Source organism: Streptomyces flavofungini (assembly GCF_014650815.1).
In the GTDB taxonomy this organism is placed as follows: domain Bacteria; phylum Actinomycetota; class Actinomycetes; order Streptomycetales; family Streptomycetaceae; genus Streptomyces; species Streptomyces flavofungini.
In genome coordinates, this window is the sequence record NZ_BMVR01000012.1 from 55,317 (window position 1) to 168,961 (window position 113,645).

103 protein-coding genes and 2 pseudogenes (2 of these 105 cut by a window edge) are annotated in these 113,645 nt (G+C 71.5%); 44 read left to right on the forward strand and 61 right to left on the reverse strand.

The features are described from left to right. Positions 1–777 carry the 5' portion of a hypothetical protein gene (locus tag IE274_RS28235; RefSeq protein ID WP_190118729.1) on the reverse strand. 294 nt of this gene lie to the left of the window's left edge, so the window shows 777 of its 1,071 coding nt (coding positions 1–777); it begins with the start codon at positions 775–777; its stop codon lies off the left edge, out of view. Positions 778–928: 151 nt separating this feature from the next. On the opposite strand from IE274_RS28235, the gene IE274_RS28240 reads away from it, so the two are divergent. After that, positions 929–1,327: a GNAT family N-acetyltransferase gene (locus tag IE274_RS28240; protein ID WP_190118730.1), complete on the forward strand. Its 399-nt coding sequence runs from the start codon at positions 929–931 to the stop codon at positions 1,325–1,327. A 24-nt stretch (positions 1,328–1,351) separates the two neighbouring features. On the opposite strand, the gene IE274_RS28245 is transcribed toward IE274_RS28240, so the two are convergent. Both IE274_RS28245 and IE274_RS28250 read right to left on the reverse strand, forming a co-directional pair. Next, a complete protein-coding gene (locus IE274_RS28245; RefSeq protein WP_190118731.1) occupies positions 1,352–3,247 on the reverse strand; it encodes a reprolysin-like metallopeptidase in 1,896 nt (631 codons plus the stop codon). Positions 3,248–3,498: 251 nt separating this feature from the next. After that, on the reverse strand, positions 3,499–5,043 hold the full coding sequence (locus IE274_RS28250; RefSeq protein WP_190118732.1) for a carboxylesterase/lipase family protein: 1,545 nt from the start codon (positions 5,041–5,043) through the stop codon (positions 3,499–3,501). A 408-nt stretch (positions 5,044–5,451) separates the two neighbouring features. Between IE274_RS28250 and IE274_RS28255 the strand changes: the two genes are divergently transcribed. Beyond that, positions 5,452–5,871, forward strand: a complete 420-nt coding sequence (locus IE274_RS28255; protein ID WP_229909858.1) for a hypothetical protein — start codon at positions 5,452–5,454, stop codon at positions 5,869–5,871. Between the two features lie 16 nt (positions 5,872–5,887). Here IE274_RS28255 and IE274_RS28260 read toward each other — a convergent pair whose 3' ends face one another. After that, positions 5,888–6,634 (reverse strand): dienelactone hydrolase family protein, encoded by a 747-nt coding sequence (locus IE274_RS28260; RefSeq protein ID WP_190118904.1) that lies wholly within the window; start codon positions 6,632–6,634, stop codon positions 5,888–5,890. Between the two features lie 111 nt (positions 6,635–6,745). Between IE274_RS28260 and IE274_RS28265 the strand changes: the two genes are divergently transcribed. After that, a complete protein-coding gene (locus tag IE274_RS28265) occupies positions 6,746–7,237 on the forward strand; it encodes a MarR family winged helix-turn-helix transcriptional regulator (protein ID WP_190118733.1) in 492 nt (163 codons plus the stop codon). A gap of 64 nt (positions 7,238–7,301) precedes the next feature. Here the strand turns inward: IE274_RS28265 and IE274_RS28270 are convergent, their stop codons facing one another. From IE274_RS28270 to IE274_RS28290, 5 genes are all read right to left on the reverse strand, one after another. Then, a complete protein-coding gene (locus IE274_RS28270) occupies positions 7,302–8,087 on the reverse strand; it encodes an ABC transporter ATP-binding protein (protein WP_190118734.1) in 786 nt (261 codons plus the stop codon). After that, the gene (locus IE274_RS28275; RefSeq protein ID WP_190118905.1) at positions 8,084–9,064 is read right to left on the reverse strand and encodes a FecCD family ABC transporter permease; all 981 of its coding nucleotides are present in this window, start codon (positions 9,062–9,064) and stop codon (positions 8,084–8,086) included. Before IE274_RS28275 ends, IE274_RS28270 begins: the two co-directional genes overlap by 4 nt. Before the next feature lie 59 nt (positions 9,065–9,123). After that, the gene (locus tag IE274_RS28280) at positions 9,124–10,176 is read right to left on the reverse strand and encodes a FecCD family ABC transporter permease (protein WP_372447119.1); all 1,053 of its coding nucleotides are present in this window, start codon (positions 10,174–10,176) and stop codon (positions 9,124–9,126) included. Further along, on the reverse strand, positions 10,173–11,168 hold the full coding sequence (locus IE274_RS28285; protein WP_190118736.1) for an ABC transporter substrate-binding protein: 996 nt from the start codon (positions 11,166–11,168) through the stop codon (positions 10,173–10,175). The genes IE274_RS28280 and IE274_RS28285 overlap by 4 nt, the downstream gene beginning before the upstream one ends. A gap of 147 nt (positions 11,169–11,315) precedes the next feature. After that, positions 11,316–12,200, reverse strand: a complete 885-nt coding sequence (locus IE274_RS28290; RefSeq protein ID WP_190118737.1) for a siderophore-interacting protein — start codon at positions 12,198–12,200, stop codon at positions 11,316–11,318. 478 nt (positions 12,201–12,678) lie between these two features. Here IE274_RS28290 and IE274_RS28295 point away from each other — a divergent pair, with 478 nt between their 5' ends. After that, positions 12,679–14,628 (forward strand): glycoside hydrolase family 20 protein, encoded by a 1,950-nt coding sequence (locus IE274_RS28295; RefSeq protein ID WP_190118738.1) that lies wholly within the window; start codon positions 12,679–12,681, stop codon positions 14,626–14,628. A 59-nt stretch (positions 14,629–14,687) separates the two neighbouring features. On the opposite strand, the gene IE274_RS28300 is transcribed toward IE274_RS28295, so the two are convergent. The 5 genes from IE274_RS28300 to IE274_RS28320 form a co-directional block, all read right to left on the reverse strand. Further along, on the reverse strand, positions 14,688–16,286 hold the full coding sequence (locus tag IE274_RS28300) for a glycoside hydrolase family 30 protein (protein WP_190118739.1): 1,599 nt from the start codon (positions 16,284–16,286) through the stop codon (positions 14,688–14,690). Between the two features lie 46 nt (positions 16,287–16,332). Continuing rightward, entirely contained in the window at positions 16,333–18,477 is a 2,145-nt protein-coding gene (locus tag IE274_RS28305; RefSeq protein WP_190118740.1) for a beta-galactosidase, read from the reverse strand. A gap of 82 nt (positions 18,478–18,559) precedes the next feature. Beyond that, entirely contained in the window at positions 18,560–19,903 is a 1,344-nt protein-coding gene (locus IE274_RS28310; RefSeq protein ID WP_190118741.1) for an ABC transporter substrate-binding protein, read from the reverse strand. Positions 19,904–20,029: 126 nt separating this feature from the next. After that, a complete protein-coding gene (locus IE274_RS28315; RefSeq protein ID WP_190118742.1) occupies positions 20,030–20,980 on the reverse strand; it encodes a carbohydrate ABC transporter permease in 951 nt (316 codons plus the stop codon). A 3-nt stretch (positions 20,981–20,983) separates the two neighbouring features. Further along, positions 20,984–21,904, reverse strand: a complete 921-nt coding sequence (locus IE274_RS28320; protein ID WP_190118743.1) for a carbohydrate ABC transporter permease — start codon at positions 21,902–21,904, stop codon at positions 20,984–20,986. Positions 21,905–22,182: 278 nt separating this feature from the next. Here IE274_RS28320 and IE274_RS28325 point away from each other — a divergent pair, with 278 nt between their 5' ends. From IE274_RS28325 to IE274_RS28335, 3 genes are all read left to right on the forward strand, one after another. Next, positions 22,183–23,178, forward strand: a complete 996-nt coding sequence (locus tag IE274_RS28325; RefSeq protein ID WP_190118744.1) for a LacI family DNA-binding transcriptional regulator — start codon at positions 22,183–22,185, stop codon at positions 23,176–23,178. A 455-nt stretch (positions 23,179–23,633) separates the two neighbouring features. Continuing rightward, positions 23,634–24,275 (forward strand): CAP domain-containing protein, encoded by a 642-nt coding sequence (locus IE274_RS28330; protein ID WP_190118745.1) that lies wholly within the window; start codon positions 23,634–23,636, stop codon positions 24,273–24,275. Between the two features lie 342 nt (positions 24,276–24,617). After that, the gene (locus IE274_RS28335; protein ID WP_190118746.1) at positions 24,618–25,388 is read left to right on the forward strand and encodes a hypothetical protein; all 771 of its coding nucleotides are present in this window, start codon (positions 24,618–24,620) and stop codon (positions 25,386–25,388) included. Between the two features lie 69 nt (positions 25,389–25,457). On the opposite strand, the gene IE274_RS28340 is transcribed toward IE274_RS28335, so the two are convergent. The 3 genes from IE274_RS28340 to IE274_RS28350 all read right to left on the reverse strand — a co-directional run bounded on the left by IE274_RS28340 (position 25,458) and on the right by IE274_RS28350 (position 28,657). Continuing rightward, positions 25,458–26,888 (reverse strand): 3-hydroxybutyrate oligomer hydrolase family protein, encoded by a 1,431-nt coding sequence (locus IE274_RS28340; protein WP_190118747.1) that lies wholly within the window; start codon positions 26,886–26,888, stop codon positions 25,458–25,460. Beyond that, a complete protein-coding gene (locus IE274_RS28345) occupies positions 26,885–27,940 on the reverse strand; it encodes an extracellular catalytic domain type 1 short-chain-length polyhydroxyalkanoate depolymerase (RefSeq protein WP_190118748.1) in 1,056 nt (351 codons plus the stop codon). Before IE274_RS28345 ends, IE274_RS28340 begins: the two co-directional genes overlap by 4 nt. Before the next feature lie 174 nt (positions 27,941–28,114). Next, complete coding sequence (locus tag IE274_RS28350; protein WP_190118749.1) at positions 28,115–28,657, reverse strand: GNAT family N-acetyltransferase; 543 nt, start codon at positions 28,655–28,657, stop codon at positions 28,115–28,117. Between the two features lie 477 nt (positions 28,658–29,134). On the opposite strand from IE274_RS28350, the gene IE274_RS28355 reads away from it, so the two are divergent. Beyond that, positions 29,135–30,349 carry a trypsin-like serine peptidase gene (locus IE274_RS28355; RefSeq protein ID WP_229909859.1) on the forward strand — a complete coding sequence of 405 codons (1,215 nt, stop codon included), beginning with the start codon at positions 29,135–29,137 and terminating at the stop codon, positions 30,347–30,349. A 358-nt stretch (positions 30,350–30,707) separates the two neighbouring features. Further along, positions 30,708–32,150, forward strand: a complete 1,443-nt coding sequence (locus tag IE274_RS28360) for an RICIN domain-containing protein (protein WP_190118750.1) — start codon at positions 30,708–30,710, stop codon at positions 32,148–32,150. A gap of 85 nt (positions 32,151–32,235) precedes the next feature. Here IE274_RS28360 and IE274_RS28365 read toward each other — a convergent pair whose 3' ends face one another. After that, on the reverse strand, positions 32,236–33,174 hold the full coding sequence (locus tag IE274_RS28365) for an NADP-dependent oxidoreductase (RefSeq protein WP_190118751.1): 939 nt from the start codon (positions 33,172–33,174) through the stop codon (positions 32,236–32,238). Positions 33,175–33,315: 141 nt separating this feature from the next. Here IE274_RS28365 and IE274_RS28370 point away from each other — a divergent pair, with 141 nt between their 5' ends. Beyond that, a complete protein-coding gene (locus IE274_RS28370) occupies positions 33,316–33,699 on the forward strand; it encodes a winged helix-turn-helix transcriptional regulator (protein WP_190118752.1) in 384 nt (127 codons plus the stop codon). Between the two features lie 16 nt (positions 33,700–33,715). On the opposite strand, the gene IE274_RS28375 is transcribed toward IE274_RS28370, so the two are convergent. Next, a complete protein-coding gene (locus tag IE274_RS28375) occupies positions 33,716–34,585 on the reverse strand; it encodes a winged helix-turn-helix transcriptional regulator (RefSeq protein WP_190118753.1) in 870 nt (289 codons plus the stop codon). Between the two features lie 93 nt (positions 34,586–34,678). On the opposite strand from IE274_RS28375, the gene eno reads away from it, so the two are divergent. Beyond that, complete coding sequence (eno, locus tag IE274_RS28380; RefSeq protein WP_190118754.1) at positions 34,679–35,962, forward strand: phosphopyruvate hydratase; 1,284 nt, start codon at positions 34,679–34,681, stop codon at positions 35,960–35,962. A 225-nt stretch (positions 35,963–36,187) separates the two neighbouring features. After that, positions 36,188–37,348, forward strand: a complete 1,161-nt coding sequence (locus IE274_RS28385; protein ID WP_190118755.1) for a serine hydrolase domain-containing protein — start codon at positions 36,188–36,190, stop codon at positions 37,346–37,348. A gap of 94 nt (positions 37,349–37,442) precedes the next feature. On the opposite strand, the gene IE274_RS28390 is transcribed toward IE274_RS28385, so the two are convergent. From IE274_RS28390 to IE274_RS28420, 7 genes and pseudogenes are all read right to left on the reverse strand, one after another. Continuing rightward, complete coding sequence (locus tag IE274_RS28390; protein WP_190118756.1) at positions 37,443–37,709, reverse strand: hypothetical protein; 267 nt, start codon at positions 37,707–37,709, stop codon at positions 37,443–37,445. Positions 37,710–37,875: 166 nt separating this feature from the next. Beyond that, positions 37,876–38,430 (reverse strand): hypothetical protein, encoded by a 555-nt coding sequence (locus IE274_RS28395; protein WP_190118757.1) that lies wholly within the window; start codon positions 38,428–38,430, stop codon positions 37,876–37,878. 188 nt (positions 38,431–38,618) lie between these two features. Next, entirely contained in the window at positions 38,619–39,218 is a 600-nt protein-coding gene (locus tag IE274_RS28400; protein ID WP_190118758.1) for a dihydrofolate reductase family protein, read from the reverse strand. A 46-nt stretch (positions 39,219–39,264) separates the two neighbouring features. Beyond that, entirely contained in the window at positions 39,265–40,089 is an 825-nt protein-coding gene (locus IE274_RS28405; RefSeq protein WP_190118759.1) for a metalloregulator ArsR/SmtB family transcription factor, read from the reverse strand. A 425-nt stretch (positions 40,090–40,514) separates the two neighbouring features. Then, entirely contained in the window at positions 40,515–42,356 is a 1,842-nt protein-coding gene (locus IE274_RS28410; protein ID WP_190118760.1) for a sigma-70 family RNA polymerase sigma factor, read from the reverse strand. A 314-nt stretch (positions 42,357–42,670) separates the two neighbouring features. Then, positions 42,671–42,856: pseudogene (locus tag IE274_RS40440) on the reverse strand (LD-carboxypeptidase); the annotation flags it as partial. Positions 42,857–43,160: 304 nt separating this feature from the next. Next, entirely contained in the window at positions 43,161–44,180 is a 1,020-nt protein-coding gene (locus tag IE274_RS28420; protein WP_229909887.1) for a sugar ABC transporter substrate-binding protein, read from the reverse strand. Positions 44,181–44,410: 230 nt separating this feature from the next. Here IE274_RS28420 and IE274_RS28425 point away from each other — a divergent pair, with 230 nt between their 5' ends. The 6 genes from IE274_RS28425 to IE274_RS28450 all read left to right on the forward strand — a co-directional run bounded on the left by IE274_RS28425 (position 44,411) and on the right by IE274_RS28450 (position 52,506). After that, a complete protein-coding gene (locus IE274_RS28425; protein ID WP_190118907.1) occupies positions 44,411–45,121 on the forward strand; it encodes a FadR/GntR family transcriptional regulator in 711 nt (236 codons plus the stop codon). 370 nt (positions 45,122–45,491) lie between these two features. Next, the gene (locus tag IE274_RS28430; protein ID WP_190118762.1) at positions 45,492–47,801 is read left to right on the forward strand and encodes a beta-galactosidase; all 2,310 of its coding nucleotides are present in this window, start codon (positions 45,492–45,494) and stop codon (positions 47,799–47,801) included. Positions 47,802–47,969: 168 nt separating this feature from the next. Then, entirely contained in the window at positions 47,970–49,130 is a 1,161-nt protein-coding gene (locus tag IE274_RS28435; protein WP_190118763.1) for an alkaline phosphatase PhoX, read from the forward strand. Positions 49,131–49,381: 251 nt separating this feature from the next. Continuing rightward, positions 49,382–49,726, forward strand: a complete 345-nt coding sequence (locus IE274_RS28440) for a hypothetical protein (protein WP_190118764.1) — start codon at positions 49,382–49,384, stop codon at positions 49,724–49,726. Beyond that, a complete protein-coding gene (locus IE274_RS28445; RefSeq protein WP_190118765.1) occupies positions 49,726–51,186 on the forward strand; it encodes a M14 family zinc carboxypeptidase in 1,461 nt (486 codons plus the stop codon). Before IE274_RS28440 ends, IE274_RS28445 begins: the two co-directional genes overlap by 1 nt. A gap of 129 nt (positions 51,187–51,315) precedes the next feature. Then, positions 51,316–52,506 (forward strand): FAD-dependent oxidoreductase, encoded by a 1,191-nt coding sequence (locus IE274_RS28450; protein WP_190118766.1) that lies wholly within the window; start codon positions 51,316–51,318, stop codon positions 52,504–52,506. On the opposite strand, the gene IE274_RS28455 is transcribed toward IE274_RS28450, so the two are convergent. Both IE274_RS28455 and IE274_RS28460 read right to left on the reverse strand, forming a co-directional pair. Then, positions 52,454–53,338: an aldo/keto reductase gene (locus IE274_RS28455; RefSeq protein ID WP_190118767.1), complete on the reverse strand. Its 885-nt coding sequence runs from the start codon at positions 53,336–53,338 to the stop codon at positions 52,454–52,456. The two genes, IE274_RS28450 and IE274_RS28455, sit on opposite strands and share 53 nt — an antisense overlap. 14 nt (positions 53,339–53,352) lie before the next feature. Then, positions 53,353–54,333 carry an NAD-dependent epimerase/dehydratase family protein gene (locus IE274_RS28460; protein ID WP_190118768.1) on the reverse strand — a complete coding sequence of 327 codons (981 nt, stop codon included), beginning with the start codon at positions 54,331–54,333 and terminating at the stop codon, positions 53,353–53,355. 70 nt (positions 54,334–54,403) lie between these two features. On the opposite strand from IE274_RS28460, the gene IE274_RS28465 reads away from it, so the two are divergent. Together IE274_RS28465 and IE274_RS28470 are read left to right on the forward strand one after the other, a co-directional pair. Continuing rightward, a complete protein-coding gene (locus IE274_RS28465) occupies positions 54,404–55,324 on the forward strand; it encodes a LysR family transcriptional regulator (protein WP_190118769.1) in 921 nt (306 codons plus the stop codon). 165 nt (positions 55,325–55,489) lie between these two features. Beyond that, positions 55,490–56,683, forward strand: a complete 1,194-nt coding sequence (locus IE274_RS28470; protein ID WP_190118770.1) for a serine hydrolase domain-containing protein — start codon at positions 55,490–55,492, stop codon at positions 56,681–56,683. 49 nt (positions 56,684–56,732) lie between these two features. On the opposite strand, the gene IE274_RS28475 is transcribed toward IE274_RS28470, so the two are convergent. After that, positions 56,733–57,035, reverse strand: a complete 303-nt coding sequence (locus IE274_RS28475; protein WP_307822157.1) for an ArsR/SmtB family transcription factor — start codon at positions 57,033–57,035, stop codon at positions 56,733–56,735. Positions 57,036–57,193: 158 nt separating this feature from the next. Here IE274_RS28475 and IE274_RS28480 point away from each other — a divergent pair, with 158 nt between their 5' ends. After that, positions 57,194–58,405: an MFS transporter gene (locus IE274_RS28480; protein ID WP_229909860.1), complete on the forward strand. Its 1,212-nt coding sequence runs from the start codon at positions 57,194–57,196 to the stop codon at positions 58,403–58,405. Between the two features lie 20 nt (positions 58,406–58,425). On the opposite strand, the gene IE274_RS28485 is transcribed toward IE274_RS28480, so the two are convergent. Continuing rightward, on the reverse strand, positions 58,426–59,382 hold the full coding sequence (locus tag IE274_RS28485) for an SMP-30/gluconolactonase/LRE family protein (protein ID WP_190118773.1): 957 nt from the start codon (positions 59,380–59,382) through the stop codon (positions 58,426–58,428). 100 nt (positions 59,383–59,482) lie between these two features. Here IE274_RS28485 and IE274_RS28490 point away from each other — a divergent pair, with 100 nt between their 5' ends. Both IE274_RS28490 and IE274_RS28495 read left to right on the forward strand, forming a co-directional pair. Further along, on the forward strand, positions 59,483–59,935 hold the full coding sequence (locus tag IE274_RS28490; protein ID WP_190118774.1) for an Lrp/AsnC family transcriptional regulator: 453 nt from the start codon (positions 59,483–59,485) through the stop codon (positions 59,933–59,935). 130 nt (positions 59,936–60,065) lie between these two features. Beyond that, complete coding sequence (locus tag IE274_RS28495) at positions 60,066–60,473, forward strand: rodlin (RefSeq protein WP_190118775.1); 408 nt, start codon at positions 60,066–60,068, stop codon at positions 60,471–60,473. Between the two features lie 87 nt (positions 60,474–60,560). Here IE274_RS28495 and IE274_RS28500 read toward each other — a convergent pair whose 3' ends face one another. Next, positions 60,561–61,625, reverse strand: a complete 1,065-nt coding sequence (locus tag IE274_RS28500) for an aldo/keto reductase (RefSeq protein ID WP_190118776.1) — start codon at positions 61,623–61,625, stop codon at positions 60,561–60,563. Positions 61,626–61,742: 117 nt separating this feature from the next. Between IE274_RS28500 and IE274_RS28505 the strand changes: the two genes are divergently transcribed. Next, entirely contained in the window at positions 61,743–62,594 is an 852-nt protein-coding gene (locus IE274_RS28505) for a helix-turn-helix transcriptional regulator (RefSeq protein WP_190118777.1), read from the forward strand. Here the strand turns inward: IE274_RS28505 and IE274_RS28510 are convergent. Continuing rightward, positions 62,583–63,692, reverse strand: a complete 1,110-nt coding sequence (locus IE274_RS28510; RefSeq protein ID WP_190118778.1) for a sensor histidine kinase — start codon at positions 63,690–63,692, stop codon at positions 62,583–62,585. The two genes, IE274_RS28505 and IE274_RS28510, sit on opposite strands and share 12 nt — an antisense overlap. Then, positions 63,685–64,380 (reverse strand): response regulator transcription factor, encoded by a 696-nt coding sequence (locus IE274_RS28515; protein WP_190118779.1) that lies wholly within the window; start codon positions 64,378–64,380, stop codon positions 63,685–63,687. The genes IE274_RS28510 and IE274_RS28515 overlap by 8 nt, the downstream gene beginning before the upstream one ends. A gap of 87 nt (positions 64,381–64,467) precedes the next feature. On the opposite strand from IE274_RS28515, the gene IE274_RS28520 reads away from it, so the two are divergent. Both IE274_RS28520 and IE274_RS28525 read left to right on the forward strand, forming a co-directional pair. After that, a complete protein-coding gene (locus IE274_RS28520) occupies positions 64,468–65,112 on the forward strand; it encodes a M15 family metallopeptidase (protein ID WP_190118780.1) in 645 nt (214 codons plus the stop codon). A 23-nt stretch (positions 65,113–65,135) separates the two neighbouring features. Then, a complete protein-coding gene (locus tag IE274_RS28525; RefSeq protein WP_190118781.1) occupies positions 65,136–66,290 on the forward strand; it encodes an endonuclease/exonuclease/phosphatase family protein in 1,155 nt (384 codons plus the stop codon). 309 nt (positions 66,291–66,599) lie between these two features. On the opposite strand, the gene IE274_RS28530 is transcribed toward IE274_RS28525, so the two are convergent. After that, positions 66,600–66,902, reverse strand: a complete 303-nt coding sequence (locus tag IE274_RS28530) for an NIPSNAP family protein (protein ID WP_190118782.1) — start codon at positions 66,900–66,902, stop codon at positions 66,600–66,602. Positions 66,903–67,277: 375 nt separating this feature from the next. On the opposite strand from IE274_RS28530, the gene IE274_RS28535 reads away from it, so the two are divergent. Continuing rightward, on the forward strand, positions 67,278–67,544 hold the full coding sequence (locus IE274_RS28535; protein ID WP_190118783.1) for a hypothetical protein: 267 nt from the start codon (positions 67,278–67,280) through the stop codon (positions 67,542–67,544). Between the two features lie 83 nt (positions 67,545–67,627). Here IE274_RS28535 and IE274_RS28540 read toward each other — a convergent pair whose 3' ends face one another. After that, positions 67,628–68,023 carry a nuclear transport factor 2 family protein gene (locus IE274_RS28540; protein WP_190118784.1) on the reverse strand — a complete coding sequence of 132 codons (396 nt, stop codon included), beginning with the start codon at positions 68,021–68,023 and terminating at the stop codon, positions 67,628–67,630. A gap of 118 nt (positions 68,024–68,141) precedes the next feature. Between IE274_RS28540 and IE274_RS28545 the strand changes: the two genes are divergently transcribed. From IE274_RS28545 to tuf, 4 genes are all read left to right on the forward strand, one after another. Further along, complete coding sequence (locus IE274_RS28545; RefSeq protein WP_190118785.1) at positions 68,142–68,729, forward strand: TetR/AcrR family transcriptional regulator; 588 nt, start codon at positions 68,142–68,144, stop codon at positions 68,727–68,729. Positions 68,730–68,881: 152 nt separating this feature from the next. Further along, complete coding sequence (locus tag IE274_RS28550; RefSeq protein WP_190118786.1) at positions 68,882–70,285, forward strand: NADP-dependent succinic semialdehyde dehydrogenase; 1,404 nt, start codon at positions 68,882–68,884, stop codon at positions 70,283–70,285. A 64-nt stretch (positions 70,286–70,349) separates the two neighbouring features. Further along, complete coding sequence (locus tag IE274_RS28555; RefSeq protein ID WP_190118787.1) at positions 70,350–71,372, forward strand: PHP domain-containing protein; 1,023 nt, start codon at positions 70,350–70,352, stop codon at positions 71,370–71,372. A 278-nt stretch (positions 71,373–71,650) separates the two neighbouring features. Then, positions 71,651–72,844 (forward strand): elongation factor Tu, encoded by a 1,194-nt coding sequence (tuf, locus tag IE274_RS28560; protein ID WP_190118788.1) that lies wholly within the window; start codon positions 71,651–71,653, stop codon positions 72,842–72,844. A 120-nt stretch (positions 72,845–72,964) separates the two neighbouring features. On the opposite strand, the gene IE274_RS28565 is transcribed toward tuf, so the two are convergent. After that, positions 72,965–73,327: a cupin domain-containing protein gene (locus IE274_RS28565; protein ID WP_190118789.1), complete on the reverse strand. Its 363-nt coding sequence runs from the start codon at positions 73,325–73,327 to the stop codon at positions 72,965–72,967. Between the two features lie 209 nt (positions 73,328–73,536). After that, entirely contained in the window at positions 73,537–74,154 is a 618-nt protein-coding gene (locus tag IE274_RS28570) for a helix-turn-helix domain-containing protein (protein WP_190118790.1), read from the reverse strand. Positions 74,155–74,241: 87 nt separating this feature from the next. On the opposite strand from IE274_RS28570, the gene IE274_RS28575 reads away from it, so the two are divergent. Next, complete coding sequence (locus tag IE274_RS28575) at positions 74,242–74,868, forward strand: SAM-dependent methyltransferase (RefSeq protein ID WP_190118791.1); 627 nt, start codon at positions 74,242–74,244, stop codon at positions 74,866–74,868. A 159-nt stretch (positions 74,869–75,027) separates the two neighbouring features. Beyond that, the gene (locus IE274_RS28580) at positions 75,028–75,528 is read left to right on the forward strand and encodes a DinB family protein (RefSeq protein WP_190118792.1); all 501 of its coding nucleotides are present in this window, start codon (positions 75,028–75,030) and stop codon (positions 75,526–75,528) included. A gap of 107 nt (positions 75,529–75,635) precedes the next feature. Here IE274_RS28580 and IE274_RS28585 read toward each other — a convergent pair whose 3' ends face one another. Together IE274_RS28585 and IE274_RS28590 are read right to left on the reverse strand one after the other, a co-directional pair. Next, positions 75,636–75,935: a hypothetical protein gene (locus IE274_RS28585; RefSeq protein ID WP_190118793.1), complete on the reverse strand. Its 300-nt coding sequence runs from the start codon at positions 75,933–75,935 to the stop codon at positions 75,636–75,638. Positions 75,936–76,069: 134 nt separating this feature from the next. Beyond that, complete coding sequence (locus IE274_RS28590; RefSeq protein ID WP_190118794.1) at positions 76,070–76,660, reverse strand: hypothetical protein; 591 nt, start codon at positions 76,658–76,660, stop codon at positions 76,070–76,072. A gap of 178 nt (positions 76,661–76,838) precedes the next feature. Here IE274_RS28590 and IE274_RS28595 point away from each other — a divergent pair, with 178 nt between their 5' ends. Both IE274_RS28595 and IE274_RS28600 read left to right on the forward strand, forming a co-directional pair. Further along, positions 76,839–77,876, forward strand: coding sequence for a glycoside hydrolase family 43 protein (locus IE274_RS28595; RefSeq protein WP_190118795.1), 1,038 nt, complete (start codon positions 76,839–76,841; stop codon positions 77,874–77,876). 254 nt (positions 77,877–78,130) lie between these two features. Continuing rightward, positions 78,131–79,072, forward strand: coding sequence for a helix-turn-helix domain-containing protein (locus IE274_RS28600; protein WP_190118796.1), 942 nt, complete (start codon positions 78,131–78,133; stop codon positions 79,070–79,072). A gap of 41 nt (positions 79,073–79,113) precedes the next feature. Here IE274_RS28600 and IE274_RS28605 read toward each other — a convergent pair whose 3' ends face one another. The 5 genes from IE274_RS28605 to IE274_RS28625 all read right to left on the reverse strand — a co-directional run bounded on the left by IE274_RS28605 (position 79,114) and on the right by IE274_RS28625 (position 84,180). Beyond that, positions 79,114–79,587, reverse strand: a complete 474-nt coding sequence (locus IE274_RS28605) for a hypothetical protein (protein ID WP_190118797.1) — start codon at positions 79,585–79,587, stop codon at positions 79,114–79,116. Positions 79,588–79,663: 76 nt separating this feature from the next. Then, positions 79,664–80,773: an o-succinylbenzoate synthase gene (gene menC / locus IE274_RS28610; RefSeq protein ID WP_190118798.1), complete on the reverse strand. Its 1,110-nt coding sequence runs from the start codon at positions 80,771–80,773 to the stop codon at positions 79,664–79,666. Between the two features lie 124 nt (positions 80,774–80,897). Further along, positions 80,898–81,665, reverse strand: coding sequence for a GNAT family N-acetyltransferase (locus IE274_RS28615; protein WP_190118799.1), 768 nt, complete (start codon positions 81,663–81,665; stop codon positions 80,898–80,900). Positions 81,666–81,751: 86 nt separating this feature from the next. Then, on the reverse strand, positions 81,752–82,834 hold the full coding sequence (locus IE274_RS28620) for a M20 family metallopeptidase (RefSeq protein ID WP_190118908.1): 1,083 nt from the start codon (positions 82,832–82,834) through the stop codon (positions 81,752–81,754). Between the two features lie 323 nt (positions 82,835–83,157). Continuing rightward, positions 83,158–84,180, reverse strand: a complete 1,023-nt coding sequence (locus IE274_RS28625; RefSeq protein ID WP_190118800.1) for a dipeptidase — start codon at positions 84,178–84,180, stop codon at positions 83,158–83,160. A 461-nt stretch (positions 84,181–84,641) separates the two neighbouring features. On the opposite strand from IE274_RS28625, the gene IE274_RS28630 reads away from it, so the two are divergent. After that, the gene (locus tag IE274_RS28630) at positions 84,642–85,724 is read left to right on the forward strand and encodes a serine hydrolase domain-containing protein (protein WP_229909861.1); all 1,083 of its coding nucleotides are present in this window, start codon (positions 84,642–84,644) and stop codon (positions 85,722–85,724) included. A gap of 173 nt (positions 85,725–85,897) precedes the next feature. On the opposite strand, the gene IE274_RS28635 is transcribed toward IE274_RS28630, so the two are convergent. The 3 genes from IE274_RS28635 to IE274_RS28645 all read right to left on the reverse strand — a co-directional run bounded on the left by IE274_RS28635 (position 85,898) and on the right by IE274_RS28645 (position 89,163). Further along, positions 85,898–87,511, reverse strand: a complete 1,614-nt coding sequence (locus tag IE274_RS28635; RefSeq protein WP_190118801.1) for a PucR family transcriptional regulator — start codon at positions 87,509–87,511, stop codon at positions 85,898–85,900. Positions 87,512–87,838: 327 nt separating this feature from the next. Next, entirely contained in the window at positions 87,839–88,354 is a 516-nt protein-coding gene (locus IE274_RS28640; RefSeq protein ID WP_190118802.1) for a lytic polysaccharide monooxygenase auxiliary activity family 9 protein, read from the reverse strand. 188 nt (positions 88,355–88,542) lie between these two features. Next, complete coding sequence (locus IE274_RS28645; protein WP_190118803.1) at positions 88,543–89,163, reverse strand: TetR/AcrR family transcriptional regulator; 621 nt, start codon at positions 89,161–89,163, stop codon at positions 88,543–88,545. 238 nt (positions 89,164–89,401) lie between these two features. Between IE274_RS28645 and IE274_RS28650 the strand changes: the two genes are divergently transcribed. The 5 genes from IE274_RS28650 to IE274_RS28670 all read left to right on the forward strand — a co-directional run bounded on the left by IE274_RS28650 (position 89,402) and on the right by IE274_RS28670 (position 95,404). Next, a complete protein-coding gene (locus tag IE274_RS28650; protein WP_190118804.1) occupies positions 89,402–90,031 on the forward strand; it encodes an MSMEG_1061 family FMN-dependent PPOX-type flavoprotein in 630 nt (209 codons plus the stop codon). A 98-nt stretch (positions 90,032–90,129) separates the two neighbouring features. Further along, positions 90,130–91,038 (forward strand): PDR/VanB family oxidoreductase, encoded by a 909-nt coding sequence (locus IE274_RS28655; protein ID WP_190118910.1) that lies wholly within the window; start codon positions 90,130–90,132, stop codon positions 91,036–91,038. A gap of 122 nt (positions 91,039–91,160) precedes the next feature. Further along, positions 91,161–92,288 (forward strand): FAD-dependent monooxygenase, encoded by a 1,128-nt coding sequence (locus IE274_RS28660; protein ID WP_229909862.1) that lies wholly within the window; start codon positions 91,161–91,163, stop codon positions 92,286–92,288. Positions 92,289–92,402: 114 nt separating this feature from the next. Continuing rightward, the gene (locus tag IE274_RS28665; RefSeq protein WP_190118805.1) at positions 92,403–93,383 is read left to right on the forward strand and encodes a helix-turn-helix transcriptional regulator; all 981 of its coding nucleotides are present in this window, start codon (positions 92,403–92,405) and stop codon (positions 93,381–93,383) included. Between the two features lie 116 nt (positions 93,384–93,499). Then, positions 93,500–95,404, forward strand: coding sequence for a S9 family peptidase (locus tag IE274_RS28670; protein WP_190118806.1), 1,905 nt, complete (start codon positions 93,500–93,502; stop codon positions 95,402–95,404). Positions 95,405–95,520: 116 nt separating this feature from the next. On the opposite strand, the pseudogene IE274_RS28675 reads toward IE274_RS28670, so the two are convergent. Then, a pseudogene (locus IE274_RS28675) lies at positions 95,521–95,727 on the reverse strand (leucine zipper domain-containing protein); the annotation flags it as partial. Positions 95,728–95,828: 101 nt separating this feature from the next. Next, positions 95,829–96,272, reverse strand: a complete 444-nt coding sequence (locus IE274_RS28680) for a winged helix-turn-helix transcriptional regulator (RefSeq protein ID WP_190118807.1) — start codon at positions 96,270–96,272, stop codon at positions 95,829–95,831. Positions 96,273–96,387: 115 nt separating this feature from the next. On the opposite strand from IE274_RS28680, the gene IE274_RS28685 reads away from it, so the two are divergent. Further along, entirely contained in the window at positions 96,388–97,653 is a 1,266-nt protein-coding gene (locus tag IE274_RS28685) for an MFS transporter (protein ID WP_190118808.1), read from the forward strand. A gap of 47 nt (positions 97,654–97,700) precedes the next feature. Here IE274_RS28685 and IE274_RS28690 read toward each other — a convergent pair whose 3' ends face one another. Continuing rightward, on the reverse strand, positions 97,701–98,930 hold the full coding sequence (locus IE274_RS28690; protein ID WP_190118912.1) for a glycosyltransferase: 1,230 nt from the start codon (positions 98,928–98,930) through the stop codon (positions 97,701–97,703). 607 nt (positions 98,931–99,537) lie between these two features. Between IE274_RS28690 and IE274_RS28695 the strand changes: the two genes are divergently transcribed. After that, positions 99,538–100,185, forward strand: coding sequence for a response regulator transcription factor (locus IE274_RS28695; RefSeq protein WP_190118809.1), 648 nt, complete (start codon positions 99,538–99,540; stop codon positions 100,183–100,185). Between the two features lie 24 nt (positions 100,186–100,209). Here the strand turns inward: IE274_RS28695 and IE274_RS28700 are convergent, their stop codons facing one another. Next, positions 100,210–101,043 carry a crotonase/enoyl-CoA hydratase family protein gene (locus tag IE274_RS28700; protein WP_229909863.1) on the reverse strand — a complete coding sequence of 278 codons (834 nt, stop codon included), beginning with the start codon at positions 101,041–101,043 and terminating at the stop codon, positions 100,210–100,212. Between the two features lie 210 nt (positions 101,044–101,253). Between IE274_RS28700 and ccrA the strand changes: the two genes are divergently transcribed. Then, entirely contained in the window at positions 101,254–102,627 is a 1,374-nt protein-coding gene (gene ccrA, locus IE274_RS28705; protein WP_190118810.1) for a crotonyl-CoA carboxylase/reductase, read from the forward strand. 123 nt (positions 102,628–102,750) lie between these two features. On the opposite strand, the gene IE274_RS28710 is transcribed toward ccrA, so the two are convergent. From IE274_RS28710 to IE274_RS28755, 10 genes are all read right to left on the reverse strand, one after another. Further along, on the reverse strand, positions 102,751–103,560 hold the full coding sequence (locus IE274_RS28710; protein ID WP_190118811.1) for a class I SAM-dependent DNA methyltransferase: 810 nt from the start codon (positions 103,558–103,560) through the stop codon (positions 102,751–102,753). Between the two features lie 60 nt (positions 103,561–103,620). Next, on the reverse strand, positions 103,621–104,967 hold the full coding sequence (locus IE274_RS28715) for an aminotransferase family protein (RefSeq protein ID WP_190118812.1): 1,347 nt from the start codon (positions 104,965–104,967) through the stop codon (positions 103,621–103,623). Positions 104,968–105,090: 123 nt separating this feature from the next. Beyond that, positions 105,091–106,080, reverse strand: a complete 990-nt coding sequence (locus IE274_RS28720; RefSeq protein ID WP_190118813.1) for an amidohydrolase family protein — start codon at positions 106,078–106,080, stop codon at positions 105,091–105,093. Then, entirely contained in the window at positions 106,064–107,773 is a 1,710-nt protein-coding gene (locus tag IE274_RS28725) for an AMP-binding protein (protein ID WP_229909864.1), read from the reverse strand. Before IE274_RS28725 ends, IE274_RS28720 begins: the two co-directional genes overlap by 17 nt. Next, positions 107,770–108,597 (reverse strand): SDR family oxidoreductase, encoded by an 828-nt coding sequence (locus IE274_RS28730; protein WP_190118814.1) that lies wholly within the window; start codon positions 108,595–108,597, stop codon positions 107,770–107,772. Before IE274_RS28730 ends, IE274_RS28725 begins: the two co-directional genes overlap by 4 nt. Positions 108,598–108,646: 49 nt before the next feature. Then, on the reverse strand, positions 108,647–110,164 hold the full coding sequence (locus tag IE274_RS28735) for an SDR family NAD(P)-dependent oxidoreductase (RefSeq protein ID WP_190118815.1): 1,518 nt from the start codon (positions 110,162–110,164) through the stop codon (positions 108,647–108,649). After that, positions 110,157–111,452 carry a beta-ketoacyl synthase N-terminal-like domain-containing protein gene (locus tag IE274_RS28740; RefSeq protein ID WP_190118816.1) on the reverse strand — a complete coding sequence of 432 codons (1,296 nt, stop codon included), beginning with the start codon at positions 111,450–111,452 and terminating at the stop codon, positions 110,157–110,159. Before IE274_RS28740 ends, IE274_RS28735 begins: the two co-directional genes overlap by 8 nt. A gap of 90 nt (positions 111,453–111,542) precedes the next feature. After that, positions 111,543–112,517 (reverse strand): 3-oxoacyl-[acyl-carrier-protein] synthase III C-terminal domain-containing protein, encoded by a 975-nt coding sequence (locus IE274_RS28745; RefSeq protein ID WP_190118817.1) that lies wholly within the window; start codon positions 112,515–112,517, stop codon positions 111,543–111,545. 123 nt (positions 112,518–112,640) lie between these two features. Beyond that, entirely contained in the window at positions 112,641–113,435 is a 795-nt protein-coding gene (locus IE274_RS28750) for an SDR family NAD(P)-dependent oxidoreductase (RefSeq protein ID WP_190118818.1), read from the reverse strand. Between the two features lie 89 nt (positions 113,436–113,524). Continuing rightward, positions 113,525–113,645, reverse strand: partial view of a 3-oxoacyl-ACP synthase III family protein gene (locus IE274_RS28755; RefSeq protein ID WP_190118819.1) — the 3' portion only. It continues 926 nt past the right edge of the window; only the last 121 of its 1,047 coding nucleotides appear in the window; its start codon lies beyond the right edge, outside the window — the gene reads right to left on this strand; the stop codon is at positions 113,525–113,527.

Sequence of the window (113,645 nt, forward strand, 5' to 3'; positions counted from 1 at the left end):
GTTCCCGTGCATCAGGTAGGTGCGGGCGACGCCGTCGGTGTACCGGCTGCCGCCGAGCGTGACCCGGCCGGACGGTTCGAGCAGCATCGTGTGCACGTTGCTGTTCGACGGCAGCGGCACCTTCGCGTCCCGCCACGCCGTGCCGTCCCAGCGCAGGATCGCGGTCCCGGTGCTGGTGTCCGCCCAGGCCCAGGCGTCGTCGGCGGACCGGGCGGTGACCCCCATCAGGTACAGCACCCCGTCCGGGGTGGACTGCGTGGTCCAGCGGGAGCCGTCGTAGTGCAGCACCTTCAGCCCGGTGTCGTCCTCACCGACCACCCACGCGGCACCCGGCACCGCGGTGAAGTCCTGGTAGGTCCACAGGGTCTGCGGCAGCGGAACGGAACTCCATTCCCCGCCCGCCGACCGGCGCAGAATCTCCCCCTCCCCGGCGCGGTTGTGGAGGATCCACACCTCCTTGCCGACGAACTGCACCCTGCCGAGCCAGCCCGGCTCACCGGCACCGGGGAAGCTCCGGTCCCGGCTCCACGCCCGGCCGTCCCACCGGTACAACATCGGCCGTACCCAATCGGCGGTGTGCTCGTAGCCCGTCGCCCACGCCTCGCCCCGCCCACGGGCGGCGAGGTCGGACACGGTCACCGGCGGAGCCGCCGCCGGCACGGGCAGCGCCGACCAGCCCGGCCGCACGGCCTCGGCCGGCGTCGCAATCGCGGGTGGTGCCACCACCGCCCCACACACGAGCACGAGGCAGACGACGACCGCACGGAGACCGTTCACGGAACCCCCCAGGACGTGAAGGTCGCAGAGCGTACTGGCGTTCGCACACCCGTGAACAGACGGCAACCGGCCATCACGGGTCCCACTGGAGGCCCACCGTGTCATGGAGCACCGCCCCACCGTCCGTGGGACGGCTCCTACGATCCCGCCCATGACGATCACGTACGAGTGGCGCGGTGAATTCGACAACGCGGCCGTCAACGCACTCCACGCCGAGGCCTTCGAGCACGCCCCGCTGCCCGTCGACTGGCAGGCCCAAGTGCACCGGTACAGCCTCGGCTGGGTCTGTGCCCGCGCGGGCGGCAGGCTCGTGGGGTTCGTCAACGTCGCCTGGGACGGCGGCGTCCACGCCTTCGTACTCGACACGATGGTCGTCCAGGACCTGCGCGAGACGGGCGTGGGGACCGGACTCGTGGCGGTCGCGGCGCGCGAGGCCCGCGCGGCGGACTGTGAATGGCTGCACGTCGACTTCGACGAGCACCTGCGTCCGTTCTACTTCGACTCCTGCGGCTTCGAGCCGACGGACGCGGGACTCATCGCCCTGCACTGAGCCACCGCCTCGGGGAGCGCTCCGTCAGTCGGTGTACGTGAAGCCGATGGACGCGGTCATGGCGTTGCCCCGGGCCGTGGCGACCTGGACGGCACCGGCCTGCGGGTACGCGGGCGCGGTGAACGTGACGCGGTCGTCGTCGAGGACGCGTACGTTCGTGGCCGCGACCCCGCGGAAGCCGCCCGCGGTCGGCGTGCCCACCAGGATCTGGGTGGTGCCGGTGAGCCCGCCGCCGGTGAGCGTGACGGTGAAGCCGCCCTTCACGGAGCCGGTGTCGGGGCTGACGGCGGTGAGCGCGGCCGGGATCGGGCTGAGCGCGGCGCTGTTCTTGACGAACGAAACGGCGACGTAGTGGTCGCTGTTCATCGTGACGCTCAGGGACGCCGCACGCGTGGGCTGCACCTTGCCGTCGACGATCCACCGGTCGATCTTGTACCGGGAGTCCGGGGCGGCGGTGACGGTGACCTGGTCACCGGCGGCGAACAGGCCGGTGGAGGCGGTGGTGACGGTGCCGCCGGTGCCGTCCTGGGGCACCGCGGTGAGGGCGTGGCGCTTGGCGGCGGTGCTGTCGGCGGGCGTGCGGTAGTTGGCGAGCACCGGGCCGGTGAGGTTCATGACGCGGGTGGAGTCGGCGGGTTCCGGCGACCCGAGGGCCACGCCGCGGGGCTTGCCGTCGTGGTCCTGGCGAGGGTTGGAGAACCACATCTTGTTCTCGCACTTGTCCTCGCTGGCGCAGCTCATGGTGTAGCCCATGATGTCGACCCAGGTGCGGTCCTCGGGCAGGAAGCCGTGGTTGTCGGGGTAGTACGGGTTGTAGTTGCCTGCCCGGTAGTTGTCGGCCGTGGGCTTGACGGGGTCGGTGATGTAGTCGTGGTTGAGGCCGAAGTTGTGGCCGATCTCGTGGGCGAGGTGGTGGGTGCCGAAGGTGTCGGCCTGCTGGGCGCCGAAGCCGGTGTCGTCCGTGCTGTAGCGGGCGTTGTCGCCGGGGACGAGCCGGGGCAGGGAGGGGGTCATGCCGGTCCCGGCCGTGTAGATGCCGGGGCCGGGGGTGAACTTGGACAGGACGTGAACGAGGTCGGCGCCCTGCGCGTCCCGGGTGGCGCGGACGCTGGTGGCCCAGTCGTCGGAGTACCGCGGGTCCGCCGGATCGGCGAGCGCGCCGGTCATGCCGTCCATGTCGCCCGCGTCCCCGGACCACTCCGGCGTCTCGAAGGTCCCGAGCAGATTGAGGCGGGCCTTGACCTGGCTGTCGGCGTACGCCTGGTTGGTGCCCTCGACCGCGGCCTTGGCCTGGAGTGCGAGAGCGGCCGCGCCGCCCTCGGTGTCCTCGGCGGTCTGGGGCGTGTAGCCGATGAGCACGTCGATGACCGGGTCCGTCGGCTCGGCCCGTCTGCGGGGTGGCGCGGTCGGCCGCGCCGTATCGGCCAGGCGCAGTGCGTCACGTACGAGCGGTGTCTGGCGGGCGGTGTCGAACGACCGGATGCGGGACACCCCGGGCCGTACGCCTTCCAGCGCGTAGCGCACCTGCCCCGCGGTGATCTCGCCCGCGACCCGCGGCCTGCCTCCGGCGCAGGCACCGTCGACCGCGAGCGTGACCGGCCGGTCGGGGCGCCCGGCGACGTGCCCGCTCCACAGCAGGGTGCCCTGCCGGTCCCGTGCCACCTTTTTGGCGTACGCGGTGACGCTCTCGCCGTCGAACAGCGGGAGGGCCCGCTGGTCGGGTGCCGCGACGGTGCCGCGTCGGCACAGGGCGCTGAAGGCGCCCTCGGTCCAGGTGACCTCGCCGAAGCGAAGCAGGCCGGGGAGCCCGGGCGCCGGCGCCGCGGCGGGGTTCGGGGCGGCGGCGGGGCTCGGGGCGGCGGGCAGGGTGGCGGTGAGAGCGGCGACGGCGCCGATGACGACGAACCTGACGGGGACCACAGGGGCTCCTTCGTGCACACATGCGAACATCTCGGACATGAGTACGGTCCCCCGGAGTGGGTGGGGGCGCGGGAGGAGCGGGGCCGAATGGACGCCTGAGCGGGGTGAACCCGGGGCGGGTGCCGGCTCGGCGCCAGACCCCGCCGACGGTCTCCACACCACCCGGCCCTTTCACCGTCAGCCGAAGAGGTCGGGTGGTGTCACCACCTGCGGGGTGGGGCCCGGTGACAACACGTCTCCCGCAGCGGGCCCTACCGGTCGAGCAGTGGCAGAGCCTCGAATGCGTGGTCCTGCCACAGCAGGCGGGAGATCTTCTCCGGGTCGGGGGCGACGGTCGGGTGTGTGTCGAAGAGCTGGGTCAGGCGCTGCGCGGTGTCGTACGCGGGCCAGCCCGGGTCGCCGTGCGTGGCGAACGCGGTCCACGCGCCGCGGATGTGTGCCGAGAGCGACTCGGCCTCCGGGGAGGGTCCTTCGCCGAGCAGTGCGGCGGTCTGGCCGTGGGCGAGGTTGCCGAAGACGAGCGGTACGTCGAGGCCGTGGCAGGCGCCGAGGACGCCGCCCATGCCCGGTGCGGGCCAGGTGAGTTCGTAGAGGTGGGCGCGGCCGCCACCCTGGAGCTGGGACTCGGCGAGGTGGAGGGACGGCATGCGGAACAGCCAGTCCGCGTGGACGCGTTCGTAGAGTTCGTTCGGGCCCGCGTCGGGGAGCGCGTCGCGGTAGCGCCGCGGCCCGTCGGGGCCGGGGGCGAAGGTCCCCAGAGCCGTCGCGGCCTGCTCCTCGGTCACCTGGCCGAGCGTGCCGTCGATCACGCCGAACAGCCGGTGTTCGTCGCGGGCGTGACCGGCGATCAGCTCGATGTCCCGGGCGGCGCCCCCGGCCAGCGCCTGCCAGGGGGTGGTGGGCAGGACGTCGCCGTCGACGACGGCCGCGAACGGGATCGTCCGGTGCCCGGGCCGGCCCCAGCGCTCCGCCCACTGGGCGATCTTCGCGGTGATGGCGTCGCCGGTGGCGGACAGCCGCGTCGGGTCCACGGTGGACAGCTCCGCCACCGTGGGCCGCAGCGACAGCTCGGCCGCGCAGGCGGCGGTCACGTCGGCGGCGAGCTCCGGCGAGAAGTACGTACCCTGGACGCTCTGCGCGACGGCCCGGCGGAACAGCCCCCGCGCGCGACCCATCGCCAACAGCGCGGCGACGGACCCGCCGCCCGCGGACTGCCCGAAGACGGTGACCCGGTCCGGGTCCCCGCCGAAGCCCCGGATGTTGTCGCGCACCCACTCCAGCGCGGCGACCTGGTCGAGCAGCCCCCGGTTGGCCGGGGCTCCCTCGATCTGCGCGAAACCCTCGATGCCCACGCGGTAGTTGAACGTCACGACCACGACGCCGCCTTCTCGCGCCAGGCGGCCGCCGTCGTACTCGGGCAGCCCGGACATGCCGATCACATAGGCGCCGCCCTGGATCCACACCAGCACCGGCAGCCCCGCGCCCGCCCCCGGGTCGGGCGACCAGACGTTGACCGTCAGCCAGTCATCGCCCGGCGCCTCCTCGGACAGCGCGTCCATCCCGAACACCCCGGCCTGGGGCGGCGGCGGCCCGTACGCGACCGCCTCCCGCTCCCCGTCCCACCCCCGCACCGCCCTCGGTGCGGCGAACCGCAGCTCGCCGACCGGCGGTTCGGCGAAGGGGATGCCCCGGAACACTGCCAGGCCCCCCTCCCGGCTGCCGCGCACCGTCCCGGCCGCCGTGCGGACCACCGGGGCGGACTGGGACTCGAACGACTGGGACGCGGCAACGGACATCACAGCTACCTCTCGGAAGGAAGCGAGTTCGGAAGGAAGCGAGCCGGGAAGGGCGGGAAGAGAAGGAGCGCGGTGGCAGGGGCCGGGGCGAATCAGGCGGCCCCCACTGGCGCGTACGGCGCACCCATCGCCCGCGGCGGCACCGGGCGCGCGGCGCACCCCACTCCCCCGACGCCGCGCTTTCCGTACGCCTCGCGGATCGTCCCACTCGGCCGACGCGGGCGCGAACGATTTAGGGACCGCCTCGAAGGAACCGCCCCCAAGGGACCGCCTCAAGGACCGCCCGAAGCGCTCATGGCTGTCATCGAAGCGGTCCGGCGCCTGCGCCGACCCGCCTGCTGGCGTTACGCCCGCTCCCCGAACGCCTGACAGCGGCTCCGCGCCGACGTCGAAGCCGGGCTGCGCGAGATGCGACGCGTCACCCGCGGCCCGGTCGCGGTCCTGACCTGCGACCCCGCGCGCGTCCGCGACTTCTGGCTGTACGAGTACGCCCCCGACGTCCTGGAGACCGAGGCCCGCCGCCACCCGCCGCCGCGCCGACTCACCGCCGCCCTCGGCGGCACCACCACCGTCCAGCCCGTCCCCATCCCGCTGGACTGCACCGACGGCTTCAACGAGGCGTACTACGGCCGCCCCGAACTCCTCCTCGACCCCGCCGCCCGCCAGGCCTGCTCGGCCTGGAGCTTCCTCGACGACCGGGCCCGCCAGGACTTCGGCATCTCCCTGCGCCACGCCCTGGGCTCGGGCGCCTGGGACGAGGCCTTCGGCCACCTCCGCGGCCGACCGGCCTACGACGGATCACTCGTTCTCCCGCGCGCCACCCCATGACCGCGCCAGGGCCGCCTCAGCTCCTGGCCAGGGCGCGGCCGAGGAGGGGAAGCAGGCAGTCCCAATGGCGCCGCAGCCCGGAGGGGCTGAAGGCGTCGGTGTCGGCCATGGTGAAGCCGTGCTCGGTGCCGGGGTAGACCTCGGCGGCATGGCCGACACCCGCCGCGTCCAGGGCCTCGCCCAACGCGCCGATCGCCTCCGGCGGCAAGTCCTCGGCGAGGCCCAGGTGGACCTCGGCGGCCAGCTCGGGGATCAGGCGGTGCGGGCTGTCGGGCGTGTCGGTGACCACGAAGCCGGGGTGGAATCCGGCGACGGCGGCGACCTGGTCGGGGTGGGCCGCCGCGGCGCGCAGGGCGAAGAGGGTGCCGATGCAGTAGCCGGTCACGGCGACCGGTCCGGCGCTGACCTCGGGCTGTGTAGTGAGGAACGTGAGGTAGGCGTCGGCGTCGCGCTGGGCCCGTTCGGCGGTGTGCGCCTCCAGCAAGGGCAGCAGCCGGGCGATGACCTCGGGCCGGGCTTCTTCCCCGATGTGGTCGGGGAGTTCGATCACCGGGGCCGGGCCGTGCCGGTAGTAGAGGTGGGGGACGAGCACGTAGTACCCGTGCCCGGCCAGTTCGCGGGCCATCTCCGTCAGCACCGGCCGCAGGCCGAACGCATCGGAGTACATCAGCACCCCCGGGTGCCGCGCACCGTCGTCGGGGAAGGCGGCGAAGGCGTCAGCCCGGCCGTCAGGGGTGGGAATCTGCAGTGTCTTGGCGGGAATCGCGGATCTTCCTTTCCGGAGTTCGCCCGCCATCGTTAGTCGCACTAACGGTGGCGGCACGGGTGAACGTATATCGTTAGTGGAACTAACGCAATGGAGAGGACGGGTGCCATGACCAGAGCCGAAGCCGCCCATGCCGCGGACAGGCCCGACGACGGCGCCCGCAGGATTCCCGACCGGCTGCGTCGGCGGGCGAGCCGACAGTTGTCGCAGCTCACCACGCGGTCGGACCGGCTGATCAACGAAGGTCTCGCCCAGGCCGACGCCCGCAAGTGGCACTACGCCGTGCTCGCCTCACTGCAGGACTTCGGACCGGCCAGCCAAGCGACGCTGAGCAAGCGCACCGGCATCTACCGCAGCGACATGGTCGGCGTGCTCAACGAACTGGCCGAGCGTCACCTCGTCGAGCGGGCGCCGGACCCCGCCGACCAGCGCCGCAACATCATCACGATCTCCGCCCAGGGCCGCCGCCGCCTGCGCCGCCTCGACAAGGTCCTGGACGTGCTCCACGACGAACTGCTCGCACCACTGAGCCCCGCCGAACGCGACCAGTTCATGCAGTTGCTCACCCGCCTGCTGGACCACCACACCCAGAACTCCTGACCCCGCGCGCGGGAGCCGACCACGGCGTTCGTGCGTCCGGGCGCAGAACACCACGAGTTGCGCGTCACTCCCCTTCGAGCGTGGGCACCACCATCGGCGTACCCGTCACCGGGTCGGGGATGATCACGCTCGACAGGTCGAAGACGTCCTTGATCAGGGCGGCGTCGACGATGGTGCCGGGGGCGCCCTCCGCGACCACGCGGCCGTCCTTCATCGCGATCAGGTGGTCGGCGAACCGGCAGGCCTGGTTGATGTCGTGCAGGACGGCGATCACCGTGCGGCCCGCGTCGCGCAGCTCGGCGAGGAGGCCGAGGAGTTGGTACTGGTGCGTGATGTCCAGGAAGGACGTCGGCTCGTCCAGGAGCAGGCAGGGCGTCTCCTGGGCGAGGACCATGGCCATCCAGACGCGCTGGCGCTGGCCGCCGGACAGCTCCCGCACCGGCCGGTCGGCCAGGTCCTCGACCCCGGCGGCGGCCATCGCCTCGGCGACGGCGTCCTCGTCCTGCCGCGACCACAGCGCCAGCAGCGACTGGTGCGGGAAGCGGCCGCGTCCGACGAGTTGGCGGACCTTGATGTCGTCGGGGGCGAGCGGATCCTGCGGCAGGAAGCCGAGTTGCTTGGCCAGTGCCTTGGTCGCGTAGCCGCCGACCTGGCGGCCGTCGAGGCGCACCTCCCCCGTGTCGGGGCGCAACAGCCGGACGAGGGCGCGCAGCAGGGTGGACTTGCCGCAGGCGTTGGGGCCGACGACGGCGGTGAAGGCGCCGTCGGGGACGTCGAGGCTCAGGTGGGTGGACACCACCCGGTCTCCGTAGCGCAGGGTGAGGTCCCGCGCGGTCAGGCGTGCGGTCACGCGCGCGCCACCTCCTTGGTGAGCAGCCAGATCAGGTAGCAGCCGCCGATCGCGGTGCTCACCACTCCGACCGGCAGGGCGACGGGGGCGAGGAGCATCTGGGCGATCAGGTCGGCGCCTTGGAGCAGTACCGCCCCGGTCAGGGCGGCGGGAAGCAGCGGCACCCCGGCCGCGCCCGCGAGCCTGCGGCCGATCTGCGGAGCGGCGAGGGCGATGAACGCGATCGGTCCGGCGACCGCGGTGACCGTGGCCGTACAGCCGACGCCGACGAGGACCATGAGGAGCCGCAGCCGGTCGAGGCCGACACCGGTGGTCACGGCGATGGCGTCGCCGAGTGCCGCCTGGTGCATGGCGTGCGCGCGAGCGGCCATCAGGGCGAGGAGTACGCCGATGACGGTGAAGGGGATGCCGAGGTCGCCCCAGCCGACGCCGTTGAGCGAGCCCGCGCTCCAGCCGACCGCGGCGATCGCCACCTCCAGCTCGGCGCGCAGCACGATCCACGAATTGAGCGCGGTCACCATCGCGTTGACGGCGACGCCGATCACCACCAGGCGCAGCCCGGAGAACCCCCGGTCGTACGCGAGGACGTAGATCAGGGCCGCGACGGCGAGCCCGCCGAGCACCGAGCCGACGGCCAGTTGCGCGGACGTGCCCGACAGGACGGTCAGGGCGACCAGGGCGCCGGTGTAGGCGCCCGCGTCGAGGCCGATGACGTCCGGGCTGCCCATGGGGTTGCGGGTGAGGTTCTGGAAGAGGGCGCCGGAGACGCCGAGGGCGGCGCCGAAGACCAGGGCGGCGAGGACGCGGGGCAGCCGCCAGTCCTGGATCACGATGGACGGTTCCGACCCGTTCAGCGCGGCGAACACCTCGCCGGGGCTCTTCCAGGACGCGCCGTAGCAGAGTCCGAGCAGGCCGAGGCCGAGGATCAGGGCGGTGAGGACGGCGACGAGGATCACCGTGCGGCGTTCGGGCCGCAGTCCGAGCGCGCTGAGGACGGTCCGTCGTCGCGCGGGAGCAGCGAGGGCCTGACGTGTGGTCACAGCGCCCCCGCCCCGTGGCGGCGGACGGCCCAGATCAGCATGGGGCCGCCGAGGAACGCGGTCACGACGGCGACCGGCACCTCGCCGGTGGGCAGCAGCACCCGGGAGCCGATGTCGGCGACGAGCAGCAGGATCGGGCCGACGACCATCGTGTAGAGGATCAGCCACGGCACCGAGCCCCCGGCGGGCCTGCGCACCAGGTGCGGGACGATCAGGCCGACGAACAGGATCGGCCCGGCCACCGCCGTCGCCGCGCCGCTGAGCACGGTGATCAGGGCGAGCGCGGCGATCCGCACGCGCCCCACGCTCGCCCCCAGCGTGTTGGCGACGCTCTCGCCGAGTGCCAGGACGTTGAGGGCCCGGCTCAGCAGCAGCGCGCCGATCAGGCACACCCCGATCGCGGCCAACGGCAGGGCCAGGGGCGCCTGTTCGCGGGCCGCGAGGGATCCGACGGACCAGAAGCGGTACGAGTCGAAGACGTCCGGAAGCATCAGCCGCAGGCCCATCGCGACGCCGCTGAGGACCGCGGTCAAGGCCACGCCGGTGAGCACCAGGCGCAGCGGGGAGCGGCGCCCGACCGCGGCGACGAGCAGCGCCGCGAGCACGGAGCCGACGATGGAGAAGCCCAGTTCGCCCACCTGACCGCCGGTCAGACCGAGCGCCGAGCCGAGGGTGATGGCGAACCCGGCGCCCGCGGTGACCCCGAGGATGCCGGGCTCGGCCAGCGGGTTGCGGGCCAGCGTCTGGATGAGCGCGCCCGCCAGGGCGAGGGCGGCGCCCACCGCCACGGCGAGCAGCGCGCGCGGCGCCCGTACGTCGCGCACGATCACGTGGTCGTCGGTGCCCTGGAAGTCGAAGAGCGCGCGGACGACCTCGGCGGGCGGCACCGAGCGGGCGCCGATGCCGATGCTGACCACGGCGACGGCCACCAGGAGCACGAGACCGCCGACGAGCAGGGCGACACGTGGGGTGGCCCGCCCCGATGACGTCACCTCGCGGACGCGGCCCCCCGGTGCCGGCGCCTTTGACGCGCGGCCCGCGCCGGTCACCGCTTCAGGAGCGGAGCGAACGACTTGTCGATCGCGTCCAGGGTCTTCATGGCCTGCCCGTAGGTCGCGGCCTCGGTGTAGCGCAGCGGGTAGGTCTTCCCTGCCTTGACCGCGGGCAGGTTCTTCCACAGCTTCGAGTCCATGACGTACTTGACCGCCTTGGGGACGCTGCCGTCGGCCTGCACCGAGTACGTGATGGCGTCGGCCGCACGCAGCGAGGCGGGCAGTTCCTCGATGGACGGGTACTCGCTGACCGCGTGCGAACCGGGGCCGGGCTTCTTGACCTTGCCGTAGTACTTCGCGCCCAGGTCCTCGGCGATGTTCGTGCCCCACGAGTTGCCGAACTCGCGCTGGAAGGTGCCCTTGGCGACCTCCCCGTACGCCCCGACGTGCCCCAGCTTGAGCTCGGGCAGCACGCCCTCGTACTTCTTGGCGAGCTTCGCGGCCTTGGCCTCGTACCGCTTCTGCACGGCGTCGAACTTCTTCAGCGAGCCCGCGGCGTCGGACTGCTTGCGGGTCAGCTTGCGCCACGCGGACGGCACGGTCGGGCCGATCGCCACGACCGGGGCGATGGACTCCAGGCGCTGCACGTCGATGTCGCCGAGCACCGGGGCGGGCACACCGATGACGATCAGGTCGGGTTCGGCCTCGGCGATGGCCTCGTAGTTGGTCTCCTTCGCCAACTCCCCCGCCACCTTGGGGAGTTTCTTGTACGTGGCGAGGTCCTTCTTGCTCATCAAGGGCTCCCCGCGCTTCCACGACGAGATGCCGACCAGCGACGCGTCGGCCTCGATCATGGCGGGCACGGCATAGCCCGTCGCCACCACGCGCTTCGGGTCGGCCGGGATGGTGATCTTGCCGTTGTCCGCGGCGAACACCCGGGTCTTGCCCTTGCCGGCGGCGTCCGACCCGTCCTTGGACGAGCCGCACCCGGTCACGACCAGGGCCAGCGCCAGGGCGCCGACGAGGGCCGAGGATCTGCGGAGGGACATGCGTTGCTCCTTGCTCTTGAGGGCGGCTCATGCGGGAGGGCGCCCTTTCGGGCGGGACGACGGCCAGCGGTCAGCGACCCTTGCGGCGGGACGGCCGGGCAGCGGCCTTGCCCCCACCCCCGTCCCCGCCCCCGTCCGGCCGAATGGTCAGTGGCTGTGGGTGTGCCCGTGCTCGTGGCCCGGCTCGTGCTCGTCGTCGAAGTCGGCGACGCCGCGCTTCCAGTAGCCGGTGATGTCGTGGTCGGTCTTGTCGAGCCGCAGGTCGTCGCGGACCCAGCGGCGCAGCGGCTTGATCTGTCCCGCCTCGCCCGCGACCCACACGTACAGCCGCTCGCCCTCGGGCACGGTCACCGAGGTCACGGCCTGCGCCAGGGCGTCGCCGGTGCCCGGCGGGCGGTCGCCGCGGTGCAGCCAGCGCACTTCGACACCCTCGGGCGCGGACAGCTCGATCTCCTGCGTGGCGTCGGCGACGTCGACGAACGCCCAGCCCTTCGCGCTCCTGGGCAGCTCCTCCAGCCAGCGGGCGATGGCGGGCAGCGCCGTGATGTCACCGGCGAGCAGGTAGCGGTCGTAGGTGTGCGGGACGATCAGGCCCCCGGGCGGTCCGGCGACGTGGATGACGGCGCCCGGTTCGACCGCGTGGGCCCAGTCCGAGGCGAGGCCGCCGTCGTGCGGGGCGATGTCGATGTCGATCTCGCCCGTGCCGGGGTCGTAGCGGCGCACGGTGTACTCGCGTGAGGTGGGCGCCGGCCGCGGCCAGCGCAGCATCGTGCCGTTCGGCTCGGGCAGCCGCAGGGTGCCGTCGGGCTCCGGGAAGAGCAATTTCACGTGTTCGTCGGGCGAGTGGGCTTCGAACCCCGCGGTGCCCGGCCCGCCCAGCGTCACCCGCAGCAGGCCCGCGCCGACCATGGCGGTGCGGACGACTTCGGTTTCCCGGACGCGGATCGGGTAGCCGACCTTCTCGGCGTGCTCGCCCGTCCGGACCTCGGCGATCCGCTCCAGGTGCCGGTGCCGGTGGTCGATCAGACTCATGCGGCACCGCCCGACGGTCGTCCCGTCGTCGACGAGCCTTCCCGCGCCGCCCCCGCGTTCCACGTCGGCATGGATTCCCCTCCCCTTGATCAAACTCAGGCAAGGCTAACCTAACTCACCGGCGTGCGGGCATGCGAGGGGGAGGGTCCGCCGCACGGCGACCTCCCGACTCCCCGGCACCTGCTTCCGCGTCACATTCCCGCGCGGTCCCGCCAATTGCCCCCTTCGCTTTCCACCCACGGGCGCGAACCGTGCATATCCGGCGGCCGCACGAGGAATGCATTGGCGCAGACCAAATGATACCTAGAGGTAACTGGTCTACACCTCTTGACCTCTTCAGCGCACCCGAGGATGGTAGGGGCGACTCAGCGTGAAGTACCCCTTGTCGTACGTCTCCTTTCACCCCTCACAGTTGGCGACGCCGGCCCACCCGCAATTCACGAACGTGGGCCCTGCCATGCCACTTTCAGGAGTCGACTTGAAATCAAGACATCCCGTCATGGCCGTCATCGCCCTGAGCACCCTCCTCGCTTCCCTCCTCGGTCTGCGCGGCGCCCCCCACGCTTCGGCCGCCCCGAATAGCGCACCGCCGGGAGTGGTCCCTGCCGTGCAGAAATGGGACGGCGGGAGCGGCCGCCTCACGCTCACCTCGTCAAGCCGCATCATGGTGCCCCGAGGCGCCCCCGCGAGTGTGCGGAAACTGGCCTCTCAAGTGGTCGCGGAATTCACCGAGCTGACCTCTCTCCGCTTGCGTGCCGGAACGGGAGATCCGGCCGCCGGTGACATCGCACTACAGGTCGACGCCGATGCCGACTTCGGTGCGGCCAAACCGGCGCTGCGCCCCGAGGCGTACCGCCTGAAGATCACCGATGGTTCCGTCGGCGTCGTGGGCGGCGGTAACAAGGGGCTCTACTACGGCACCCGCACGCTCCTGCAGTCCGTCCTCGGCTCGCCCGACCGCGCGAGCCTGCCCGTGGGCACCATCGTCGACTACCCGAACTACGCGGTGCGCGGCTTCATGCTGGATGTGGGCCGACGCTACTTCACACCCGAGTTCATCAAGTCGTACCTGCACTGGATGGGCTGGCTGAAACTCAACACCCTCCAACTGCATCTCAACGACAACGAGATCACCCCGCCGAACGGCGACTGGTCCAAGGCCTTGTCCGCGTTCCGTCTCAAGAGCACCAATCCGAAATTCGCGGGGCTCGGAGCGGAGCAGGGATACACCCGGCAGGACTGGGACGCATTCGAGGACACGGCCGCCGCGAACAGCGTCGACATCGTCCCGGAGTTCGACTCACCGGCACACTCCCGGGCCTTCATCAAGTTCAAGCCGGAACTGGGCCTCAACAACGGGAACTCCGACCATCTGGATCTGAGCAAGCCGGAGACCACCATCTTCATGAAGAGCGTGTTCGCCGAATTCACGCCGTGGTTCCGGGGACCCGCTGTCCACATCGGCATCGACGAGTACCCGAAGGACCGGGCCGGGGATTACAAGAAGTACGTCAACACCCTGGCGCCGTATGTGCGCTCGCTCGGCAAGAACGTCCATGCCTGGGGCAGCTTCTCGCAGATGTCGGGCGGCGGCGCGGGCTACGACAAGAACATGACCATCAACAGCTGGAACAACGGCTGGTACGCGCCCAAGGCCGCCATCGCCGACGGCTACAAGGTCATCAACTCCAACGACGGCCTGCTCTACGTCGTCCCCTTCGCGAACTACTACCACGGCCAAGGCCTCGACGGCCGGGACATCTTCGCCAACTGGGAGCCGCACGTCTTCGGCGGCGACCAGAACCTCACCCCCCATGACCCGAGCCTCCTCGGCGCCATGCCCGCCGTGTGGAACGACCTGGTGCGCGCCGACTACACCGAACTCCAGGTCCACGGTCTGATCGACAAGAGCTTCGACGCGCTCGCGCAGAAGATGTGGTCCGGGGGCGCGGCAGGCACCGACTACACCGCCTTCCTCAACCGGGCGGCCACCGTCGGCAGAGGCCCCGGCACCGCCCACCTCAGCCCCGACCGCACCCCCGGCGACCTGGCCCACCGACGCCCCACCGCCACCTCGTCCACCGAGACCGCGGCCTTCCCCGCGTCCCACGCGGTCGACGGCAGCGCCACCACCCGCTGGGCCAGCCGCTACACCGACGACCAGTGGCTGAGCGTGGACCTCGGCGGTGACCACCGCGTCAAGTCCGTCCGGCTGAACTGGGAAGCCGCCTACGGAAAGGACTACGACATCCAGGTGTCCCCCGACGGCACCACGTGGCGAACAGTGGCCGAGCGCCGGGGCCGCACGGAGGCGGGAGAGGACACCTTGACCTTCCCGGCCACCACCGCCCGCCACGTACGCGTGCAGGGCATCACGCGCGGAACCGGCTACGGATACTCCCTGTACTCCCTCGAAGTCTTCGACTGACAGCTGAGGGTGACGGTCCGTCGGCCGCCCGTCCTCGGCCGACGGACCGCAACGGCCCGCTACGCGGTGCCGGACACCCCGTCCACGACGAAGCTGGTGACCGACTCGGCCGGGACGGTGACCGTGGCGCGGCTGTCGGTGACCCGGACGGGATCGCGGCGTTCAAGTGCGCCGTCGGCGCTGGTCACGACCGGCGTCACGGTCGCGTTCGGGCTGACGGAGGCGAACTTCGACAGGTCCACCGTCACCGTGCGCTCCGAGCCGGTGGAGTTCACGTGGACGATCGTGGCGCCGTTGCCGTCCGCGTCGACCGCCGCCGCGCTGGAGTCGTTGTCCACCCTGATCAGGCGGTCGCCCGGACGGATGTGGTGGGTGAAGTTGCGGGCCGTGTCGAACTTGGTGTTGGTCCTGATGGGGCAGGTCTTCAGGGTGTCCTTGGCCGTGCAGTCGAAGGGGAGCTGGATGCTGCCCCAGTTGCCGCCCTTGGCGCTCTCACCGCCGGGCTTCATGTTGTTGTAGTCCTCGACGGGCTGCCAGAACACCCAGGCCGTGGGCTCCAGTTCGCGCAGGTCGTCGACGATGTGCTGGGCCAGGCCGAGGCCCGACTTCATGTCCTCGAAGTCCTGCCCGTCCGGGTCCCACTCCCCCTCGACCTCGCTCATCCACAGCGGCTTGCCCGCCGCCTTGGCCAGGTCGCGCACCGTGGTGCGGCCCCCGGTGCCGTACGTGTGGACGTTGAGCTGGTCGACCAGGCGTCGCACCTCGGCCGGGTAGGAGTTCCAGTTCTCCGCGAACTTGGCCGGGTTGGTCTCGTCCATCGCCGAGATCTTCGTGCGGCTCTTGGACTTCCGCAGGGCCGGGGCCAGCGAGCGGATGACCTGCTGCTGCAGGCCGGGACCCAGGTGTGCGCCCTCCTGACGGCCGCCGATGGGCTGCCCGTCGGGGCCGAGCTCGGTGCTCCAGTAGTCGGTGTTGGGTTCGTTGAAGGGGTCGAGCGTCTTCACCTTGATGCCGTGTGCCTTCTCCAGGCGCCGGGTCGCGCCCGTGAGGTACGCGGTGAAGTCGTCGATGGACTCCGTCTTGAGCTGGTCCTCGTTGGCGTCGAAGCCCCCGGAGACATAGCCGCTCTTCGTCATGAACCACGGGGGCGAATTGCTGAACGTCTCCCAATGGTCGATCTTCGACTTGATCCGGTCGACCCACCAGCGCTGGGGCTTGTCCGCGTCGTCCTTCCAGTGGGCGGGGTCGGCGGGGTCCCACCATTCGGTGTCCTCGCGGGTGGTGCCTTGGGGAGCCTGCCACCAGCCCTCGACCGCGCCTCCGGCCCGGAGGTAGTCCTTGACGTCGGGGGCGTTGCCGCCGCCGATGTTGTAGCGGGCGATGTTGAGGTTGAGCCCGCCTGCGCCGAACAGCAGCTCGGCGAGTTCGTTGCGGATCTCGTCGGGATAGCCCCCGGTGGCGTTGGCGAACCAGGCCAGGCTGGTGCCCCAGCCCTCGAACTTCTGCCGCGCGCTCGCGGGGTCGGGCTGGACAGTGACGGAGTCGGCGGCGCGTTCCGCCGCGGGTGACGGTGGGGCGGCGGCGAGTGCGGTGACCGCGGCCAGGGCGGTGACGCCGAGGACGGTCGGCAGCGGCCGCTTGCGGGTGCCGTGTGCCATCGTGATCCCTTTCTGGAGTTGTCACTTCGGGTGGTGCGCCGTGCTGTCAGGCGGCGGGCTCGCGCAGGACCGCGACTCCGCGTGGGGGCAGGGTGAGGTGGCGCCGCGGTACGTCTTCGTAGGTGCCGGGGCGTGCGTGGTCAGGGCTGCCGGTGAGTGCGTCCGCGGCACCGGTGGGTGTGTCTCCGTCGCCGGTGTGCGCGCCGCCGTCGCCGCCGGTGAGCAGGTCCCCGGCCAGGCCGGTCAGGGTCACCGCCTCATCGGTGCGGTTGACCAGGAACAGGTAGCGGTGGTCCCCGGCCCGGCGGACCGTGAGCTCGACCCGGCCGCGCGCGGCGGCGGGGAGTTCGCTGCGGACCTCGGCCGCGTCGAGCAGCCGGGGCAGCAGCCCGGCCAGCCCTTCCGCGCCCAGGCGGGTGCCGACATAGGCGGCCGACCCGCTCCCGGCGCGGCGGCGGGTCACCGCCGGGCGACCGGCGTGCGCACCCGAGCCGTAGTGCGCGAGGACCTCCACGGCGGGGTCGACGACGTCGACGCGGTCGGCCCACAGCGTGCCCGTGAGATCACCGGCCACGGACACGGCGTCCCCGTCCGGCAGCGGCCCGAACTCCTCGACCCGGATGCCCAGCAGATCCCGCAGCGCGCCCGGATAGCCCCCCAGCCACACGTGGTCGTTCTCGTCGACGATCCCGGAGAAGTACGTCGTGACCAGGTGGCCGCCGCCCTCCGCGTACCGGGTCAGCCGAGCGGCCAGCTCCCCGGGCACCACATGCAGGACGGGCGCGACGAGCAGCCGGTACGGGGTGAGATCGGCGTCCGTCGTGACGACGTCGGCGCGTATCCCGAGCGTGAGCAGCGCGGAGTACCAGTCGAGCGCCTCCTGACGGTAGTCGAGGAGGGACGTGGGGTGGGAGTCCTGCTCGCTGGCCCACCACGACTCCCAGTCGAAGAGGATCGCGACGGCGGCCGGTTCGCGCCCGGAACCGGCGATCGGCGCCAAGTCGCGCAGGGTGCGGCCGAGTTCGGTCACGGCGCGGAAGACCTCGCTGTCCTCCCCCGCGTGCGGGACCATCGCCGAGTGGTACTTCTCGGCTCCGGCGGCCGACTGGCGCCACTGGAAGAAGCAGATGCCGTCGGCACCGTGGGCGACGTGCAGCAGCGAGTCGCGGGCGAGGTCGCCGGGGCGCTTGGCCACGTTGACCGGCTGCCAGTTGACGGCGCTGGTGGAGTGCTCCATCACGTACCAGGGGTGGCCGCCGGCGACACCGCTGATGAGGTTGGCGGAGAACGACAGCTCGTCGCGGTCCTGCGGGCCCGGGTGGACGTAGTGGTCGTTGGAGACGAAGTCGACCTCGCCCGCCCAGTCAGCGTAGTTCATGCCCTTGGTGCCGCCCATCACCATGAAGTTGCTGGTGACCGGGGTTTCCGGGGTGAGGCGGCGCAGCAGGTCCCGCTCGGCGCACAGGTAGTCCTTCAGCGCGTCCGACGAGAAGCGCTTGAAGTCGAGCTGCTGCGTCGGGTTGGGGTGGGAGGCGGCGAGGCGGGGCGGCAGGATCTGGTCCCAGTCGCTGTAGCGCTGCGACCAGAAGGCCGTGCCCCAGGCGTGGTTGAGCCGGTCGAGGCTGTCGTACCGATCGCGCAGCCAGGCCCGGAAGGCGCGGGCGGCGTCGTCGGAGTAGTCGTAGATGTTGTGGCAGCCCAGTTCGTTGTTGACGTGCCAGGCCGCCAGGGCGGGGTGGCCCGCGTACTGCTTCGCCATGGCGGAGACCAGGCGGAGCGCGTACTCACGGAACACCGGCGACGTGGGCCGCCAGTGCTGCCGCGCCCCGGGCCAGACCGTCGCGCCGGCGGCCGTGACCGGCAGGATCTCCGGGTGCGCCGTGGTGAGCCAGGGCGGCGGTGACGCGGTGGCGGTGGCGAGGTCGACGGCGATGCCGTGGCCGTGCAGGAGGTCCATCAGCTCGTCGAGCCAGGCGAAGTCCCAGACGCCGTCCTCGGGTTGGATGCGCGCCCAGGAGAAGATCCCCAGGGAGATGATGTTGACTCCGGCCCGGCGCATCAGCCGGACGTCGTCCTGCCACACCTCCCGGGGCCACTGCTCGGGGTTGTAGTCGGCGCCGTAGGCGAGCCGGGCGCGGGGGCCGCCGTCCGGTCCGGGCAGCAGGCGGGGCAAGGTGGTGCGACGGGTCATCGTCACTCTCGTCTTTCCAGGCGTGGGGGCGTGCGGCATGCGCGGGGGCGTCGAGCACGCGCGGGGGCGTCGGGCGGCCGGATCACTCGTGGACGGTGAACCCCTGCTGCTTCCCGTACTCCGCCGACTTCCGCTGCCACGACTTCAGCCCGTCGGCCAGCGACGTGTCCGACACGTACGCCTTGCCCGCCGTGTCGTTGAAGACGGAGTTGGAGTACACCTGGAACGGCAGGTACTTCCAGTCGGCCGGGACGCGCGCCGCCGACTCGGCGAAGACCTGGTTGGCCTTCTGGCCGCCGAAGTAGGGGAACTTGGTCTGCTGGAACTTGTCCGACGTCAGATCGGTGTTGGTCGCGGGGAAGGCGCCGTCCTTGATACGGGTCTGGACCCCGGCGCCGTGGTTGGCGTACTCGATGAAGGCGTACGCGAGCTCCTTGTTCCTGCTGGCCGTGGGCAGGGCCAGGGAGCTGCCGCCGTTCTCCGCGCTGGCCTTGCCGCCCTTCGTCCACTGCGGCAGCGGGGCCACGCGCCAGTCCCCCGCGCCGGACTTCACGCCGGAGGCGAGGTTCGCGGGCATCCAGGCCCCGATGGCCAGGGTCGCGATGGTGCCCTTGGCCATGCCCTGGTACCACTCGTCGCTCCAGGACGTGATGGGCGCCAGGAGCTTGTCGTCGATCAGCTTCTGCCAGGTGCCGGTGTAGGCGGCGGCGCCCTTGTCCTTGAAGTCGATGCCGACGGCGGTCTTGTTCTTCACGTCGAAGGGCCGCGCACCCGCCTGCCACAGCAGGCTGGTGGTCAGGCCCGCGTCGCCGGTGTCGTTGGTGATGTACACCTTGGGGTCGGCCTTGTGCAGGGCACGGGCGGCGTCGACGTACTCGTCCCAGGTGGTGGGCACGGCGATCTTGTGCTTGTCGAAGAGCTTCTTGTTGTAGAACAGCGCCATCGGCCCGGAGTCCATCGGCAGCGCGTACGTCTTGTCGCCGCCCTGACTGACGGCGCTCCAGGGGCCACGCGAGTAGCTGCTCGCGAGCTCGTCCGCGCCGAATCCCGACAGGTCGGTGACCGACTCCTTCAGGGCGAACTGGCCGAGGGCGTAGTACTCGATCTGCGCGACGTCGGGGACGCCCTTGCCCGCGGACATGGCGTTCTGCAGGGCGGTGTACTGCTTGTCGTTGGTGCCCGCGTTGACGAGGTCGACCTCGACGCCCGGGTGCTTCTCCTCGAAGTCCTCGGCGACCTTCTTCAGGGTGGGTTCCCAGGCCCACACCGTGATCTTTCCGCCCTTCTTCAGGGCCGCGTCGATGTCCTTTCCGGAGACGTTCTCAGGGCTGTCGCCGTCGTCGGAGGAGCCGCAGGCGGCCGCTCCCAGGGTCAGTGCGCAGACGAGGGCGAGACCGCGCAGGGCACGGCGGGTGTTCAACGACATGGGCGTGCTTCCCCTTAGCTGGGCGTGCGGATCGATGGGCGGGAGCGGCCCGGGGGCGGAGTGCGCGAGGGCCGGAGTGGGTGGGGTGCCGAGTGAGCGGAGCCGGGATCGGGCGCGTGGAGAGGGCTACTCCTTGACGCTTCCGGCGGAGAGGCCCGACTGCCAGAACTTCTGGAGCAGCAGGAACGCCGCGATGAGCGGCAGGATGGTGATGAGCGACCCGGTGATCACCAGGTGGAAGACGGGCTGGCCGCCCGCCGTCGAGGCCTGGGCGTTCCAGCTGTTGAGGCCCAGGGTCAGGGGATACCAGTCGGGATCCTTGATCATGATCAGCGGCAGGAAGTAGTTGTTCCAGGTCTGCACCATCGTGAACAGCAGGACGGTGACCATGCCGGGCGCGAGCAGCGGCAGACACACCTGGAAGAAGGTGCGCAGCTCCCCGGCGCCGTCCACGCGGGCGGCCTCCATCAGCTCGGCGGGGATCGCCTCGGTGGCGAAGACCCACATGAGGTAGAGGCCGAAGGGCGAGATGAGGGAGGGGATGATGACGGCCCAGGGGGTGTTGGTCAGGCCCATCTCGCCGAACATCAGGAAGGTGGGGACCGCGAGGGCGGTGCCGGGCACGGCGACCGCCCCGATGACCACGGCGAAGACGACGCGCTTGCCGGGGAAGTCGAACTTGGCGAGTGCGTAGCCGCCGAGGACTGCGAGAACGGTGGCGCCGCCGGCGCCGAGGACGACGTACAACAGGGTGTTCAGGAGCCAGCGGGTGAAGACGCCGTCGTTGTACGTGAAGGTCGCGCTGATGTTGTCCCAGAGGGCGAAGTCGCCGCCGAACCAGAGGCCGAACGAATCGGCCAGGCCCTCCTGGGACTTGGTGGCGCTGATGACCAGCCACAGCAGCGGCACCAGGGTGTAGAGCACGACCAGGCCCGTGAGCAGGGTCAGAGGAACGCTGCGGCGGGGGCGGGCGAGGCTGTGCCGCTGCCGCCGGGGGGTGCGCAGACGGGGCGGCGGTGCGTGCCTCGGGCCGGTGGCGCGAGTGGTCCTGGCGACGGTCCGGGTGGGGGTGGCCATGGGTCACGCTCCCTTGCGCATGCCGCGGAGCTGGACGACATAGGCGATGACCATGGTGATCAGGCCCATGATGATCGCGACGGTCGCGGAGTAGTTCTGCTGCTGTCCGTTGAACGACAGTGAGTAGGTGTAGAGGTTGGGGGTGTACGAGGTGGTGATGGCGTTGGGCGCCAGGTCCTGCAGGATGCTCGGCTCGTTGAAGAGCTGGAAGCTGCCGATGATCGAGAAGATCGTGGCGATGACCAACGCACCCCGGATCGCGGGGAGTTTGATGGCCGTGATGACGCGCAGCTGGGAGGCGCCGTCGATCTCCGCGGCCTCGTACAGGGAGTGCGGGATCACGCGCAGCGCGGCGTAGAAGATCAGCATGTTGTAGCCGACGAACTCCCAGGTGACGATGTTGCCGATGGACGCGAGCACGAGGTCCGGCGACAGCGGGTCCGGCAGCTCGGCGCCGAAGGCGTCGTTCACGTCGCCGACCAGGCCGAACCGGGTGCCGTACAGGAAGCCCCACATGAGGGTGGCGACAACGGCGGGCACGGCGTACGGCAGGAAGATCGATATCCGGAAGAAGCTCTTGCCGTACAGCCTGCCGCTGTCCAGGGCCAGCGCCACGAGCAGCGCGATCCCCAGCATGATCGGCACCTGGACGGCGAGGAACAGTGTCACCCGCCCGAGCCCCTCCCAGAACTCGGGGTCGTCCAGGGCCCGTTGGTAGTTGTCCAGGCCCACGAAGGTGGTGCCGCCGATCAGCCGGTCCTGGAAGAGGCTGAGGTAGATCGAGTAGGCGATGGGGGCCAGGAAGACCAGGGCGAAGACCAGCGCGAACGGGGCGACGAACCCCCAGCCCGCCCAGGAGCGCCGCGACCGTCGCGGGGGTGGTGGGCCCGCGCGTCCGACGGCGGCGGATTGCAGTGTTGCCATGGCTGTCCCCTCGTACTCGCCTCGCGCCCGACAGGGACGCGCCTTGCGATGTTTACGTAAACATCGATGGCCGGAAAGGGCCGCTGGTCGTGTTATGTTTACGTAAACATTGAGTGGGAGATGTCTACACTGCGCCGCAACGGAGGGTCAAGGGGCTGCGCGAGAACTCGAGTGGCGTGCGGGGAAGGGTGCAAGTGACAACCAGCGGAACACCTACGGGCGGGCGTCGGACGCCGGGCCGTCAGGGCGGGGCGCCCCGCCGCAAGCAGGGCGCTTCCATGATGGACGTGGCCCGGCTCGCCGGTGTCTCCGGGCAGACCGTCTCCCGGGTCTCGAACGGCTTCCCCGGCGTCACCGAGGAGACCCGCGCCCGGGTCCTGGAGGCGATGACGGAGCTGGGCTACCGCCCCAACAGCGCCGCGCGGGCCATGCGGCGCGGCGAGTTCCGCACCATCGGCGTCGTCACCTTCACGCTGTCGACCACGGGAAACGTCCACACGCTCGACGCGATCGCGCGCTCGGCGGCGCAGGAGGGGTACGCGGTCACGCTGCTGCCCGTCGCCGTCCCCACGCAGGACGAGGTGCGCGGTGCCTTCTCCCGCCTCGGCGAGCTCGCCGTGGACGCGATCATCGCCATCATGGAGGTGCACCTCCTGGACGCGTCGTCCCTCGTCCCGCCGCCCAACGTGCGGGTCGTCGTGGCCGATTCTCACGCCGGCGACCGCTACAGCGTGGTCGACACCGACCAGGCGGGCGGCGCCCGGACCGCGGTGGACCATCTGCTCGGCCTGGGCCATCGGACGGTGTGGCATGTGGCCGGACCCGCCGAGTCGTTCGCCGCACAGGGCCGGGAAGGCGCCTGGCGGGCGACCCTTGAGGCGGCGGGCCGCGAGGCCCCGACCACCTTGCGCGGGGACTGGACCGCCGCATCGGGCTACCGGGCCGGGCTCCTCCTGGCCGAACAGCCTGACTGCACCGCCGTGTTCGCCGCCAACGACCAGATGGCCCTCGGCGTGATGCGCGCGCTGCACGAGAAGGGGCGCGCGATCCCCGGGGACGTCAGCGTCATCGGCTTCGACGACATCCCCGACGCCTCCTCCTTCTTCCCGCCCCTGACCACCATCCACCAGGACTTCGACCAGGTGGGCCAGTTGCTCGTGGAGAGCGCGCTGCGGCAGATCCGCACGGGGTCCGGTGAGCAGGGCACGACGCTGGTGCCCACGCACCTCGTGGTGCGGGAGAGCACGGCGGCTCCGGCTGCGGGGCGCCGCTGACGGGGGCGGCGCGCTCGACCACGGGAAGGGAGCGCGCGTGAAGGCGGGTGTCCCGGAGCGGGGTCGGCCTGTTCAGCGCCGCGTGAGCCGTGTCTGCCGCTCGCGCCTGGGAGGCACGCGCGCGTAGGCGTGGGGGAACACTACGCGCGCGTGCCGGTCGAGGGTGTCGCCAACTGCGGGTCGCCTACTGCTCGTTGGGGGCGCGGCACGGGCGCCACGGCATCGACCCTGCCCGTCAGGGTGGCGCGGGCGGGGCCGGGGCGGGATGGACTTTCGCGTACGGCTCCATGGACTCTCGTACGTCCGGGCGGCGTTCGTTCAGCGCCCGGTTCGCCGAACCCGAGCGATTCACCGAACCGAACGAGAGGACGTCCGCGAAAAAGTGTTGTCTCAGGGTGCCCAGCCGCTCTCCTATACGCCGGACAGACCGGCGATCAGCACAGAGCGGAGCAGACATGCGCCTGGATCACGACGACCAGCAGGACCGGACGCCTTCCCAGGAGACCGGGCAGCGAGGTCGTCACGGCCGGGGTACGCGCGGGCGGAAGGTGCGCATCCTGGCGGGCGGCGTCGTGGCGGCTGCCGCCGTCGCCTCGGTGGGGACGTTCGCGCTGGCCAATCCCTCCGGCGCGGAGGGGCAGCGCGAGGGCGGGGCGAAGGCCGCCGCACCGCGCGCCAAGACGCCGCCGAAGCGCCCGGCGCCGAGCAAGTCCGCGAAGTACGCGAAGCAGCTTCTGGTCCTCGTCAACAAGGAGCGGGCGCGGGCGGGGTGCAGGCCGCTGCGCCTGGACCGCCGGGTGCAGGCCGCCGCGATGGCACACGCCAAGGACATGGCGGCGCGCAACTACTACGAGCACACCAGCCCGGAGGGCGCGAGCGCCGGGGACCGGATGCGCAAGGCGGGCTACCCGGCCGGGGCCTGGGGCGAGAACATACACAAGGGCCCGAAGGGCCCCAAGACCGCGATGCGTGACTGGATGCGGAGTTCCGGACACCGCCAGAACATCCTCAACTGCGCGTACAAGGACTTCGGCGCCGGTGTCAGCCTGAAGGCCAACGGCCCGTGGTGGGTACAGAACTTCGGCACCAAGCGCTGATGCCGGACCCCGCGGGGCCGGTGCGGGGCGAGGAATGACCGGCCGGGTCGTGGGATGACCGGGTGGGTCCAGGACCAGGAGGACAGGTCCTGGACCCACACCAGGCCGTCCGATCGGGGGGCAGGGGCTTCGGCGTGGGGGACGGCGAGGGCGAGGTGGTGGGCCCGCGGCACCGTACGACAGCGCATCGCGCCCCGACCACCTCCCACCGGCCACCGGCCACCGGCCACCGGCAGGCTCACGTCATCGTTCCGGCACCGGCCCATCCCGTCGCGTTCGGGTGGCGTTTCCCCGCGGCGTCGATCATGCGCCGAGTACCACTCGCGCCAGAGAGGCCCTTTCGTGCAACGACGTGACTTCGCGGCCGCCGTGACCGCCGCCCTCGCCACCCCGGCCGTGCTCGGCGCTCCGGCCACCGCCGCCGACCGCTCGGGCGACGGGCTCGCACGCCACATGCGCGCGGCGCTCGCCCCGGAGCTCGACGACCGGGCCGCCGCCCGCGCCCTGGTCCCGCACCTCCACGACGTCGGCTTCGACTGGCACCCGGAGACGGCCCCGCTGCGGAAGCTGGACTTCCTCGTCGCGTACGGCTTCGGCAACCGTCCCCCGGCCGGAGGCGGCGACCCCTCGAAGGTCCGGCCGGAGCCCGGCCCGGTCAACGAGGAGCTGGCCGACGCCGTGGCCCGGGTCCGGCGCCACCGGGACGTTCCCGTGTACGCCCAGTGGGAGATCGCCCGGTTCCTGGAGTCGAAGCACCACATGCGGAACGTGACCTCGATCGAGCCGGTGATCGCGCCCGACGGCACGATCACCTACCTCAGCACCGACGGTGTCGCCGCCCAGGTGGCCGAGCTCCGCGCGAAGCTGCCCGGCGGGATCGGCACCGCGGGCGTGGTCGGCTTCCGCGATCATGTGAAGCGGTGCGTCCAGACCACGCGCGACCGGGGCATGGCGGCGTACGCGCCGCGCGGCTTCGAGATGCCCGGGACGTACGACGTCGAGTCGGGCCAGCCGTGGACGCGGCGCCGGGACCTGTATCTGGTGCACGACATGGCCTCCCAGTGGGCGGTCCTGCGCGAGAAGCTGGTGAAGCAGGCGTATCCGAACGGTTGACGACCGGCACCCGCCGCGCTCGTCACGCCCGCCCTCAGCCCTCAGCCCTCAGCCCTCAGCCCTCAGCCCTCAGCCCTCAGCCCTCAGCGGGCAACTGGTCAGCAGGGTGGCCGGGTCCGCCCCTGCGGGACGCGGGATCGTGCGGCTGGGCGGCGGGCGGTGGCCGGTGCGGAGCCAGCCCTCGACGGCCGCGAACGCCGAGCGGTGGCAGGGCAGGAGCGGACGGAGCCGGCCGGGGAAGGTGTCGTACAGCGAGTCGGTGTGGGTGGCTCCCTCGACGCGGTACGAGCGGAACAGGCCGCCCCGGCCCGCGTCCCGGACCAGCCGGGCGTAGGTGTCCGCGTCGCGGCTGATGGGCAGCAGGACATCGAGGGTGCCCTGCACGGTGATCAGCGGTTTCCCGATGCTGCCGGTCAGCTCGATCCGCTCGACGGCGCGGTGGACGCGTGCCGGACGCCGCGCGTAGTCGTAGTCCGCGTCGCAGCCGGGGGCGCCGGGCGCGCAGTACGGGGTGCCCGCATCGGCCGGGCCGTCGAAGCCGGGGTCGAACTCCTCTCGGTAGATCCGCTGGGTCAGGTCCCAGTAGGTGCGGTGGTGGTGGGGCCACAGGAATTCCGAGCCCGCGGGGAAGCCCGCCGCGAGGAGCTGTCGGTGGGCACGGGCGGCTCCGGTGCCGCCCGCCGCGTAGGTGGGGTACGCGCGCAGCGCCGTCGGCAGGGAGGTGAGCGGGTTCGGCCCGTCGGCGCGCCACAGCGTGCCCTCCCAGTCGATGCCCCCGTCGTACAGCTCGGGGTGGTTCTCCAGTTGCCAGCGCACGAGGTAGCCGCCGTTGGAGATGCCCGTGGCCAGGGTGCGGCCGGGCTGCCGGCCGTAGCGCTGGGCGGTGACCGTGCGGGCGGCCTTGGTGAGTTGGGTGACTCGCCGGTTCCACTCGGCGACGGCGTCGCCCGGCCGCCGGCCGTCGCGGTGGAACCAGGGTCCGGTGTTGCCCTTGTCCGTGGCGGCGTACGCGTAGCCGCGGGCCAGCACCCAGTCGCCGATGGCCCTGTCGTTCGCGTACTGCGCCCGGTTGCCCGGAGTCCCCGCGATCACCAGGCCGCCGTTCCAGCGGTCGGGCAGCCGGATCACGAACTGGGCGTCATGGTCCCAGCCGTGGTGGGTGTTGGTCGTGGAGGTGTCGGGGAAATGGCCGTCGATCTGGATGCCGGGTGCGCCGGTGGGCGTGGGCAGGTCCTTCGGGGTCAGTCCGGCCCAGTCGGCCGGGACGGTGTGGCCCGAGGCGACGGTTCCGGTGGTGGTCAACTCATCGAGACAGGCGGCCTGTTGGCGCTCGGCGCCTGGGACGTCCAGCTGATCGAGGTGGGTGCAGGTCGCGGATGCGGGGGTGGACGGGGTGGCCTCTCCCGGGGTGGCGTCGCTCGGGGTGGCGGTGAGGGCGAACAGGAGGGCGGCCCCGGTGGCAGCCGTGCGCGCCGGGTGACGGGGGCGTGATCGGCTCATCGCTGAAGGCCGAAGAACTCGGTGATCCAATAACTGGAGCAGATCGACGCGACGAAGTGCGCCGTCCCCGTCGCCCCGCACTGCCGCGTCCCGCTTCCGGGATCGACCGGCGTGCCGTGGCCGACGCTCGGCACCCGGTCGACCTCGACCGCGACGCTGCCGTCGGCGGCCAGGTGCTGCTCCCGCCGGGTGCCGTCGGGGCCGATGGTGGACGTGCGGTCGGGGGTCTGCCGCAGGCCGTGCACGGCTGTCCACTGATCGCGCAGGGCGTCCGCGTTCTTCGGTACGACGGTGGCGTCGCGGTCGCCGTGCCAGATGGCCACGCGCGGCCAGGGCCCGGTGTGGCCGGGGGCGGCGTCCTTGACGCTCTTCGCCCAGGCCGCGGGGGTCCGGTTCACGCCGGGGTTCATGCAGGTGAAGGCCGAGAGGACGTCGGTGGCGCAGCGGTAGGGCAGACCGGCGACGACGGCCCCCGCCCGGAAGACGTCCGGATAGGTGGCGAGCAGCGCCGAGGTCATCCCGCCGCCCGCCGACAGGCCCGTCACGTACGTACGGGTGGGGTCGCCGCCGTACGCGGATCCGGTCTTGGCGACCATCTGCCGGATCGAGGCGGCCTCGCCCTGCCCGCGCTGGGTGTCGGCGCTCTGGAACCAGTTGAAGCACTTGTTGAGGTTGTTCGACGCCGTGGTCTCGGCGAAGACCAGCAGGAACCCGTACTGGTCGGCGAACTTGGTCAGGCCGGAGTTGTCGGCGTAGAGCTGGGCGTTCTGGGTGCAGCCGTGCAGGGCCACCACGACGGCCGGGTTCGCGGGCAGTGGCGTCGGCCGGTACACGTACATGTTCAGGGCGCCGGGGTTGGCCCCGAAGTCGGTCACCCGCTCAAGGGTGACCGCCGCCCGGGCCTCGGGGGCCGGGCCGTACAAGGTCGCGCCGGAGGCGAGCGCGAGGGCCGCCACCAGTGTGCCGATCCTGCGCGTGCGGCGTCGGAGCCATGCCGTGCACCGGTCCAACAGGGCGGCCGGGGTGGGCAGTTGGGAGTTTCCGTACTCCATGGAAGCCTCCTGCAGGCGACGAGGTGCCGGTCACCCTAGGAGCGCCCCGAACGCCGCGACATGGCGACGGACCCCACAACCGGGCCCGTCTCCGCGTCGCACACCACCCTTGCCGACGGCCCACCCTCGCCGACGGCCCGTCCTGGACCGGCAGGCGCGGGTATCGGACAGGCTCTAGCCCTGCGAGTCCGGCTTCCAGTCCTGCACGAGGAGCCCGAGCAGCACCTCGTCCAGGAACTCGCCCATCACCCACGCCGAGGAGCGCAGCACGCCCTCGCGGACGAAGCCGTTGCGCTCGGCGGAGCGCAGCATCGCGGCGTTGTCCGACAGCGTTTCGATCTGCAGCCGCCACAGGCCGCGCACGACGAAACCGTAGTGGCACAGCGCCGCGACGGTGTCCGTGCTGTAGCCCTTGCCCCGGGCGGACGGCAGCAGCCCGACACCGATGTGCGCGGACCGGTTGTGGGTGTCGATGTTCCACAGCCCAGCGCTGCCGATCAGCTCCCCGCCGTCCAGCGCCACCACGGAGAACGGGGCGTGCCGGTCCCGCTTGTCGTCCACCGCGAACTGCGAGTCCTTCGACCCGGGCGTGATCGGCCGCCATGGCAGGACGTTGGACCGTGAGTAGACGACCACGTCGTCGTGGAGCCCGGTCTCCAGGATCGGGATGTCGTCCTCGTGCCGGGCCCTGAGCCCGACCTTTCCGCCCTTTAGCATGCATTCTTCCTAGCCGACCGGGCGGGCCCGCGGCAAACCAATAAAGGGTCGTCGCGGTCGGCGTGACGGCGGCAGCGACCGAGGACATCGCGGCCACACGCGATTCTTGGACTTTCCTTGCGGCCTAATTGGACTTTCCCGTCACGGTGCGGCTCAACTCCTGGACGTTTCAAGGGAGTTACCCTATACCGGACCCGATCGCCTCCTTGCGTCTACGTATGGCTCACGGGACCGAGCCCTACCGACGCCCCCCACCCATTCAAGGAGTCGCGCCGTGTACAAGACCCCCGGTGACTGAGACGGGTCCAGTGCTCCAGAACACCCTTCGCCGCACCTGACGGATTGCCTTGCGGCAATTCACGTTCCCCTAGTGGCGTCGCGCCTTGTGCTGCCCTTTCCGGCATATATCCGGCTGCCGACTGCCAGTTGAGCACAAATTGCCCACGGTACGAAAGGCCCGTTCACCCAGGAGGTAACGTGATAAGAACCAACCCGCTCAAGCGCGCCCTTGTGGCCGCCGCTCTGGTGGCCGCGGGGGTCATGGTCCCCGTCGCGCCCACGACGGCGGGCGAATCCGCACCCGAGGCCGCGGGCGAAGCCCCACCGACCGCCGCGAAGCCCGCTCCCCTGCCGACCGTCGGCGACGAGAAGGCGGTCGATCTCAGGCTCGGCTCCCCCGGGAGCCCGGACCGGCGGGAGATCCGGCGCCCCGGAGCGCAGTACGTCAAGGTGCACTTCTCCCGGCTCACGCTGGCGCGCGGTGACTATCTGACGGTGGCCGACCCGAGCGGCCGCGAAGTGCACACCTACCACGGCGATCCCACCCGCGGCGGCGCCGCGAAGGGCGACGCGAGCTTCACCCGGCACGGCCGCACCGGCTTCGCCGCGATGTCGGTGGACGGCGACACCGCCGTGATCACCCTGCACACCCGCGAGGGACGGAACTCGGCCGCCACCATCGACCGGTACTGGCGCGGCTACTCCGACAAGGAGATCAAAGCCAAGAACGGGCCGGGCGTGTTCAGCGTGTGCGGCGCCGACGGCCGCCGCGACACGGTCTGCTACAAGGAGAACCACCCCGCCCAGTACAACGCCTCGCGCCCCGTCGCCCGCATGCTGACGAACGGCAACGGCTGGTGCACGGCCTGGCGCGTGGGCCGGGGCAACCACATGATGACCAACAACCACTGCGTCAAGACACAGGCCGAACTCGACACCATGGAAGTGCAGTTCAACTACGACTGCGCCACCTGCGGCGGCAACAACCCCGGCCCCGGCACCAAGGTGGGAGCGAACCAACTGCTGCGCAACTCCGCCGAGCTGGACTTCGCACTCTTCAACGTCGACAACTTCGACCAGATCAGCCAGTTCGGCACGCTGTTCCTGGAGACCCGCGCGCCGGTCATCAACGAGCGGGCCTACGTCATCGGCCACGGCGACACCAAGCCGAAGCGCATATCCCTCTTCGAGGAGCGCGACGGCGGCGCCTACTGCGCCGTGAAGACCACCGGGGGCAACAGCGTCGGCTACTCCTGCGACACCTCGGGCGGCAACTCCGGCTCCCCGGTCCTCGCGGGTTCCTCGCACAAGGTGATCGCCCTGCACTGGGGCGGGTCCTGCCCGAACAACGTGGGCAATCGGATGGACCGCATCTATCCGCAGATCCAGGACCTGATCGACAACCGCGCCTAGTCCGAACGGACCCTGCGGTCCCGTCGCACCACCCGGCACACACGCGGCCCCCGCACCAAGTCGAAGGAAGAACTTGGTGCGGGGGCCGCCTCACGTCGTAGGAGCCGCCCGGCCGCCGGGTGGAGTCCCCGTCCGTTCGCGGACCAGCCGTTGCCGAACGTATTGACGAACCGCATGCCCACCCCTACGGTCCCTCAACAGAGACCCACAGGATTCAACAATTCAGAACATGGCGGGGCGAGTTGAGGATCCGAGCCGATGCGGCTCGCCATCACCCTGTGGCACCTCGCATCGCCCTCGGCCGCGCCCGCCACGCGCCACCGCACTTCGACAGCCACCCGCACCCCGAAGGTTCCCCATGTTCAGACGCACCCTCACCCCCCTCCTGGCGGCCTGCGCGAGCGTCCTCGCGCTGCTGACCGCCGCACCCCCCGCACAGGCCGCCCCGGTCACGCTGACCAACGGCACGCAGTTCAGCGACACCGACGGCGCGCCGGTCCACGCCCACGGCGGCGGGGTCATCAAGGTCGGCTCCGCCTACTACTGGTTCGGCGAGAACCGCGACGGCGGCAACAACTTCAAGGCCGTGTCCGTCTACCGCTCGACCGACCTGAAGTCGTGGGAGTTCAAGAAGGACGTCCTGACCCAGGAGTCCGCCCCCGAGCTGAAAGTCGCCAACATCGAGCGCCCCAAGGTGGTCTACAACAAGTCCACCGGCAAGTTCGTCATGTGGATGCACAAGGAGAAGGGCAACGGCGACTACAGCGAGGCCCGTGCGGCCGTCGCCGTCTCCGACACCGTCGACGGCGACTACACCTGGCAGGGCAGCATGCGCCCGCCGGGCGACGTCACGTCCCGGGACATGACCCTGTTCCAGGACGACGACGGCACGGCCTACCAGATCACCTCGGCCAAGGACAACGCCGACCTGCACATCTACCGGCTCAGCTCCGATTACACCCGTTACGACAAGCTGATCGCCAACCCCTGGGCCGGGACGTACCGCGAGGCGCCCGCGCTGTTCAGGCGTGACGGCGTGTACTTCATGCTCACCTCGGGCAACAGCGGTTGGCAGCCCAACCAGCAGCAGTACGCCACCGCCACCAGCATCGCCGGCCCCTGGACCGAGATGAAGGACGCGGGCAACGACAACGGGTACCACTCCCAGACGACCTTCGTCCTGCCCGTGCAAGGGAGTTCGGGCACTTCGTACCTGTACATGGGCGATCGCTGGGGCAACTCCATGGGCGGCATGGTCAACGACTCGCAGTACGTCTGGCTGCCGCTGTCGTTCCCGGCCAGGACCCGGCTGACCCTGCCGTGGTACCCGAAGGTCACCGTCGACGCCGCCGCCGGGACCGTCAAGGGCGCGGAGGGCGGCCCGCACGTCAACCTGGTGGCCCGGCACAGCGGCAAGTGCCTCGACGTGTCCGACGATGCCGCCGCCGACAACACGAGCGTGGTCCAGTACGGCTGCGGCTCCGGCCTCAACCAGCAGTGGCGGTTCGAGGACGCGGGCGGCGGATACGTCCGCGTCCTCGCCCAGCACAGCGGCAAGTGCCTGGACGTGGCCGACGAGTCCATGGACGACGGTGCTGTCGTGAACCAGTACCGCTGCGGGGGTGGAGCCCATCAGCAGTGGCAGTTCCAGAAGCAGGGCGACGGGCACTACCGGCTGACGGCTCGGCACAGCGGCAAGTGCCTCGCTGTGGCGGATGCCTCGGACCAGGACGGTGCCCGTCTTGTGCAGCAGCCCTGCGGCAGCGGTGCGGAGCAGCAGTTTCAGCGGCGCGCCGCCTGAGGCGAGGGGCCCGGGCCCCTCGGCGTGAGCCAGGGGGCCTCGGCCGGACGCCCTGGCTCGGGGCGTCTCGGCCGGACGGCCCGGCTCAGGGTACGAGGACGAGGCGGCCGCGCAGGACCTCGCGGTCGTCAAGTCGGCGGTGGGCCCGCACCGCCTCGGCCAGCGGCATCGTGTCGGCGACGCGCGCGGTGAGTCGGCCGTCCTCGGCCAGCGCGGAGAGCCGGGCGAGGGCCGCGTCGTCGGCGGCGACCCACTGTTCGGTCACCGTGATGCCGCGCAGCGGTACCGGCGCGGCGCCGCCGACGACGGAGACGAAGGAGCCGTGGTTGCGTACGGCTCCCAGCGCCGCCACGCCGAGCACGGCGGTGTCTAGGGCGGCGTCCACGCCACCGGGCACCAGGGCGCGGACGTCCTCGGCGAGATCACCGGAGCGGGGTACGAACCACTGGGCTCCCACGGCTCGTGCGAACTCCTCGTCGGCGGCCCCGGCGTACGCCACCACCCGCAGCCCGCGCAGGGCGGCCAGTTGCACCGCGTAGCCGCCGACGGCTCCCGCCGCCCCGGTCACCAGCAGGGTCGCGCCCGGTGCCAGGACGAGCCGGTCCAGGGCCTGGAGGGCGGTGAGTCCGTTCAGCGGCAGCGTGGCGGCCTCGGCGGCGGAGAGCCGCGCCGGGGCCGCCGCGACCGCGGCGGCGTCCAGCACGACGAAGTCGGCGTACGTGCCGAGCGTGACGTCCAGCCGGTCCCGCACTCCGATCACCCGCTCCCCCGGCGCGAACCCCCTTACCCCCGGGCCGACTTCGTCGATGCTCCCCGCGACATCCCAGCCGATGCCGACGACGTCCCGGGGCGGCAGCAGTCCCGCCGCACCAAGGGCCCCGGACCGCGTCAGCGCGTCGACCGGATTGACGGCGGCCGCCTCGACGCGGATGCGCACCTGCCCGACACCGGCGGTCGGCACCGGCACTTCCACCAGCTCCAGGGCCTCCGGCCCGCCCGCTTCCCGCACCACGACCGCGCGCATGCGCGACTCCTCCCGTTGCACCTCGCTCGGCGTTGCCCGACGGCGCTTCCGCGCTTCGCCGCACGCCTGCGACCTTATGGAGAGCTACTCTCCATAAGGAAGAAGGCACTTCAAGGTGCCCACCGCACGGGAAGGAGAGCCATGAGCAAGCGCGCCGAGGATCGCGCCGCCGCCTACGACGCCTACCTCGCCGAGTGCCCCGCACGGCACCTGCTGGACCGCATCAGCAACAAGTGGGTCAGCCTGATCGTCAACGCCCTGGCCGAGGGCCCGCAGCGTTACTCCGATCTGGCCCGGCGCCTCGCGAGCGTGAGCCAGAAGATGCTCACCCAGAGCCTGCGCAACCTCGAACGCGACGGCCTCCTCACCCGGACCGTCACCCCCTCCGTGCCGGTCCGGGTCGACTACTCCCTCACCCCGCTCGGCGAGTCCCTGGTCCCGCTGATGCGGGCGATCAAGGCGTGGGCCGAGGAGAACATGGACGAGGTCCTGGGGGCCCGCGCCGAGTACGACGCGACTGCTTGATTCCGGGCACGCGGGCTCAGGTCGCGCGGGCGCACTCGGCGGCCAGTCGCAGGCTCTCCGCCACCGCGTCCGGGATGTCGACAACCGGGAACAGCACGTGGCGTACGGTCCGTTCGGCGTCGACGATCAGGATCAGGCGCTTGTGGCGCAGCCTGCCCGCGCCGCGGAAGGTCGGCAGGCGCAGGGCGGCCGCCAGTTGGTGGGCGGCGTCGGAGAACAGGGCGTACGGGACCTGCTCGGCGCGCGCGAACTCCGCCTGCTCGTGGATGAGTTGGGTGCTGATGCCGCGTACCTCCACGCGCATCCGCTGGAAGTCGGGCCAGGCGTCGCGGAAGAGCCGGTTCTCCAGGGTGCAGCCGACCGCGCCGGGGATCGGCGGCTCGCCCCATCGGATGCCCGTGCCGGGGTAGGTGAACAGGACGGTCGCGGCGGCGTCCGGGGAGAGCAGGGGCAGGTCGGCGCCCTGCGGGCCGGGCAGGTCGAGGCCGCCGGGCAGGCGGGTGCCGGTCAGGGCGTGGACGCGGGCGTGTTCGGCGCCGTCCGCCTCGGTGGTGCCGGTGAGACTGCCGTCGCCCAGGACCCACCGGTCGCCCCAGTCCTGCATGGCGACGAGGAGCGGGAGCAGGCCGGCTCCGGCGTCGGTGAGCAGGTATTCGTAACGCACCGGACGCCGTTGGTAGAGGCTGCGGCGCAGCACGCCCTGGGCGACGAGGCGGCCGAGGCGCTCGGTGAGGACCTTGCGGGACAGTCCGATCTCGGCGGCGAGCGCGTCGAAGCGGACGTGGCCGCGGGCGACCTCGCGCAGCACCAGCACGTTCCACCAGTCGCCAAGGACCAGGGCGGCCTGGGCGATGCCGCAGGTCTCGTCAGCGTTGTGCATCCTCATGCACCCATAGTAGGTTCCTTTTCGGGACCCACTTTGTTTCCTCTTGGAACTTACCGCCCGCCGGAGCGCGGGCCCAGCGCGAGGAGTTGCACCGTGACCGCCATCAGCCGGGTCGTCGCACGCGAGATCATCGACAGCCGGGGCAACCCGACCGTCGAGGTCGACGTAGAGCTCAAGGACGGTTCGCTCGGCCGCGCGGCCGTTCCCTCGGGCGCCTCCACCGGAGCCAGGGAGGCGGTGGAGCTGCGGGACGGCGACCCGCGCCGGTACCACGGCAAGGGAGTTCGGCTTGCCGTCGACGCCGTGAACGAGAGCATCGCGGACGCCGTGACCGGCCTCGACGCCGAGGACCAGGCGACCGTGGACCGCACGATGATCGACCTGGACGGTACGGACACCAAGTCGCGGCTCGGCGCCAACGCCCTGCTCGGCGTCTCCCTGGCCACCGCCAAGGCCGCCGCTGCCGCCCACCGGCTGCCGCTCTACCGTTACGTCGGCGGGGTCGACGCCCGCCTCCTGCCGGTGCCGATGATGAACATCGTCAACGGCGGTGCGCACGCGGACAATCCGCTCGACTTCCAGGAGTTCATGATCGCCCCGATCGGCGCGGCGACGTTCGCCGAGGCCGTCCGGATGGGCTCGGAGGTCTTCCACACCCTGCGCGGCAACCTGGTCGCCGCCGGGCACAGCGTGAACGTCGGCGACGAGGGCGGCTTCGCCCCCGACCTGCGCACCGCCGACGAGGCCCTCGACTTCGTCGTACGCGCCATCGAGCAGACCGGGTACAAGCCCGGCACCGACATCACCCTCGTCATGGACCCGGCCACCTCGGAGTTCTTCCACGACGGGGTCTACGACTACGCGGGCGAGGGCGTCCGCCGCACCCCCGCCGAGCACGCCGACTACCTCGCCGCCCTCGTCGACCGCTACCCCGTCGCCTCCATCGAGGACCCGATGGCCGAGGACGACCACGACGGCTGGCGCGACCTGACCGCCCGCCTCGGCGACCGCTGCCAGCTCACCGGCGACGACGTCTTCTGCACCAACGAGACGCTCCTGAGCGCCGGGATCCGCGACGGCGTCGCCAACTCGATCCTGGTGAAGGTCAACCAGATCGGCACCCTCACCGAGACCCTGGCCACGGTCTCCACCGCCCACCGCGCCGGCTACACCGTGGTCATGTCCCACCGCTCCGGCGAGACCGAGGACACCACGATCGCGGACCTCGCCGTCGCCACGGGCTGCGGCCAGATCAAGACCGGCTCCCTGTCCCGCTCGGACCGCACCGCCAAGTACAACCAGCTGTTCCGGATCGAGGAGGAGCTGGGCGCCCAGGCGCGGTATGCGGGGCGCGAGGCGCTGGGGCTGCGCGGCTGAGGTCCACGACTCCGGCACCCGGCGCCAACTCCGGCTCCGGCTCACCGATGCCGGGCATGCCGGGGGTCCCGGGGATGCCGGGGTCTGGGTGTATCGCAGGCGTATCGGAAAACGCATACGCCGCCACAACCGCCTCCTGCCTTCCATGGAGTCACGGACCACAGGGGTCCGTGCCGAGGCCATGGCGCCCCGGCTTCGGAAGGTGATCTGGAGAAGGAGCGTGCCGTGCCGAACGAGAACGTTCGTCCGCCGCTGAGGAGGGCCGGTCTGGCCGCCGGTGTCGCCCTGCTGCTGATGGCCCAGGCCGGGCCTGCCACCGCCGCCCCGGCGCGGGGCGGCAACGTGCAGCAGGCGATGGAGCAACTGGCCAGGATTCCCGGGGTCGTGGGGGTCGTCGGCGGGGCCTACGTCGACGGGAGATCCATCGGGCTCGGCAGCGCGGGTTCCCGGTTGCTGGACGGCCGGGGCGGGAGGATACCCCCGGACGCCCGCTTCCGGATCTGGTCGCAGACCAAGCAGATGGTGGCCACCGTGGTCCTGCGACTGGTCGAGGAGGGCAAGTTGGGCGTGGACGACAAGCTCGCCGACCTGCTGCCGGAGGTGGTGGAGAAGGATCTGGTGACACGGGCCGACGAGATCACGGTGCGGCAGCTGCTCCGGCACACCTCCGGCATTCCCGACTGGTACGCCGGCAAGCCGAACCCGGACGGGAGCGAGGGAGAGCCCTCGTTCGACGTGTTCGACTTCTCGACCCACTACCGGCCGCAGGATCTGGTGGCGTGGAGCCGTGCTCGGCCCCGGACCGGGGAGCCGGGCGAGAAGTGGTCCTACTCCAACACCAACCACACCCTGCTCGGCCTGATCATCGAGAGGGTGACCGGCCATGACCTGGCCACCGAGCTGGACACGCACCTGTTCGGCCCGCTCAAGATGACCAAGACCTACCTCATGGTCAAGCCGCCGGACGGCGTCAAGGGGCCGCACGGACACGGCTATTACCCCGACGCAGGCGGCAGGCTGCGCGACGTGGACCGGTTCAACGCCAGCCTGGCCGGCGCGGGGGCCGGAGGCGTGGTCTCCACCGCGCACGACGTGAGCGCCTTCAACCGCGCGTTCACGCAGGGGAAACTGCTGCCGCCGGAACTCCAGCGAATCCTGACCGACCGGCTGTCTGACGCCCCGCGCCCCCGAGGCAGCGACCGCAGCCGTTGCGGCGACGACTTCTCCATCACGGGCGGGTTGGCCCCCGGCTCCGTCGCCATGACCTTCTACTCAGCGGACGGCCGTCGGCAACTCGCGGTGTCGTTCACCCTGAGCGTCAAGCCCAGCGCCGTGGAGCTCGACATGGGCAAGGCCCTGGAGACCATCTTCTGCCCGTCCCCCTGAGAAGTCATTCCGTTCGGCGTGGGAGGCGGTGTCTGCCCGGCATCGCTGCCGGGCAGACACCGCCTTGAGGGCAACGATCCGGCCCCGGCCCTGGTCAGGAGGGCTCGGTGAGAACCCACAACTGCCAGACTCCGGCGGGCCGGCACTCGTAGGCGCGTACGCCGTTCTCCATGTACCACCGGCCGCGCTCATGGCAGCGGTTCTCCTCGGCCGGAGGAAAGTCCGCCACGTGGTGCCAGCCTGGCCCGGCCGCCGGCATGGACTGTACGGGCGTGGGTGCGGGGGCGGCGGCCGCGGCGGTCGCGCCGTGGCTCGCCACCAGCAGCGACGCGGCCGCAGCCGCGAGGAGAACGCGTTTCATGGTTCGCATGGAACGCATCCTTCCGCAGCTGGCGGGCCCCATCGATGGAGACCGCTCCGCCTTCCCCCGATTGGCCTAGAGGGTGGTACATGCAGCCTGACCGTGGGACATGACGCGGTTCTTGACGGTGCGGCAGTCTGCGCGCCCGCCCATCGCCATTGGTGACTCATCGCGTTCTCAGCTTGCGGTGTCCGGCCCGGTCTTTCGCGATGTTTCGTATCTTCTTGCTGCAGCCTGACCCGGCGAGCAGGGCGAGTACCGCCGGCGACGTCGACTGCTCGGCGAGGACGCGCTGCATCCAGTACGTGACGTTCGCCAACTCGACCGGTGTCGGCATGTGACCGTCCTCGACGGACAGGTAGAACAGCCAGTCGTGGATGCGGCGGCGGATGAACTCGCGGTACCCCTCCGCCGGGAGCCGGTCGATCTCCGGCAGCAGTTCGGCCGACCACTGCCGGAACTCGGCAGGACCGGTCATCTGCATCGCGATCCTGTCCACGAGGGCGACCACCGCCGTCTTGGACCCCATCTCGTGGGGGTCGCGCAGGATCGTGGCGACGATCGCGCGGTCCCGGTCGCGGCTCCGCGAGGAAGCGGTCACCGAGACGACGCGTTGGTACGCGGACGATCGGACGTGCTCGTCCGCGAGGGCATCGTCGACGTCCACGTCGACGATCCCGGCCCCCGCCAGCAACTCGGCCACATCGGAACGCAATGTCATCGCTTCGTCCCCTCTCGCAGGGCCGGACTCCACACGGATCCCGCCGAGCATGATCCATTCCCTGCGCCAAGGCAACGACGGTGCATGGCTCGCTCCCCGTCGAGGCCGCCATAGAGGGCACCGCGACCGCCACGGTGTTCCGGAGCTGGGCGTCGACCCGCCGCCGGGTCCGCTGATCGGCCGGCCGCTCAGCGGACCCGGTCGTACACCATGGCGATCTCCCCCAGCTCGCCCGCATCCTGCCGCGTGAGCTTCCACTGCGAACCGGGGAGGCCGTCGTCGAACAGCCGCCGCCCGCCCCCGGCGATCTCGGGGCAGACCAGCAGGTACAGCCGGTCGATCAGGTCGGCGGCGAGCAGTGCCTTGATGACGCTTGCGCTGCTGTTGACGAGGATGTCGCCGTCACCGGTGGACTTGAGCTCGGCGATGACGTCGGCGGCCGGGGCGTTCACGACGCGGGTGCGTTCCCACGGGGCTTCGGTCAGGGTGGTCGACAGGACCACCTTCTCCGCGTCGACCAGCCACTTCGCGTAGCCGCGATCGCGCGGGTCGGCGTTCTCGTCCTCGGCGACGGTCGGCCAGTAGCCCAGGAATCCCTCGGCGTTGAGGCGACCGAGCAGGGCTGTCGTCGCGTTCTCCCAGATACGGGTGAGGTGGTCGCGGGCGACCTCGGTGGTCGCGTAGCGGATGATCGCGCCCATGTCGGCGGGGCCTCCGGGGCCGCTGTAGCGCCCGTCGAGGGTGAGGGCGATGTTCGCGGTGACCTTGCGGGCGGTGGAGTCGGTCATGGCTGCGTTTCCTCTTCCGTGTTCTCGGCCTGGGGTCGTTGTTCGTTCACCGGGACGTGCGGACGGCGTCGACGAGCTTGTCGAGGCTCTGCCCGAAGCCGATCTCGATGCCCGCGATGAAGTCGGCGGACTCGACCGTGCTGCCGCTGATCCGGTACTCGACGTCGAGGTCCGTGCCGGTGCCGGCGGGCCGGAGGCCGAAGTCGACGTGGGCGGTGAAGGCGGGGCTGCCGTCGGGAAGGCTCGGGGAGAGCCGGTAGGCGAGGCGTTCACCGGGGCGTACGTCGTCGACAACGCCTTCCCCGTGCCCGGCGACCAGGTCGGAGCCGTCGACGTCGTCGGTGTCGCGGTACTGCAGGACGATGCGGCCTCCCGGGCGCGCCTCGAAGACGAGCTCGGAGACGCGGAGGTCGTCGGGGGTCCACCAGCGGGCGAGCAGGGCCGGATCGGTCAGGTGGCGCCAGATCAGGTCGGGGTGCCCCGTCAGCGACCGGTGGAACGTGAACGAGCGGCCGTCGGACCACCCCGGCTCCACCGCGGTGCGGCGCTCCGTGTCGAGGCTGACTCCGTAGCGGTCGTAGGTCTCGCGCGGGCCGCCCGCCTGGTCCGCGGTGTCGGCCAGCTGGTGGAGCGCGGCTGCCAGGTCCCGCAGGGGTGCGGACCGCAGTGCGTAGATGCGGCGCTGACCGGTGCGCTGCGACGTGACGATTCCGGCGCGCTCGAGATGCTGCAGGTGCTTGGTCGTCTGCGGCTGGCGCGCCTCGGCGAGCTGCGCGAGGACGCCGACCGGGCGGGGCCGCTCGGCCAGGAGGGCCACGAGCCGCCAGCGGGCCGGGTCGGCCAGTGCGGTGAGGAGTGCGTCTGCGTCCATGAGGACCAGTATTCACTCATACGAATATTCGCGTCAAGGAATACCTTTGGACTGCCCGGCCTTGGCGTGTGTCAGAGATGACGACTTGGCCGGTGAGCGCCGCCCGGCCTCGTCGGCGCCGGAGGCGTGATCGATGTGCGACCACGTCAGGTCGACCACGCGCACGAGCTGGTCCGCCCTCGGAAGGCCCGCCCCGAGAGGAGTCAGACGGGGGTCCGCCCCGAGCCACTCAGCGCTCGGCCGCCACCCGCGCCCGATACCCGTGCTCGTCGTCCGACTCCCACGCCCCCGCGCACCCCTTCCACTCGCTCCGCTGCTCACCGCTCGCCGGCACGCTGAGCCGGACGTCCGGGCTTCGGGACGGTCTTCACGGCGGTCTACGCGGCGGTCTACGCGGCGGTCTTCGCAGCAGGCCCTGGGCCCTGCTACCGCCCGAACACCTGGGTCCACGTCCAGTCCTTCTCGACCACGCCGACGCCCATGGTGGTCAGGCCGCAGTTGAGGATGTTCTCGCGGTGGCCCTGCGAGTTCATCCACGACCGCATCACGGAGTCGGGGGAATTCTGCCCGCGGGCGATGTTCTCGGCGCCGGGCGACGGATAGCCCTGGGCCGTGGCCCGGTCGGCGAAGGAGCGGCCGTCCTGGCTGGTGTGGTCGAAGTAGCCGTTGGCGGACATGTCCTCGCTGTGGAGCTGGGCGGCGCGGGAGAGCCTGCCATCGAGCTTCACGGGGCGGCAACCGGCCTTGGCGCGCTCGGTGTTGACGAGGGCCAGGACCTTCTCGGCGGTGGTGTTCGCGGGTGCGGCCGTAGGGGCGGAGGGTGCGGTGGGCCTGGGCTTCGCGGTCTTCGTCTTGGACGGCTTCGGGGCGGGCTTCTTCGTGTGCGAGGGCTTGGGCTTGGGCGAGGGGGACTTGCTCGGCTTCGGCTTCGGCTTGCGCGACGGTGAGGGCGAGGCGGTGGGCGAGGGCGAGTCGTCGGATGCGGCGGACGGCTCGGGCTCGGTGTCGGCCGCGGAGGTCGACTTGTCGTCCTCTCCGTCGCCCGGCAGCAGGTTCAGGCTCGCCATGGTGCCGCCGGTGACGAGTACGGCGACCGCGGCCGCGAGGACGGTGGCGCGGCGCCGCCTGGTTATTCGGCCCTGGCGGCGGTGGCTACGACGGCCGGGGGACGGGCCGTCGCCCACCGGGGTGAGGACGGTGGTGTCGCCGCCGGGCGGGCCGGAGCCGGTCGGCGGGCCGAGGTGGCCCGCCGGGGCGTCCGCGCCCGGGGGTACGCCCAGGCCGTCGTAACCGGGCGGGCCGAAGTCCGCGCCATGCGCGAAGTCCGCACCGTGGGCCAAGTCCGGGCCGTGACCCAAGTCCGGGCCGTGACCGAAATCCGCCCCCTGGGCGACATCCGAGCCATGCGCCAAATCCGACCCGTACGCGACATCCGTACCGTGCCCGACCCCCACCCCGGACGCCCCGCCCCGCCCCAACGCGGCCAGCCCCGCAAGCCCGGCCAGCGCCGTCGGAACCAAGCCGAGACCCACCAGCAGCCCCTCGGCAGGCACCAGCCCCGTCTCGTACCCGGAGCAGGCCGCGCAGTCCCGCACATGCCGTGCGATCCGCTTGCGCCACAGCCCCGACGGATGCCCGTCCCACACCCCGAGCACCGGCTCCAGGCCGGCGCACATCGGCTGCGCGGACAGCGCCCGCACCACGAGCCGGGCGGTCTCCAGCTGCGCCTTCATCCGCTGCACGCGCACCGCGGTGTGCTGCGGCGACAGGCACATGGCGGTGGCCACGTCGCTGCGGTTCAGCTCGCCCGCGGCCTCCAGCCACCACAGCGAGAGCAGCGCGCGGTCGTCGGTGTCCAGCCAGCGGGTGGCCTCCGCCGCTTCCCGCCGCTGGCCCTCAAGCCCTAGGCGCAGGATCGTGAGGTCCACGAAGTCGGCGCCCGGATCGGCCACGTCGTGGGCGTCCTGCAGACCGGACCCGACGGGTGCGGCCTGCTGCTTGTGCCAGTGGCCGCGGATCTGGTTCATCGTGATGGCCACCAGCCAGGACCGGAAGCTGCCCGGGTCCTGGAGCGAACCGAGCGCGCCGAGCGCGCGGATCATCGTCTCCTGCACCACGTCGTCGACGTCCGCGTGCCCGTTCAGCGCCCGGCCCACGATGTTGTACACCAGCGGCAGATACTCGGTGACCAGCTCGTCCTGCGCCCAGAGGGCACCCTGCTGCGCCGCCTCGATCACCGCGGCATGGTGCTCCCCAGTCGCTGCCACAGCCGTCCACGTCCTTTCCCGGTCCCACGCATTGTCCGTCCGACACAAGGGAGACCTCGGACCGGGTGCGGGATAACGGAAAACGGGGCGGCAATCCGATGCGACGGCGACGGGGACATGCCCGGAACGCCCGGGCACGGCTCAGTCCGCCGTGGACGCCAGGCGGCAACCGACACCGAACGCGCAGGGCTCGAGCCGGATCGTGGCGGGCGTTGCCAAGGCTGTCGGCTCACTGACCTGCGTTGCCCAGCCGCCCGGTCCGGTCCCGGTGAGCGTGCGCGCCGCCGGTTCGAGCAGTGCCAAGCTCCGCTGTCGCGCGTCGAGGGCGCCGCTTGCCACGCCCCGCCGAGACCGGGCGTGGCCAAGTCGGCAGGGAACCCGACCAGGCCCGTGCGCGCGTAGAGCACCAGATGCAGCAACGAGATGTCGCTGTAGCCGAGCATCGGCTTGGGGTCGGCGGCGACCGCCTCGACGTCGATCAGGTCGAGGTGGCCGAGCAAGGGTCACCGAGGCCGTATCACGACACCCTCAGCAGCACGCGACACCTTTACCGACCGACCCCCGGCGTGCCCTGCCCGCAGACCCGAGCCGCTCCCCTGCCTCTACCTCGCGAAGCTGCGGTCGGCGCCGCCCGAGGACGCACGCACCACCGTGTGGGCGCGTCCTCGGGCGGCGTTGCCGCGCACCGACCCGTGGTCTCCGCGATACGGGTCGAAAGAGCGTGCCGAGCTGATCAGGCGACAGACCCGCGGACGCGCCGGCTACTCACTGCTCCGCCCCGGCGTCCGCCGCGGCCCCCGGCCGTCACTGGTCATCGTCGTGGAACATCCCGACGTTCTCCTTGGTCACCAGCGGAGCCGACAGCTGGTCCTCAAGCATCCCGTTCGGCAGCCGCACGATGGTCGAGCCGTGGTCGGTGGGGCCGGGCTTGAACTTCTCGCCGTTCATCGCGGCCTTGATGTAGAACATGCCGTACTTGGCGTACGCGTCGGCGGGCTGCGAGACGGTCGCGTCGATCTGGCCCTTGCGGATCGCCTTGAACTCCTGCGGGATGCCGTCGTTCGACACGATCGTGATGTGGTCCTTCGTGCCCGCCGGCTTCAGCATGCCCTTGGACTTGAGGGTCTGGATCGTCGGCGCGAGGTAGACGCCGCCCGCCTGCATGTAGATGCCCTTGATGTCCGGGTTGGAGTTGAGGAGGGTGTCGAGCTTGGACGCGGCGGTGTCGGACTCCCACTTGGCGGGAATCTCCAGCACCTTCACCTTGGGGTACTTGTCCTTCATGCACGCGCGGAAGGCCTTGGAGCGGTCGCGGCCGTTCACGGAGGCGAGATCGCCCATGATCTGGACGACCTTCCCGGTCTTGATCTCGTCGCCGAGGTAGTCACAGGCCTTCTGTCCGTACGCGACGTTGTTCGCACGCACGACCATCGCGACCTTGCCCTTCTCGGGCGCCACGTCGACGGCCACCACGGGCACGCCCTTGCGCTCGGCCTGGTCGAGACCGGCGGAGATCGCGGCGCTGTCGATCGGGGCCACGACCAGGCCCTTCACACCCTGGTTGAGCTGGTTGTTGATGTCGGTGATCTGCTGTGCCGGATCACTGTTGGAGTTGACGGTCTTGAGCGCGTCGACATCCTCGGACTTCGCCATCTTCGGCACGTAGTCGTTGTACGACTGCCAGAACGGCGAGGTCAGCAGCGGCAGGATCACGCCCACCTTCCCCTCACCGCCCGCCTTGCCACCGGATCCCCCGGCATCGTTCGTACTGCCGCAGGCCGAGAGCGTCAGGGCGGCACTGGCGCCAACTGCCGCCACGCGCACTGCCCGTGCTCTGGTCCTGAGGGTTGTTCTGGCCACGTATCGGCTCCATACAAGTGGGGAGGTGAACAGCTCCGACGTCCTGCCGCCGGTGGCACTGAATGAACATCAGATCACTCGGCGGAGTCAATGGCCCAGAACGACTGATCTTCGTCGTAAGCCCGGTCATTGGTCTGATCACTCGCGCGGTTAGACTCTGGCGCACCGGACTTGGAGGAACCGCTGTGGAAGATCTGGACGCGCGCACCGCCCCGCCGAAGGGCACCGTGACACAGCGCGTCATCGACCAGATCAAGGCCATGATCGCCGAGGGGCTTCTCGGTCCCGGCCAACGGCTGCCCACCGAACGCGATTTGGCCGCCCAGCTGGGCGTATCCCGCAGTTCGATGCGCGAGGCCGTCCGCGCGCTGACCTTCATGGGCGCCCTTGAGTCCCGGCACGGGTCAGGGGTGTACGTCACCCAGCTCGCCGCCGGTGACCTCCTGGAGTCCTTCGGTGTCGTCGCCGACCTCTCCCGCGGACCACAGCTGGTCGAACTCCTCGAAGTGCGCAAGGTCCTGGAGTCCACCACGACCGCGCTGGCCGCCGCCCGCATCGACGCCGGCCAACTCGCCGAGGTCGAACAGCACCTGCTGGCCATGGAGTCCACCGACGACACCGAGGAGATCCTCGCCCACGACCTCGCCTTCCACCGGGCCATCAACTACGCCGCGGGCAACGACACCATGGCCGCCGTCCTCGACGGCCTGTCCTCCCGTACCTTCCGCGCCCGGGTGTGGCGCGGCTACCAGGAAGAGGGCGCGATCGACCGCACACGCCGCGAACACCGCCGCATCCACCGGGCGTTGGTCGCCCGGGACCCGGAGTCGGCGCGGATCGCGGCGGCGGCGCACGTCGGCGAGGTCGAGCAGTGGCTGCGAGAACGGCTGGCCGAGAGTCAGTGAAGTGCGGCAGGCCGACCGCGAGTCACTGAAGTCCGCGCCCGCACGGAGAGCACGGGCATAGCCCAACCCGTCAAGCGCCATGCGGCGAGCGGCGAGCGGCGAGCGGCGAGCAATGAAAGACCCCCACAGGCGCGCGAGTTGGCACACCGGGCCACGCCACCCCATGCCCGCCTGTCGGTTCAGGATTGAAATTGCTGGATCCTGTCCGTTCCTGTTGACATGTGCGCGGTCGAGTCCTAGGAACGTAGGGGCTTTCCGCCCCGCGCTCTCCCGCCCTGCCCTGTCCCACGCGCCCCCACAGCAACGCGCCCTCCTGGACGCGGAGTTCGGCACGCGCCCAGCGACTCCTCCTCAGTCTGGAGCACCCCCCATGGACAGACGCGACTTCCTCGTCATCAGCGCCCTCACCCCGCTCGCCGCCACCCTCGGCACCGGGTCCCCCGCCGTGGCCGCCGACCACACCTTCGGGTTCTCGGCGGACGGCAGCCAGTTCCTGCTCGACGGCAAGCCCTTCCAGATCCGCAGCGGCGAACTGCACCCGTGCCGTATCCCCGTGCAGTACTGGCGTCACCGCATCCGCATGGCCAAGGCCATGGGCATGAACACCATCGGGGTCTACCTGATGTGGAACTACCTCGAAGAGCGCCCCGGCGTCTTCGACCTCACCACCGACCGGCACGACTTCGCCGCGTTCATCCGGCTGTGCCAGCAGGAGAACATGTGGGTGCTCCTGCGGCCGGGGCCCTATGTGTGCGCCGAGTGGGACCTCGGCGGCCTGCCCGCCTGGCTGCTGAAGGACCCGGCGGCCAAGATCCGCGTACGGTCCGCGGCCGATCCCGGCTACATGGCCGCCGTCCGCCGCTACATCAAGAAGATCGCGCCGGTCGTCAAGCCGCTCCTGGTCGCGGGCGGCGGGCCCGTCCTGATGGTGCAGATCGAGAACGAGTACGGCTCGTACGGCAACGACTCCACGTACGTCGCCGAGGTCCGGCAGGCCTGGCTCGACGCCGGGATCTCCGGCCCCTTCTACACGCAGGACGGGCTGAGCCAGGTCCAGCACAACCACACCAACGTGCCCGGCGGGGCCATCGGCCTGTCCGACGGCGACGCGGGGGCCATCGCCGCCTGCCGCGGCAGCTTCCCCGACGTGCCCGCGTTCATCGGCGAGTCGTGGGCCGGGTGGTTCACCGCCTGGGGCGACAGCACCTTCGGCGGGACCGGCAAGGACAAGTCGCCGGTGCTGCGCGGCCTGATGGAGTCCAAGCTGTCGTTCAACATCTACATGATCCACGGCGGTACGAGCTTCGGGTACTGGGCCGGGGCCAACGCCAACGACGACGGCGCCAACTACACGCCCGACATCACCAGTTACGACTACAGCGCGGCCATCACCGAGCAGGGGCGGCCCGGCGCGAAGTACCACGCCTACCGCGACCTCATCGACCGCCACCTCGACGAGCCGCTGCCCGCGCTCCCCGCCCCCGTCCCCACCATCACCCCGAGCCCGGTCACGCCCACGGCCTACGCCTCCCTCTGGGACAACCTCCCCGCCGCGCTGCCCCCGTCCCAGACCGTCGACGCCCGGCCGATGGAGAGCTACGACCAGAACTCCGGCTTCATCCTCTACCGCCGCCCCCTCGCGGGCTACTCCGGAGCGACCCTCGACGTCGACGGCGTACACGACTACGCCACCGTCTTCCTCGACGGCGCCTACCAGGGCGGATTCAGCCGGCCCGCGGTGCCCTCGTCGTACACCGAGCCCCTGAAGGTGACCATGGGCACCAGCCTCAAGCTGGGCGCCGCGGACGCCGACCCGACGCTGGACATCCTGGTCGAGGGCCTCGGCCGGGTGAACTTCGGCCGCTACGTCGACCGCAAGGGGATCACGGGACGGGTCGCGCTGTCCGACGCCGGGGCGCTCGACGGCCCCCTCACCCGCTGGCAGACGTACTCCCTGCCCGTGGACGAGAAGTTCGTGGCCAGGCTGCGGCCGCGCATCAGCGACCCGCAGCGGGGCGGCCTCTTCTTCCGCGCCGCCCTCACCCTCGGCAGGACCGGCGACACCTATCTGGACCTGTCCGGCTGGACCAAGGGTGTGGTGTGGGTCAACGGCCACAACCTGGGGCGGTACTGGTCCGTGGGTCCCCAGCAGCGCCTGTACTGCCCGGCGCCCTGGCTGAAGGCGGGCCGGAACGAGATCGTCGTGTTCGATCTGCACCAGACCGCGCCGAAGCCGATCCGCTTCGCCGCCGCGCTGCAGAGCGTCTGCGTCCTCACCAACCGGCGCAGCGGCAAGGCCCTCGACGTACCCGACGAGTCCACCGCCCAAGGCGTCCAACTCGTCCAGTGGCCGCGGCAGAACACCCCCAACCAACAGTGGGTGCTCGCCACCCTGGACCACGGGGCCGCCACCCTGGCGGCCGCGCACTCGGGCCACGTCGCCGACGTGCAAGGCGCGTCCACGTCCCCCGGTGCCCCGGTCGTCCAGTGGCCCGCCCACCGCGGCGCGAACCAGCGGTGGCGCGTCACCGCCGCCGACGGCGGCTACGTGAAGCTCGTCAACGTCCACAGCGGCAAGGTCCTCGGCGTCGAGGGCAACTCCACCGCGGACAAGGCGACGGTCGTCCAGCAGGACGACAGCGGTGACGCGAGCCAGCACTGGCGGCTCAACGAGGTGTAGCCGGTCCGGTGCTGCCTGTACGTAGCGACCTCCTCACCCGTTGGCCAGAAAGAGTTCGCCCAGGGGGGTCTGATCAGCCACGCGCGGCGGCCCTAAGTTCGCCTCGATGACCAGTCGGCCAGGTGCTCAACCCATCGTTGTCCGCCCTTCCTTAACGAAGGAGTAGATGTGGAACGTCGTACCTTCCTGCGCGGAGCCGTCATCGGCACCTCGGCCGCGACCTTCGGCGGCGCCCTCATGCAGGGCGCCGCCTACGCCGCCCCGGCCCAGAACGGCCCCGGCCCCTACGGTGCGCTCGGCACCGCCGACGCCAACGGCATCCAACTGCCCAGCGGCTTCACCAGCCGGGTCATCGCCCGCTCCGGCCAGACCGTCCCCGGCACGTCCTACACCTGGCACAACGCCCCCGACGGCGGCGCCTGTTTCGCCGACGGCGCGGGCTGGATCTACGTGTCCAACTCGGAGATCAACCCCAGCGGCGGCGCGAGCGCCGTGAAGTTCAACTCCTCGGCCACCGTCACCGGCGCCCACCGCATCCTGTCCAGCACCCGGCAGAACTGCGCGGGCGGCGCCACCCCGTGGAACACCTGGCTCTCCTGCGAGGAGGTCTCCCTCGGCTACGTCTACGAGACCGACCCGTGGGGCGTGGCCGCCGCCACCCGGCGCGACGCCATGGGCCGCTTCAAACACGAGGCCGCCGCCGCGGACCCGGGGCGCCAGGTGATCTACCTGACCGAGGACGAGAGCGACGGCTGCTTCTACCGGTTCCAGCCGACCACGTGGGGCAACCTCTCCGCCGGCACCCTGCAGGTCCTGGTCGCCGGAACCGGCACCTCCGGCTCCTTCACCTGGGCGACCGTGCCGGACCCGGACGGCTCCCCCACCACGACCCGCAACCAGGTCTCCGGCGCGAAGCGTTTCAACGGCGGCGAGGGCTGCCACTACGCGGGCGACACCGTCTGGTTCACCACCAAGGGCGACAACCGCGTCTGGCAGCTCAACCTCACCGGCAACACCTACGAACTCGCCTACGACGACAACCTCGTCAACCCCGGCCCCGCCCCCCTGACCGGCGTCGACAACGTCACCGGTTCCTCATCCGGCGACCTGTTCATCGCCGAGGACGGCGGCAACATGGAGATCTGCATCATCACCCCGGACGACATCGTCGCGCCGTTCCTGCGCATCACCGGCCAGTCCGCCTCGGAGATCACCGGCCCGGCCTTCTCCCCCAACGGCTCCCGCCTGTACTTCTCCAGCCAGCGCGGCACGTCGGGGAGCTCTTCGGGCGGCATCACGTACGAGGTCACGGGCCCCTTCCGCACCTGACGATCGCACCCCCGGGGCCGCCCCGGAACGACGGCGGCGGTCCCGGGCGGCAGTCCCGCTGGAGCATCCCGGGAGCGAAGAGTTGAACGCGGGGCTTCCGGAGGCGGGGACTACCGGTTGTGGCGGTGGCGTTGACAGCCGATCTGGGCTGTCCCATCGTCGACAGCGGTGGATTGTCGGAATTCGCTGGACTCTTCGGGGGTTCAGGGGAGCTGAATCCTCCCTCCGGCCGTCCCCGTGGGGAGACGGACATGAGCGAATCATCCGGACGTGCGCAGCAGCCTCCGTCCCGGGGCACCGGGGGTCGGAACCCGGCGGTGCGGTTCGACGCCACGGTCCATCCCGGAGCGACGAACCGCGATCTTCACGGTGTCGCCGATCTGGACCTGGACCGGATCCCCGATCCGGAGGGCGCGGTCCGGGTGCTCGTCACCGCGGACGAGTGCCGTCGACTGCTGGAGAGCGGCTACGAAGTCCACTTGCACGCCCCCGTGCCCGTGCGGCCCCTCGCTTCCGACCTGGTGGAGCAGGACGACGCGGTCAGGGCCTGGCTGGACGAGCGGATCCAGGGCATCCAGCGGGCGGGGGGTGCGTGATGTACCGGACAGTCTCCCAGCTCGACATGGTGATCACCCAGCTCGCCACGTCGTTCCCGCAGCTGTGTACGAGGACCCAACTGCCCGAGCCCTCCCTCCAGGGCCGCCCGGTGTTCGCCCTGCGGCTGCGCGCGGGCCCGGGCGCCGGCCGCCGCGCTGTCCTCTTCGTCGGCGGCACCCACGCGCGCGAACTGATGAACCCCGACGCGCTGGTGGAACTCGCCCTCGACCTCGTCGGGAGCTACCAGAACGGCACCGCCGTCGAGTACGGCGGCCGGACCTGGACCGCCCTGGACGTCAGGCTCATCCTGGAGAGCCTCGACGTGTGGATCGTGCCCTGCGCCAACCCCGACGGGCGCCACCGGGTCATGACCGTCGACAACATGTGGCGCGGCAACCTCCGTGACAACCAGGGGACCACGTGCGACGGGGTCGACCTCAACCGCAACGCGGACTTCGTCTGGGGCGTGACGGAAGGCCAGACCTCCTGCAACCCCTGCAGCGAGGTCTTCGTCGGGTCCGGCGCGTTCTCCGAACCGGAGACCCGCAACATCAAGCACCTGCTGGACACGCAGCCGGTCCACAGCTTCGCGGACGTGCACTCGTTCTCGGAACTCGTCCTGTACCCGTGGGGCCACGCCCACAGCCAGACCGACAACCCGGCACAGCGCTTCACCGGCCTGCCCACCGGAACCTGCGCTCCCCTCGGCACCCCTGGCTACCGGGAGTACATCACCCCCCAGGACCAGCTCCGCTTCACGACGGTCGCACAACGCGTCGTCGAGGCGATCGCGGCGGTACGCGGGCGTGCGTACACCCCGCAGACCGGCCGGGCGCTGTACGCCACCACCGGCACCCAGAGCGACTACGCCTACAGCCGGCACATCGCCCGACCCGGGCTCCGCAAGACGTACGGTTTCACCATCGAGACGGGCCCGCGCGTCGGAACCGTCGAGGACTCCTTCCACCCGCGCGACCCCACCCTCATCAAGCGCGACGCCAAAGCGGGCGTGCTGGCCCTCGCGCAGCAGAGCGTCTGCGCCTTCGACCTCATCGGCGTGCGGCTGCTCGGCCGCCAGACCGAGGTGGACACGCTCCGCCGGGTCCGCGACGAACAGCTCGCGACCACCGAGGCGGGACGGGAGTGGATCACCCTCATCGAACGGGTCGAACTGCCCGTCGCCACCTTGCTGTTGGCCGACGAACGCCTGGCAGGCCGAGCCGCCGCGCTCATCGAACGCGCGGGGAAACTCGTCGCGGACGAGCAGCTCACCGTGCCCGACGAGGACGTCGACCTGGGCCTCACCCTGCTCGACGAACTCGCCGAGCGGGCCGGGGGCAAGGACGAGCAGGTGCGTGTCGACCTCAAAGCCGTCGGTGTGGCGCTCGACCGCGCGAGGAGGGTGACGGCGGGCGAGGTGGTGCGGGAACTGGTGAACCGGGGGCCGGTGCCGAAGTGACGCCGAGGCAGGTGTCGGTCGGCTGTCGGGAGTTGCCGGACGGTGTCGGTGGCCTGTCGGCGGGGGCTGGCACCTTTCCGGGGACGGCCGCCGGGGATCGCAGGGCGGCCCCGACCCGGAGGAGCCTCCATGCACACCCCCGTCACCGTCATCGGCGCCGGACTCGGCGGACTCACGCTGGCCCGTGTCCTGCACCTCCACGGAATCCCCGTCACGGTCCACGAAGCCGAGTCGTGCCCGTCGGCGCGTGCGCAGGGCGGGTTGCTCGACATCCATCACTACAACGGCCAACTCGCGCTCAAGGCGGCCGATGTGATGGACGATTTCCACGACATCGTCATCGAGGGCCGGCAGGCGCTGCGGCTCGTCGAGCGGGACGGGACCCTCGTCCACGAGTCGGCCGACGACGGCACGGGCGGACGCCCCGAGGTGCAGCGCGGAGAGCTGCGCCAGATCCTGCTCGACTCGCTCCCGGACGACACCGTCCGGTGGGGCCACAAGGTCAGCGGCACCCGCACCCTCGGTGAAGGGCGTCATGAGGTGACGTTCGCCGACGGCGGCAGCGTCGTCACGAGCCTCCTGGTCGGCGCGGACGGCGCGTGGTCCCGAGTCCGGCCGCTGCTCTCCGCCGCCATACCCGCGTACGTCGGTCACTCGGTCGTCGAGACCTACCTGTTCAACGCCGACACCCGGCACCCGGCCACCGCGAAAGCGGTCGGTGGCGGGATGATGATCGCGCCCTCGCCGGGCCAGGAGATCGTCGCCCACCGGGAGAAGGCCGACACTCTGCACGCCTACGTGGGGCTGTCCGAGTCGCAGGACTGGTTCGCCGCGATCGATTTCGGCGCTGCTCCCGCGGCCACCGCGCGGATCGCGCGGCAGTTCGCCGGCTGGGCGCCGGAGCTCACCGCGCTGATCACCGACAGCGACACCGCCCCGGTCCTGCGCCCCCTCTTCGCCCTGCCGACCGAACACCGGTGGGACCGGGTGCCGGGCGTGACCCTGGTCGGCGACGCCGCCCACCTCGCCGCCCCGAACGGCGAAGGCGCCAACCTGGCCATGCTCGACGGCGCGGAGCTCGCCAAGGCCCTCGCCGCGCACCCCGACGACGTCGAGGCCGCCCTCGCCGAGCACGAGCAGGCCATGTTCGCCCGTGGCACCGGGGCCGACACGTTCGAAGGCGGCGAGGTCCACGGCATCGACTCCGAGAACAACACGGCTCAGGCCATGCTCAAGATGTTCACCGGGCTCGGCCAGGGCCCGGATCTCAGCCCGGCAGCGCGTCCCCAAGCCGCGTCAACTCCCCTTGGCTCAGCTTGAGTTCCATGGCCCGCGCCGAGTCGGTGATGGACGTCGGGCGGCTTGCTCCGGGCACCGGGAGCACCGCCGGGGAGCGGCTCAGCAGCCACGCCAGGGCGATCTGCTGCGGGCTGACGCCGTGCTCGGCCGCGATGCGGTGGTAGACGGTGCCGATGGACGACGGGGACGACGGGCCGTCGAGGGAGCTGCGGGAGATGCCGCCGAGGGGGCTCCAGGGCAGGAACGCAAGGCCCAGTTCCGCGCTCAGCCGCAGCTCGGGCTCGCTCTCCCGGACAGCGGGCGAGTACTGGTTCTGTACGGAGACGAGTCCGTCGCCGAGGATCTGGTGGGCCTGGCTGATCTGGCCGACGGTCACGTTCGAGATGCCCGCGGCGCGGATGGTGCCTGCGTCGAGCAGGTCGCGCAGGGCGCCGACGGACTCCGCCCACGGCACTTCCGGGTCCGGCTTGTGGAGTTGGTACAGGCCGATCGCCTCGACGCCCAGCCGCTTGGCTGAGGCTTCGGCGGCGCGCTTGAGGTGTGCGGGGGTGCCGGTCACGGTCCAACTGCCGTCTCCGGGGCGCCCGCGGCCGCCCTTGGTCGCGATCAGGACGCCGGAGGTGTCGCCGCCGTAGCGGGCCAGGGCGCGGGCGATCAGGAGCTCGTTGTGGCCGACCTCGTCGGCGTGCCAGTGGTAGCTGTCGGCGGTGTCGATGAAGGTGACGCCGGCGTCGAGGGCGGCGTGGACGGTGGCGATGGCCCGCGCCTCGTCCGGGCGGTGCTCGATGGACAGGGGCATGGCGCCGAGGCCGATGGCGCTGACTGCGGTGTCTCCGATGAAGCGGTGTTCCATGGCGGTTCGTGTCCTCAGGCGGTGGGGGCGGCGGAAGCGGGGTGGGAGGTGGCTGCGGCGAGGGCGGCGGGGGCTGCGGCGAGGGCTTCGGCTACGGCGCCGGGCAGCCAGTCGGTCGTACGGGAGAAGGCGAAGCCCAGGTCCGTCGCGCGGGCGTTGCTCATGGCGTAGTGCCGATCGAAGGAGAACGGGGAGGCGGTCCCGCCCGCCGCGACGGTCTCGTAGACGGGCTCGCGGCCGGTCCGCGCGGCGACGATCGCGGCCAGGTCGCGCACATCGAGCGGCCCGTCGGAGCAGGCGTTGACCGGACCGGTGACATCGGTGGCGGTGGCCGCCCACAGCAACAGGTCCGCCAGTTCCCCGTGGTGGATGAACACCGTCGGCAGCGGCTCGGCGTGCACGGCGATCCCGTCGCCTCGGGCGATGCGCTCGGTGTAGTACGTCAGTCGGCCGGTGAACTCCTGACGGCCGCCGCCGAGCACGTGCGCGCTGCGCACCGCGGTGAACGCGAAGCCGCCGTCGCGGGTGAGGACGGCCTCCGCCTGCCGCTTGCCCTCGGCGTAGTGGGCCTCCAGGTAGGCCGCGTCGTGCCAGGGCAGATCCATGGCCACGTGCCAGGCGCGCGGGTCCACGCTCTCCTCGGGCACGAGGGTGCCGGTCGGCACGTCCGGGAGCGCGGCGGTCGCCGGGTCGTAGACCTCGATCGTGGAGGTCATGACGTAGCGCCGGGTGCGACCGCCGAAGGCGCGGGCGGCGATCGCGGCCTGTACGGGGGTGTAGCAGACCTGGTCGACGACCGCGTCGAAGGTGCGGGAGCCGAGCGCGGCGCGAAGAGCGGACTCGTCGTCGCGGTCGACCACGAGGTGCTCCACGCCGCGGGGCGGCCGAGCGGAACCGCGGTTGATCACCGTGACCTGGTGGCCGGCCGCCTGCAGGCGCTCGACCAGGAGCTTTCCGAAGTAGCGGCTTCCGCCGATGACGCAGATCCTTTGCATGCCCCCACTCTGGACACCTACTGTCATCAGCAGAAGTAGTGGCTTACTGGAAGCGCGTTAAGGAAAACTGTTGATCGATGTGCAGCGGCTCCGCGTCCTGCGAGCGGTGGCGGACCACGGCAGCTTCAGCAAGGCCGCCGCGGCGCTCCGCCTCACCCCCTCCGCCGTCTCCCAGCACGTAGCGGTGCTCGAACGCAGCCTCGGCGCCCAGGTCGTGGCCCGCAGCACGCGCGGGGTCACCCTGACGCGGGCGGGCCAGATCATGGTCGGGGCCGCCGAGTCCGTCGCGGCCGAGCTCGAACAGGCGAAGCAGCAGGTGGAGGGGCTCCGTACGGGCCGCGTCACGCTCACCGTCGCCACCTTCACCAGCGGCGGCAGGCACCTGCTGCCCGGCGCGCTCCCCCGGCTGATGGCGGCCCACCCCCACACCCTGCTCCACGTCAGGGAGGGCGAGCCCGAGGTCACCCTTCCCCTGGTCCGCCAGGGCGCCGTCGACCTCGCCCTCGCGTACCACTTCGACGGCCCGCTGCCCGTCGGGCCGGGCGCGAGCTCCAGCCTCCGGTGGACCCCGCTCATGGAAGACCCCCTGCACGTCGTGCTGCCCGACGGGCACCGCCTCGCCGACCGCGCGTCACTCGACATCACCGAACTCGCAGCGGAACCCTGGGTGCTCGGCTGCTCCAGAACCGAGGCCCACCTGCGCCGCTACGCCGAGCAGGCAGGCTTCGATCCGGACGTGCGCGGCACCACCACCGACTACTTCTTCGCCCGCTCGCTCGTCGCCGCGGGCATGGGCATCTCCCTGATCCCTTCCATCTCCCTCGTCCCGGCGCTGCCGGGCCTGCGCGCCGTCCCTGTCAGGCCTCCGGCTCCGACCCGGCACATCGGCGTCGCCACGACCGGCCGCCGCCACGACCGGCCGCACGTCACGACGTTCGTCGAGGCACTGAGCGAGCAGGCGATGCGGCCATCGGAGCTCCCCGGGCCGTAACCTGCCAACGCCATCCCCGCCGCTGGTAGTTGGGGTTATCCCCCGTACCGATCTGGAGGGTCGCCTCATCGCGTGGCCCCGTGCTCCGGGGACATGGTGTGACGACACACAGAGCGCACCCCGCGATCCCCGAACAGCGGCGCTCTGACGACCGAGGGAGCACAAGTGATCAAGCACAGGCGTGCGTTGCGCGGCGCACTCACGCTGGCCGTGGTGGCCGGTGTCACGACGGGCACGCTGGCAGGCAGCGCCCCGCCGCCGCAGAACACCGCCGCCGCGGCCGAGTCCACCCACCCCGCCGACCACGCCCGGCTGCGCGCGCTCCTGCACCGGCTGACCACCGTCGACGGCGGGCCCGGGGCGCTCATCGCGATCCGCGACCGGCGTGACCGGCCCGGCAGCACGGTGCTGACCAGCGGCGTCGCGGACGTGCGGAGCCACGCGCCGGTACGCGGCGACAGCAGGTTCCGGATCGGCAGCATGACCAAGACGTTCGTGGCGACGGTGATGCTCCAGCTGGTCGGCGAGCGGCGCGTCGTCCTCGACGCGCCGGTGGAGCACTATCTGCCCGGTGTCGTACGCGGACACGGCAACGACGGGCGCCGCATGACGGTCCGCCAGCTCCTGCAGCACACCAGCGGCGTGCCCGACGTCCTCGACCACCTCAGCCCGCAGGAGATCCTCAAGGACCCGCTGGCCCACCACGACGCCCGCGACCTCGTGAACATCGCGCTCGCCCACCCCCCGACGTTCGAGCCGGGCTCCGGCTGGCGCTACTCCAGTACGGGCTACCTCCTGGCAGGCATGATCATCGAGAGGGTCACCGGTCAGCCGTACGGCGACGAGATCCGACGGCGCGTCATCGCGCCGCTCGGCCTGCACGCGACGTACGTACCGGGGGACGCGTCGGCGATCCCCGGACCGCACCCGCGCGGGTACGTGCGGCCGGGCGCGAACGCGCCGCTCATGGATCTCACCGCGATCAACCCCTCGGTCGCGGGGGCGGGCGGCGAGATGATCTCCAGCGGCACCGACATCAACCGCTTCCTGGGCGCCCTCCTGGGCGGCAGGCTGCTGCGCCCGGCCCAGCTCCGGGAGATGATGCGGACGCGGCCGACCGGCGATCCGGACGGCCGGGCGTACGGCCTCGGCCTGGAGAGCAGGCCGCTGCCCTGCGGCGGCCGCTACTGGGGGCACTCCGGCGACATGTTCGGGTACGAGACGGTGGGCGGGGCCACGGTCGGCGGCAGGCAGGCGACGGTCATGGTGAACCTCGACCCGGGTGGTTCGGACGCGCAGAGCGCCGACATGAAGGCCGCCGTGCGGACGGCGCTCTGCACGGGCCGACCCTCGCACTGACCGGCCGCCGCCCACCCACAGGTCCGTGTCGCCCGCCCCGGGACGTGGCTCAGCCCGACCGGAGCTCGGTGAGCACGGCGTCGAGCAGGCCGGGGAAGCGGTCGTTCAAGTCGTCGCGGCGGAGGCTGACGTAGCGTGACCGGCCTTCCACCGTGGTCCAGGTGAGTCCGGCCTCGCGGAGCACGCGGTAGTGGTGGGACATCGTCGTCTGGTGGACGTCGATGGTCTCGCTGATGCCCGAGCAGCTCTCCCGCCCGCTGTCGGCCAGCCGGGCCAGGATCGCGAGCCGGACCGGATCCGCCAGCGCGTGCAGGATCTCAACGAGCTTGATCTCGTCCTTCGTTGGCTGCATCAACGCACGCATGACCGACCTGTCCCTGGCTTCACGTCGGCCAGGCTAACCCACACATTGATACATGGACAAGCATCCATGCATTGGTTACGTTGTGGCGCGTCAAAGCCTCTGACCACACCGTGCAGCGGAATGGGTGGCCCATGTACAAACGTCTCTTGCCCCTTGCTCTGGCGACGTTCGCCGTCGGCACCGACGGCTTCGTCATCGCCGGGCTGCTCCCCGCCATCGCCGACGACCTGGACGTGAGCGTCCCCACCGCGGGACAGCTCGTCACCGTCTTCGCCCTGACCCTCGCGGTCGCCGCCCCGGTCCTCGGCTGGGCGACCAGCGCCCTGGACCGGCGCACCGCCCTGCTCCTGGCCCTCGGCGTCTTCGTCCTCGGTAACGCCGCCACGGCGCTCGCGACCTCGTACGGCGCCGTCATGACCGCCCGCGTCGTGACCGCGGCAGGCGCCGGGATCATCTCGTCCACCGCCTCCAGCGCCGCGGTGGCCGTCGTGCCCCCGGAACGCCGGGGCCGGGCCCTCGCGTTCGTGCTCGGCGGGCTGACGCTCTCCAGCGCGATCGGCCTCCCGCTGGGCACTCTCATCGGGCGCGGCGACTGGCACCTGACGCTGTGGGCCGTCGCCGCGCTGGGATCCGTGGCCGCCCTCGGCATCGCGTTCGGCATTCCGAGGATCACGCTGCCCGCCGCCACGTTCCGGGCGCGGCTCGCTCCCCTCAAGGACCGGTGGGTGCTCGGCGTCCTGACCGTCACCATGCTGGCCCTCACCGGGACGTACGTGCTCTACACCTACATCGCGGCCGCTCTGGACGAGGTGACGGACGGCTCCGAGGCCACGCTCACCGCGCTGCTCTTCGTCTTCGGAGTCGGCGTCCTGGGCGGCAACCTGCTCGCCGGCCGGCTCTCCGACCGCCACCGGCCCGAGCGGGTCCTGCTCGGCAGCCTCGCCGCCGCCGTAGTCGTGCTCGCCGTCGGCCGCGCGGCCGTCGAGACCCTCGGCACCGCCTTCGTGTGGACCGCGGCGCTGGGCCTGTGCGCGGGCGTCCCCGTGGTCCCGCAGCAGCACCGGCTCGTCGCCCACGCCCCGTCGGCCACACCGGTGCTGCTGGGCCTCAACGCCTCGGCGATCTACGTCGGCGTGGCCCTGGGCGGCGCGCTCGGCGGACTCGCCCAGCAGTCGGTCTCCCCCGTGTGGCTCGGCACACCGGCGGCGGGCGTCACCGCTCTGGGGCTCCTCGTGGCCTTCGTGAGCGCTCGCGGGGCGGGCGGGCGGCGCCCGGCCGGGCAGGGCGCCGGGGAGCGGAGCGGCACCAGGACGGCGGCGACGGACCGCGGCCAGGTCACGTCATCCCACCGACGGTGACATCCGGGCCTGCGCCGAGATCACGCCGCGTCGAGCCACGGTTGGCGTCCCGGTCCGGTCGGGTGGGTGCCGGTGACGCCCATGACCACCGAGTAGAGGCTGGTCTCCGCCGCGATGAAGAGGCGGTTGCGCTTGGCTCCGCCCCAGGAGATGTTGGCGACCGCCTCGGGGACGTCGAGGCGCCCGATCAGCGTGCCGTCGGGGTCGTAGCAGTGGACGCCGTCGCCCATCGCGGCGGCCCAGAGCCGGCCGTCGTCGTCGAAGCGGAGGTTGTCGAAGCGGGCGGCCTCGCGGGTGGCGGCCGCAGCGAAGATCTCGCCGTCCGACAGGGTGCCGTCGTCGCGTACGTCGAAGACCCGGATGAAGCCCGCCCGGGTGTCGGAGACGAACAGACGTCGCTCGTCCGCCGAGAAGACCAGGCCGTTCGGGGCGCCGAAGCAGTCGGCGACCAGCCGCACCTCGCCCGTGCCGGGGTCGACGCGGTAGACGTTGTTGGCGCCGATCTCGCTCTGCGCGCGGTAGCCCTCGTAGTCACTGGTGATGCCGAAGTCCGGGTCGGAGAACCAGATGGAGCCGTCGGACTTCACCGTGGCGTCGTTCGGGCTGTTCAGTCGCTTGCCCTGCCAGCGGTCGGCGAGCACCGTGAGCGTGCCGTCGTGCTCGGTCCTGGTCACCCTGCGGTTGCCCTGCTCGCAGGTGATCAGGCGGCCTTCGCGGTCGAGGGTGTTGCCGTTGGTGTGCCCGGCGGACCGGCGGAAGACGCTGACCGCGCCGGTCTCCTCGTCCCACCGCAGCATGCGGTCGTTGGGGATGTCGCTCCAGATCACCTGCCGCCACGCGGGCACGTAGATCGGCCCCTCGGCCCAGCGGCAGCCGGCGTACAGGACCTCGAGCCCGTCGTCCCCGTTCATGCACCGCCCGGTACGGAACCGGTCGTCGAGCATCTCGTACAACGCGGGGCGCTCACTGTTGCCCATGACGCCTCCCCCTTCCACGGTTGAGAGAATCTCCTTCGGCTCTGAGCTTAGATCGCAAGATGCCGTATGGTCATCACAAACCCTCAGCGAATGGAATGCAATGGATCACATCGATCGCGCCCTGCTGGCGCGGCTCCAGCAGGACGCCACCCAGTCCTACGCCGCGCTGGGCGAGGCCGTGGGCCTCTCGGCCGGTGCGGCTCATGAGCGGGTACGGAAACTGCGCGAGCGCGGCGTGATCCGGCGCACCGCGGCCGAGGTGGACCCGGCGGCGGTCGGCGGCGGCGTGCTGGCGTACGTGACGGTCGACTCGACGTCCTGGATGGGCGACGCCGCGACGAGTTTCGCCGAGCTCCCCGAGATCCTCGAGGCGCACATCATCGCGGGCAGCGCGTCGGTCCTGGTGAAGGTCAGGACCGCGACCACCCAGCAACTGCAGGACGTGCTGCGGCGGTTGTACGCGATCGACGGGGTCAGCGGTACGCAGGCGACAGTGGTCCTGGAGACGTTCTTCGAGCGGCCGGTGTCGCCCCTCACCGCCGATCAGGTTTGATCCCTACCTCGGGTGGTGGCCGTCAGCTTCGCGCCGCGACACTCTGCCAATGGGCGAATATCCCCCGACTCAGGGCATGAGGGGATGTATTGGTTTACGTCTCCTAGACCAAGCTCTGCACTGGAGTGACATGCAAATCCGTAACCTCCCCTACGCCCTCAGCGTCGCCACTATCGCCCTCGCCGGGGCCACCGGGAGCGCCGCCGCCATCGGCGACGACACGAGCACCACCAGCGAAAGCGGCAACAACGCCGAGCAGGCCTTCGGCAACAACGCCACGCACGGGAACCTGAGCGCGCAGGGGGCCGCGGTCCAGGGCTCGTTGAACAAGCTCTGCCTCGGCGTGCCCGTCAAGGCGAACGCAGGCGCCATCGTCGGCATCCTCGTCCCGGTCGCGGTCCAGGACATCCCGGTCCTCTCGGCCCCGCAGAACCAGCAGTGCGCCGAGAACTCCACGCAGGCCAAGGGTCACGAGCCGGGGTCGCACCTCGCCAACGACATCCCGATCCTCGCCGGGAACGGTGTGGGCAACCACTGATCCGAGCGCCCCGCGGGCCGCGTGACGCGGCCCGCGGGGCGTTGCCCTCGGGCGGCCGGAGCACGGCCCTCGGCATGCGATCGGGCATCAGCGACGGCGCTGGACCCGCAGGTCGCCGTGGATCAGCGTGCGGGCCACGTCGCCGGCGAGCATCGCGTGCGGGAAGCCCAGTTCGATCGCGCTGGCCTCGTCGAGGCGGGCCAGTTGGGCGGCGGTGAGGTCGACCTCCAGGGCACCCAGGTTGTCCTCCAGTTGCGCGGGGGTGCGGGCGCCGATGACCGGCGCCGTCACGCCGGGGTTCCGCAGGGTCCAGGCAAGGCCGACCTGGGCGGGTGTGCGGCCCGACTCCGCGGCGACCTCCTTCACGACGTCCACGATGGCGAGGTTGCGTTCGGTGAGCGTGCCGCCCGCGACGGTGACGCTCTTGCGGGTGCCGTCGGCGGCCGCGGCGTGCATCGCGGTCAGGTCGTCGCGGCTGTACTTGCCGGTGAGCACTCCGCCGCCCAGCGGTGACCACGGGGCCACCCCAAGACCCAGTTCCCGTGCCATCGGGATCAGGTCGCGCTCCCCGGCCCGCTCGATCAGGCTGTACTCGATCTGCAGCGCGACCAGCGGCGACCAGCCGCGCAGGTCGGCGATCACCTGCATGCGCGCCACCTGCCAGGCCGGGGCGTTGGAGATCGCCACGTACAGGACCTTGCCCTGCCGGACCAGATCGTCCAGGCCGCGCAGGATCTCCTCGACCGGCGTCGTGGCGTCCCACACGTGCAGGTAGAGCAGATCGATGTAGTCCGTCTGCAGCCGTCGCAGACTGGTCTCCACCGAGGCGAACAGGTTCTTGCGGTGGCTGCCCCCGGAGTTCGGATCGCCGGGGCGGCGCAGCGTCGAGTACTTCGTCGCCAGGATCAGGCTTTCGCGGTGGTCGCGGGTGAATTCGCCGAGCATGTGCTCGGAGCTGCCGTTGGTGTAGGTGCTTGCGGTGTCGATGAAGTTGCCGCCGCGCTCGGTGTACAGGTCGAACAGCTTGCGCGCCTCGTCCCGCTCGGCGCCCCAGCCCCACTCGGTGCCGAAGGTCGCCGCGCCGAGGGCCAGCGGGGAGACCCGCAGCCCGGAGCGGCCAAGGAGCCGGTAGCTGTCGAGAGTGAGCGACATGGTGTCCTCCGGTGCTTGTGATCCGTTGCCGAAGCCAAGCCTGTGACCGCCGCGCGCCAGGGATAAGGGAGAGAAGTTCCTGGGAATGCCAGTCCTACCCCGGCTGTTGGGCCGATCATGACGACCCGCACCGTGGACCCGACACAGGAGCTGGCCGCGTTCCTGCGGTCCCGGCGCGAACGCCTGGACCCGGACGACTTCGGCCTCCCGTCGCGTCGGCAGTCCCGGCGGACCCCGGGGCTGCGCCGCGAAGAGGTCGCCGAACTGGCCGGGGTCAGCATCGACTACGTCGTACGCCTTGAGCAGGGCCGGGGGCTGCGCCCCTCGGCGAACGTGGTGGAGGCGCTGGCCCAGGCGCTGCGCCTGCCCCCCGACGAGCGCGCCTACCTCTTCAACCTGGCCCAGCAGCGCCCCCGCCACGCCGACAAGCCCGCCACCACCGGCGCGCCGCCGCTGGCCCGCCTCGTCACGGACCTGTCGCCGCTGCCCGCCATGCTGATGAACCACCGCTACGACATCCTGGCCTGGAACGCCGAAATGGCGAGGCTGCTCCCGGATTTCGACACCCTGCGGCCGTCGCAACGCAATGCGATGTGGCTGTGCCTGATGCATCCGGCGATGCGCGAGTTCTACGTCGACCGCGAACGTGTCGTACGGGAGGGGGTCGCCCACCTGCGCGCCGCGTGGGCCGCGCATCCGCAGGATCAGGCGTTGACCGGCCTCATTGCTGAATTCATCGCCCATGACGAGGAGTTCGCGCGCCTCTGGAACGAGCGGGACGTCAAGGTCAATGGCCGTGGGGGCAAGGTGCTGCGGCATCCGGACGTCGGTGTGATCTCCGTGCACTTCGAGGTGCTGATGCCCCTTGAAGACCCGGACCAGCGGTTGCTGATCTACCGCGCCGCGGACGACGAGAGCCAGTCGGCACTGGACCGGTTGTGCGCGCGGGGCGAGGCGTCACTTCCCTGACGCGGCCCCTTCGGCGTGCGGGTCTGTCGCGGGCAGTTCGACCGTGGTGCGCATCCCGCCCGCAGCGCGCGGCGTGAGGGTGAGAGTGCCGCCGTGCGCCTGGGTGATGGTCTTGACGATGGCCAGGCCGAGGCCGACGCCGACGTGGTCGGTGTGTACGCGCTCGGTGCCGCGCCGGAAGGGTTCGGTGAGCGTCGAGGCCAGTTCCGGGGTGAGCTGCTCTCCGGTGTTCTCGACCGTGAGCAGCACACTCCTGGGGTGGACGCTGGTGGTGACCCATACGGTGCCCTGTTCCGGCAGGTTGTGGACGATCGCGTTGTGCACGAGGTTCGTGGTCAGCTGCAGCAGGAGCGCGGGCGATCCGGTCGTGGGGGTGATGTCGCCACGGGTCTCCAGAGCGACGCCGTGCTTCTCCGCGAGCGGGAGCAGTGTTTCGGTGGCTTCTTCCGCCATGAGGGACAGGTCGACGCGTTCCCGGGTGAAGGACCCCTGCTCGGCGCGGCTGACCAGGAGCAGTGCCTCGGTGAGGTCGATCGCTCGGGTGTTGACGGTGTGAAGGCGGTCGATGAGTTCGCCGGTGTCGTGGTTCGGGTCGGTGCGGGCCACGTCGAGAAGCGCCTTGGAGATCGCCAGCGGGGTGCGCAATTCGTGCGAGGCGTTGGCCGCGAATCTCTGCTGTTCGGCGACGTGCGCTTCGAGCCGTTCGAGCATCGCGTCGAAGGCGTCGGCGAGTTCGCGGAACTCGTCCTTGCGGCCCGGCAGCCGGATCCGGTGGGAGAGCGATCCGTCGGTGGCCATGCGGGTGGCGTCCGTGATGCGGGTCAGGGGGGCGAGCATGCGACCGGCGAGGAACCATCCGCCCAGGAGGCCGAAGACCAGGAGGAACACCATGACCGCGGCTGCAGTCGGCGCGAAACCGCGCACGAGCTCGGTGCCCGGACTCTGTCTCCACGCCCCCTCTTCGTTGGTCCGCAACCATCCCTGGCGCAGCAGGAAGAACCCCGCGGCGCCGAGCAGCAGCACCCCCGCGAGCATGAGGAATCCGGTGTAGCTGAGGGTGAGCTTGAGGCGGACGCTCAGGCCGGACCTCCTATCCACAGTCACCACTCCCGCGCCGGGTGCCGGGCGTCGTGTCGATGCGGTAGCCGACGCCCAGCACGGTGGCGATGAGCCAGGGTTCGCCGAGGCGTTTGCGCAGGGCGGAGACCGTGATGCGTACGGCGTTGGTGAACGGGTCGGCGTTCTCGTCCCACGCGCGCTCCAGGAGCTCTTCGGCGCTGACGACACCACCTTCGGCGGCGACGAGGACTTCAAGGACCGCGAACTGTTTGCGGGTGAGCGCGATGTAGCGGTCGTCGCGGTAGACCTCGCGACGGAACGGATCCAGGCGCAGGCCGGCGATCTCTTGCACCGGCGGCCGGTTGTGGACACGCCTGCGATCAAGGGCCCTGAGCCTGAGCGCGAGTTCCCTGAGCTCGAAGGGTTTCGTGAGGTAGTCGTCGGCGCCGAGTTCGAACCCGGAGGCCTTGTCGTCGAGACGGTCGGCCGCGGTGAGCATGAGGATCGGCATACCGCTGCCGGAGGCGACGATGCGCTTGGCGATCTCGTCGCCGGAAGGTCCTGGGACGTCGCGATCGAGGACCGCGATGTCGTACGCGTTGACGCCGAGGAGTTCGAGCGCGGTGTCGCCGTCACCTGCGATGTCGGCCGCGATCGCCTCCAGACGCAGCCCGTCACGGATGGCTTCCGCCAGATAGGGCTCGTCCTCGACGATCAGCACACGCATGCTCTCGATGCTACGAGCCGACACATATCGTCGGCATATCGAAAACCGCATACGGGCCGACAACACCCCGCTGCCTTCACTGGCAGCATGACCCAAGCCCCACCACCAGCACGAACACCGGCCCGTCGGTTCCACCGGCTCCTTGTCGTCGGTCTGGTGGTCGCCATGGCGGCGATCACCGCAATCCTCGGCTACCGGTTACTGAAACCCTCGGCCTCCTCGCCCCTCTCGACCGCATCGCCCTCGAACGTGCTGCGCGGTGAGGACCGTGGCGCACTCGGCGAGGCCGGTGGTGCCGTCCCCGACGGCGTGAAGGTCTTCGACAACACGGTTCCGGCCGTGGCCAACCTCGATCCGGGCCTGCTCAAGGCCCTCCGCCAGGCCGCGACGGCTGCTGCGGACGACGGAGTCGAGTTCTACGTCAACAGCGGCTGGCGCTCGCCGGAGTACCAGAACCAGCTTCTTCGCAAGGCGATCGCCACGTACGGGTCGGAGGACGAGGCCGCCCGCTGGGTGGCCACCCCGGCGACGTCCCCGCACGTGTCGGGGGACGCGGTCGACATCGGGCGCTCCGACGCGACGAGGTGGCTGTCCGAACACGGCGCCGCGTACGGACTCTGCCAGATCTACAAGAACGAACCCTGGCATTACGAACGGCACCCCGCCGCGATCGATGGTGCGTGCCCGCGTATGTATGCCGACCCCACCGAGGACCCGAGGATGCAGCAGTGAGTGACAGTGCGCGAGGACGGACGATGACGCAGGCGGAGACGGTGGCGAGCCCCGGGGAGGGCGGCACCGGTACCGTCAGCCCCGGGACGCGGCGCGCGGACATCCACCGGGACAGCGGCCCCCGCACCCAGCCCACAGGCTTCGGCCGATATATCGACATCGAGGTCTGGCGCGCCCGCGTCCGCCGGACGGTCCGCCTCGCCTCCCGGCCGGGCCCCTGGAAGCGCGGCCTGGTGCTCGCGGCGCTGGCACTCCTCCTCGGCCTGCTCCTGCTGCTGCACTCCAGCGTCCCGAACCGGACCGGGAACCTCGGCAGCCTGGTGGAGACGTTCCTGCCGTGGTTCGGCCTGTTCGTCCCGTTGCTGCTGACCGGGGCGCTGCTGCGCCGCTCCGCCTCCGCGGTGGTCGCCCTGCTGCTGCCGGTCACGGTGTGGCTGCACCTCTTCGGCGGGCTGCTCATCGACAAGTCCCAGCCTGGCGCCGACCTCACCGTGGCCAGCCACAACGTGGGCGCGGACAACCCCGACCCGGAGGGCACGGCCCGCGACCTGATCGCCTCCGGGGCGGACGTGCTGGCGCTGGAGGAGATCACCCCGCAGGCCCGGGACACGTACGAGAAGGTGCTGGCGAAGGCGTACCCGCACCGCACGGTGCGGGGCACGGTCGGCCTGTGGAGCAAGCTGCCGCTGTCGGACACCCGGCCGGTCGACGTCAAGATGGACGCGGGACCGCTGGCGGCCACCAAGCCGGACGACGTCAAGATGGCCTACAACCGGGGCCTGCGGACGACGGTGGCCACCGACCAGGGGCCGCTGGCGGTGTACGTGGCCCACCTGGGTTCTGTCCGGGTGAACCCCAGGGCGGGCCTCTCGTCAGGCCAGCGGGACGCGGGCGCGCAGGCCCTCGGCCAGGCCGTCGCCGCCGAGCGGAACAAGCGGGTGGTGCTGCTCGGCGACCTGAACGGCACCATGGACGACCGCGCGTTCAACGGCCTCACCTCACACCTGAAGTCGGCCCAGGACGAGGCCGGGAACGGCTTCGGCTTCAGCTGGCCCGCGAAGTTCCCGGTGGCGCGGATCGACCAGATCCTGGTCCGCGGGGTGGAGCCGAGGAGCTCGTGGGTGCTGTCGGCCACGGGCAGCGATCATCTTCCGGTGGCGGCGGGGATCAGCTGGTGAACCTCGCGGAGCCGAGGTTGCCGAGCGGGGCGAGTGGTCGCGGCCTCGTCCCGAAGGCCGCACTCGTCGACTCTGGCGGCCTGTTCAGGATCCAAGTCACCCGTTTCCCCATGGCCTCCTTGGCGGCAGACACCCGGGTCGTACCGGAAGGGGGCACTGCCATCAGGCTGGAGGGCGGGGCCCCTCAAGGCACGGAAAGATCTGTCCGGGACGCGTCCGGGACAGCGGGTGCCCGCGTTCTGCCCCCATTCACCCTGGTACGCGCCCGGATTCGACTGCCTGCGGAGCCGCGGGCGCCCCGCGCGGCGCCTAGTCCAGCGGCCGCAGGAACCGGCGTTCGTACCTCCGAATGCACCCGGTGCGGCGCGCCAGTTCGATGGCCTCCTGGCACTCGGGGTCGGTCGCGCTGTCCGTGCGGTACTGCTCGTACGCGGAGAAGCTGGGGAAGGAGAACAGGGCGTACGCGATGTCGCTGTCGCCCTCGCTGGGCAGGAAGTAGCCGTGGTGCGTGCCGCCGAAGCGGTTCACGAGGACGACCCAGCGACGGCCGTACTCCTCGAAGTCCGCGATGCGGTCGGGGTCGATCTCGTACTTCAGGTGAATGCTGATCATGTGACGACATGATGCCCGAGGGGCCGCGCGGGGCACAGCGGACACTGGTGCCGACTGTTCCCGTTCCAGTGGGTTGGGGAGTTGTCCGGGGCCGACCCCTCCCGGATGCCACCCTCGATGTGACATGGTCCAGACCTGACCGGAATCGCATGGCCGAGGCCGACCGCTCGGGCGGCCGCCGCCCCTGTCCGGCACGCGGCATCCCGTACGCCTCCACGGGATGCGCACACTATCGGCCTTGATATCTGGCTATCGGTCAATTCATTACGGAATATGCGCTTCTCGTTGCACTGCTCCGTGGGCCCGGACAGTCTTCCTTCAGCCATCGGGGCGCGGACCCCGATGGCTCTGCCGAAGTAGGGAGGGCTCAACGTCATGCCCCTGCGCAAGTTGCTCGCCACCGCAGCCGTGGCCGCCACCGTCGCCGGCGTCGGATTGACGGCCGTTCCGGCGGCCCACGCGGCCGAGGCGTCATCGGCCTCGACCGTCCGTCCCCTGGGGTGGATTCCCTGGGGTACGTACGCGGACCTGGCCCAGTGCCACCACGCCGGACAGTGGGCGGTCCAGAACGCCGGAGCGTCCAACTACACCTGCTCACAGACCGCGCCCGGCCAGTACGCGTTGTACATCTACCGCGTCTGACGCCCGGAGACCGACAGCGCGAAGCGCCCGCGGCCGGTTCACCGGCGGCGGGCGCCACAGCCGACGGTCAGGCGGTCAGGCGGTCAGGCGGTGATGGTGCGGGTGAAGCCGTGCGAACGGGTCATCCGGCCGTCCGGCGTGAAGGTGTAGAACGCCAGCACTTCGACGGCGACCCGCTTCTTGCGCGTCGCCGCGTGGATCGTGAGCCGTGCCGCGATCCGGTCGCCGTCCGCCACGGCCTCGTGCACCTCGAACCGGGAGTCGTCGTCCTCCGCCAGGTTCTTGCGCACGGGGCGGATGTGGGCGAGGAGCTTGTCCCAGTCGAGTCTGATGCCGTCGCTGATCATCTCGATGTCGGGCGTGTAGAAGCGGGCCATCGCCGGGGCCGGATCGGGGTCGCCCCGTACGACCTGCTCGTGGAACGTGGTGAAGAAGTCGGCGATGAACTGCTCGGGAGTGCTCTGGGCCAGCGGCTTCATGGTGTCCCCCTCCAGGCGCGGCGAAGCCGAAGCGGGGCGGCTCGCGCGGCACCACCCTCACTAACTCTTACAGACTGTAAGATATGGAGGATCCGACAACTTTGACAAGGTGTAAGAGTTGATTTCTCCTCAGCGGCGCCGCGCCGACGCCGAACGCAGCCGTACCGCCGTCCTCGACGCGGCCGTCCAGCTCCTCGGCGAGCGCCCCGACGCGGGCATGGCCGCCATCGCCACCGCGGCCGGAGTCACCCGGCAGACCGTCTACGCGCACTTCTCCTCGCGAGACGACCTGCTCACGGCCGTCGTCGACCGCATGACGGAGAAGGTGGCGGAGGCGATGGACGCCGCGAGCGCCGATGAAGGCCCGGCGCCGGACGCGCTCCTTCGGCTGCTCGACGCGGCCTGGGGCGCAGCCGAGACCTACCCCGCACTGGTCCGGCTCGGAGCACGCCCGGCGCCGCCCGAGGAGGACCGGGCCCGCCACCGGCCGATCGCCGACCGCATCGCGCGCGTCCTTCAACGCGGCCGGGACGGAGGAGAGTTCGACCCGGAACCCGCACTGTCCTGGCAGGTGGCGGCCGTGATCGCACTGAGCCATGCCACGGGCGAGGAGATCCGCGACGGGCGCATGTCCGCCACCGACGCCACGGCCGCCCTCCACTCCGGGCTGCTGCGGCTCCTCACCCCGGACCCCGGGAAGCCCTGACGCCGCAAGCCGCCCGCTGGAACCGGAGCCCGGTCACGTACCGCAGCGGACAGCCCCCGCCCGCCCGAGCCACGCGCCCCTCCGCGTTGCGCCCGCCCCCATGACGCGACAAGGTCGAAGCATCGGGCGAGACGTCCAAGGAGGGCCTCCGCATGCCCATCGCAACGGTGAATCCGGCGACCGGCGAGACCGAGCGGACCTTCGAGCCGCTGACCCCCGGGGAGGTCGAGGAGCGGCTAAACCGGGCCGCGGCGGCCTTCGAGCGCTACCGCACCACCCCGTTCGCCGACCGCGCCGCCCTGCTGCACCGCGCCGCCGACCTCCTCGACGAGGACACGGACACGGTCGCGCGCACCGTCACCACGGAAATGGGCAAGCCCCTGGCCGCCGCTCGCGCGGAGGCCGGGAAGTGCGCCAAGGCCATGCGCTGGTACGCCGACCACGCCGAGGGGCTGCTCGCCGACGAGCACCCCGACGACGGGGACATGCGCGACTCCGGCGCCGCCCGGGTCCTCGTGCGCTACCGGCCGATGGGTGCGGTCCTCGCCGTGATGCCGTGGAACTTCCCGCTCTGGCAGGTGGTGCGGTTCGCCGCGCCCGCCCTGATGGCAGGCAATGTCGGGCTGCTCAAGCACGCGTCGAACGTGCCGCAGACCGCCCTGTACCTGGCGGACCTCTTCCGCCGCGCGGGCTTCGACCAGGGGTGCTTCCAGACGCTGCTCGTCGGGTCCGGCGCCGTCGAGGGCATCCTGCGCGATCCGCGGGTCGCCGCCGCCACGCTCACCGGCAGTGAGGGCGCGGGGCGGGCGGTCGCCGCCGTCGCCGGTGACGAGATCAAGAAGACCGTCCTGGAGCTGGGCGGCAGCGATCCGTTCGTCGTGATGCCGTCGGCCGACGTGGACGCCGCCGCCCGTACCGCCGTGACGGCGCGGGCGCAGAACGCGGGCCAGTCCTGCATCGCCGCCAAGCGGTTCATCGTGCACACCGAGGTGTACGACGCCTTCCTTGAGCGATTCAGCGCGGGCATGCGGGAGCTGACCGTCGGCGACCCGATGGCCGAGGGCACCGACGTGGGGCCGCTGTCCGGCGCACAGGGCCGCGCCGACCTGGAGGAGCTGGTCGAGGACGCCGTGCGCCGGGGCGCCCGCACGCACTGCGGCGGGCAGCGGCCGAAGGGGCTCGATCAGGGACTGGCCGATGGGTTCTTCTACGAGCCGACCGTGCTGTCCGGGATCACCCCCGAGATGCGCATCCACTACGAAGAGACCTTCGGGCCGGTGGCCACCGTCTACCGGGTCGCGGACCTGGACGAGGCGGTGTCCGTCGCCAACGACACGCCCTTCGGGCTGAGTTCGAACGTGTGGACCGGCGACGCGGCCGAGCAGGAGCGTTTCGTACGTGACCTGCAGGCGGGCGGCGTCTTCTTCAACGGGATGACGGCTTCGCACCCGGCGTTCCCGTTCGGCGGCGTCAAGCGCTCCGGGTACGGCCGTGAGCTGTCCGGCCACGGCATCAAGGAGTTCTGCAACGCCACCACGGTGTGGTTCGGCGCGTGAGCCGCGCCGAGGCCGGGAGACGGGGCGGGGTCGGGAGACGGTGCAGGGTCGGGAGGTGGTGCGGATGGAACCCGTCGAGGCGCTGAGCCGTATCGCCTTCCTCCTCGAACGCGCCCAGTCCCCCACCTACCGGGTACGCGCCTTCCGCACCGCCGCGGCCGCCGTCGCCGCCCTCTCGCCGGAAGAGCTGGCCGAGCGGGTGCGCTCGGGCACCTTGGAGGCGCTGAAGGGCATCGGCCCGAAGACGGGTCAGGTGGTGCGCGAGGCGCTGGCCGGTGACGTGCCCGGCTATCTGGCCGACTTGGAGGCGTCGTCCCGGAAGCCGCTGGTGTCCGGCGGCACGCGGCTGCGTGCCCTGCTGCGCGGTGACTGCCATCTGCACTCCGACTGGTCCGACGGCGGCAGCGGCATCGAGGAGATGGGCCGGACCGCCGCCGCGCTCGGCCACGAGTGGGCCGTACTCACCGACCACTCGCCGCGTCTGACGATCGCGCGCGGGCTCTCGCCGGACCGGCTGCGTGAGCAGTTGCACGTCGTGGCCGAACTCAACGCGAAGTGGGCCCCGTTCCGGCTGCTCACCGGCATCGAGTGCGACATCCTGCCGGACGGCGGGCTCGACCAGGAGCCCGAACTCCTCGCCCGGCTCGACGTCGTGGTCGTCTCCGTCCACTCCAAGCTGCGCATGGACGCCCCCGCGATGACCCGCCGCATGCTGAAGGCCGTACGCAATCCGCACGCCGACATCCTCGGCCACTGCACCGGCCGCCTCGTCGGCGAGCGCGGCCGACCGGAGTCGGCGTTCGACGCCGAGGCGGTGTTCGCCGCCTGCGCCGAGACCGGCACCGCCGTGGAGATCAACAGCAGGCCGGAGCGGAAGGACCCGCCGAGGCGGCTCCTGCGCCGAGCGGTCGCCGCCGGCGCCCTGTTCGCGATCGACACCGATGCCCACGCGCCCGGCCAACTCGACTGGCAGATCGTCGGGTGCGCCCGCGCCGAGGAGTGCGAGGTGCCGGTCGAGCGGATCGTCACGGCCTGGGGCGCCGACGACTTGCTCGCTTGGACGGGTGGGGCCGGGGCGACCGGGTAGCCCGGGAGGGACGGGCTCGGTTCCGGCTCGCGCGGACGGCCGGAACTGGCCTCTCCTGGCGGCGAGTTCACCTCGCGAGTGGCCGACCGGCTATTCCGCCCGCACGGAATACGTAGCACCCTATGATCACTGTGCGCCCGGACGCGACTACCAACAGTGGTGAATCGTGAAGTGGTTCGGCTGCCGTGAGTCCGCATCCGTGCGCACCAACCCAGAGCAAGCGGTGCCCGGCGGGGCGCGACGGAGCGTCGCCCGCCTGGGCGTGAGGAGACGGTCACATGGCGAAGGCGAAGTTCGAGCGGACCAAGCCGCACGTGAACATCGGGACGATCGGTCACGTCGATCACGGCAAGACCACACTGACGGCAGCCATCACCAAGGTGCTGCACGACGCGCATCCGGACCTGAACCCGTTCACGCCGTTCGACGAGATCGACAAGGCTCCCGAGGAGCGGCAGCGCGGCATCACCATCTCCATCGCGCACGTCGAGTACCAGACCGAGGCCCGGCACTACGCGCACGTCGACTGTCCTGGCCACGCGGACTACATCAAGAACATGATCACGGGCGCCGCGCAGATGGACGGGGCGATCCTGGTCGTGGCGGCGACCGACGGCCCGATGCCGCAGACCAAGGAACACGTCCTGCTGGCCCGCCAGTCCGGGGTGCCGTACATCGTGGTCGCGCTGAACAAGGCCGACATGGTGGACGACGAGGAGATCCTGGAGCTCGTCGAGCTCGAAGTCCGTGAACTGCTCAGCGAGTACGAGTTCGACGGGGACGGCGCGCCGGTGGTGCAGGTCTCGGCGCTGAAGGCGCTGGAGGGCGACAAGGGGTGGGCGGAGAAGCTCCTCGGCCTGCTGAAGGCGGTCGACGAGCACATCCCGCAACCCGAGCGTGACACCGACAAGCCGTTCCTGATGCCGATCGAGGACGTCTTCACCATCACCGGCCGCGGCACCGTCGTCACCGGTCGCATCGAGCGTGGTGTCCTGAAGGTCAACGAGACCGTCGACATCATCGGCATCAAGACCGAGAAGACCAGCACCACGGTCACCGGCATCGAGATGTTCCGCAAGCTCCTCGACGAGGGCCAGGCGGGCGAGAACGTCGGCCTGCTCCTGCGCGGCATCAAGCGCGAGGACGTCGAACGCGGCCAGTGCATCATCAAGCCGGGCACGGTCACCCCGCACACCGAGTTCGAGGCGACGGCCTACATCCTCTCCAAGGACGAAGGCGGCCGACACACCCCCTTCTTCAACAACTACCGCCCGCAGTTCTACTTCCGCACGACGGACGTCACCGGGGTCGTGACCCTCAAGGAGGGCACCGAGATGGTCATGCCGGGCGACAACGCCGAGATGACCGTGAACCTCATCCAGCCCGTCGCGATGGAGGAAGGCCTGCGCTTCACCATCCGCGAGGGCGGCCGCACCGTGGGCGCGGGCCAGGTCACCAAGATCAACAGCTAGCCCGCGTACGCCCCTTGCGGTGGCCACGGCCCTGGCTGGCCCCGCACCCGGTCGGGTGCGGGGCCAGCCGGGCCGGTACGGAGCAGCCGATCGGGTCGAGCCCGATGGCGCCGACAGCGATCAGGCCTCGTGCGCCACGCGGGGGTCCTCGGCCGTGGACTCCACGGTGGCGCCCGGTGTGAAGAACATCTCGACCACCTCCTCGACGTCGACATGCCGGTGCCAGTGGCCCTTGGGCACGATCGCGAACTGCCCTGCGGTGAGGGGCAGTCGATGGCGTTGGGTGGCGGTGAGGATCTCGACGGTGACGCTGCCCTTCAGGACCATCAGCAGTTCGTCGGTGTCGGGATGGAGCTCCCAGTCGGCCTGGTCGAGCTTGTCGCCGTAGAACACGCAGAAGGCGCCGCCGTTGAACGGCGCGAGCTCCCGGAAGTCGAACGGCGCGAGGGTCTTGGCGAGGGCGAGAGGATCGTGAGTGCGCATGACCTCACTGTCGCCCTCACGACCGACGCCGGTCTTGTACGAATGTTCCGCTTCGGGTTGCCCGGCCGCCTCGGGTAACTCAGCCGCTTCGGGAATGGCGACAACGGGGGCGCGACCATCCACACCACGGCAACTGGGCCTGGACCTGGCCGACGGTCTCCTGCGCCACGTCCTGAGCCTCCGGGCCGACGCTCCGTCCGGTGCAGCGGCTATGAGCTGCCGTGCCGCGCGGAGTCGTCGTCGGGCGGCCGATGAGGACCGGCGTGCACATGCGCCCGCATGCCGTGCGGGCCGAACAGGATGAGGAGTTCGACCGCGCCGCCGTCCGCGCTGCCCAGCCAGTGCGGCATGGCCGTGTCGAACTCGGCCGCCTCGCCCGGCGGCAACGTCAGGTCACGGTCGCCGAGCACCAGCCGCAGGCGGCCGCTGAGGACGTACAGCCACTCGTAGCCTTCGTGGGTCTGCGGGGTCGGTTCGAGGGGTTTCGGCCGCGCGGGGATGATCATCTTGAAGGCGTGCACCCCGCCCGGCCGCCGGGACAGCGGCAGGAAGACCATCCCGAACCGGTGGATCGGCTTGAGGTGGATCCGCGGGTCCCCGGTGCGCGGGGCGCCGACGAGGTCGTCCAGCGGAACGTCGTAGATGCGCGCCAGCGGCAGCAGCAACTCCAGGCTCGCCCGGCGCTGCCCGCTCTCCAGCCGGGACAGGGTGCTCTCCGACACCCCGGTCGTCGCCGCGAGGTCGGCGAGGGTGATGCCGCGCTCGCGCCGGAGCGCCCGCAGCCGCGGCCCCACCGCGTCGAGTACCTCTTCGGTTCCCTGGTCCACACGGCCATCTTGCCGGAACCGCAAGATTTCGTGCCAGGCCGTGGTGGGCCTGCCGAGACTGGGCGCATCCCGACTCAAGGAGCCTCGATGAGCACCACCGACGCGGTCACGTTCTGGGAAGACGTCTATGGCGGCCGACCCGCGGCCACCGACCCCAAGCCGAACCATCGTCTCGCCGAGACCGTCACGGGCCTGCCGCCCGGTGACGTGTTGGACCTGGGCTGCGGCGACGGCGGCGACGCGCTGTGGCTCGCCCGCCAGGGGTGGCACGTCACCGCCGTCGACATCTCGGCCGTGGCGGTCGAGCGGCTCACCGCCCTCGCCCGCTCCCGCAGCCTGGGCGACCGGGTCGTGGCCGAGCGGCACGACCTGCAGGAGTCCTTCCCTCAGGGCACGTACGACCTGGTCAGCGCCCACTACCTGCAGACCCCCTTCGCCCTGGACCGGGCAACGGCCCTGCGGGCGGCAGCGCACGCGCTGCGCCCGGGCGGGCGGCTGCTGGTCGTCGACCACGGCTCGACCGCACCGTGGTCGTGGAACCAGGACCCCGGCATCCGGTACCCGACCCCGCGGGAAGTCGCCGCGGGCATCGCGCTCGACCCGGCGATGTGGACCGTCGAGCGGGCCGACGCGCCCCGCCGGATCGCCACCGGACCGGACGGCCGCACCGCCGAGGTCACCGACCACGTCCTGCACATCCGCCGCACCGCCTGACCCGGCGTCCGGCGGGCCCACCCACGACCAGAGCCGCGTCCGCCACGCCCCCTGCCTCGGCGTCGGAGCCACTGCTGGGGCAGCACTCTCACAGCGGCGGCCCCACAGCAGCGCCCCCAGGGCGGCGCCCATGCGTCGGCACCCACGAAGGAGACCACCATGACCACCACCTCCCGCCGCCCCCGCCGCAGCGACACCCCGCCGCCCCGGACCGGAAGCGGCGAGGCCGACGTCCTGCGCGGGTTCCTCGACTACCTGCGGACCTCGATGGCCGCGAAGGTCGACGGCGCCCCCGAACCACAGGTCCGCACCGCCGGGGTGCCGTCGGGCACGAACCTGCTCGGCCTGCTCAACCACCTGACGTTCGTCGAGCGCGCGCTGTTCCTCGGGGACCAGGTCACCGACTGGCAGGGGACGTTCCGGGCCGCGCCGACGGACAGCGTGGCCGACGTCGTCGCCCGCTACCGGGAAGCGGTCGAGCGTGCCGACGACGTGCTCGACCGGTGCGCCGACCTCGGCGCACCGGTCCCCCGGCCCCGGCGGGGACGCCCCGCCCCCAGCGTCCGCTGGGCCCTCACCCACATGATCGAGGAGACCGGCCGCCACGCCGGTCACGCGGACATCCTCCGCGAACTGATCGACGGCGCGACCGGCCGCTGACGCCGACGCGCGGCGCCCCGGTCTGGCGTCTGGCGTCTGGCGTCTGGCGTGAGCCAAAGCCGCCGATGCCGGACGTCGGCGGCTACCCGCACCCGAGACTCCGGACCTCAGTCCTTCTCACACAGCGCCACCGCCTGCGACTTGCCGGAGTGGAACTTCACCAGCCAGGTGTTCGTGCACGTGGGCGAAGGGCCGTTGATGTCGACGAAGTCCTGAGGCGATCCGGCGTAGGTGAAGTCCGGGGTGCCCGAGTAGCCTCCGCCGATCAGATGGGAGCCGTCCGTACAGGTCGCCTCCGACCTCCCGCCAAAGCCGGACAGCGGCCCCTGCACCACGAAGGTCTTGTCGTCGGCGGCAGCCACCCCCGTCCCCGTCAGCACCCCGCCGACCAGAGCCAGCCCGGCCACCACACCTCGATGCGCCTGACGTATCCGCGCTCTTCCTCTCGCTGGTCCGCCGCACCCGTCGCACGGCATCGACAGCCCGTAAACGATCACCCCGTGGCCGCCGTCAGCCGCCGCCGGAGTGAATCCCGGCGCCGTCAGGCGGGCGACATGCCGCGCTCGACGTCGACGTAAGTCGTCCTGCGGGACTCGGTCTTGTGCACGGTCATGCCGGGGCAGGCGTGGCGCAGCGCGGTGATGAGCGGCTGCGTGGCGGCGGTGGTACGGGCGGTGTTGTACGTCGTGTACGCGGTGCCGCCGACGTCAAGCCGCGGCACCAGCTCGTCCTTCTCCTCGTACTCGCTGTCCTGTCCGGGCGCGACGTCGACCAGGGAGACGCTGCCCACTTGGAGGGGGCGCAGGTCGGTGACGGCGCTCAGCGGGTAGGTGCGGGTGCGCCCGTACCGCTGCCGCAGCAGCAGCCGCGCCCGGTCTCCGCGCCCCACCCGGATCTCGACCACGGACCGCCAGAGGGGGAGCCAGTACCGCGCGGAGCAGGCGATCCATCCGAGGCTCCACGCGCCGGTCACGACCGCCCAGGCCGGTGCGAGGAAGGCGAGCAGGACGGCCAGCGGGGCGAGCACCAGGAGGGGGAATCCCCCGCATTCCAGGAACCAGTGCTTGGGCCGGGCTTTCCAGCGGTACGCCCAGAGGTCCCTCGTGTCCCTGTCCTCAGCGTCGTGAGTCATGAACCCATCATCGGCCTGGCGTGTGCAGCCGACCAGGTCTTCGCGGTCCGGGCAGCGGCTCCCCACCGTTCGCAGCCGGTCCGCGAGCAGCTCGAACATGCCCGTATCGGCGGGCCGTTCCGCACGTTGGTCGGGTGACCCTCCGGTCCCGCGAGACGAGAGACGAGTACGGAACACGATGCGCCCTCAGCACCGCAGGCACCCGGTCGGACGGACCCTGCTCCTGTTCGCCGCCCTGGCCCTCCCCCTGGCCCTCGGTCAGGCCCCGGCCCCCGCCGCCGCCCCGGCCCCCGAGGCGACCGCGGCACCCCCCATCGCCCCCGTCCTGGACCAGGACTTCCCCGACCCGGACCTCGTCAGGGTCGGCCGCACCTACCACGCGTACGCCACCCACGGCGGCACGCAGAACATCCAGCACGCCACGTCCACCGACCTCACCCACTGGCAGGTCGACGGCCGCGACGTCCTGCCGGTGCTCGGTGCGTGGGCGCTGCCCAAGCGTGATCTGGTGTGGGCTCCGGAGGTGTACGACAACGGCGGCGGCTACACGATGCACTACACCGCCCGGGACCGCGCGAGCGACAAACAGTGCGTGGGCGTCGCGCTGTCCGACGCGCCGGACGGGCCGTTCCGGCCGGTCGGTGACGGGCCGTTGATCTGTCCGGCGGCGCAGGGCGGGGCGATCGACGCCGCCAGCCACACCGAGGACGGGCAGCGGTACGTGCTGTGGAAGAACGACGGCAACTGCTGCGGCCTCGACACCTGGCTGTACCTGCAGCCCACCTCGTGGGACGGGACCCGCGTCACCGGGGAACCGGTCCCGCTGGTCAAGAAGGACCAGGAGTGGGAGGGCCCGCTCGTGGAGGCGCCCACCCTCGTGCGGCGCGACGGCCGCCATGTGCTCTTCTACTCGGCGCACTTCTACCGCGGCGACGAGTACCGGACCGCGTACGCGCTGGCGGACAAGCTGACCGGCCCGTACGTGAAGGCGCCCGGCCCGCTCATGACGACGGCCAGCTTCGCGGGCGCGGTCCGGGGTCCCGGCGGCCAGGACGTGCTGACCGGCCCCGACGGCCGTGACCGCATCGTCTTCCACGGCTGGAACGCCGACTACACGCAGCGGCCGATGTACGTCGCCGACCTGGACTTCGAGGAGGGCCGCCCGGTGGTACGCACCGGCCCGCTCCGCTCACCGGCCGACGGTGCGCGGCTGTGACGGTGCGCGGCTGTTGAGCGACACGGCCGTTGACCGGCGCGGTCAGCCGCAGCGGGGAACGGTCACCCGCAGAGGTGAATCGCCGGGGCGGTGACCCGAGTTTGCGGGGGTCACCGGCCCCGCACCACCGCATGGCGGTTGCTTCCGGCATCTCGGGATCAATACATTCCTGGCCTGCTGGGACGCGCCCGTCCCGGGGCAGGAAGCAGCAGGGGCGGGACGCCGTCGCCGCGCCACCCAGGGAGCCGTTCTCGATGACCGACCACGGCGGACGCGAACACCCCGCGGCCCACGGAGGGCGCGACCACCCGGCTGCGGCACGGCGGTTGGGCGCGGCGCTGCGCGCCCTGCAGCAACGTTCGGGACGTACGCTGCGGAGCCTGGAGGAGCAGGTACGGATCAGCGACTCGTCGCTCTCCCGCTACTTCCGGGGGGACACCGTGCCGCCCTGGCCCGTGGTCCGTGACGTGTGCCGGGCGCTGGGCGGCGAGCCCGCCGAGTTCCGGGTGCTGTGGGAGGCCGCCGACCGCAGTCGGCCCGAGCCGCTGCCCGAGCCTTCGCCCGCACCACCCCCCGGCCCCGCGCCGGCACCCGCCGCTCCCGGCCTGATCGCTCGCGTGCGGGCCCGCCTCACCGGCCGCTGGGCGTACGCGACGGTGGGCGCCCTGGCCGGGCTGTTCGTCGGTGTCGTCGTCGCCGTGCTGACGCTCCAGTCCGCACCCTCCGGTCCCGCTGCCGGTCCCGCCGCGTCCGCTGGTTCCGCCGAACAGGCCCCGGTCGCGGAGGGCAGCGTGCGGGCCGACGAGGCCTCGGCCGACGCGCCGAAGCCACCTGAGGCGACACGGATCTTCGTCAGCCGGGCCACGGGCAACTGCCTGGACGACAGCCTCGACAAGGGCCTGCGCGTGTTCGCGTGCAACGGGATGCCGTACCAGTGGTGGACCGTCAACCGGTCCGCCGACGGCGCCCGTCAGCTCCGTAATCACGCCACGGGGAAGTGCCTCGCCGACGGCGGGAAGGGCCTGCGTACGGTGCCGTGCGGCGCCGCGCTGTCCCAGCGGTGGCTGTTCGTCGCGGGCGACGACGAAGCGGTGGGGCTGCGGAACGCGGCGACGAGCAGGTGTCTGGCCGACCACGAGCGTCCGGGACTGCGGGCCCTGCTGTGCGCGTCCACGCGGCACCAGAAGTGGGCGTGAACGTCGGTCGTGCTGCCGTTCGCCGTCGCCGACTGTGTCGCTCAGGCCTGGCCGGTCGGGCTGCGTGAGCTGCGCGGCACGCCGATGTCGTCCAGGAAGGCGGTGTAGCCGCAGAGCCGGGCGGTGTAGTCGCGGATCAGGGCGACGCACTCGTCCAGGTCCGACGCCGCCACTTCGGGCAGCTCCCGCAGGTACTCCCAGGGCTCGTCGGCGTCGCCGGGCTCCAGCGCGTCGACGCCCGCCTCCCCCGCCACGACGAACATCTCGTCGCGCAGCCCCACCGATACGGACATGCGGGCCTCGCGTCGCCCACCGCGCCGCGCCGCGCCCACCAGGTCGAACGAGACGCCGACGTCGACATGGGCGTGGACCGCGGGAGGCAGGATCCCGCCGTAGCGCGGCGTGACGGCGCCCTGGTGGGCGAGGAACTGGTCGTATCCGTAGGTCTGAAAGTCGCGCACCGCTTCGTTGAGCGCTGCCATGAGTACGGCCGCCCCCGCGGCTGCGGCATCCATGGCCACAGGATAGGGCTGGCGTTCCGGCTGTCCCACGGGCGATCCAGCGAGCGGCTGGGCAGGACCTTTCCCAGGGTTACAGGGCGATCCATTCGCGAGAGGTCGTTACTTCGTCGAGGAGGTCGGGCAGCGGTGTGACGCCGAGGCCGGGGCCGGTGGGGACGTCGAGGTGGCCGTCGCTGAGGACAAAGGGCTGGGTGATGTCGGTGGCGAAGTAGCGGTGGGAGCCGGAGGTGTCGCCGGGGAGGGTGAAGCCGGGCAGGGCGGCCAGGGCGACGTTCGCGGCGCGGCCGATGCCGGTCTCCAGCATGCCCCCGCACCAGACGGGGATGCCGTGGGCGCGGGCGGTGTCGTGGATGCGGCGGGCTTCGAGGTAGCCGCCGACCCGGCCGGGCTTGATGTTGATGATGGAGCAGGCGCCGAGGGAGATGGCCGCGGCGGCGTCGGCCGCGGACTCGATGGATTCGTCCAGGCAGATCGGGGTGCGCAGCCGCTTGGCGAGTTGGGCGTGCTGGACCATGTCGTCGTTGGCCAGCGGCTGTTCGATCAGCAGCAGGTCGAAGTCGTCGAGCTTGGTGAGGTGTTGGGCGTCCGTCAGGGTGTAGGCGGCGTTGGCGTCGACCTGCAGGAGCAGCTCGTCGCCGAAGCGCTCGCGCACGACGCGCACGGGCTCGATGTCCCAGCCGGGCTCGATCTTCAGCTTGATCCGTACGTAGCCCTCGCCGATGTAGGCCTCGACGGCGTCCAGGAGTTCGGGGATGGAGTCCATGATGCCGACGGAGACGCCGCAGGGGACCCGGTCCCGGGCGGCGCCGAGATAGGAGCCGAAGGACTCGTCGACGCCTCGGAGCTGGGCGTCCAGGACCGCCGTCTCCAGTGCGGACTTCGCCATGTTGTGGCCGGTGAAGGGGTGCAGGATCCGTCCCACGGCCTGCACGTCCAGGCCGTCCTTGGGCAGGGCGGGGATGAGGAACTTGCGCAGGACGTCCTGGGCGCCGTCGACGTACTCGGAACAGTAGCGGGGCTCGGACATGGCCCCGCACTCGGCCCAGCCCTCGCCGTCGGAGGTGACGACGCGGACGAGCAGCACGTCGCGGCTGGTCTCCACGCCGAAGGAGGTGCGGAACGGCGCGACGAGCGGCATCGCGATCCGGCGCAGCTCGACCCCGGAGATCTTCGTCTTCATGGCTGGTGGCTCCTGTTCATGGGTGGTGGCTCCGCCGCGGGTTCCTGGGCGGTGGTTCCGTTGCGGTTCCTGGGCGGTGGCCCCGCCGCGGGTCGCCGGGTGGTGGCTCCGCCGCGGGCGGCGGTCAGGCGTGGGGTGCGGGGCGCTGGACGACGTAGCGGCGGCGTTCGTGGAGGCCCAGGACGCGGGCGCCGTCGGCGAGCAGACCGCCCAGGGTGTGGCGGACGGCGAGCCGCCAGGCGCGGGCGGCACCGGGGTCCGTGCGGCGCAGGGCCTCGATGTCGTCGGGGAGGTCGATGAGCACGACGTCGGCATCGGTCGTGCGGGTCTGCGGGCGGCCCGCGTGGTCGCGGAGGCGGTGCGCGGCGCCGGTGGGCAGCTCGGTCACCTCGGGCGGGGCGGGCGCGGTGAGGTCCCAGGCGGTCAGGACGCGGTCGGACTCGTCGCCGCCGTTGATGGCGTCGTCCATCGCGCCGTAGAAGGAGGTCAGATATCCCTCCGGCCGGGCGCCGAGCTTGACGAGGTTGAAGTAGGCGTTGCGGCGGATGAGCGGGTCGTAGGTCCAGGTGATGCGCTTGAGTTGGCGGTCGAGTGCCCACTGCCGCTGGTGCAGCTTGAGGGCGAGGCCCACTCCGCGGCCCATGACGGCGCCGGTGATGTGCGAGTGCAGCGTGGTGCCTATGGGTTCGCCGAAGAAGGCGGCGGACGCGCCCACCATACGGCCCTCCTCGTATGCTCCGGCCACGTAGTTGCCGGCGTGGGAGAGGGCCCGCATGGCCTCGGCCGAGAGCGGTGAGGTGCCGGGTTCGCTGCCCCAGATCTCGGCGAAGAGAACGCTGGCGGCGTCGAAGTCCGCCATGTCGTGGAGTTCTCGGATCGTCGTTCCGTTCACGACGGTCGGTCCGCTCGGGATGGTCGACCCGCTCGGGATGGGTGATCCGCTCGGGATGGTCGATGCGTTCGGGATGGTCGGTCCGTTCATCGCAGTGCTCCGACGAGGTGGGCAAGGAGCCGGGCGCGTTCCGGCATGGTGGCGGTGATGACGTGCTCGTGGTCGGCGTGCGCGCCGTCGCCGACCGCGCCGAGGCCGTCGAGCGTGGGGCAGCCGACCCCGGCGGTGTAGTTGCCGTCGGAGGCGCCGCCGACCGCCGTCTGCCGCAGCGGGTCGAGGCCGAGTTGCGCGGCCTGTCCGGCGGCCAGGGCGAACAGCTTCCGGGAGGCGTCCGGGTCCAGGGGCGGCCGGTTGGGGCCGCCGTCGATCTGCAGGTGGGCTCCGGGGAGCTGCGGCTCCAGGTTCTTGATGAGCCGGTCGACCGCTTCCTGCGCGGCGGCGGTGGGGACGCGGACGTCCACGCTCAACTCGGCCTGCGCGGGCACGGTGTTGCTCGCACTTCCGGCCCGCATCACCGTGGGCGTCACGCTCGTCCCGGGCCCGGTGGAGGCGGCGACGCTGTCGGCGACGCCCTGCAGGGCCAGGAGCTGGTGGGCGAGTTCGGTGGCCGCGTTGATGCCCTTCTCCGGTTCGAGGCCTGCGTGCGCGGCCCGGCCGTGGACGGTGATCTCGTACAGGGACACGCCCTTGCGGCTGGTCTTCAGGGCACCGCCGGGCGCCGAGGCCTCCAGGACGAAGGCGGCCGAGCACTGGCGCGCCATGTCCTCGATGAGCCCGCGGGAGGTGGCCGAGCCGGTCTCCTCGTCGCCGGTGACGAGGACGCAGAGGCCGTCGAGGGAGGGCAGCGAGGCCAGGGCGTGGAACATCTGGACCAGACCGGCCTTCATGTCGAAGACGCCGGGGCCGCGGGCGATGCCCCCCTCCACCGACCAGGGGTGGGTCGTCAGGGAACCGATCGGCCAGACGGTGTCGTGATGGCCCAGCAGCAGGACGCGCGGTGTGCCGAAGGTCCAGCGCAGGTGGGTGACGCCCTCGATGACCAGCGTGCGGGGTGCGGCACCGAGCAGGCGGCGGCCCTGGGCGGCGACCACTTCGGCGCTGCGGGCCACGGCCGCGAGATCGGCCGAGTAGGACTCGCAGGTGACGAGTTCTTCGAGGTCCGCGAGCATGGCGTCCAGGTCCGGCGCCTGGCCTGGCTGTCGGCCTGCCTGGGCGGCGGGGCTTTCGTCGTCGTGTGGCACGGGTGGGTCCTCCAGGGTGGATTGAGCGCCACGCCGCACTCGCGGGCGAGCGCCGTGTGCGTGGTGAGGTGACGGCCTGAGCGGGGCGGTCGACGCGCGCGTGGTCGAGGTCGGCCGTGGGGCGGACGGGGTCCGGCGCAGGCGGCCGGGGCCCGACCCGACCGAACGCCGGGCGCCCGGCGGGGCGTGGGGCGCGCGACGCCCGGCGGGACGCGGGACGTGCGCGCCGTCCGCGCGGCTCGGCCGGGGTGTCAGCCCAGGTGTTTGTTCATCAGCTGTCGCATGTTCCCGCCCAGGATCTTCAGGACGTCCTCCTCGGGCAGGCCCCGGCGGAGCATGGCCTCGGTGACCTGGGGCATGTCGGCCGGGCCTGCCATGCCTGGGAAACGGAGCATCGGGTCCTCGTCGTCGGCGTTCTCGCAGCAGGGCGGGGTGAGGTCCGCGATGATCTCGTCGAGGAAGTCCGCTCCCAGGCCGACGTGGTCGATCCCGGCCACGGACACGATGTGCTCGATGTGGTCGACGATCCGGTCGACGCTCACCTGCGCCGCGTCGTCGGTGAGGAAGTCCGCGACGAAGTTCACGCAGACCAGGCCGCCCGTGTCGGCCACGCCGCGGATCTGCTCGTCGGTGAGGTTGCGGTGGTGGTCCCGCAGCGCGCGGGCGCAGGAGTGGGTGGCGATCAGCGGGCGGGTGGCGAGCTCCAGGACATGGGCGACGCCGCTTGCCCCCAGATGGGAGATGTCGAAGAGCACGCCCAGGCGTTCCATCTCCCGCAGCGCCTCGACACCGGGAGCGGTCAGCCGGCTGCCGGTGGCGTCCTCCCGGCTGCCGTCGGCGAGCGGCGTACGTCCCCAGTGGGCGATCGAGGCGATCCGTACGCCGAGCCGGAACAGGGTGGAGAACAGCTCGACGGAGGCGTCGACGCCGGGTGCGCTCTCCAGGGCGAGCACGAGGGCGATCTTGTTCTCGGCGAGGGCCCGGTCGATGTCGGCGCCGTTGCGGCACAGGGCGACGTGTGCGGCGTTGGCCTCGGCGAGGACGTGGGCGCACTCGATCATGCGGAGGGTCTGCCGGAGTGCTCCCTCGGGGCGGTACTGGTCGTCGATGAACACCGGCAGGACCTGGATGTCGATGCCGCCCTCGCGCAGCTGCGGCAGCCACCGCTCCCCGAAGAAGCTGCCCCAGCGCTGCGGAGGGCGGGCGGCGACGGCCATGAGGAGGTCGTTGTGGGCATCGGCCACGACGGCGCGGTGATGCAGGTCCAAAGACACGACGGAACCTTTCGCGTGGCAGGGCGCGGGCGCGGCCCGGCGGCTCTTCGCTGACGGGCGGCGCGGGCAGGGTCAGGCAGCGTCCCGGGGCGGGACGGCGTCCGGATGATGCGGGCGTACGAGACACAACGTACGCACGACGGACCCTCGGGATCTTGGTCCGGCGGGACAAACCAGCAGGTCGATGCTTGGCCGTGCGGACAAACCCGAGGTGGGGAGGGGTCTTTAGAGTGGCGAACCACTACCCCCCCCATAACCCCCTGAACCTCCCGAACCCCCTGAACCTCTTGGATCCCCTGACCCGACTGCCCGAGCGCCCGACTGCCCGAGCGCCTGATCGCCCGGGAGTGCACCCGCCCCCCGGCGCCGGACCTCACCGCCTACACCGCACGTATGTTGAAGGAGACACCATGCGACGCAGGACAAGCGCTGCCGTGATCTTGTCTTTCACAGCCTCTCTGATGACGGCTCCTGCCGCTTCGGCCGATTCCGCCGGGGCCGCCGGGTCACCGAGGTGTGACGCCAAGCCCATCCAGGCGGCGCTCAAGGCGCTCAAGGGCGTCGGTGCCTCGGGGATCAGCGTGACGGTGAAGAGTCCGCGCTGCGGCGTACAGAAGAGCGGCGTCGGCCTCGCCGACATCAGAACGGGCCGCAAGGCCGTCGGCAACGAGCACAGCCGCATCGCCAGCAACACCAAGACCTGGGTGGCCACGGTCGTGCTGCAGCTGGTCGGCGAGGGCAAGATCAAGCTCGACGGCAAGGTCGACGACTACCTGCCCGGCCTGATCCGCACCAAGCACTACGACGGCCGCAAGATCACCATCCGGCAGCTGCTGCAGCACACCAGCGGCCTGCCCGACTACCTGGAAGCGCCCTACTGGGAGAACGACGAGAAGCACCGCTGGGATCACACCGAGCCCCTGCTGACGGTCAAGCAGGCGCTGAAGCTGCCCCCGCCCGACGACCGGACCCCGGACGGCTTCTCCTACTCCAACACCAACTACAACCTCGCCGGACTGATCGTCACGAAGGTGACAGGGCGCAGCATCAGCACCGAGATCAAGCAGCGGATCGTCAAGCGCCTCGGGCTGCGCGAGACCTACTGGCCCGGCGACCGCGTCACGATCCGCAAGCCCGATCTGCGCGGCTACGTGGAGCGGAACGGGCGGCTGGTGGACAAGACGGAGTGGAACGTCTCGGCGGCCGACGCGTCGGGAGCGCTGGTCTCCTCCGCCGGGGACGTGACCGCCTTCTGGACGGCGCTGCTGTCCGGGAAGCTGCTGGCCCCGGCCCAGTTGGCCGAGATGAAGCGGACCATTCCGGACGACTCCGCGGGACGCTACGGCCTGGGAGTCGAGCGGTACGAGCCCCGTCCGGGTCTCGTCGCCTGGGGGCACAGCGGCTACATGGAGACCGGCCACAAGCTCAGGAACGCCGTCACCGACGACGGCAAGCGGGCTGTGACCCTGCTGATCGGCTCGGAGTCGTTCAACGAGGACAAGGTGGACTCCGTCATCAACCGACTCATCCGCGACCTGCGCTGACCCCGGCGGGCGTGCGCCGCCGCCGACCCGGCGGGCGTGGCGCCCCTTTGATCCGCCACCGGAACACATCGTGGGAGTGTGCCGGTGGCGCCTCACTGCGCCTCAGGCGCGTCGTCGCCGCACTCCGCCCCACGCGCGTCGTCGCCGCACTCCGCCTCAGGCGCGTGGCTGTCTCACTGTGCCTCAGGCGCGTCCGCGAACCCGGCTCCGGCCGCCCCGCCGATCCCCGCCAAGGTCCGCAACTGCAGCCAGAGAACCAGCCGTTCATCGGGGTTCTCCAGGTCGATTCCCAGCTGCCGACCGGCCTGCTTCAGTCGGTAGCGGCAGGTGTTGGGGTGGACGGAGAGCACCTTGGCGGCGCTCGCCACGTCGCAGCTCGCGTCGAACCAGGACACCAGGGTGCGGGCGTAGTCGGTGCCGTGCTCGACGTCCGCCGCGAGGACCCGCCGCCAGGCACCCGCCTCGAACTCCCGCTGCCCGCGCATCACTTCGGAGAGCCGCAGCAGCGTCACCCGGGGGCGCACCTCGTCGACCGTGGCCACCGGCAGCGCGTCGCACAGGAGCCGCAGGACCAGATCCGCGTCCGCCCGTGAATCCGCCACCCCGCCGAGGTCGGGCACCACCGCGCCGAGCGCAGCCCGCACCGGCACCCGCAGCGACTGCCCGGCCCGGCGCACGATGTCCTCCGCCAGCTGCCGGTGCCGCCGCTCGCCCGTCGTACGTTCCTGGGACGCGTGTGCCCCGCCCGACTCCCCCGGCGCGGGCAGCAGCGCGTACACCACTCCGTCCAGGAGTACGCACGCGTGCCGCCCGTAGCGCGCTTCGCACTGCAGGCGTACGACGTCGAGGAGCCGCAGCGAGGTCCGCTCGGCGTCCGGCACGCTCGCCCCGGAGTCCAGCACGAACGCGGCCACGCGCACCGCGTCGAGGCCCAGGCGGTGCGCGGCCGTCGAGGCGTCCGCCGAACCGTCGAGGAGTCGGCGCAGCAGGTCGGTGTTCTGGTGACGGGCCAGTTCCTGGGCCGCGCGGGTACGCAGCAGGAGCAGCGCCGCCGTGGACGCGCCCTGGGCCACGGTCTGCTCGGCGTCCGGGGCGAGCGTGCCGTCGTCGACCACCCACACCGAGCCGAGCGCCTCGCCCCCGGCCCGCACGGCGGTGGCGAGCCGCGGCAGGACGCCCGCCTTGAGCGGGGGCAGCCGCACCGGTTTCTCCGAGGCGAACACCAACCGGACCTGATCCGCGTTGTCCAGGCTCCCCGGGACCTGCAGGCCGAGAATCCCCTGACGGCGGTCCTCGTCGACGGGCTGGCCGGGCACGGTGGAGTACGCCAGGATCCGCCCGCGCGGATCCTCCACGGCCGTCGCCCCACCGGTCGCGGCGGCGATCGCGTCGGCCAGCGCGAACAGGTCCCCCACCCCACCGCCGTGGGTGGACCGGCCGTCGATCGCCGAGGCCAGCATCAGGTGCACGTGGTGCCAGGCCGCTTCCTCGTCGACGGTCAGCAGCGCCACCCCGCACGCCTCGGCCTCACCGACCGGCCCGTCCGCGCCCCGCACCACGACCCCGGCCATCCCGGCGTCCGCCGCGGCGCGCACCAGCGGCCCGGCCGCGGCCGCCGGCACCCCGACCGCGAGCAGCAGGGCGCCGGGCGCATGGGGCAGCGGCACCTGCGCGTCGTACAGCAGCACCTCGGTGACCGGGGTGGCGGGCCCGGCGGGCGCGGTGTGCAGCCGCAGCGACTGGCTACCGACGACGTCCACCAGGTCGCCGAGCGTAAAGGCGTCCATGGGTGCTCCTCACCGCGTCGGCCCCGGATCCGGCCGGGCTGCCGCCCTGGCAGCCCAGATTGCTCCCCCGCAGCACCCGACCGATTAGCAGATCCCAACAGAAACGTAGGCTCCTGTTGTCCACTTTCACAACCCTGGTCGCTTAATGGGTCGATGCGCGTCCCATGTGCAGAGCGCGGAGCCGCAGGGGCATCCGACGTACGCGGCGGGTCTCGATCCACTCGCATCGACCACGCGTCTCGCGTCGGCCACACGTGGTGACGGCCCGGCGCCCCGCGGGCACCGGGCCGTCGAGCGGCACCTGACGGTGGTCGGTCGGACTTCTTCTCAGCGGATGTTGACGTCGATGCAGGCGTAGAAGGCGTTGGCCGTGTCGCCGATGTTCCAGACCGCGAGGACCTTGTGCCTGCCGGTGGCGCTGCCGAGGTTGACCTGGTGCGAGACGGTCGCCGGGGGCTGCTGGTTGCCGCCGTCGATGGTGGCGACCTTGGTGCCGTCGACGAAGTACTCGTAGTTCGCGGTGCGGTGCCGGGCGGTGAACGTCCAGGTGAACGTCTGCGTCCTGCTGACGTCGCTGACCCGCCAGCCCTTGCTGTCGTTGTCGAGCTCCGCGAACCTCGCGTTGCCGCCGCTGCAGCTGCGCAGACCCTTGGGGCCCTCGACGCTCTGCGGTTCCCACTTGATCTCGCCGCACGACACCGTGCCCTGGGCGCACTGCGCCTGGCGGCTCGCGGGTGCGTTGACGTATCCGTGCGCGCTGGCCGAACCGGTCGGCAGGGTGAGGGCGAGGACCGGCGCCAGACCAGCACCGATCATGGCGGCTATCTTCCGCTTCCTGTCCATGCGTACTCCTTCACGGCATTGCTTCATGGGGGGGGACGTGAAGTGCTCTCGTGGGGGGTGGAGGCACGGCAGCACGCTGTGGACAGTGGGGCCAGATGTTCACGACTGCCGATTAGTCTGGACCATAGACTTTGGCAGGTTACGGTCAAGGGTGATTTCGGGCCACTTCCGGGGGCGCCGGTTACCGGTCAGCCGAGGGTCAGATACCGCGTGACCATGGCGACGAGTTCGTCCTCCAGGCGGCGGACGTCGACCGAGCGCGGCGCGGCGACGAGCTGGTGGACGATGCCCCCGACCGCGGACACGACGAGGTGGGCGGCGACGTCGATGTCGGTGACGCGAACCTCGGGGTGGCTCGCGAGCAACTCCCGCGTGTGGGCCACCTGTTCCCGCTCGTGCCGGGCCATCCGCTCCACCAGCTCGGGGGCGTGCGGCGTCTGCTCCATCATGACCTGCAACAGCTTCGGGTCGTCGAGGTGGTTGTCGATCACAGAACGCACGTATCCGCGCATGATCGCCTCCAGCGAGTCGGGCCGGTCGCCGTCCCGGTGTTCTTTGAGCGAGAGCACCCCGGCGTCGAGGTGCCGGGTCACCAGCTCGAGGAGGATCGTGTCCTTGTTCGGGTAGTACTGGTACAGCGAGCCGATCGAGATCCGGGCCCGTTCCGCGATCCGATTCGTGGTCCCCGCCGCATACCCGTGTTCGGCGAAAACGTGAGCAGCCGCCGTCAGGATGCGCTGCCTGGTGAGCTCGGCCCGCGCCTGACGGGGCTGTTTACGTGCCCGAAGCGAGTGCCGGTCCGCCGCCATGCCACCCTCCTTGCCGCGCCGCGAAAGCGAGTAGCGCAGGATGCGAGTAATTACTCACAATAGTGCCATGACCTGCGCGTAAGCGGTGCCCGGCCGATGCGGGCGTGCGGTCTGGGCCCTCGCACGGGGCACACCGCGTCCCAGACCGAGTCCGCGCACCCCTTCGCCCCTTCGCCCCTTCAGCCCTTCAGCCCTTCAGCCCTTCAGCCCTTCAGCCCTTCAGCCCCAAGGAGCCTTCGTGACGCAAGTCCGTGTCCGCCCCCGGCGGCTTTCACCCGAAGAAGTCCGCGAGCGGCTCGGCCGGCCCGACGCCATGGTCGAGGCGAAGATCCTCGACCGTATCGACGAGCACTTCCGCCGCTTCATCGCACACTCCCCCTTCCTCTCCCTGGCGACGGCGGACGCGGCGGGCCGCGCCGACTGTTCGCCGCGCGGCGACTACCCGGGCTTCGTGAAGGTGCTCGACGAGCACACCCTCGCGATGCCCGACCGGCCCGGCAACAAGATCGCCGACTCCTTCCGGAACCTGGCGGAGAACGACGGCGTCGGACTCTGCTTCCTCATCCCCGGCGTGCGCGAAATGCTCCGGGTCAACGGCAGCGCGTACGTCACCGATGAGCCCGATGTCCTCGCTCGGATGCACACCGAGGGCCGGGAGGCGGTACTCGCGCTGGTCATCGAGGTGGAGCAGGCCTACTTCCACTGCGGCCGCGCGCTGGTCCGCTCCCGGCTGTGGGACCCGGCCAGCCAGGCGCTGGCCGACGAGATGCCCTCGGCGGGCGAGCTGATCACATCTCAGTTGGGCTGGGACGTCGAACCCAAGGTCGTCGACGAAGGCCTTGAGGACGCCTACCACTCGCTCTACTGACGCGACATGACCCACCGTCGCGCGCCCCGCCGATCCGTCCACCCGCCACAGGTCCGTCCGCTCCGCTCGACCATCCCCGAGGTGAATCAGCGATGCAGGTGCAGCACACCGTCATCGACCGCGTCGACCATGCAGCCGAGGACGTCGTCTCGCTCGTCCTGCGCGCCACCACCGACTCCCTGGCGCCCTGGGAACCGGGCGCGCACATCGACCTGACGCTGCCGAACTGGCTCACCCGCTCGTACTCGCTGTGCGGGGATCCCGCCGACCGGGACCGCTATCGCGTGGCGGTGCGCCACGACCCGCTCAGCCGGGGCGGCTCGGAGTACATCCACCACTACCTCCGTGCGGGCCGCGCCCTCGACGTGTCGCTGCCCCGCAACCACTTCCCGCTCCTGCCCGCGCCGCAGTACCTCTTCCTGGCCGGTGGGATCGGCATCACCCCGCTGCTGCCGATGCTGGCCGAGGCCGTCTCGGCGGACGTCCCCGCCACCCTGGTGTACGTGGGCCGGTCGACGTCGACCATGCCCTTCGCCGAGGAACTGCGCTCGCGCTACGGCGACCGGGTGCGGCTCGTCGCCACCGGCCAGGACGGCCGACCGGACCTGGCGGCCCTGGCCGCCGAGCTGTCGCCGGACGCCCTGGTCTACTGCTGCGGCCCCGCCCCGATGCTCGCCGCGGCCCAAGCGGCCTTCCCCGCACCCCGGTTGCACACCGAACGTTTCCGCCCGGCCGCCCGTACCTTCGCCCCGAACACGCCGTTCGACGCGGTGTGCGCCCGCTCGGGACACACGGTCCCGGTCGCCGCCGACCAGTCGCTCCTGGACGCCCTGAACCGCGCCGGGCACCCGGTGCCCTCGGGCTGCCGCGAGGGCGTCTGCGGCAGTTGCGAACTCACCGTGCTCTCCGGCGACCCGGAACACCGCGACGACATCGGCGCCCCCGCCGGTCGCATGTACGCGTGCGTGTCGCGGGCGCTCACACCGGAGTTGCACCTGGACCTCTGACGGGACCGGCGGGGCCGTCCGGCGACCACTTGCCGACAGTGGATGACCGCCGCCCGATGCGGACAAGGCGAAGCGCCGCCGCGCCCTACGGTTTCGGGGAAATCGGCACTCTGGAGGCGTACATGGACAACTATCGCGGTGCGCGGACGGCCGTGATCGTGGGTGCGGGTGTGGCTGGTCTGACAGCGGGCATTGCCCTGGCCCGTGGCGGATGGCAGGTGGAGATCGCCGAGATCGGCCCGCCGGAGGCGGATACTGGTTGGGGGTTGTGCTTGACCGGTCCTTCGCTGCGCGCGCTGGCCGAGCTGGGGCTCGTGGACGCGTGTCTGGCCGAGGGCTACGGCATGCGCACGATCACGCATGTGGACGTGGACGGGGAGCCCGCGGGCGAGGTGGAGTTGCCGCGTCTGATCGGTGCGCGGCGGCCTGCGATGGCCGGTATCGCGCGCCCTGTACTGCATCGCATCCTGCACACGGAAGCCGAGCGGTGCGGCGTAGTCGTGCGCCACGGAATGAGCCTTGTCGCGGTGGATCAGGACGGGGAGCTGGTGCGCGTGGCGCTGTCGGACGGGACGGTTCGCAGGGTCGCGCTGCTGGTGGGCGCCGACGGGATCCGCTCCTCGACGCGGGGGCTGCTGGGGTTCGCGACCCCGCTCGGCTTTCACGGGCAGATGGTCTGGCGGGCCCTGGTGCCCCGCCCGCCGTGGGCCACCGGGATCCAACAGTTCGCCGGGAAGACCGACACGGCCGGTCTCGTGCCCCTCACGGACAGGCAGGCGTATGTGTTCCTGACAGAGAACGGAGTGGAGCGAAGCGTCCTGCCCGACGCCGACCTCGCCCCGTGTCTGCGGCAGTTGCTCGAGCCCTTCCCGGGGCGGGTGGCGGAGATCCGCTCCCTGGCATCCGAGTCGGAGTCGGTGGTGCGCCGCCCCGTGCTCACGGCGCTCCTGGAGGGCGACTGGCACCGGGGGGCCAGCGTGGTCATCGGTGACGCCGCGCACGCGCCCGCACCGCAGATGGCCAGTGGCGCCGCCCTGGCCATCGAGGACGGGCTCGTGCTGGCCCGGGAACTCGGGCGGCACGAGTCCGTCGGGGCGGGGCTCCGGGCGTTCGTCAGCCGACGCACGCAGCGGTGCCGGACGCTGGTGGAGACCTCGGTGGCGATCGTCGGCCTGGAGCAGGCGCGGCGCCACCACGAGGCGTACGGCCTTGTCGATTCCTGCCACCGGCTCATGGCCGAGCCCGCGTAGCCGTCCGGCGCGACGGGCGGCCCGCCGGCCTGCCGTGCCCGCGCCCGAACCCGCCGACCGCCCTGGCGGACAATGGGCCCGCCGGACAAGCCCCAGGGAGGTGCCCCCACCACCGTGCCGACGCCGCTGCGCAACCACCTCATCACCAGCTCCCAGAACCCCGCCGACCTGCTCAACGCCGCCACCCGCCTGTTCGGCGGCGCGGTCGCCACCTCGCCCCTGGGAGAGCTGTGCGGGGGCGAGCACGAACTGCGCGGCGTCGCCGCGCACGACTTCGCGGTGGGTTACTTCGTCTCGCCACTCGGCGTACGCGTCGCCCCGGCCGGGGGGCGTACCCGCGGCTCCTACTTCGTCAACATCGGTGTGTCCGGTGCCATTTCGGCAGCCTGCGGTGGCCTGCGGGTGACCCTCGACGAGGTGACGGCGGGCGTCGTCAACCCCGGAGACACCCAGGAACTGCGGCCCCTGCGCAGCCGGAAGACGCGGTTCCTGGGCCTGCGGATCGACGCCGCCCTGGTCGACCAGGAATTCGCCGCGCTGACCGGGCGTCCGCCGGTGTCGTCCGTGCGCTTCGACTTCGCCCTCGACCTCGCGAAGGCCAAGGGCCGGGCGGTGCGGCTCCTCGTCCGGTCCCTCCTCGAACAACTGGACTCGGGAGACCCCCTGTTCCAGCGCCCGGAGCTGCAGCGCAGCCAGGTGCGCTGCCTCGTCACCGCCCTGCTCCTGGCCCAGCCGCACTCGCACACCGGCGAGCTGCACGACGGTCCGCGACCCGGCTACCCGCGCACCCTGCGCGCGGCGCTCGCGTTCATCGAAGCGAACCTCACCGAGCGCATCAGCCTCGACGGCATCGCCGCTGCCGCGGGCTGCAGCCCGCGGACCCTCAGCTCCGCCTTCCGCGGCCGACTCGGCATCTCGCCCCTGTCGTACGTGCGCGACCTGCGGCTCGACCGGATCCGTGCGGACATCCTCGCCTCCACCGACCCCGTCGGCACGATCGCCTACCGGTGGGGCGTCTCGCACCTCGGCCGCTTCGCCCGCGCGTACCGTGACCGCTTCGCCGAACTGCCCTCCGACACGGCGGCCCGCAGGTAGCCCGACCTCCCCCTCCCGCACGTCGCGTCACTTAGTGACATAGTGTCCCTTGAGGACATCGAGCGGGGAGCTGTCCCGCGCCGTCGCGGGCGCCCCGTACCAAGAGGAGTGCCCGTATGCCCGCCCCCGCGCATGAGGTCCCCCGGCTCTCCGTCGAGGACCTGTTCGACTCCCCCGTCCGTGCCGGTGCGGTGATCTCGCCCGACGGCACGAGGATGGCCTACCTGGCGCCCTGGCAGGGCCGGCTGAACGTATGGGTGGAGAGCCTCGACTCGGACGAGGAGGCGCGGTGCGTGACCGCTGACGACAACCGCAGCGTGCACGTCTTCCACTGGACGGACGATCCGCGCTGGCTGCTGTACGAGCAGGACGGCGACGGCGACGAGCTGTGGCACGTCTACCGGGTCGACCTGACGGACCCGGATGCCGAGGCCGTCGATCTCACTCCCTTTCCCGGCGCCATGGCACTGGGGTTCGACAGGGTGGCCGCGCGGCCGGGCAAGGCGTCCCTGCATCTGAACGCGCGGAACCCGGTCGAGTTCGACCTCTACGAACTCGACATCGCCACCGGCGAGTTGACCGTCCTGGCGCAGAACCCCGGCCAACCCGCGGGCTGGATGCGCACGCCCACCGGAGAGCTGTACGCCCAGTCCCTGACGGCCGACGGTGACATCGAGCTGGCCCGGTGGGACGCCTCGGCGGAGAAGCTGAGCCCGATCGCCACGTTCGACGGCGCCGACTACCCGCTGGGCATTCAGCCGTTCGAGCTCACGCCGGACGGGACCGGCGTATGGATGGGCTCGAATCGGGGCAGCGACCGGACGCGCCTGGTCCGGTTCGATCTGGCCACCGGCGCGGAGGCCGATGTCGACAGCCACCCGGTCTTCGACCTCGACACCCGTCGCGCCGTCTTCCCGACGCTGCCGTCGCCGCTCATCCGCAACCCGTACACCGGAGCGCTCCTCGGGGCGCGGTATCTCGGCGAGCGCCAGGCCGTCCACGCTCTGGACCCCCACTTCGCCTCCGTGCTGCGGAAGGTGGAGCAGCTGTCCGACGGCGACCTGGGCGCCGTGTCCTGCGACGCGAGCGGGCGGCGCTGGATCGTCGGCTTCGTCCACGACCGCGACCCCGGCGCCACGTACTTCTACGACCACACCACCGGCGAGAGCCGACTGCTCCACCGGCCCTTCCCGCACCTCGACCCGGACACCCTGGCCCCGATGGCGCCGGTCACGATCCCCGCACGTGACGGGCTGCGCCTGCCCGCCTATCTGACCCTGCCTGTCGGCGTCGCCCCCGCCGGGCTGCCCCTGGTGCTGCTGGTCCACGGCGGCCCCTGGTTCCGGGACAGTTGGGGCTACCACCCCGTGGTGCAGCTCCTCGCCAACCGCGGCTATGCGGTGCTGCAGGTCAACTTCCGCGGCTCGACGGGCTACGGCAAGGCGTTCCTGAAGGCCGGTATCGGGGAGCTGGCCGGGAAGATGCACGACGACCTCATCGACGCGGTCGACTGGGCCGTCGAGCAGGGGTACGCGGACCGGGACCGCGTCGCCCTCTTCGGTGGTTCGTACGGGGGGTACGCCACCCTGGTCGGCGTCACGTTCACGCCCGACGTCTTCGCCGCCGCGATCGACTCCTGCGGCCCCTCGAACCTGGTCACCTACCTGGAGACGCTGCCGGAGTACGCGCGGCCCGGCCTGGTCAACAACTGGTATCTGTACGCCGGTGACCCGAGCGACCCCGAGCAGGCGGCGGACCTCCTGGCCCGCTCCCCCAGCAGCCGGGTGGACGAGATCCGCACCCCGCTGATGGTCGTTCAGGGTGCCAACGACATCCGTGTCGTCCAGGCCGAGTCCGACCGGATCGTGGACGCGCTGCGCGCCCGGGGCGTCGACGTCGAGTACATGGTCAAGGACAACGAGGGCCACGGATTCGTGAACCCGGACAACACCATCGACATGTACCGCGCGGCCGACCGCTTCCTGGCCCGGCACCTGGGCGGACGGCCGGACACGGAGTAGCCCGCCCCGCGCCCTGGGCTTCCCGGCTCGCCCAGGGCGTGTGCGACGGGTCAGACACGCCCTAGATGTATTGACTCGCAGGGTTGTTGACGCGGCTGATGGGTGGGTGGCCGCCGAGTGCGGTGTGGTGTCGTGTGAGGGCGGCTGGAGCGGTCGTGCAGCCCCTGCTCGCCCTCGGCCCGCCAGCGGCGAACCCACTTGTGGGCCGTGACGCGCGAGATGCCCATCTCGGCGGCGACATGAGCCACAGGACGGCCCGCGCGGACCCGTTCGACCAGCAGTCGCCTGCCGTAGAGGGTCAGCCGGGCATTACGGTGGAACACGAAGGCCTCCGTTCGGTGAAGATTCGACACCTCCACCGCACACGGGGGCCTTCGCCCTGTTCAAGCCCCACCAGCGTTAACAACGCTCGTGATCAATACACCTAGACCTTGCGGACGGTGGTGTCGTCGGGGTCCAGCCGTCGCCCGTCCGCGGCCAGCACTTCCAGTGCGCGCAGGCGCTCTCCCTGTCGGCGGTCGACGAGCTGTGAGTGCGGTTCGCCGGGGGCGAAGAAGTTCCGTTCGCCCCACTGGCGCAGGGCCACGATGACGGGGAAGAGCGCCTTGCCCTTCGGCGTCAGTACGTACTCGCGGTAGGCGCTGCCGTCCGAGGCGGGCACGGATTCGAGGACACCGCCCGCGACCAGGGAGCGCAGCCGGGCGGTGAGGATGTTCTTCGCCACGCCGAGGCTGCGCTGGAACTCCCCGAAGCGTCGGCTCCCGTCGAAGGCGTCCCGCACGATCAGCAGGGACCACCAGTCGCCGATCGCGTCCACCGACCGGGCGACGGGACATTCACTGTCGTCGAAGCGCGTCCTGGTCACCACGGCGTCCCTCGTCTCTTCCGGCCGTTCCCACGCTGGTTGCAACATGCTACCAAATGCGGCTACCGTCGCCGTCATTGTTGGTAGCAAGATGAAACCAGATGTGCGGAGGGGTGCCATGCCCGAAAACAGCGAGGCCGTGACGCGACGGACCGAGGCCGGGAGGCGCGGGGGTTCCGCGTACGTCCTGTCCCGTGGTGTCGTCGTGCTGTTCGCCGTCGCCTGCGGGGCCGCCGTGGCCAACGTCTACTTCTCCCAGCCGCTCCTGGTGACCATGGGCGACGACCTCGACATGAGCCCGGCACTGGTCGGCAGCGTGGTCACCCTCACGCACGTCGGCTACGGACTCGGACTCTTCTTCCTCGTGCCGCTGGGCGACATGACCGACCGACGACGGCTCATCGTGACCCAACTCCTTTTCCTGATCGGGGCGTTGGCCGTGGTGAGCGCAGCGCCCACGGCGGCGGTCCTGCTCGTGGGCATGGCCTCGGTGGGGCTTCTCGCGGTCGTCACGCAGACGTTGGTGGCCTTCGCGGCGTCACTGGCCGCGCCCGCCGGGCGGGGCCGGGTCGTCGGCCTGGTCACCAGCGGCGTGGTCAGCGGAATCCTGCTCGCCCGCACCGCATCCGGCCTCATCGCCGACCTCGCGGGCTGGCGCTCCGTCTACCTCGCTTCGGCGTCGCTCACCGCGCTGCTCGCCCTGGTCCTGTACCGCGTGCTGCCGCGCCACAGCGCCGCTCCGCCGACCGCCCTGCGCTACGGACAGCTCCTGCGCTCCACGGTCACCCTGTTCGCACGGGAACCGCTGCTGCGGCTCCGGGCCCTGTTCGGCCTGCTGGTCTTCGCCGCCTTCAGCACCCTGTGGAGCAGCGTCGCGCTGCCGCTCAGCGAGGCCCCGTACTCCTGGTCCCACAGCGCGATCGGGGCGCTCGGCCTGATCGGTGTCGCGGGCGCACTGGCCGCGACCGTGGCGGGCCGCCTCAACGACCGCGGTCTCTCCCGACGGACCACCGGCATCGCCCTCGCGCTGCTCGCCGCGTCGTGGCTGCCGTTGGCCTGCGCCCGCAGCTCGCTCTGGGCCCTGGTCGTCGGCGTGATCCTCCTCGACCTCGCCGTGCAGGCGGTCCACGTCACCAACCAGACCCTGATCTACGCGCTGCACCCGGACGCGGGCAGTCGGCTGATCGGCGGATACATGGTCTTCTACGCGATCGGCAGCGCCACCGGCGCCATCGCCGCGACCTCCCTCTACACGGTGGCGGGCTGGGGCGCCGTGTGTGCGCTGGGAGCGGCGTTCAGCTGCCTCGGCCTCGCGCTGTGGGCGGTCACCCGGCACCGCGCCCCGGAGCCTGCCGCCCACGTGACCTCGCACGCCGAAGGGTGAGCGTTCCCGCCGGACGCAAGCCGGACGCCGGGCGCCCGGAAGGCCTTTCAGGCGTCCAGCGCCCGCCGGAGCGCCGCCTCCACCGGGCCCACGGCGTCCTCGGCGGCGAGCCGGGCCGCGAGCGTACCGGCGCGTTCCCGGTACGACGGGTCGCTCGTGGCGCGGACGAGCGCGTCGGCCAGGCGGGCGGCGGTGAGCCGGGGCAGGGGCAGCGCGCGGGGCGCCGTGCCCAGCGCGGTGAGGCGGGCGGCCCAGAACGTCTCGTCGAACTGGACCGGGACCGGCACGGTGGGCACTCCGGCGCGCAGACCGGCGGCGGTCGTGCCCGCTCCGGCGTGATGGACCACGGCGGCCATGCGGGGAAACAGGCGGCTGTGGGGCACGTCGCCGATGGTGAGGATGTCGTCGCCGGTGGCTGTCAGACCCGCCCAGCCCCGCTGGATCACTCCGCGCAGGCCCGCCGTCCGCAGGGCGCGGACGATCTGTTCGCTGAGCCGTCCGGGGTCCGGGACGGTGGCGCTGCCCAGGCCTACGTAGACCGGTGCGGGGCCGGCGGCCAGGAAGTCCTCCAGTTCCGCGGGCAGTCGGCCCGTCTCGTGCGGCCACCAGTAGCCCACGACGTCGAGGCCGGGCCGCCAGTCGGCGGGGCGGGGCACGATGTGCGGACTGAAGCCGTGCAGGACCGGCCAGCGCCCGCGTTCGCGCGCGCGGCGGGTGGCCGCGAGGCTGCTCGGCGGCAGGCCCAGTTGGGCCCGGACGTCACGGGCGGCGTCGGTGAAGATCCGCTCGATGACCGCGTTGACCGCGTGTCCGGCCAGCCGGTTCCCGGTGCGGCTCAGGGAGCGCAGCCCGGCCATGGGAGGCGCGAACTCACCGGTGGGGTGGACGGGTTGAAGGTTGACGCCGACGCTCGGCAGTCCGAGGCCGTCGGCGATGGCGCACCCCAGGGGGGCGATCGCGCCGGACAGCACGAGCACGTCGCTGTCCTTCGCCGCCTCGACGAGACCGGGCGTCAACTGCCCTGCCACCGACTTGGCCAGCGCCATGACGCGCAGCAGCTTGCCCATGCCGGTCCCGCTGCGGTGCAGGCCGCGGCCCCGGTCCGAATGCGACTCCGCCTTCGGGTCGACCGGCAGGGCGTGAAAGCGGACACCGGAGCCGTCCGTCAGGCTCGCGAACAAGCCGTGGGTCACCAGGGTCACGTCGTGTCCGGCGGCCACCAACTCGGCGCCCAGACCGGTGAAGGGCGCCACGTCGCCCCGTGAACCCGCCGTCATGATCGCAACACGCACAGACAGCAGTATGGCCAGCCCGCGCACCGCGCCGGGCGGGAAACGCGCCGGTCGGCCGGTATCGGCCACGCGTGGGACGCGCGATGGTGGCCGCGAGGTCGCGTGGGCCGCTGTCGGCCCCGATTCGCCGACCTGCGCAAGTCTCCGCGAGTTCACCGATATGGACACCACCGGTACCAGGAGTACCGTACGGTTTCTCGTACACGGTACGACGAGTGGCTGCCGATTAACGGCGCGCCCGTGGCAGTCTCTAGCCAGTCGGCTGGCTTTTATTGAACGGCCGGGAAGGAACGACTCAATCCGATCGCGGAATGTCCAACGGGGTGTCGAGGAACGATAGATTCCGGTCTCGGAATGTCAACGGGGTGTTGTCTCACGACTGATTAAGTGATGTTGAATGGCTCCGAGTCCCGGCCTGACCAGCCCGCGGGAGTCAGCCGCGGGGCAGGTCCATGGGCCGCACCCACCGCAGAGCCCGCATCTCCCACCCACGCCGCCCGCACGGCGGCGTCCGGTGCGTGGCCGCCGTCGCATCTCGGAGCATCGCAGACCCGACCAACTTCCGCTGCACTCACTGTGTGAGGAGTTCTCCATGCAAGCGTTAGGTGTCCTCGTCGTGGACCGGCATCCCGTCATCAGGTACGCCCTCTCATCCCTGCTGGACACCAGAGTGGCGTGGACCGCCGAAGCGGACACGAGCGACGAGGCATGGAAGGTCGTGCGGAACTCCTGCCCGGGTGTCGTCGTCCTCGAACTGGAGCTGGAAGGCACGACCAGCGGTGCCGATCTGTGTCAGCAGGTGAAGGCGATGGAGGACTCGCCCCGGGTCGTGGTCTTCACCGGGGACACCTCACCCGGCGCCGTGGTCGCCGCGATCTCGGCCGGGGCCGACAGCTTCCTACACAAGAGCGTGGGCAGCGCGGAACTGGTGGACGCGGTGGTGCGCACCCACCTCGGCCAGCGCATGTGGATCCTCGGCAAGAACGAGCCCGATCCCATAGACGTACGGAGTGTCACGCCCGACGGGCTGCCCGCCATCACACGGCGGGAAGAAGAGGTACTGAGCCTCGTGCTGCGCCGGTACACCAACGAGGAAATCGCCGGTGAACTCTCCCTGGCCCCGCAGACGATAAAGAATCAAGTCAGCAGCGCGCTGCGGAAACTGGGCGTCAACGGCCGCCGCGAACTGTTCCGCAAGTACTCCTTCCAGGCGGGAATGACTACCGGAGCCAGAGGCTGACCGGCCGGACCGCCCCCGCGAATGTCATCCCCTCCCGCCCGAACGCCCCTCGACGAAATCGCGTGCTCCGGCGCGCGCGTCAGGGGAATCGATGATGTCGGACAACAGCTCACGATGAGACCGGTACTCGTCGGCCAGCTCCCCGTCGCGCGCCCGGGCGAGGACGGCCTTGCTCGCGAGGACGGCGTGGTCCGGGTGCGCGGCGATCCTCTCCCCCAGTTCGCAGGCGGCCGCGAGAGCCGTCCCTGCGGGCACGACGCGGTTGACGAGACCCAGCGCGAAGGCACGCCCGGCGTCGATCGGTTCGCCGGTCAGAGCCATCTCCATCGCCACGACGGGCGCGATCGCGCGCGGCAGCCGCAGCAGCCCACCGGCCGCGGCCACCAGTCCCCGGCGCACCTCGGGCAGCGCGAACACGGCGTCGGCCGACGCCACCACCATGTCGCAGGCGAGCACCATCTCGAAGCCACCGCCGACCGCGGCCCCCTCCACGGCGGCGATCAGCGGCTTGACGGGCGGACGCTGTGTCAGGCCGCCGAAGCCGCGGTCCGGCAGCGAGGCGCGCTCGCCGCGGGCGAAGGCCGCGAGGTCCATCCCGGCGCAGAACGCCGGCGGGGTGCCCGTGAGGACGCCCACCCGCAGCTCCGCACGGTCGTCCAACTCCGCGAACGCCGATGCCAGTTGCTCCGCCATCGCGCGGGTCAGCGCGTTGCGCACCCGGGGCCGGTTCAGTCGCACCACGAGGATCGGGCCGCGCCGCTCGACGATCACATCGGTGGCGCCGCCGTCGGCACGGTCCCGCGCTCCACGGCCGCCGTCCGCCTCGGCCGAGCGGCCCTGCCTGAGCTCTCCGGTCACACCTCTGCCCACCCTGGATCGGCACGTTACGGGGGTCGGACCAGTCAGCGTAGTGGGGGCGGCAGCGGCCACCTACGTCCTGGAAGTACTCGTCCTGGCACCCGTTTGAGTACCCCCGATGCCTGTACGGGCGCGCCCGCGCACGCGTGCAATCCGTATGCGGGAGGGGGGGTCGTCCCCCGGTACCGCCCGATGAGGGAGAGGTGTGCCATGGACGCGCTGACGGAGGCCCTGCTGGCCGCTGCGCCGACCCACGAGTGGGAGGGCCTGGCGCCGCCCTCCACCTACCTGGCGGCGCATCTGCGGGCCGAGGACGTGGACCGGTTCGCCCCCGGCGAGGAGCGCGACGTCCGGACCACCCTGCACGTCGACACCGTACCCATGCCCGAACTGGCCCCGGACGAGGTGCTTGTGGCGGTCATGGCCAGCTCCATCAACTACAACACCGTCTGGTCGGCCACGTTCGAGCCCGTGCCGACGTTCTCCTTCCTCCACCGCCTGGGCCGCCAGGGCGGGTTCGCCGCCCGCCACGACCAGCCGTACCACGTGGTGGGATCCGACGCGGCGGGCGTGGTCGTGCGTGCCGGGGCGGGCGTGCGCCGCTGGGCCGCGGGGGACCACGTCGTCGTGAGCTGCGTCCAGGTGGACGACCAGGAACCGGCGACGCACGCCGACGGCATGCTGGGCGCCGAGCAGCGCATCTGGGGCTACGAGACGAACTTCGGCGGCCTCGCCCACTACGCGGTGGTGCGGGCCAGCCAACTGCTGCCCAAGCCCGCGCACTTGACGTGGGAGGAGGCCGCGTCGGTGCTGCTCACCGCGGCGACGTCGTACCGCATGCTGGTGAGCGACAAGGGCGCCCGGATCAAGCAGGGCGACATCGTGCTGATCTGGGGCGCGGCCGGCGGCCTCGGCGGCTACGCCCTGCAGATGGTGAAGAACGCCGGGGGCATCGCTGTCGGCGTCGTCGGTTCGGAGCGCAAGGCCGAGGCACTGCGGCAGCTCGGCTGCGACGTCGTCATCAACCGCGCCGACCTGGGCCTCGGCACGGGGTCCGAGCGCACCCCGGAGGAGACCATCGAGCTGGGCAAGCGGCTCGGGCAGGCCGTCCGGGACGCCCTCGGCGAGGATCCGCACGTCGTCTTCGACTACGTCGGCAAGGCGACCTTCGGACTCTCCGTCTTCGTGGTGCGGCGCGGCGGCACCGTGGTCACCTGCGGCTCCAGCACCGGCTACGACCACCACTTCGACAACCGCTACCTGTGGATGAACCTCAAGCGCATCGTGGGCAGCCACGCCGCCAACCTGCAGGAGCAGTGGGAGTGCAACCGCCTCTTCCAGCTCGGCCGCCTCACCCCCGTCCTCTCCGACGTGTATCCGCTGGAGAAGGTCGGCGAGGCGGCCTCCCTGGTCCAGCGCAACGAACACCTCGGCAAGGTGGGCGTGCTGTGCCTGGCGCCCGAGCCCGGGCTCGGCGTCACCGACCCCGAGCGGCGCCTGGCCCTGGATCCCGAGGGCCGCAACCCCTTCGCGGCCGGGCGGCCCGCGACCGGCCGCCGGGCCTCAGAACCGGTCCGTGCCTGAGAACCGGGCATGAGAACGCGGGCATGAGAACGCGGGCATGAGAACGCGGGCATGAGAACGCGGGCATGAGAACGCGGGCCCGCGCAGCGCGCGGGCCCGCTCCCCGTTCCCGGTCCGGGACGGTTACTGCCTGCGGTAGACGGACACCCCGTCCCTGCTGTCGTGGTGGAACGGCTCCTTGCGCCAGCCGCCCCAGCGGTCCTCGAGTTCCAGGCCGCCCAGGCGGGCCATCAGGTCCTGCTCGGACGGCCAGACGAAGCGCATGGTCGCCGCGATGATCTTGTTGCCCTTCTCGCTCATGATGACGTCCGTGCGCTTGACCATCTGCGTCGTCGGGTCGACGTGGTTCATCTCGAACCAGGCAAGACGCGGGTGCCCGGCGAGACGCCCTGAGATGCGGAACGGCTCGGTCATGCCGTAGTCGTTCTGCCGTCCGCGCTGGTAGTTCGTCATGTCCGGCACGATGTTCTGGACGACGAGCCGCCCGCCGGGCTTGAGCCGCTTGGCGCTGTTGGCGAGGCAGCGCGCCTGCTCGTCCTGGTCGGGCAGGACGAACAGCGTGGCGAGCGCGATGAAGACGACGTCGTACTCCTCCTCGACGTCGACGTCGGCGAAGTTGCCCTCGAAGACCTCGATCTGGTCCCCGCCGGGCTTCTCCTTCAGCTTCTGCAGCATCTTCGGCGAGGCGTCGATGCCGCTCACCCGCACGCCGCGCTCCGCCAGCGGGAGCGCCACGCGGCCGGTACCGATGCCCAGTTCCAGGGCCGTGCCGTCCTTGGCGAGCGCCGCGAGGAAGTCCGCGGCCTCCTCCGCGTCGTCCCGGCTGTCGTCGGGCGTCCAGCTGTCCCAGATGTCGGCGTAGCGGTCCCACTCCTCTGCCGCCTCTTCCTGCCACTGCTTGCTGGTCTTGCGACCGGTGTGCTGACTGGTCATCTCGTCACTCACCCTTCATCACGTGGAGAAATCCCGTTGTCATCGCGTGGCCCCCGGGCGTCATCCCATGGCCTTGGCGAAGCCGGACTCGGGCAGTCGGCCCGACTTCACATCGGTGAGCGCGCCGTCGAGCGCGGCGGCTATCTCCGCCACGTCGTCCTCGGTGATGACCAGCGGCGGCATCAGCATCAGGTTCGGCACGACGCGCAGGCTAGAGCTGAGTACGCCCCGGCTCTCCAGGGCCATGCGCAGCTTGTTCACCTTGCCGGGCGACCACGAAGGGCCGCCGGGCTCGCCGAGTTCCAGGCCGCAGAACAGGCCCAGGCAGCGGAAGCCCGTCAGTTCGGGGTGCTGGGCCTGGAGCTTGCCCAGGGCGGCGAGGAGGTCCGACTCGCGTCGGCGCACGTTCTCCAGGACGCCGTCCTCGGTGAGGGCTCCGATCACCGCGAGGGCCGCCGCCGCGGCCACCGCGTGCCCGTCGTTGGTCGAGCCGACGCTGAGCGCGGTGTCGCCGGTGGTGCGCTCGTGCAGTTGGTCGTAGAGCCGGTCGTGGATGGCGACGGCCGACATCGGCACGTACCCCGAGGTGATGCCCTTGCCCAGGGTGATGATGTCGGGGGTGACGTCGGGCAGTTGACCGGCGCGGGTGAAGTCGCCGACCCGGCCCATGCCGGTGACGACCTCGTCGAAGATCAGGTGGATGTCGTGCTCCCGGCAGAAGCGGCCGAGGGAGCCCAGGTACTCGGGGGAGAGGATGTGCCCGCCCTCGCCCACGACGGGCTCCACGATCACGGCGGTCACCCGCTCGGGGCCGAACTCCTTGATCAGCCGCTCCATGTCGCTGACGCCCGGCGTCGCGCCGACGGAGAACGGGCCCGGGGCGTGGTGCACCTCGGGGAGCATGGGGCCGGTCTGGTGGTGCAGGTAGGGGACGCCGGTCACCATGCCGGCGCCGGGTCCCTGTCCGTGGAAGCCGTCCCACATGGCGAACACGGCCATGCGCTCGGGCTGTCCGGCCCGCAGCCGCAGGAAGCGGGAGAGCTGCAGGGCCATCTCCACCGCCTGGGCGCCGTTGCTGGCGAACCGGACGTGGTTGATGCCCTCGGGCATGTGCCCGACGAGGGCCTCGGCGCAGTCCACGGTGACCTGGGCGGGGCGTCCGTAGCCGTAGCTGTTGGCGAACGGCAGCCGGTCCACCTGCTGCTTGATGGCCTCCTTGACGCGCGTATTGCCGTAGCCGAGCGTCACGTTCCACAGTCCGGAGCGGCCGTCCAGATACCAGCGTCCGCCGGAGTCACGGACACGCACGCCGTCGGACTCGGCAAGCAGGTCGTCGCGGGACAGCGCCTTGAGGTACGGGCGCGGCACGCCGCTGTTCCACAGGGCGTAGTCAGCGGGGTCGATCACGATAGGTCCCTTTCTCTGCTGGATGCGCTCGCTGGCGGTGATAGGGGGTGTCGAGGGCGTCGGGGGTGGGTGCGGGGGGAATGGGGAGGGGATGGGGAGCGTGGACGGGGCGGGGCACGGGCGTCAGCCCGGCCCGAGCCCGAGCAGCCGTGCCGCGTTGCCGTACAGCCAGCCGTCGGTGACCTCGTCGCCGAGGCCGAGGGCGGCCACCTGCCGGGCGAGCACGGCGACCGGGTCGGCGTTGACCCAGGTCGCCGAGCCGAACAGGACCCGGCCGCGCAGCGCGGTGCTGCCGTAGAGGAGCAGGGACTCCCAGCCCGAGCCGGGGCGGGCCATCCACTGCGGCCGGTGGGAGGAGATGTCGAGGTAGACGTGGCGGTGGCGCTGGGCGACGGAGACCAGGTCGAGCACCCAGGGCCAGGCCGCGTGGCCCGCGACGATGGGCAGGCCCGGGTGGCGCAGGGCGATCCAGTCGACGTTGCGGGGGTGGCACAACTCGGCGGCGTGCCGCGAGAAGTGGTGCCCGGTGTGCAGCCAGAGCGGCATGCCGAGCTCCTGCGCCCTGGCGTACACCGGGTCGTACGCGGTGTCGCGCGGGTCGACGCCCTGCCAGAACGGGGTCACCGCGAAGCCGCGCATGCCGAGGGCGTGGCAGCGTTCCAGTTCCGCGACGGCCCGCACGGGGTCGGTGAGGTCGATGCCCGCCCAGGCCTGGAGCCGGTCGGGCGCCTTGGCGGCGACGGCGGCGACCCGGCTGTTGACGTCGTCGCCGTCGGCGGTGGCGCCGCCGCAGCTCATCAGGACCTGGTGGACGACGCCGTTGCCGTCCATGGTCTTCAGGAGCGCCTCGGTGTCCACGCGTTCCGGTTGGCCCGCGACGAGCAGGTCGACGGCGCCGTCCTGGTCGCCCGCGTCCAGGCGGGCCCGGAAGCGGGGGTAGTCGGCGCCGAAGACCGCCGTGGCGTGGCGGCCGAAGGCGCGCAGATACGTCGGTGCCACCGCGCCGAGCCCGCGGAAGTACGTGCGCCAGCACTCCCGGTCCAGGGCCAGCGCGCACACGTCGACGACGCGGTGTCCGGCGGCGGCCGGTGCGGCTTCAGCGGATGCGGTCACGGGTGACCTCGATCCCCGCGGCGACGCGGTCCCAGGTGTCGGGCGTGACGCCCTGGGCGCGCAGCGTCTCCTTGCGGACCTTGCCCGTCTCCGTCACGGGCAGCTCGGAGAGGACCCGCAGATAGCGCGGCACCATGAAGTGGGCCATGCGCGGCCGCAGGTGCGCGAGGAACTGCTCCGGGTCGAACCGGACGCCGGGCCGCAGCACGAGGGCGGCGAGTATCTCGTCCTCGGCGAGGTCGCTGGGCACCGCCACGGCCGCGGCCAGGGCCACGGCGGGGTGGCTGAGCAGTTCGCTCTCCACCTCGGCGGAGGAGACGTTCTCACCCCGGCGCCGGATGGCGTCCTTGATCCGGTCCACGAAGAAGTAGTCGCCGCCCGGCTCGCGCAGCACGGCGTCCCCGGTGTGGAACCAGCCGTGCCGCCACGCGGCCGCGGTGGCCTCCGGCATGCCGTGGTAGCCGTGGAACAGCGACCACGGCCGGTCGGCGCGCAGCACCAGCTCGCCCGCGTGGCCGTCCGGTACGTCGATGCCGTGCTCGTCCACGACCCGGCACTGCACCCCGGGGCGGGGTCGCCCGCAGCTGCCGGTGCGCTGCGGGTTGAGCGCGGACACCAGCGGCGCCGACGTCTCCGACATGTTGAACCCGGTGTAGACGTCCACGCCGAAGCGGCGGCCGAAGTCGAGGGCCTGGCGCGTCAGCGGGATCACGCAGGCGGCCCGCAGCGGATGGTCCGTGTCGCCCGGCCGGGGCGGCGGGCCGAGCAGGAAGTCGACCATGGCGCCGAGCAACGTGCACATGGTGACCTCGTGCCGGCGGATCACCTCCCAGAACTCGCTCGTCCTGAAGCCCTCGGTGACGACGACCGAACCCCCGTACACGAGCATGCAGTAGGCCACTTCGGTGCCGCCGCCGTGGCACAGCGGCAGGTTGAGCAGATACCGGTCGTGCTCCGTGATGTCGTCGTCGAGCAGCGCCGTCACCGTCGAGTAGTGGTGGACGTAGGAGACCAGGACGCCCTTGGACGGTCCGGTGGTGCCCGAGGTGTAGATCACCGCCATGGTGTCCCAGGGCGCCACCGGTCGCTCGGGCGGCACGAAGTCCTCCGGCCGCCCCCGCAGCGCCGTGGGGCCGTGCACGCGCGGGGCGCCGGGCAGGGCGTCGGGCCACGGGTCGTCGGGGCCGCCGCCGAGGACGACGACCTCCTGCAGGCGGGCGCCGCCGGTGTGCTGGAGCCGGTCGACGAGCAGCGCGTGCGCCACCAGGACGCGGGCGCCGGAGTTGGTGAGCACGTGCCCGAGCAGGCTGCCCCGGTAGGCGGTGTTGACGGGGACGTGGACGGCGCCCAGCAGATTGACTCCGAACCAGACGCGCAGCGCGTCGAGGCCATTGGGCAGCCAGCACAGCACGGTGTCGCCCTGCCGCACGCCCAGGCGGTACAGGGCGGCCGCGGTGGCGCGCGCGTCGTCGTGGGCCTGCCCGTACGTCCACTCGGTGTCGTCGTCGAAGACGGCGTACACCCGGTCGGGGTGGGCCCGGGCGCGGGCGGCGAGCAGCGCGCCCGTCACGCAGTGCGCGGCGTCGGGCACCCGGGGGTCCCCGGGCGGGAGGATCTCGACGAGGCGGTCGGCCGCCCGCTCGCCGGGCCCCGCCGTCGCGGCCGGGCCGGGTGCGGTCGTGGCGCCGGTCATTCGGGCATCCCGGGTACGTCGACCATGTGGCCGCCGGACGTGTCGTAGTGGCGCAACGTCCGCAGGTACTGCTCCCAGTTGACCAGGGTCTGCGCGTTCCTGCTGACGGGGCGCACGGGTATCAGCGGGCCGATGCTGACCGCGGGCGGGCGGGTGATGGCCCACAGCACGACGTCGGCGATGTCCGCGGGATCCAGCAGGTCCCTGACCTCCACGCCGAGGGTCTCGGGGTCCTGGGCCAGGTCGGTGCGCACCCAGCCGGGCAGCACGGCGATGGCGCGCACGCCCAAGTGCCGGTTCTCCAGGTCGATCTGGGCGGTCAGCGCGTTCAGGGCGCGCTTGGTGATGGAGTACGGGGCCGACCAGTCGGCCTGCAGCAGGCTGCCCTCGGAGCTGATGTTGACGATCCAGCCGTGGCCGCGTTCGCGCATGCCGGGCAGCACGGCGCGGGCCAGCAGGAACGGCACGTCCAGGTTGAGGTGGAAGGCCTGCCGCCAGTGCCGGGGGTGGGTGTCGTGGATGGGGCCGGTGCGCGCCAGGGCGGCGTTGTTCACCATGATGTCGATGGGTCCGAGGGCCCGTTCGGCTGCGGCCACCACGTCCTTGGGGGCGCCGTCGGCCGCGAGGTCGGCGACGAGGGTGACGGCGGGCACTTCGTGGCCTGCCACGTCCTGCTCCACCGTGGCGAGCTGGTCCTTGCGGCGGGCCACCAGCGCGACGGACGCGCCCGCCTGGGCCAGGGTGCGGGCGATGCTCGCGCCGATCCCGGAGGAGGCGCCCGCGACCAGCGCCACCTTGCCCTTGAGGGGCCTGTCGTCGGTCACCGGTGGTCTCCTTCCGGCACGGTGGGGCGGGGGCGCGGCTCGGAGGGCGTCACTGCCGGGGTCCTTCCTCTAGGGGGTGCTGGGACGGGTCCAGGTGCGGCAGTCCGGCCAGGCAGTGGCCGCCGCCGTCCACGCGCAGCCGCGCGCCGGTCAGTCCGGCCGCCGCGGGGCTGATGAGGTAGCAGACGAGCGCCGCGACCTCGGTGGGCTCGCTCATCCGGCCGGTGGGCACGAGCCGGTTGGTCGCGTCCAGGAACGCGGGGTTGGTGACGTCCGTCATCGGGGTGCGGACGAAGCCCGGCAGGACACTGTTGGCCCGCACCTTGTACCGGGCGGCGGAGGTGGCGAAGTGGCTGGTGAACTGGGCGGTCGCCGCCTTGCTCAGGCCGTAGCTCGCCAGGTTCGCGACCGGTGCGCTCACCGCCGCGAGGGAGGAGACGGCGGCCACGGCGCCGCCGCGGCGGGCCGCCGCCCAGTGCTTGAGCAGCGCGTCGCACGTACCGGCGTACGACAGGGAGTTGAGGGCGAGGAGCCGCTGCCGGTTCTCGGAGTTGTCACCGGCGCCGTCGAAGGAGACGGCACCCGCGGCGTAGGCGAGGGCGTCGACGCCGCCGGTGCGCTCCCAGGCCTCGTGCACCAGTCCCGCCGCCCGCGCCGGATCGGACAGGTCGGCGGTCACCACCCAGGCCCTGCGGCCCAGTTCGCGGACCTCGGCGGCGAGCTTCTCCAGCTCGGGGCGGCGGCGGGCGACGAGGACGACGTCGGCGCCCCGGGTCGCGCTCTCCCGCGCGATGCTCGCGCCGATGCCGCTGCTGGCGCCGGTGACCATGACGACGCGCCCGGTCAGCCGGAACGGATCGGCCGCCTCGGTGCCGGCGGCGGACGGGTCGGGGCGCGACGGACGCGCCGACGGCATGGGCACGATGCCCGCGTCGAGCCCGCCGTCCAGCGGCAGGGTCTCGCCCGCGACGCTGCCGAAGCCGCGCGACGCCAACAGGCGCAGTGCCGCCGCCAGTTCCCCCGGTGCGACGGGACGGCGGGTGACCAGGTGGCGGAGCAGTTCGCCCGCGGCCTCGTCGGTGAGCTCGTGGCCGAGGAACGGCGCGTAGCCGACGCGCACGGTGTTGGCGAGCACCCCCTGGGTGGCGCAGCGCTTGGCCAGATGCTGCCACCAGGCGTGGTCGGCCGCCCGCTCCGCCGCGCACTCGGGCTCCGCGTCGTCGTGGACGTGCGGGCCCGCGTCGGTGACCAGGACGGCCCGGCCCTCGCCCCGGCGGGCCATGGCCTCAAGGACGCGGGCCACGTGCGCGCGGCGCAGCGACGCCGAGGTGCGGCTGCCGAGCGCTTCGTTGCCGAGGGCCACGACGCAGTACACGTCGGGGGGTTCGGGCGTGTCGGCGCCGTTGACGGCGGTGACGTGGAAGCCGAGGCTCTCCCAGGCCTCCCTGACCGCGCGCGTGTGGGCGGCCCCGGGGGTGGACTCGAGGAGGACGTGGCGGCCGACGGGGGCGAGGGAGTCCGTGTGCAGGAGCGCACCGGCCGCCGACTCGGTCGTCTGCTCAGTCATCGGAGCCCCCCACGAGGATGGCGCTGGCCACGGAGCCGATCGTGTAATTGAGGCTGAGGGCCAGGTCGACGCGCGCGGGCCGCCCCGCCGTCCCGGGCACCGGGTCGAAGCCGCACACGTCGGCGGGCTTCTCGCAGTTGGCGGTCGGGGCGATGTGGCCGTGGCCCATCATCTGGAGCGTCGCCGCCACGCCGATCACGCCGAGCGGCGCCCCGCTGTGGCCGAACACGGCCTCCTGGACGGTGACGGGCAGGTTTGCCGTCCGCTCTCCGAAGATCGCGGGCATGATGTTGCCCTCCATGAGGTTGAACGCCCGGTCGCCCGTCGCGGCGCCGTTGACGTAGTCGATCTCGTCCGGCGAGGCGAGACCCGCCATGCAGGCGCGGGCGGCGCGCACCGCCCCGGCACCATCGGTGTCGAGGGCCAGGTTCGGCTGGGCGTTGCGGGTGGTGGTCTGGGCGAGGATCCGGCCATGGCTGCGGGCTCCCCGGCGCCGGGCGTGCTCGCGGCTCTCCAGGATCAACGTGGCGGCGCCGTTGCCGTAGTTGAGGCCGGCAGCCCGCTCGTCGTAGGGGCGCATGGGTTCGTCGACGAGGGTGGCGGTCTGCGGCTCGGTCCCCATGACCGACCGTGCCTCCAGTTCGGCGTACTGGCGCAGGCGGCTCTCGCGCCAGTAGTCGGCGCCGGTGACGACCGCGATGTCCGTCTCGCCCGCCGCGATCATCCGGGCCGCGTTGCCGATCAGTACGGCGGACGAGGCGCACCCGCACGACAGCGTGTAGCTGGGGCCGGTGGCGCCGACGAGGCCCGCCTGGGTGGTCTCGACGTCCGACATCACCGCGTTGAGGACGTTGCGGAACAGCACGGACCGGGCCTCGCGCGGGCTGATGTGCCGGGTGTCGGCGAGCAGCACCGGCAGATACGTGTCGACGATGGCGTCGGCCGTGGCGTTGCGGCCCGCGAGCACCGCGGCTTCGCGCAGCGCGCCCGTGCGCCAGTCGAGGGCGGCGTCCTCGCATGCTTCGAGGAGGGCGAGCAGTCCGTACAGATGGATGTCGGAGTACTTGGCGACGAAGCGCGGCGGGATCTCCGGCAGCCGGTCTACGACGGACTGCGGGTCGAGGGGCACGCTGCCGAAGTACGTGCCGTCGTCCTGCGCCAGGAACGATTCGCCGTGCGCGACGGCCGTCCAGAACTGCTCCGGTGTCGCCGTCGGCGCCGTGCGCCCCGGCAGACAGAAGCCCATGCCGGTGACGAGTGCGTCCCGGGGGCTCTTGGTCGTGGTCACCGCTCGGACCCCTTTGCTCTGATGTGCTCCGGTTCGCTCGAACCCGTACGCAGACCCGTGGAGGAGGCTGTTCCGCTCAGATCCGGCAGCTCAGATCCGGTACAGGAGGCTGCCCCAGCACCAGACGCCGCCGCCGATGGACGGGGAGAGCACCAGGTCGCCGGATTTCACGACGCCGCGCTCCCGCAGCTCCGAGACCGTGGTGGGGATGGAGGCGCTGGAGACGTTGCCGCGGAAGGAGAGGTTGGTCAGGACGCGGGCCGGGTCCGCGCCCAGGTTGTGCTGGATGCCCTTGGCCAGCGGCTCGGTGCCCGAGTGCGGGATGAGCCAGTCGATGTCCCCGATGGTCAGCTTGTTGCGGCCGAGGATCTCCTCGACGGTGTCGCCGATGTGCGCGAGGGCGACGTCGTTGAGGTCCGGGTGGCTCTTGACCCAGCCCTTCTCGCCGCCCGCCGCGGACATGTTGGCGAGGCTGCCGTCGGTGTGGAAGACGGAGTCGATCAGGCCGGGCGGGCCGCCGGGGGTGGCCTCCAGGACGCAGGCACCGGCGCCGTCGGAGACGAGCATCGAGCCCTTGGAGCCGGGCCGCACCCGCCGGGTGACGCGCTCGGTGGTCGCCACCAGCGCCTTGCGGTAGCCGGTCGGCGAGGTCAGGAACGAGGCCGCTGTGTGCACCGCCTGGATGAACCCGGCGCAGGAGCCGCACACTTCGAAGGCCATGGAGCCCTTCATGCCGAGCTCCGCCGCGGTCAGCGCGCCCACTTCGTGGACGTAGTTGCGGTCCGTCCAGTGGCTGACGACCACGACATCGATGTCGTCGGCGTCGACCCCGGCCTGTTCCAGTGCCTGCCGGGACGCCGCCGCGGCCATGAAGACGGGGGTTTCCCGCTCGCTCGCCCGGTAGCGGGTGCGTACGCCGACGCCGCCGATGACGCGGTCCTCCACGACGCTCGTCGTCGCGTCCTCGACGCCTGCGTTGTGTATTTCCTCCGAGCCGAAATAGTGGCCGAATCCGGTGAAACGTATTCCGGCGTCTTCCCAGATGCCGTGCTGGCCTGTCGTCATGGACGGAAAACTAGTGGCGTCGGCATTCGACTGCATCTGGCCTCCAGTACTCGATGATTCATTCCGCGGGTACTCCACGTACCCTGCCCATGGGCGTGGTTCGCCCGGATTTCACCGTGGTGGTCACGGCACCCAGCCGGGCGGCCCGCCGCCGTCGACTCGTATCACCGAGCCGGTGACATAAGGGTTTTCCGCGGCGAAGCACACCGCGTCCGCGATCTCTTCCTCCGCGCCCCAACGGCCCAGCGGCACAAAGCGCTTCAGCCCGTCCATGTAGTGGGCGTGGCGCGGGAACGCGGTGCTCTTCTCCCGCAGCGCCTCGCCGTCCATGACGCCCGGCGCGACGGCCGCCACCCTGATCCCGTAGGGGCCCAGCTCGTAGGACCAGGTGCGGGTCAGCGCCTCCACGCCCGCCTTCGCGGCGGTGTACGCGGACTGCCCGTAGGCGCCCGCCGCGAGGCCGGAGGAGACATTGACGATGGCGCCCGCCACCTGGTGCCGCACCATGCTGGCGGCGGCCTCGCGCCCGACGAGGAATACCCCGGTCAGACACAGCCGCAGGGTCTTCTCCCAGTCGTCGAGCGGATGCGTGAGCAGCTCGGCGGCGCTCTCGTCGCGCGGCTTGCGCAGCAGCAGCCGGGAGAGGTTGCGGCCCGCGTTGTTCACGCACAGGTGCAGCGGCTGGTCCTCCGTCAGTTCGGCGAAGACCTCCCGGACGGACTCCTCCGACGTGACGTCGGCGCGCACCGCGCGCAGGTCGAGGCCCTCGGCCGCGGCCATGGCCCGCACCTTCTCCAGCCGGCCCGGGTCGAGGCCGAGGACCGTGGTGCGCCATCCCCGCTCCGCCAGCATCCGGCCGACGGCCAGGCCCAGGCCCCGGGTGCCGCCGGTCACCAGTGCGTTCCTGGAATCGGTCAAGACCGTTCACCTCTCGCTCTCGGATTCACCTGCGGTACGGCGCACTTTCCGTCGCAGCGCTTCCTGTACGGCGCTTTTGGTACCGCGCGTCACTGATACCGGAAAACCATGGCGCCCCAGCTCAATCCGCGCCCGATACTGACGCCGAGGAGCAGTTCGCCGGGTTTCACCGTGCCGTCGCGCACGTATTCGGAGAGTGCGCTCGGCATG

Excerpts from the sequence above, each read along its gene's own strand:
- IE274_RS28330 (WP_190118745.1), top strand. The coding sequence starts at position 23,634 with ATGCGCCTGGATCACGACGACCAGCAGGACCGGACGCCTTCCCAGGAG.
- IE274_RS28460 (WP_190118768.1), bottom strand. The coding sequence starts at position 54,333 with ATGCAAAGGATCTGCGTCATCGGCGGAAGCCGCTACTTCGGAAAGCTC.
- IE274_RS28265 (WP_190118733.1), top strand. The coding sequence starts at position 6,746 with ATGACCAGAGCCGAAGCCGCCCATGCCGCGGACAGGCCCGACGACGGC.
- IE274_RS28255 (WP_229909858.1), top strand. The coding sequence starts at position 5,452 with ATGCGACGCGTCACCCGCGGCCCGGTCGCGGTCCTGACCTGCGACCCC.
- IE274_RS28530 (WP_190118782.1), bottom strand. The coding sequence starts at position 66,902 with ATGATCAGCATTCACCTGAAGTACGAGATCGACCCCGACCGCATCGCG.
- IE274_RS28745 (WP_190118817.1), bottom strand. The coding sequence starts at position 112,517 with ATGACGACAGGCCAGCACGGCATCTGGGAAGACGCCGGAATACGTTTC.
- IE274_RS28520 (WP_190118780.1), top strand. The coding sequence starts at position 64,468 with ATGACCCAAGCCCCACCACCAGCACGAACACCGGCCCGTCGGTTCCAC.
- IE274_RS28250 (WP_190118732.1), bottom strand. The coding sequence starts at position 5,043 with ATGTCCGTTGCCGCGTCCCAGTCGTTCGAGTCCCAGTCCGCCCCGGTG.
- IE274_RS28305 (WP_190118740.1), bottom strand. The coding sequence starts at position 18,477 with ATGACCCGTCGCACCACCTTGCCCCGCCTGCTGCCCGGACCGGACGGC.
- IE274_RS28540 (WP_190118784.1), bottom strand. The coding sequence starts at position 68,023 with ATGAAGCCGCTGGCCCAGAGCACTCCCGAGCAGTTCATCGCCGACTTC.
- IE274_RS28320 (WP_190118743.1), bottom strand. The coding sequence starts at position 21,904 with ATGGCAACACTGCAATCCGCCGCCGTCGGACGCGCGGGCCCACCACCC.
- IE274_RS28495 (WP_190118775.1), top strand. The coding sequence starts at position 60,066 with ATGCAAATCCGTAACCTCCCCTACGCCCTCAGCGTCGCCACTATCGCC.
- IE274_RS28685 (WP_190118808.1), top strand. The coding sequence starts at position 96,388 with ATGCCCGAAAACAGCGAGGCCGTGACGCGACGGACCGAGGCCGGGAGG.
- IE274_RS28690 (WP_190118912.1), bottom strand. The coding sequence starts at position 98,930 with ATGACGGCGGGTTCACGGGGCGACGTGGCGCCCTTCACCGGTCTGGGC.
- IE274_RS28365 (WP_190118751.1), bottom strand. The coding sequence starts at position 33,174 with ATGCGCGCGGTCGTGGTGCGGGAAGCGGGCGGGCCGGAGGCCCTGGAG.
- IE274_RS28310 (WP_190118741.1), bottom strand. The coding sequence starts at position 19,903 with ATGTCGTTGAACACCCGCCGTGCCCTGCGCGGTCTCGCCCTCGTCTGC.
- IE274_RS28635 (WP_190118801.1), bottom strand. The coding sequence starts at position 87,511 with ATGGACGCCTTTACGCTCGGCGACCTGGTGGACGTCGTCGGTAGCCAG.
- IE274_RS28375 (WP_190118753.1), bottom strand. The coding sequence starts at position 34,585 with ATGAGGATGCACAACGCTGACGAGACCTGCGGCATCGCCCAGGCCGCC.
- IE274_RS28430 (WP_190118762.1), top strand. The coding sequence starts at position 45,492 with ATGGACAGACGCGACTTCCTCGTCATCAGCGCCCTCACCCCGCTCGCC.
- IE274_RS28525 (WP_190118781.1), top strand. The coding sequence starts at position 65,136 with ATGACGCAGGCGGAGACGGTGGCGAGCCCCGGGGAGGGCGGCACCGGT.
- IE274_RS28735 (WP_190118815.1), bottom strand. The coding sequence starts at position 110,164 with ATGACTGAGCAGACGACCGAGTCGGCGGCCGGTGCGCTCCTGCACACG.
- IE274_RS28475 (WP_307822157.1), bottom strand. The coding sequence starts at position 57,035 with ATGCAGCCAACGAAGGACGAGATCAAGCTCGTTGAGATCCTGCACGCG.
- IE274_RS28590 (WP_190118794.1), bottom strand. The coding sequence starts at position 76,660 with ATGACTCACGACGCTGAGGACAGGGACACGAGGGACCTCTGGGCGTAC.
- IE274_RS28660 (WP_229909862.1), top strand. The coding sequence starts at position 91,161 with ATGGACAACTATCGCGGTGCGCGGACGGCCGTGATCGTGGGTGCGGGT.
- IE274_RS28325 (WP_190118744.1), top strand. The coding sequence starts at position 22,183 with ATGATGGACGTGGCCCGGCTCGCCGGTGTCTCCGGGCAGACCGTCTCC.
- IE274_RS28505 (WP_190118777.1), top strand. The coding sequence starts at position 61,743 with ATGACGACCCGCACCGTGGACCCGACACAGGAGCTGGCCGCGTTCCTG.
- IE274_RS28345 (WP_190118748.1), bottom strand. The coding sequence starts at position 27,940 with ATGGAGTACGGAAACTCCCAACTGCCCACCCCGGCCGCCCTGTTGGAC.
- IE274_RS28515 (WP_190118779.1), bottom strand. The coding sequence starts at position 64,380 with ATGCGTGTGCTGATCGTCGAGGACGAGCCCTATCTGGCGGAAGCCATC.
- IE274_RS28485 (WP_190118773.1), bottom strand. The coding sequence starts at position 59,382 with ATGGGCAACAGTGAGCGCCCCGCGTTGTACGAGATGCTCGACGACCGG.
- IE274_RS28315 (WP_190118742.1), bottom strand. The coding sequence starts at position 20,980 with ATGGCCACCCCCACCCGGACCGTCGCCAGGACCACTCGCGCCACCGGC.
- IE274_RS28405 (WP_190118759.1), bottom strand. The coding sequence starts at position 40,089 with ATGGACGCAGACGCACTCCTCACCGCACTGGCCGACCCGGCCCGCTGG.
- IE274_RS28400 (WP_190118758.1), bottom strand. The coding sequence starts at position 39,218 with ATGACCGACTCCACCGCCCGCAAGGTCACCGCGAACATCGCCCTCACC.
- IE274_RS28500 (WP_190118776.1), bottom strand. The coding sequence starts at position 61,625 with ATGTCGCTCACTCTCGACAGCTACCGGCTCCTTGGCCGCTCCGGGCTG.
- IE274_RS28595 (WP_190118795.1), top strand. The coding sequence starts at position 76,839 with ATGCGCCCTCAGCACCGCAGGCACCCGGTCGGACGGACCCTGCTCCTG.
- IE274_RS28555 (WP_190118787.1), top strand. The coding sequence starts at position 70,350 with ATGGAACCCGTCGAGGCGCTGAGCCGTATCGCCTTCCTCCTCGAACGC.
- IE274_RS28580 (WP_190118792.1), top strand. The coding sequence starts at position 75,028 with ATGACCACCACCTCCCGCCGCCCCCGCCGCAGCGACACCCCGCCGCCC.
- tuf (WP_190118788.1), top strand. The coding sequence starts at position 71,651 with ATGGCGAAGGCGAAGTTCGAGCGGACCAAGCCGCACGTGAACATCGGG.
- IE274_RS28290 (WP_190118737.1), bottom strand. The coding sequence starts at position 12,200 with ATGAGTCTGATCGACCACCGGCACCGGCACCTGGAGCGGATCGCCGAG.
- IE274_RS28390 (WP_190118756.1), bottom strand. The coding sequence starts at position 37,709 with ATGAAACGCGTTCTCCTCGCGGCTGCGGCCGCGTCGCTGCTGGTGGCG.
- IE274_RS28630 (WP_229909861.1), top strand. The coding sequence starts at position 84,642 with ATGACGGCTCCTGCCGCTTCGGCCGATTCCGCCGGGGCCGCCGGGTCA.
- ccrA (WP_190118810.1), top strand. The coding sequence starts at position 101,254 with ATGGACGCGCTGACGGAGGCCCTGCTGGCCGCTGCGCCGACCCACGAG.
- IE274_RS28455 (WP_190118767.1), bottom strand. The coding sequence starts at position 53,338 with ATGGAACACCGCTTCATCGGAGACACCGCAGTCAGCGCCATCGGCCTC.
- IE274_RS28605 (WP_190118797.1), bottom strand. The coding sequence starts at position 79,587 with ATGGATGCCGCAGCCGCGGGGGCGGCCGTACTCATGGCAGCGCTCAAC.
- IE274_RS28240 (WP_190118730.1), top strand. The coding sequence starts at position 929 with ATGACGATCACGTACGAGTGGCGCGGTGAATTCGACAACGCGGCCGTC.
- IE274_RS28300 (WP_190118739.1), bottom strand. The coding sequence starts at position 16,286 with ATGGCACACGGCACCCGCAAGCGGCCGCTGCCGACCGTCCTCGGCGTC.
- IE274_RS28370 (WP_190118752.1), top strand. The coding sequence starts at position 33,316 with ATGAGCAAGCGCGCCGAGGATCGCGCCGCCGCCTACGACGCCTACCTC.
- IE274_RS28445 (WP_190118765.1), top strand. The coding sequence starts at position 49,726 with ATGTACCGGACAGTCTCCCAGCTCGACATGGTGATCACCCAGCTCGCC.
- IE274_RS28340 (WP_190118747.1), bottom strand. The coding sequence starts at position 26,888 with ATGAGCCGATCACGCCCCCGTCACCCGGCGCGCACGGCTGCCACCGGG.
- IE274_RS28670 (WP_190118806.1), top strand. The coding sequence starts at position 93,500 with ATGCCCGCCCCCGCGCATGAGGTCCCCCGGCTCTCCGTCGAGGACCTG.
- IE274_RS28600 (WP_190118796.1), top strand. The coding sequence starts at position 78,131 with ATGACCGACCACGGCGGACGCGAACACCCCGCGGCCCACGGAGGGCGC.
- IE274_RS28395 (WP_190118757.1), bottom strand. The coding sequence starts at position 38,430 with ATGACATTGCGTTCCGATGTGGCCGAGTTGCTGGCGGGGGCCGGGATC.
- menC (WP_190118798.1), bottom strand. The coding sequence starts at position 80,773 with ATGAAGACGAAGATCTCCGGGGTCGAGCTGCGCCGGATCGCGATGCCG.
- IE274_RS28640 (WP_190118802.1), bottom strand. The coding sequence starts at position 88,354 with ATGGACAGGAAGCGGAAGATAGCCGCCATGATCGGTGCTGGTCTGGCG.
- IE274_RS28350 (WP_190118749.1), bottom strand. The coding sequence starts at position 28,657 with ATGCTAAAGGGCGGAAAGGTCGGGCTCAGGGCCCGGCACGAGGACGAC.
- IE274_RS28620 (WP_190118908.1), bottom strand. The coding sequence starts at position 82,834 with ATGCTCGCGGACCTCGAAGAACTCGTCACCTGCGAGTCCTACTCGGCC.
- IE274_RS28360 (WP_190118750.1), top strand. The coding sequence starts at position 30,708 with ATGTTCAGACGCACCCTCACCCCCCTCCTGGCGGCCTGCGCGAGCGTC.
- IE274_RS28710 (WP_190118811.1), bottom strand. The coding sequence starts at position 103,560 with ATGACCAGTCAGCACACCGGTCGCAAGACCAGCAAGCAGTGGCAGGAA.
- IE274_RS28645 (WP_190118803.1), bottom strand. The coding sequence starts at position 89,163 with ATGGCGGCGGACCGGCACTCGCTTCGGGCACGTAAACAGCCCCGTCAG.
- IE274_RS28450 (WP_190118766.1), top strand. The coding sequence starts at position 51,316 with ATGCACACCCCCGTCACCGTCATCGGCGCCGGACTCGGCGGACTCACG.
- IE274_RS28565 (WP_190118789.1), bottom strand. The coding sequence starts at position 73,327 with ATGCGCACTCACGATCCTCTCGCCCTCGCCAAGACCCTCGCGCCGTTC.
- IE274_RS28285 (WP_190118736.1), bottom strand. The coding sequence starts at position 11,168 with ATGTCCCTCCGCAGATCCTCGGCCCTCGTCGGCGCCCTGGCGCTGGCC.
- IE274_RS28575 (WP_190118791.1), top strand. The coding sequence starts at position 74,242 with ATGAGCACCACCGACGCGGTCACGTTCTGGGAAGACGTCTATGGCGGC.
- IE274_RS28550 (WP_190118786.1), top strand. The coding sequence starts at position 68,882 with ATGCCCATCGCAACGGTGAATCCGGCGACCGGCGAGACCGAGCGGACC.
- IE274_RS28725 (WP_229909864.1), bottom strand. The coding sequence starts at position 107,773 with ATGACCGGCGCCACGACCGCACCCGGCCCGGCCGCGACGGCGGGGCCC.
- IE274_RS28490 (WP_190118774.1), top strand. The coding sequence starts at position 59,483 with ATGGATCACATCGATCGCGCCCTGCTGGCGCGGCTCCAGCAGGACGCC.
- IE274_RS28535 (WP_190118783.1), top strand. The coding sequence starts at position 67,278 with ATGCCCCTGCGCAAGTTGCTCGCCACCGCAGCCGTGGCCGCCACCGTC.
- IE274_RS28440 (WP_190118764.1), top strand. The coding sequence starts at position 49,382 with ATGAGCGAATCATCCGGACGTGCGCAGCAGCCTCCGTCCCGGGGCACC.
- IE274_RS28695 (WP_190118809.1), top strand. The coding sequence starts at position 99,538 with ATGCAAGCGTTAGGTGTCCTCGTCGTGGACCGGCATCCCGTCATCAGG.